This window comes from Pedococcus aerophilus (assembly GCF_039532215.1).
GTDB lineage: Bacteria > Actinomycetota > Actinomycetes > Actinomycetales > Dermatophilaceae > Pedococcus > Pedococcus aerophilus.
In genome coordinates this window covers 1,352,372-1,464,610 of the sequence record NZ_BAAARN010000001.1, presented here as the reverse complement: position 1 = coordinate 1,464,610, position 112,239 = coordinate 1,352,372, and the positions used below count along the sequence as shown (strand labels likewise).

The 112,239-nt window shown below is 70.0% G+C and carries 116 protein-coding genes, 1 tRNA gene and 2 pseudogenes (2 of these 119 only partly in view); 86 read left to right on the top strand and 33 right to left on the bottom strand.

Features of this window, described 5'->3' with window-relative positions; genetic code table 11:
* A protein-coding gene (locus ABD286_RS06945) for a UDP-N-acetylmuramate dehydrogenase (RefSeq protein WP_344191551.1) crosses the window boundary here: on the top strand, positions 1–394 show its 3' end. Its footprint begins 683 nt before the window's first position; the window shows 394 of its 1,077 coding nt (coding positions 684–1,077); the start codon falls outside the window, past its left edge; the stop codon is at positions 392–394.
* 9 nt (positions 395–403) lie between these two features.
* The gene (locus ABD286_RS06940; RefSeq protein WP_344191549.1) at positions 404–961 is read left to right on the top strand and encodes a DUF5956 family protein; all 558 of its coding nucleotides are present in this window, start codon (positions 404–406) and stop codon (positions 959–961) included.
* Positions 962–1,016: 55 nt separating this feature from the next.
* On the opposite strand, the gene ABD286_RS06935 is transcribed toward ABD286_RS06940, so the two are convergent.
* From ABD286_RS06935 to ABD286_RS06925, 3 genes are all read right to left on the bottom strand, one after another.
* On the bottom strand, positions 1,017–2,045 hold the full coding sequence (locus ABD286_RS06935) for an adenosine deaminase (RefSeq protein WP_344191547.1): 1,029 nt from the start codon (positions 2,043–2,045) through the stop codon (positions 1,017–1,019).
* A 95-nt stretch (positions 2,046–2,140) separates the two neighbouring features.
* Positions 2,141–2,638 carry a DUF5709 domain-containing protein gene (locus ABD286_RS06930; RefSeq protein WP_344191545.1) on the bottom strand — a complete coding sequence of 166 codons (498 nt, stop codon included), beginning with the start codon at positions 2,636–2,638 and terminating at the stop codon, positions 2,141–2,143.
* A gap of 103 nt (positions 2,639–2,741) precedes the next feature.
* Positions 2,742–4,052 (bottom strand): aspartate aminotransferase type Ic, encoded by a 1,311-nt coding sequence (locus ABD286_RS06925; protein ID WP_344191543.1) that lies wholly within the window; start codon positions 4,050–4,052, stop codon positions 2,742–2,744.
* A gap of 203 nt (positions 4,053–4,255) precedes the next feature.
* Here ABD286_RS06925 and ABD286_RS06920 point away from each other — a divergent pair.
* From ABD286_RS06920 to ABD286_RS06795, 26 genes are all read left to right on the top strand, one after another.
* Positions 4,256–4,328 (top strand) — tRNA-Trp (locus tag ABD286_RS06920).
* 67 nt (positions 4,329–4,395) lie between these two features.
* Positions 4,396–4,656 carry a preprotein translocase subunit SecE gene (gene secE / locus ABD286_RS06915; RefSeq protein ID WP_344191541.1) on the top strand — a complete coding sequence of 87 codons (261 nt, stop codon included), beginning with the start codon at positions 4,396–4,398 and terminating at the stop codon, positions 4,654–4,656.
* Between the two features lie 65 nt (positions 4,657–4,721).
* A complete protein-coding gene (gene nusG, locus ABD286_RS06910; RefSeq protein WP_344191539.1) occupies positions 4,722–5,648 on the top strand; it encodes a transcription termination/antitermination protein NusG in 927 nt (308 codons plus the stop codon).
* Positions 5,649–5,736: 88 nt separating this feature from the next.
* Positions 5,737–6,174, top strand: coding sequence for a 50S ribosomal protein L11 (rplK, locus tag ABD286_RS06905; protein ID WP_344191537.1), 438 nt, complete (start codon positions 5,737–5,739; stop codon positions 6,172–6,174).
* A 114-nt stretch (positions 6,175–6,288) separates the two neighbouring features.
* Positions 6,289–7,008, top strand: a complete 720-nt coding sequence (gene rplA, locus ABD286_RS06900) for a 50S ribosomal protein L1 (protein WP_344191535.1) — start codon at positions 6,289–6,291, stop codon at positions 7,006–7,008.
* A 137-nt stretch (positions 7,009–7,145) separates the two neighbouring features.
* Complete coding sequence (locus tag ABD286_RS06895; RefSeq protein ID WP_344191532.1) at positions 7,146–7,919, top strand: hypothetical protein; 774 nt, start codon at positions 7,146–7,148, stop codon at positions 7,917–7,919.
* 337 nt (positions 7,920–8,256) lie between these two features.
* Positions 8,257–8,886, top strand: a complete 630-nt coding sequence (gene rplJ, locus ABD286_RS06890; RefSeq protein ID WP_344191530.1) for a 50S ribosomal protein L10 — start codon at positions 8,257–8,259, stop codon at positions 8,884–8,886.
* Positions 8,887–8,973: 87 nt separating this feature from the next.
* Positions 8,974–9,360 (top strand): 50S ribosomal protein L7/L12, encoded by a 387-nt coding sequence (rplL, locus tag ABD286_RS06885; protein WP_344191528.1) that lies wholly within the window; start codon positions 8,974–8,976, stop codon positions 9,358–9,360.
* 318 nt (positions 9,361–9,678) lie between these two features.
* Positions 9,679–10,740, top strand: coding sequence for an ABC transporter ATP-binding protein (locus ABD286_RS06880; RefSeq protein WP_344191526.1), 1,062 nt, complete (start codon positions 9,679–9,681; stop codon positions 10,738–10,740).
* Positions 10,740–11,510: an MlaE family ABC transporter permease gene (locus ABD286_RS06875; RefSeq protein ID WP_344191524.1), complete on the top strand. Its 771-nt coding sequence runs from the start codon at positions 10,740–10,742 to the stop codon at positions 11,508–11,510. The genes ABD286_RS06880 and ABD286_RS06875 overlap by 1 nt, the downstream gene beginning before the upstream one ends.
* 93 nt (positions 11,511–11,603) lie before the next feature.
* Positions 11,604–12,431 (top strand): MlaE family ABC transporter permease, encoded by an 828-nt coding sequence (locus ABD286_RS06870; protein WP_056915483.1) that lies wholly within the window; start codon positions 11,604–11,606, stop codon positions 12,429–12,431.
* A gap of 3 nt (positions 12,432–12,434) precedes the next feature.
* Complete coding sequence (locus tag ABD286_RS06865; RefSeq protein ID WP_344191521.1) at positions 12,435–13,772, top strand: MCE family protein; 1,338 nt, start codon at positions 12,435–12,437, stop codon at positions 13,770–13,772.
* A gap of 58 nt (positions 13,773–13,830) precedes the next feature.
* Positions 13,831–14,859, top strand: a complete 1,029-nt coding sequence (locus tag ABD286_RS06860) for an MCE family protein (RefSeq protein WP_344191519.1) — start codon at positions 13,831–13,833, stop codon at positions 14,857–14,859.
* Positions 14,859–15,830 (top strand): MCE family protein, encoded by a 972-nt coding sequence (locus ABD286_RS06855; protein ID WP_344191517.1) that lies wholly within the window; start codon positions 14,859–14,861, stop codon positions 15,828–15,830. Before ABD286_RS06860 ends, ABD286_RS06855 begins: the two co-directional genes overlap by 1 nt.
* Positions 15,830–17,101 carry an MCE family protein gene (locus tag ABD286_RS06850; protein WP_344191515.1) on the top strand — a complete coding sequence of 424 codons (1,272 nt, stop codon included), beginning with the start codon at positions 15,830–15,832 and terminating at the stop codon, positions 17,099–17,101. Before ABD286_RS06855 ends, ABD286_RS06850 begins: the two co-directional genes overlap by 1 nt.
* Positions 17,102–17,106: 5 nt before the next feature.
* Entirely contained in the window at positions 17,107–18,426 is a 1,320-nt protein-coding gene (locus tag ABD286_RS06845; protein ID WP_344193296.1) for an MCE family protein, read from the top strand.
* Positions 18,423–19,700: an MCE family protein gene (locus tag ABD286_RS06840; RefSeq protein WP_344191513.1), complete on the top strand. Its 1,278-nt coding sequence runs from the start codon at positions 18,423–18,425 to the stop codon at positions 19,698–19,700. The genes ABD286_RS06845 and ABD286_RS06840 overlap by 4 nt, the downstream gene beginning before the upstream one ends.
* Positions 19,697–20,293: a hypothetical protein gene (locus tag ABD286_RS06835; protein WP_344191511.1), complete on the top strand. Its 597-nt coding sequence runs from the start codon at positions 19,697–19,699 to the stop codon at positions 20,291–20,293. Before ABD286_RS06840 ends, ABD286_RS06835 begins: the two co-directional genes overlap by 4 nt.
* 82 nt (positions 20,294–20,375) lie before the next feature.
* Positions 20,376–21,065 (top strand): hypothetical protein, encoded by a 690-nt coding sequence (locus tag ABD286_RS06830; RefSeq protein ID WP_344191509.1) that lies wholly within the window; start codon positions 20,376–20,378, stop codon positions 21,063–21,065.
* A gap of 396 nt (positions 21,066–21,461) precedes the next feature.
* Positions 21,462–24,938 carry a DNA-directed RNA polymerase subunit beta gene (gene rpoB, locus ABD286_RS06825; protein ID WP_344191507.1) on the top strand — a complete coding sequence of 1,159 codons (3,477 nt, stop codon included), beginning with the start codon at positions 21,462–21,464 and terminating at the stop codon, positions 24,936–24,938.
* 103 nt (positions 24,939–25,041) lie between these two features.
* Complete coding sequence (locus tag ABD286_RS06820; RefSeq protein ID WP_344191505.1) at positions 25,042–28,920, top strand: DNA-directed RNA polymerase subunit beta'; 3,879 nt, start codon at positions 25,042–25,044, stop codon at positions 28,918–28,920.
* A 437-nt stretch (positions 28,921–29,357) separates the two neighbouring features.
* Positions 29,358–29,732, top strand: coding sequence for a 30S ribosomal protein S12 (rpsL, locus tag ABD286_RS06815; RefSeq protein ID WP_056915474.1), 375 nt, complete (start codon positions 29,358–29,360; stop codon positions 29,730–29,732).
* Positions 29,732–30,202, top strand: coding sequence for a 30S ribosomal protein S7 (rpsG, locus tag ABD286_RS06810; protein WP_056883291.1), 471 nt, complete (start codon positions 29,732–29,734; stop codon positions 30,200–30,202). The genes rpsL and rpsG overlap by 1 nt, the downstream gene beginning before the upstream one ends.
* Before the next feature lie 115 nt (positions 30,203–30,317).
* Positions 30,318–32,432, top strand: a complete 2,115-nt coding sequence (gene fusA, locus ABD286_RS06805; RefSeq protein ID WP_344191502.1) for an elongation factor G — start codon at positions 30,318–30,320, stop codon at positions 32,430–32,432.
* A gap of 123 nt (positions 32,433–32,555) precedes the next feature.
* On the top strand, positions 32,556–33,752 hold the full coding sequence (tuf, locus tag ABD286_RS06800) for an elongation factor Tu (RefSeq protein ID WP_344191499.1): 1,197 nt from the start codon (positions 32,556–32,558) through the stop codon (positions 33,750–33,752).
* A 193-nt stretch (positions 33,753–33,945) separates the two neighbouring features.
* Positions 33,946–36,120 carry a PKD domain-containing protein gene (locus ABD286_RS06795; protein WP_344191497.1) on the top strand — a complete coding sequence of 725 codons (2,175 nt, stop codon included), beginning with the start codon at positions 33,946–33,948 and terminating at the stop codon, positions 36,118–36,120.
* 12 nt (positions 36,121–36,132) lie between these two features.
* Here the strand turns inward: ABD286_RS06795 and ABD286_RS06790 are convergent, their stop codons facing one another.
* On the bottom strand, positions 36,133–37,452 hold the full coding sequence (locus ABD286_RS06790) for an alpha-hydroxy-acid oxidizing protein (RefSeq protein WP_344191495.1): 1,320 nt from the start codon (positions 37,450–37,452) through the stop codon (positions 36,133–36,135).
* A 259-nt stretch (positions 37,453–37,711) separates the two neighbouring features.
* Here ABD286_RS06790 and ABD286_RS06785 point away from each other — a divergent pair, with 259 nt between their 5' ends.
* The 33 genes and pseudogenes from ABD286_RS06785 (at position 37,712) to ABD286_RS06625 (ending at position 58,101) form a co-directional block, all read left to right on the top strand.
* The gene (locus ABD286_RS06785) at positions 37,712–38,314 is read left to right on the top strand and encodes a hypothetical protein (protein WP_344191493.1); all 603 of its coding nucleotides are present in this window, start codon (positions 37,712–37,714) and stop codon (positions 38,312–38,314) included.
* A gap of 526 nt (positions 38,315–38,840) precedes the next feature.
* Positions 38,841–39,149, top strand: a complete 309-nt coding sequence (gene rpsJ, locus ABD286_RS06780) for a 30S ribosomal protein S10 (RefSeq protein ID WP_009775966.1) — start codon at positions 38,841–38,843, stop codon at positions 39,147–39,149.
* Positions 39,150–39,160: 11 nt separating this feature from the next.
* Positions 39,161–39,817, top strand: coding sequence for a 50S ribosomal protein L3 (gene rplC / locus ABD286_RS06775; protein ID WP_344191491.1), 657 nt, complete (start codon positions 39,161–39,163; stop codon positions 39,815–39,817).
* 5 nt (positions 39,818–39,822) lie between these two features.
* Positions 39,823–40,413: pseudogene (gene rplD, locus ABD286_RS06770) on the top strand (50S ribosomal protein L4); the annotation flags it as partial.
* Positions 40,414–40,619: 206 nt separating this feature from the next.
* Entirely contained in the window at positions 40,620–40,925 is a 306-nt protein-coding gene (gene rplW, locus ABD286_RS06765) for a 50S ribosomal protein L23 (protein WP_056883297.1), read from the top strand.
* A 35-nt stretch (positions 40,926–40,960) separates the two neighbouring features.
* A complete protein-coding gene (gene rplB, locus ABD286_RS06760; RefSeq protein ID WP_344191487.1) occupies positions 40,961–41,797 on the top strand; it encodes a 50S ribosomal protein L2 in 837 nt (278 codons plus the stop codon).
* Between the two features lie 18 nt (positions 41,798–41,815).
* Positions 41,816–42,097, top strand: coding sequence for a 30S ribosomal protein S19 (gene rpsS / locus ABD286_RS06755; protein ID WP_056915465.1), 282 nt, complete (start codon positions 41,816–41,818; stop codon positions 42,095–42,097).
* Between the two features lie 32 nt (positions 42,098–42,129).
* Positions 42,130–42,498, top strand: coding sequence for a 50S ribosomal protein L22 (gene rplV, locus ABD286_RS06750; RefSeq protein WP_056917241.1), 369 nt, complete (start codon positions 42,130–42,132; stop codon positions 42,496–42,498).
* A complete protein-coding gene (rpsC, locus tag ABD286_RS06745) occupies positions 42,498–43,328 on the top strand; it encodes a 30S ribosomal protein S3 (RefSeq protein WP_056915464.1) in 831 nt (276 codons plus the stop codon). The genes rplV and rpsC overlap by 1 nt, the downstream gene beginning before the upstream one ends.
* 1 nt (position 43,329) lies before the next feature.
* Positions 43,330–43,749, top strand: coding sequence for a 50S ribosomal protein L16 (gene rplP / locus ABD286_RS06740; protein WP_056915463.1), 420 nt, complete (start codon positions 43,330–43,332; stop codon positions 43,747–43,749).
* Positions 43,749–43,961 (top strand): annotated as a pseudogene (gene rpmC / locus ABD286_RS06735) (50S ribosomal protein L29); the annotation flags it as partial. The gene rplP and the pseudogene rpmC, both read left to right, overlap by 1 nt.
* Before the next feature lie 35 nt (positions 43,962–43,996).
* Positions 43,997–44,287 (top strand): 30S ribosomal protein S17, encoded by a 291-nt coding sequence (gene rpsQ / locus ABD286_RS06730; RefSeq protein WP_344191484.1) that lies wholly within the window; start codon positions 43,997–43,999, stop codon positions 44,285–44,287.
* Between the two features lie 152 nt (positions 44,288–44,439).
* Positions 44,440–44,808 (top strand): 50S ribosomal protein L14, encoded by a 369-nt coding sequence (gene rplN / locus ABD286_RS06725; protein ID WP_056883304.1) that lies wholly within the window; start codon positions 44,440–44,442, stop codon positions 44,806–44,808.
* Positions 44,809–44,811: 3 nt separating this feature from the next.
* Complete coding sequence (gene rplX, locus ABD286_RS06720) at positions 44,812–45,168, top strand: 50S ribosomal protein L24 (protein ID WP_344191481.1); 357 nt, start codon at positions 44,812–44,814, stop codon at positions 45,166–45,168.
* Position 45,169: 1 nt separating this feature from the next.
* Positions 45,170–45,736 (top strand): 50S ribosomal protein L5, encoded by a 567-nt coding sequence (gene rplE / locus ABD286_RS06715; RefSeq protein WP_344191479.1) that lies wholly within the window; start codon positions 45,170–45,172, stop codon positions 45,734–45,736.
* 1 nt (position 45,737) lies between these two features.
* Positions 45,738–45,923, top strand: coding sequence for a type Z 30S ribosomal protein S14 (locus ABD286_RS06710; protein ID WP_344191476.1), 186 nt, complete (start codon positions 45,738–45,740; stop codon positions 45,921–45,923).
* 98 nt (positions 45,924–46,021) lie between these two features.
* Complete coding sequence (gene rpsH, locus ABD286_RS06705; protein ID WP_056915458.1) at positions 46,022–46,420, top strand: 30S ribosomal protein S8; 399 nt, start codon at positions 46,022–46,024, stop codon at positions 46,418–46,420.
* Between the two features lie 12 nt (positions 46,421–46,432).
* Positions 46,433–46,969 (top strand): 50S ribosomal protein L6, encoded by a 537-nt coding sequence (gene rplF / locus ABD286_RS06700; protein WP_344191473.1) that lies wholly within the window; start codon positions 46,433–46,435, stop codon positions 46,967–46,969.
* 3 nt (positions 46,970–46,972) lie between these two features.
* Positions 46,973–47,347 (top strand): 50S ribosomal protein L18, encoded by a 375-nt coding sequence (rplR, locus tag ABD286_RS06695; RefSeq protein ID WP_344191471.1) that lies wholly within the window; start codon positions 46,973–46,975, stop codon positions 47,345–47,347.
* A 34-nt stretch (positions 47,348–47,381) separates the two neighbouring features.
* The gene (gene rpsE, locus ABD286_RS06690; RefSeq protein ID WP_344191469.1) at positions 47,382–48,032 is read left to right on the top strand and encodes a 30S ribosomal protein S5; all 651 of its coding nucleotides are present in this window, start codon (positions 47,382–47,384) and stop codon (positions 48,030–48,032) included.
* Positions 48,029–48,211: a 50S ribosomal protein L30 gene (gene rpmD, locus ABD286_RS06685; protein WP_056917240.1), complete on the top strand. Its 183-nt coding sequence runs from the start codon at positions 48,029–48,031 to the stop codon at positions 48,209–48,211. Before rpsE ends, rpmD begins: the two co-directional genes overlap by 4 nt.
* A gap of 2 nt (positions 48,212–48,213) precedes the next feature.
* On the top strand, positions 48,214–48,714 hold the full coding sequence (rplO, locus tag ABD286_RS06680) for a 50S ribosomal protein L15 (RefSeq protein WP_082552894.1): 501 nt from the start codon (positions 48,214–48,216) through the stop codon (positions 48,712–48,714).
* Between the two features lie 229 nt (positions 48,715–48,943).
* Positions 48,944–50,257, top strand: coding sequence for a preprotein translocase subunit SecY (gene secY / locus ABD286_RS06675; RefSeq protein WP_344191466.1), 1,314 nt, complete (start codon positions 48,944–48,946; stop codon positions 50,255–50,257).
* Positions 50,258–50,833 (top strand): adenylate kinase, encoded by a 576-nt coding sequence (locus tag ABD286_RS06670; protein ID WP_344191464.1) that lies wholly within the window; start codon positions 50,258–50,260, stop codon positions 50,831–50,833. It begins immediately after the preceding gene.
* Positions 50,833–51,675 (top strand): type I methionyl aminopeptidase, encoded by an 843-nt coding sequence (gene map / locus ABD286_RS06665; protein WP_344191462.1) that lies wholly within the window; start codon positions 50,833–50,835, stop codon positions 51,673–51,675. The genes ABD286_RS06670 and map overlap by 1 nt, the downstream gene beginning before the upstream one ends.
* A gap of 161 nt (positions 51,676–51,836) precedes the next feature.
* Positions 51,837–52,058, top strand: a complete 222-nt coding sequence (infA, locus tag ABD286_RS06660; protein ID WP_006946284.1) for a translation initiation factor IF-1 — start codon at positions 51,837–51,839, stop codon at positions 52,056–52,058.
* A 70-nt stretch (positions 52,059–52,128) separates the two neighbouring features.
* Positions 52,129–52,242 carry a 50S ribosomal protein L36 gene (gene rpmJ / locus ABD286_RS06655; RefSeq protein ID WP_010148647.1) on the top strand — a complete coding sequence of 38 codons (114 nt, stop codon included), beginning with the start codon at positions 52,129–52,131 and terminating at the stop codon, positions 52,240–52,242.
* A 260-nt stretch (positions 52,243–52,502) separates the two neighbouring features.
* Positions 52,503–52,880, top strand: a complete 378-nt coding sequence (gene rpsM, locus ABD286_RS06650; RefSeq protein WP_344191460.1) for a 30S ribosomal protein S13 — start codon at positions 52,503–52,505, stop codon at positions 52,878–52,880.
* Entirely contained in the window at positions 52,880–53,284 is a 405-nt protein-coding gene (rpsK, locus tag ABD286_RS06645) for a 30S ribosomal protein S11 (RefSeq protein WP_056883316.1), read from the top strand. Before rpsM ends, rpsK begins: the two co-directional genes overlap by 1 nt.
* Before the next feature lie 23 nt (positions 53,285–53,307).
* Positions 53,308–53,916, top strand: coding sequence for a 30S ribosomal protein S4 (rpsD, locus tag ABD286_RS06640; protein ID WP_344191458.1), 609 nt, complete (start codon positions 53,308–53,310; stop codon positions 53,914–53,916).
* 155 nt (positions 53,917–54,071) lie between these two features.
* Positions 54,072–55,106: a DNA-directed RNA polymerase subunit alpha gene (locus tag ABD286_RS06635; protein WP_344191456.1), complete on the top strand. Its 1,035-nt coding sequence runs from the start codon at positions 54,072–54,074 to the stop codon at positions 55,104–55,106.
* Between the two features lie 62 nt (positions 55,107–55,168).
* Complete coding sequence (rplQ, locus tag ABD286_RS06630) at positions 55,169–55,870, top strand: 50S ribosomal protein L17, sunset domain variant (protein ID WP_344191454.1); 702 nt, start codon at positions 55,169–55,171, stop codon at positions 55,868–55,870.
* Positions 55,871–56,001: 131 nt separating this feature from the next.
* Entirely contained in the window at positions 56,002–58,101 is a 2,100-nt protein-coding gene (locus ABD286_RS06625; protein WP_344191452.1) for an acyltransferase family protein, read from the top strand.
* A 42-nt stretch (positions 58,102–58,143) separates the two neighbouring features.
* Here the strand turns inward: ABD286_RS06625 and ABD286_RS06620 are convergent, their stop codons facing one another.
* Positions 58,144–59,334, bottom strand: a complete 1,191-nt coding sequence (locus ABD286_RS06620; RefSeq protein ID WP_344191449.1) for an MFS transporter — start codon at positions 59,332–59,334, stop codon at positions 58,144–58,146.
* A gap of 78 nt (positions 59,335–59,412) precedes the next feature.
* Here ABD286_RS06620 and truA point away from each other — a divergent pair, with 78 nt between their 5' ends.
* Positions 59,413–60,294, top strand: a complete 882-nt coding sequence (truA, locus tag ABD286_RS06615; RefSeq protein ID WP_344191447.1) for a tRNA pseudouridine(38-40) synthase TruA — start codon at positions 59,413–59,415, stop codon at positions 60,292–60,294.
* Here the strand turns inward: truA and ABD286_RS06610 are convergent.
* The gene (locus ABD286_RS06610; protein ID WP_344191445.1) at positions 60,284–61,162 is read right to left on the bottom strand and encodes a hypothetical protein; all 879 of its coding nucleotides are present in this window, start codon (positions 61,160–61,162) and stop codon (positions 60,284–60,286) included. The genes truA and ABD286_RS06610 overlap by 11 nt on opposite strands.
* 276 nt (positions 61,163–61,438) lie before the next feature.
* On the opposite strand from ABD286_RS06610, the gene ABD286_RS06605 reads away from it, so the two are divergent.
* Together ABD286_RS06605 and pulA are read left to right on the top strand one after the other, a co-directional pair.
* Positions 61,439–63,121, top strand: a complete 1,683-nt coding sequence (locus ABD286_RS06605) for an ABC-F family ATP-binding cassette domain-containing protein (RefSeq protein WP_344191443.1) — start codon at positions 61,439–61,441, stop codon at positions 63,119–63,121.
* Between the two features lie 146 nt (positions 63,122–63,267).
* The gene (gene pulA, locus ABD286_RS06600; RefSeq protein ID WP_344191441.1) at positions 63,268–69,075 is read left to right on the top strand and encodes a pullulanase-type alpha-1,6-glucosidase; all 5,808 of its coding nucleotides are present in this window, start codon (positions 63,268–63,270) and stop codon (positions 69,073–69,075) included.
* A gap of 71 nt (positions 69,076–69,146) precedes the next feature.
* Here the strand turns inward: pulA and ABD286_RS06595 are convergent, their stop codons facing one another.
* The 3 genes from ABD286_RS06595 to ABD286_RS06585 are packed head-to-tail and all read right to left on the bottom strand — an operon-like array spanning position 69,147 to position 71,721.
* Complete coding sequence (locus ABD286_RS06595; RefSeq protein ID WP_344191440.1) at positions 69,147–69,794, bottom strand: LmeA family phospholipid-binding protein; 648 nt, start codon at positions 69,792–69,794, stop codon at positions 69,147–69,149.
* Between the two features lie 17 nt (positions 69,795–69,811).
* Positions 69,812–71,110: an MFS transporter gene (locus ABD286_RS06590; RefSeq protein ID WP_344191438.1), complete on the bottom strand. Its 1,299-nt coding sequence runs from the start codon at positions 71,108–71,110 to the stop codon at positions 69,812–69,814.
* On the bottom strand, positions 71,107–71,721 hold the full coding sequence (locus tag ABD286_RS06585) for a helix-turn-helix domain-containing protein (RefSeq protein ID WP_344191436.1): 615 nt from the start codon (positions 71,719–71,721) through the stop codon (positions 71,107–71,109). Before ABD286_RS06585 ends, ABD286_RS06590 begins: the two co-directional genes overlap by 4 nt.
* 235 nt (positions 71,722–71,956) lie before the next feature.
* On the opposite strand from ABD286_RS06585, the gene rplM reads away from it, so the two are divergent.
* From rplM to glmM, 3 genes are all read left to right on the top strand, one after another.
* On the top strand, positions 71,957–72,400 hold the full coding sequence (gene rplM / locus ABD286_RS06580) for a 50S ribosomal protein L13 (RefSeq protein ID WP_344191434.1): 444 nt from the start codon (positions 71,957–71,959) through the stop codon (positions 72,398–72,400).
* 42 nt (positions 72,401–72,442) lie between these two features.
* Positions 72,443–72,943: a 30S ribosomal protein S9 gene (gene rpsI, locus ABD286_RS06575; RefSeq protein ID WP_056883327.1), complete on the top strand. Its 501-nt coding sequence runs from the start codon at positions 72,443–72,445 to the stop codon at positions 72,941–72,943.
* 328 nt (positions 72,944–73,271) lie between these two features.
* Positions 73,272–74,627 carry a phosphoglucosamine mutase gene (gene glmM / locus ABD286_RS06570; protein ID WP_344191432.1) on the top strand — a complete coding sequence of 452 codons (1,356 nt, stop codon included), beginning with the start codon at positions 73,272–73,274 and terminating at the stop codon, positions 74,625–74,627.
* On the opposite strand, the gene lhgO is transcribed toward glmM, so the two are convergent.
* Positions 74,605–75,858 carry an L-2-hydroxyglutarate oxidase gene (lhgO, locus tag ABD286_RS06565; RefSeq protein ID WP_344191430.1) on the bottom strand — a complete coding sequence of 418 codons (1,254 nt, stop codon included), beginning with the start codon at positions 75,856–75,858 and terminating at the stop codon, positions 74,605–74,607. The genes glmM and lhgO overlap by 23 nt on opposite strands.
* 153 nt (positions 75,859–76,011) lie before the next feature.
* Here lhgO and ABD286_RS06560 point away from each other — a divergent pair, with 153 nt between their 5' ends.
* Positions 76,012–76,440: an Ohr family peroxiredoxin gene (locus ABD286_RS06560; protein ID WP_344191428.1), complete on the top strand. Its 429-nt coding sequence runs from the start codon at positions 76,012–76,014 to the stop codon at positions 76,438–76,440.
* A 77-nt stretch (positions 76,441–76,517) separates the two neighbouring features.
* On the opposite strand, the gene ABD286_RS06555 is transcribed toward ABD286_RS06560, so the two are convergent.
* From ABD286_RS06555 to glpX, 4 genes are all read right to left on the bottom strand, one after another.
* Positions 76,518–77,036, bottom strand: coding sequence for a beta-class carbonic anhydrase (locus ABD286_RS06555; RefSeq protein WP_344191426.1), 519 nt, complete (start codon positions 77,034–77,036; stop codon positions 76,518–76,520).
* The gene (locus ABD286_RS06550) at positions 77,033–78,751 is read right to left on the bottom strand and encodes a fumarate hydratase (RefSeq protein WP_344191424.1); all 1,719 of its coding nucleotides are present in this window, start codon (positions 78,749–78,751) and stop codon (positions 77,033–77,035) included. The genes ABD286_RS06555 and ABD286_RS06550 overlap by 4 nt, the downstream gene beginning before the upstream one ends.
* An 83-nt stretch (positions 78,752–78,834) precedes the next feature.
* Positions 78,835–79,752, bottom strand: a complete 918-nt coding sequence (locus ABD286_RS06545; protein ID WP_344191422.1) for a carbohydrate kinase family protein — start codon at positions 79,750–79,752, stop codon at positions 78,835–78,837.
* Positions 79,749–80,801 (bottom strand): class II fructose-bisphosphatase, encoded by a 1,053-nt coding sequence (gene glpX, locus ABD286_RS06540; RefSeq protein ID WP_344191420.1) that lies wholly within the window; start codon positions 80,799–80,801, stop codon positions 79,749–79,751. The genes ABD286_RS06545 and glpX overlap by 4 nt, the downstream gene beginning before the upstream one ends.
* Positions 80,802–80,898: 97 nt before the next feature.
* Here glpX and ABD286_RS06535 point away from each other — a divergent pair, with 97 nt between their 5' ends.
* Positions 80,899–81,456, top strand: a complete 558-nt coding sequence (locus ABD286_RS06535) for a DUF4245 domain-containing protein (RefSeq protein ID WP_344191418.1) — start codon at positions 80,899–80,901, stop codon at positions 81,454–81,456.
* A 39-nt stretch (positions 81,457–81,495) separates the two neighbouring features.
* Here ABD286_RS06535 and ABD286_RS06530 read toward each other — a convergent pair whose 3' ends face one another.
* Together ABD286_RS06530 and xseA are read right to left on the bottom strand one after the other, a co-directional pair.
* Positions 81,496–81,732, bottom strand: a complete 237-nt coding sequence (locus ABD286_RS06530) for an exodeoxyribonuclease VII small subunit (RefSeq protein ID WP_344191416.1) — start codon at positions 81,730–81,732, stop codon at positions 81,496–81,498.
* 11 nt (positions 81,733–81,743) lie between these two features.
* Positions 81,744–83,018 carry an exodeoxyribonuclease VII large subunit gene (gene xseA, locus ABD286_RS06525; protein WP_344191414.1) on the bottom strand — a complete coding sequence of 425 codons (1,275 nt, stop codon included), beginning with the start codon at positions 83,016–83,018 and terminating at the stop codon, positions 81,744–81,746.
* A 78-nt stretch (positions 83,019–83,096) separates the two neighbouring features.
* Between xseA and ABD286_RS06520 the strand changes: the two genes are divergently transcribed.
* The gene (locus ABD286_RS06520; RefSeq protein ID WP_344191412.1) at positions 83,097–83,468 is read left to right on the top strand and encodes a DoxX family protein; all 372 of its coding nucleotides are present in this window, start codon (positions 83,097–83,099) and stop codon (positions 83,466–83,468) included.
* Here ABD286_RS06520 and ABD286_RS06515 read toward each other — a convergent pair.
* Positions 83,456–84,127: a TetR/AcrR family transcriptional regulator gene (locus tag ABD286_RS06515; protein ID WP_344191410.1), complete on the bottom strand. Its 672-nt coding sequence runs from the start codon at positions 84,125–84,127 to the stop codon at positions 83,456–83,458. The genes ABD286_RS06520 and ABD286_RS06515 overlap by 13 nt on opposite strands.
* Before the next feature lie 77 nt (positions 84,128–84,204).
* Here ABD286_RS06515 and ABD286_RS06510 point away from each other — a divergent pair, with 77 nt between their 5' ends.
* Entirely contained in the window at positions 84,205–84,600 is a 396-nt protein-coding gene (locus ABD286_RS06510) for a DoxX family protein (protein WP_344191408.1), read from the top strand.
* Positions 84,601–84,705: 105 nt separating this feature from the next.
* Positions 84,706–85,731, top strand: a complete 1,026-nt coding sequence (locus ABD286_RS06505) for a 4-hydroxy-3-methylbut-2-enyl diphosphate reductase (protein ID WP_344191406.1) — start codon at positions 84,706–84,708, stop codon at positions 85,729–85,731.
* Positions 85,732–85,743: 12 nt separating this feature from the next.
* On the opposite strand, the gene ABD286_RS06500 is transcribed toward ABD286_RS06505, so the two are convergent.
* A complete protein-coding gene (locus ABD286_RS06500; protein ID WP_344191405.1) occupies positions 85,744–86,367 on the bottom strand; it encodes a hypothetical protein in 624 nt (207 codons plus the stop codon).
* Positions 86,368–86,370: 3 nt separating this feature from the next.
* On the opposite strand from ABD286_RS06500, the gene ABD286_RS06495 reads away from it, so the two are divergent.
* Complete coding sequence (locus ABD286_RS06495; RefSeq protein ID WP_344191403.1) at positions 86,371–86,982, top strand: TetR/AcrR family transcriptional regulator; 612 nt, start codon at positions 86,371–86,373, stop codon at positions 86,980–86,982.
* A gap of 2 nt (positions 86,983–86,984) precedes the next feature.
* On the top strand, positions 86,985–88,301 hold the full coding sequence (locus ABD286_RS06490) for a cytochrome P450 (RefSeq protein WP_344191401.1): 1,317 nt from the start codon (positions 86,985–86,987) through the stop codon (positions 88,299–88,301).
* Here ABD286_RS06490 and ABD286_RS06485 read toward each other — a convergent pair.
* A complete protein-coding gene (locus tag ABD286_RS06485) occupies positions 88,202–89,434 on the bottom strand; it encodes a DNA recombination protein RmuC (RefSeq protein WP_344191399.1) in 1,233 nt (410 codons plus the stop codon). The two genes, ABD286_RS06490 and ABD286_RS06485, sit on opposite strands and share 100 nt — an antisense overlap.
* 128 nt (positions 89,435–89,562) lie before the next feature.
* On the opposite strand from ABD286_RS06485, the gene ABD286_RS06480 reads away from it, so the two are divergent.
* From ABD286_RS06480 to ychF, 5 genes are all read left to right on the top strand, one after another.
* Positions 89,563–90,468: an NUDIX hydrolase gene (locus ABD286_RS06480; RefSeq protein ID WP_344191397.1), complete on the top strand. Its 906-nt coding sequence runs from the start codon at positions 89,563–89,565 to the stop codon at positions 90,466–90,468.
* Positions 90,469–90,588: 120 nt separating this feature from the next.
* Positions 90,589–91,263: a peptidoglycan-binding protein gene (locus tag ABD286_RS06475; protein ID WP_344191395.1), complete on the top strand. Its 675-nt coding sequence runs from the start codon at positions 90,589–90,591 to the stop codon at positions 91,261–91,263.
* A 21-nt stretch (positions 91,264–91,284) separates the two neighbouring features.
* On the top strand, positions 91,285–93,819 hold the full coding sequence (locus tag ABD286_RS06470; protein ID WP_344191393.1) for a zinc metalloprotease: 2,535 nt from the start codon (positions 91,285–91,287) through the stop codon (positions 93,817–93,819).
* Between the two features lie 69 nt (positions 93,820–93,888).
* Positions 93,889–94,752: a thioesterase family protein gene (locus ABD286_RS06465; RefSeq protein ID WP_344191391.1), complete on the top strand. Its 864-nt coding sequence runs from the start codon at positions 93,889–93,891 to the stop codon at positions 94,750–94,752.
* Positions 94,753–94,764: 12 nt separating this feature from the next.
* On the top strand, positions 94,765–95,850 hold the full coding sequence (ychF, locus tag ABD286_RS06460) for a redox-regulated ATPase YchF (protein WP_344191389.1): 1,086 nt from the start codon (positions 94,765–94,767) through the stop codon (positions 95,848–95,850).
* Positions 95,851–96,098: 248 nt separating this feature from the next.
* Here ychF and ABD286_RS06455 read toward each other — a convergent pair whose 3' ends face one another.
* Positions 96,099–97,046, bottom strand: a complete 948-nt coding sequence (locus ABD286_RS06455; RefSeq protein ID WP_344191387.1) for a LysR family transcriptional regulator — start codon at positions 97,044–97,046, stop codon at positions 96,099–96,101.
* Between the two features lie 53 nt (positions 97,047–97,099).
* Here ABD286_RS06455 and ABD286_RS06450 point away from each other — a divergent pair, with 53 nt between their 5' ends.
* Positions 97,100–98,026 (top strand): EamA family transporter, encoded by a 927-nt coding sequence (locus ABD286_RS06450; RefSeq protein WP_344191385.1) that lies wholly within the window; start codon positions 97,100–97,102, stop codon positions 98,024–98,026.
* A gap of 48 nt (positions 98,027–98,074) precedes the next feature.
* On the opposite strand, the gene ABD286_RS06445 is transcribed toward ABD286_RS06450, so the two are convergent.
* Entirely contained in the window at positions 98,075–98,449 is a 375-nt protein-coding gene (locus ABD286_RS06445) for a MerR family transcriptional regulator (RefSeq protein ID WP_344191383.1), read from the bottom strand.
* 93 nt (positions 98,450–98,542) lie between these two features.
* Between ABD286_RS06445 and ABD286_RS06440 the strand changes: the two genes are divergently transcribed.
* From ABD286_RS06440 to ABD286_RS06415, 6 genes are all read left to right on the top strand, one after another.
* Positions 98,543–98,845: a WhiB family transcriptional regulator gene (locus ABD286_RS06440; protein ID WP_344191380.1), complete on the top strand. Its 303-nt coding sequence runs from the start codon at positions 98,543–98,545 to the stop codon at positions 98,843–98,845.
* A gap of 83 nt (positions 98,846–98,928) precedes the next feature.
* A complete protein-coding gene (locus tag ABD286_RS06435; RefSeq protein WP_344191378.1) occupies positions 98,929–99,426 on the top strand; it encodes a hemerythrin domain-containing protein in 498 nt (165 codons plus the stop codon).
* 2 nt (positions 99,427–99,428) lie between these two features.
* Positions 99,429–100,169, top strand: a complete 741-nt coding sequence (gene gntA, locus ABD286_RS06430) for a guanitoxin biosynthesis heme-dependent pre-guanitoxin N-hydroxylase GntA (protein WP_344191376.1) — start codon at positions 99,429–99,431, stop codon at positions 100,167–100,169.
* Positions 100,166–100,810 carry a DUF1989 domain-containing protein gene (locus tag ABD286_RS06425; RefSeq protein ID WP_344191374.1) on the top strand — a complete coding sequence of 215 codons (645 nt, stop codon included), beginning with the start codon at positions 100,166–100,168 and terminating at the stop codon, positions 100,808–100,810. The genes gntA and ABD286_RS06425 overlap by 4 nt, the downstream gene beginning before the upstream one ends.
* Positions 100,811–100,940: 130 nt before the next feature.
* Positions 100,941–101,996 carry a GmrSD restriction endonuclease domain-containing protein gene (locus ABD286_RS06420; protein ID WP_344191372.1) on the top strand — a complete coding sequence of 352 codons (1,056 nt, stop codon included), beginning with the start codon at positions 100,941–100,943 and terminating at the stop codon, positions 101,994–101,996.
* Positions 101,997–102,060: 64 nt separating this feature from the next.
* Positions 102,061–102,264 (top strand): hypothetical protein, encoded by a 204-nt coding sequence (locus ABD286_RS06415; protein WP_344191370.1) that lies wholly within the window; start codon positions 102,061–102,063, stop codon positions 102,262–102,264.
* A 15-nt stretch (positions 102,265–102,279) separates the two neighbouring features.
* Here ABD286_RS06415 and ABD286_RS06410 read toward each other — a convergent pair whose 3' ends face one another.
* The 12 genes from ABD286_RS06410 to ABD286_RS06355 form a co-directional block, all read right to left on the bottom strand.
* On the bottom strand, positions 102,280–103,032 hold the full coding sequence (locus ABD286_RS06410) for an anti-sigma factor domain-containing protein (RefSeq protein ID WP_344191368.1): 753 nt from the start codon (positions 103,030–103,032) through the stop codon (positions 102,280–102,282).
* Positions 103,019–103,588 (bottom strand): RNA polymerase sigma factor, encoded by a 570-nt coding sequence (locus ABD286_RS06405; protein WP_344191366.1) that lies wholly within the window; start codon positions 103,586–103,588, stop codon positions 103,019–103,021. The genes ABD286_RS06410 and ABD286_RS06405 overlap by 14 nt, the downstream gene beginning before the upstream one ends.
* Positions 103,589–103,611: 23 nt before the next feature.
* Positions 103,612–104,301, bottom strand: coding sequence for a class F sortase (locus ABD286_RS06400; RefSeq protein ID WP_344191364.1), 690 nt, complete (start codon positions 104,299–104,301; stop codon positions 103,612–103,614).
* Positions 104,302–104,385: 84 nt separating this feature from the next.
* A complete protein-coding gene (locus tag ABD286_RS06395; RefSeq protein WP_344191362.1) occupies positions 104,386–105,198 on the bottom strand; it encodes a DUF4397 domain-containing protein in 813 nt (270 codons plus the stop codon).
* 41 nt (positions 105,199–105,239) lie between these two features.
* Complete coding sequence (locus ABD286_RS06390; protein WP_344191360.1) at positions 105,240–105,890, bottom strand: fasciclin domain-containing protein; 651 nt, start codon at positions 105,888–105,890, stop codon at positions 105,240–105,242.
* A 102-nt stretch (positions 105,891–105,992) separates the two neighbouring features.
* Entirely contained in the window at positions 105,993–107,291 is a 1,299-nt protein-coding gene (locus ABD286_RS06385; RefSeq protein ID WP_344191358.1) for a hemolysin family protein, read from the bottom strand.
* A gap of 152 nt (positions 107,292–107,443) precedes the next feature.
* Positions 107,444–108,169 (bottom strand): VIT1/CCC1 transporter family protein, encoded by a 726-nt coding sequence (locus tag ABD286_RS06380; protein WP_344191356.1) that lies wholly within the window; start codon positions 108,167–108,169, stop codon positions 107,444–107,446.
* Positions 108,162–108,470, bottom strand: a complete 309-nt coding sequence (locus tag ABD286_RS06375) for a 4a-hydroxytetrahydrobiopterin dehydratase (RefSeq protein ID WP_344191354.1) — start codon at positions 108,468–108,470, stop codon at positions 108,162–108,164. Before ABD286_RS06375 ends, ABD286_RS06380 begins: the two co-directional genes overlap by 8 nt.
* A 145-nt stretch (positions 108,471–108,615) precedes the next feature.
* Positions 108,616–109,740: an ABC transporter ATP-binding protein gene (locus tag ABD286_RS06370; RefSeq protein WP_344191352.1), complete on the bottom strand. Its 1,125-nt coding sequence runs from the start codon at positions 109,738–109,740 to the stop codon at positions 108,616–108,618.
* Positions 109,737–110,756, bottom strand: coding sequence for an ABC transporter ATP-binding protein (locus ABD286_RS06365; protein ID WP_344191350.1), 1,020 nt, complete (start codon positions 110,754–110,756; stop codon positions 109,737–109,739). Before ABD286_RS06365 ends, ABD286_RS06370 begins: the two co-directional genes overlap by 4 nt.
* 85 nt (positions 110,757–110,841) lie before the next feature.
* Complete coding sequence (locus ABD286_RS06360; RefSeq protein ID WP_425565319.1) at positions 110,842–111,843, bottom strand: ABC transporter permease; 1,002 nt, start codon at positions 111,841–111,843, stop codon at positions 110,842–110,844.
* Between the two features lie 5 nt (positions 111,844–111,848).
* Positions 111,849–112,239, bottom strand: partial view of an ABC transporter permease gene (locus ABD286_RS06355; protein WP_344191344.1) — the 3' portion only. Its footprint extends 620 nt past the window's final position; the window shows 391 of its 1,011 coding nt (coding positions 621–1,011); its start codon lies off the right edge, out of view; the stop codon is at positions 111,849–111,851.

Here is a 112,239-nt window from a genome sequence, read left to right as displayed (position 1 = left end):
CATGGTCCTGGACGCCGAGGACCACGACACGTGGTCGTGCGGCTCGTTCTTCACCAACCCGATCCTGTCGGTGCACCACTTCGCCGACCTCGAGGCCCGGGCGACGGCCCGGCTCGGTGCCGACGGCCCGACGCCGCCGCGGTTCGCCGACCCTGACGGCAACGTCAAGACCAGTGCGGCCTGGCTCATCGAGAAGGCCGGCTTCGACAAGGGGTTCTGTCTGCCCGGCAGCTCGGCGGCCATCTCCGGCAAGCACACCCTGGCCCTGACCAACCGTGGCGGAGCGACCGCCGCGGAGGTGTCGGCGCTGGCCCGCGCGGTCCGCGACGGCGTCCACGAGGCCTTCGGCGTGGTCCTCGTCAACGAGCCCGTCCTCGTCGGCCACGGCCTCTGAGGAGTCCGGGTGTCAGGTCCCTCGTCGGAGGACGTCTTCGAGGATCCCCTCGACGAGGCTCCGGAGGACGCCGATGGTGACACCTGGTACGTCGGGGTGTCTCGGCCGCTCGACGCCGGCAACGAGCCCGTGGCGGCCGACGACGCCCGCGACCTGCCCCACGCGATGGCCGCGCGGGAGAACGGTTTCGAGGTCGCTCCCGATGCCCCGCTGTGGCTCTTCCTCCCCGCGGTCTGGCCGGCGGCCCACCGGACCTGGATCCGCGACAACCGGGTCAGGAGCCAGCGCGCCGCCGTGGACGGGGACGTCGTCGACCTGCCCTGGTCGACCGCCGACTACCTGGACATGGAGGCCCACGAGCTGTCGGTCCTGCGCGCCCTGGGCCTGCCACCCCGACCTGCAGGGCGCGTCTGGTTGCTGCGGCCACCGCCCGGCTGCCGCGACCTGGACGACACCCTGAGACGGGTGACGGACGCAGCCCACGCGGCTGGCGTGCCCACCGAGCTCACCCGCGAGTTCGTCGACCACGTGGTGGTCACCCTGCGCACCCTCTTCGAGCCCGCCTGACGGTGGGCGGGGCCGGCTGTGGGCGCTTGAGTGGTCAGGACGCCAGCAGGTCGTGTCAGGCGGGAGTCGCGAGCCAGGCGTCGACGTCCGCCAGCGCCGCCTCACGGACCGCGGACGGTGCGCGGCTCGCGCGCAGCGAGCCCCGGGCCAGCTCGGCGAGCTCCTCGTCGGTGAAGCCCAGCACGTCACGGGCCGTCTCGTACTGCTCCGTCAGCCGCGACCCGAACAGCAGCGGGTCGTCCGCCCCCAGCGCGACCGGTATGCCGTGCTCGACGATCGTGCGCAGCGGCACGTCCTCGGGGGAGGCGTAGACGCCGAGGGCTACGTTGCTGCGCGGGCACACCTCGAGCGCGACGCCCGACTCGGCGACCCGCTCGAGCACCCGCGGCTCCTCGACGCAGCGGACGCCGTGGCCGAGCCGGTCCGGCTCCATGGCATCGAGCGTCGCCTCGACGGCTGCGGGTCCGAGCAGCTCGCCTGCGTGCGGCACCAACGCGAGTCCGGCGCGCCGCGCCAGGGCGAAGGCCGGCGCGAACTCGCCCGTCACGCCGCGCCGTTCGTCGTTGCTCAGCCCGAACCCGACCACCGCGCCCGGGCCGTCACCCGCGTACTGCGTCGCGAGCCGGGCGAGCGTCCGCGCGTCGAGCGGGTGGCGGATGCGGCTCGCCGCGACGACGACGGCGACCTGGGTGGCCTCCTCGCGGGAGGCCGCGGCCGCCTCGTCGAGCACGATCTCCAGGGCCGGGGTGATCCCGCCGACGAACGGGGCGTACGACGTCGGGTCGACCTGGATCTCCAGCCAGCGCGAGCCCTCGGCCGCGTCGTCCTGGGCGGCCTCGCGGACGATCCGGCGCAGGTCGGCCTCGTCGCGCACGCAGGCGCGGGCCGCGTCGTACAGGCGCTGGAACCGGAACCACCCGCGCTCGTCACGCGCGCTCAGCTGCGGCGGCCACCCCGTGGTGAGGGCGTCGGGCAGGTGCAGGTGGTGCTTGGCGGCGAGGTCGCGCACCGTCTCGACACGCATCGACCCGGTGAAGTGCAGGTGCAGGTGCGCCTTCGGGAGGGACTCGACCGGACGGGGCATGGCGAGCAGTCTGGCACCGCCGGGGACGGGCAGAGGCGCCGACCCACGGGGGTCGGCGCCTCTGGAAGACGATGGGCGCAGGGGAGGCGTGGCGGTCAGTCGCCCTCGACGACGTGCATGGCCTGCTCCTCGGCGCTGAGGTCGCTCGCGCCGCCGCTCTCGTCGCCGACGAGCTCGGAGTCGACGTCCTCACGGGCCCCTTCGTCGGGGTCGGTGAGGGCGCCGGCCTGCGCGTCGCCCACCTCGGCGTCGCCCAGGAAGTCCTGGTCGGCCTCGATGCTGTCGGGGTCGTCGCCGCCGACGCGGGGCTCGCCGTCCAGGCCCGACTCGTTGTCGGGGGCGCCGTACGCCGAGTCGGGGTCGGGCACCTCCTGCATGATGCGCTGGTCGATGCTCTCCTCGAGGCCCTGCTCGGTGGCCGTCGTGCCCCACTCGGTGTTGCGGGGCTTCTGGTCGGGCGGGGACCAGGGCTCGTTGTCGCCCTCGCTGGAGTCCAGGAGGCCCTCCTGGCCGCTGCCGGCGTCGACGGAGTCGTCCACGCTGTAGCTGCCGAGGTCGTCCTCGATGCTTTCGGTGCCGGGCTGATCGCTCATGTCCCCACCCTGCGGCAGGCGCGGTGGCGCCGCAAGGCCAACGGTCCCCTCCCTGCCGGAGGGCTGGCGCGCCATACCGATCCGGTATGGCGCGCCAGCCCGGTCAGGCGCGGTGTGCGCCGCTCGCCTGCTCGGCGGCGGCGAGCAGGACACAGGTGGCCACGGCCTCCATCGCCTCGGTGACCTGGCCCAGCGGCGGGAAGGTCGGGGCGAGGCGGATGTTGCGGTCGCGCGGGTCGTCGCCTAGGGGGAAGGACGAGCCGGCGGGGGTGAGGGCGATCCCGGCCTCCTTGGCCAGCTGGACCACGCGGGAGGCGGTGCCGTCGAGGACGTCCAGGCTGACGAAGTAGCCACCCGTCGGCCGGGTCCACGTCGCGATGCCGAGGCCGTCGAGGCGCTCGGTGAGGACGCGCTCCACCTCGGCGAACTTCGGGGCGATGATCTCGCGGTGCCTGACCATGTGGTCGCGCACACCCTGCGCGGAGCCGAAGAACTGGGCGTGCCGCAGCTGGTTGACCTTGTCGGGGCCGATGGAGCCCTTGCCGAGGTGGCCGAGGTACCACTTCACGTTCTCGACCGAGGCGGCGAGGAAGGCCACTCCCGCACCTGCCCAGGTGATCTTGGACGTGGAGGCGAACATGATCGGGCGGTGCGGGTGACCCGCGGCGGCGGCGAGGCTGAGGATGTCCGCGCTCTTGGCCTCGTCCCGGGTGAGGTGGTGCAGCGCGTAGGCGTTGTCCCAGAAGATCTTGAAGTCGGGCGCGGCGGTCTCCATCGACGCGAGGCGCGCCGCGACCTCCTGCGTGACGACCGAGCCGGAGGGGTTGGCGTAGGTGGGGACGATCCACATGCCCTTGATGCTCGGGTCCGTGGCCACCAGGGCGGCGACGGCCTCGGCGTCCGGGCCGTCGTCGTTCATCGGGACCGTCACCATCTCGATCCCGAACGACTCCAGCAGCGTGAAGTGCCGGTCGTACCCGGGGACGGGGCAGACGAAGGTGACCTTCTCCTCCTGGCTCCACGGCCGGGGGGAGTCGACCCCGCCGTGGAGCAGCAGGTCGACGAGGGTGTCCTTCATCATGGTGAGGCTGGAGTTGCCACCCGCGACGAGCTGCTCCGGCTCGACCCACAGCAGCTCGGCGAACATCTCGCGCAGCTCCTTGATCCCGTCCAGCCCGCCGTAGTTGCGGGTGTCGGTGCCACTGGCGTCGGTGAAGCCGCGGGGCAGCGTCAGCAGGTCGTTGGACAGGTCGAGCTGCTCGCTCGCCGGCTTCCCGCGCGTCAGGTCGAGCTTCAGCCCGCGCTCCTTGAGGGCGGCGTACGCCTCCCGCTGCTCCGCGGCGAACGACGCGAGGTCGTCGGGGGAGCGCTCGGCAAGGGGGGTGGGCTGGCTGGTGGCGGTCTGCTCGGTCACCGGCCCATCGTCCCAGAGCCGCGTGCGCGTGCGCAGCGGGCGTCCGCATGCCGCACAGTCGGGAGCGAGTTCGCATTCGGGGCCGCGGCTCACGTATGCTTGCTCCTCGGTTGACTTCGACCATGCTTCCGACGTGCCCTCCGGCGGGTCAGGCAGGTGGGGGTCGACCACCGGAACCACTCGCTCCCCGCGAGGCGTTCCGTAGGGCAGTGGCTCAATTGGTAGAGCACCGGTCTCCAAAACCGGCGGTTGGGGGTTCGAGTCCCTCCTGCCCTGCGTTGCAGGACCTGCGGCCGACCCGGCAGCACGGCACACATCAGTGAGAAGAGGCATCGTGACGGACGTGAGCGCGGAGACCCGCGGCTCTGGTCGCACCAGCCGCAAGGGCGGGAAGGGCGGCAACCCGGTTTCCCGGTTCTTCCGCTCCCTGTCCCTGTTCGTCAGCCAGATCCTCGACGAGCTGCGCAAGGTCGTCCGACCGACGCGCTCGGAGCTGATCAACTACACGATCGTCGTGATCGTGTTCGTCGTGGTCATGATGGCGCTCGTCTCGTCCGTGGACTTCGGCTTCACCAAGCTCGTCCTGTGGGTCTTCGGCGGCTGATCGCCGCAGTGCCGCACTGACCCGGGGTTCTCCCGGTGAACACCAGAAGGAAGTAGGTCATCAGCGTGTCCGACCAGTGGACCACCGACAACGCGGAGCCGCAGACCGACGAGGTCACCGCGAGCACCGACGCCGCCGAGCTCGAGCAGCCCGGGACGGACTCTGTCGACGACTCCGTGGACACCGAGGCCAGCGCCGACTCCACCGAGGGCGACGAGACGGACGGTGACGACGCCCAGGGCGACGACACCGACGACACCGATGATGACGACAGCGACGCTGCCGCCACCGCCGAGGTCTCCTTCAGTGACGACGACGCGTCCGCCAACGACGCCGCCTCCGGCGCCGAGGCCGGCGACGAGGTCGACGTCGACGCCCCGCCGGTCGACCCGGTCAAGGAGTTCAAGGACACCCTCGCCAGCAAGTTCGGCGACTGGTACGTCGTGCACTCCTACGCCGGCTACGAGAACCGCGTGAAGGCGAACCTCGAGAACCGCACGACCTCCCTCAACATGGAGGACTTCATCTTCGAGGCCCAGGTCCCGATGGAAGAGGTCACCGAGATCAAGAACGGCCAGAAGAAGCTGGTCAAGCGTGTCCGGATGCCCGGGTACGTGCTGGTCCGCATGGACCTCACCGACGAGTCGTGGGGCGCCGTGCGCCACACGCCCGGGGTGACCGGCTTCGTCGGCAACGCCCACCAGCCGGTGCCGCTGAGCCTCGACGAGGTCTACACGATGCTCGCCCCCGCCGACCTCGAGCAGCAGGCTGCTGCCGCGGCCGGTGGCGCAGGTGGCGGCAAGCCCCGCGAGGTCGCCGTCGTCGACTTCGAGGTCGGCGAGTCCGTCACCGTCATGGAGGGGCCCTTCGAGACCCTTCCCGCCACGATCTCCGAGATCAACGCCGACACCCAGAAGCTCAAAGTTCTGGTCTCGATCTTCGGCCGGGAGACCCCGGTCGAGCTGTCGTTCAACCAGGTCGCCAAGATCTGATCGTCCGGCTCCTGCCCCCGGTCCTCGGGGGTACTGCAACCGGGTCATCGCCCACGGCGTAGGCCCAGCAACCACGTAAGGAACAGCAATGCCTCCCAAGAAGAAGAAGGTCTCCGGCTTCATCAAGCTGCAGATCCAGGCCGGTGCCGCGACGCCCGCCCCGCCCGTCGGCCCCGCCCTCGGTCAGCACGGCGTCAACATCATGGAGTTCGTCAAGGCGTACAACGCTGCGACGGAGTCCCAGCGCGGCAACGTCATCCCCGTGGAGATCACGGTCTACGAAGACCGTTCCTTCACCTTCATCACCAAGACCCCTCCGGCCGCCGAGCTGATCAAGAAGGCTGCCGGCGTCCCCAAGGGCTCCGGTGAGCCGCACAAGACCAAGGTCGCCAAGTTGTCGGCCGACCAGGTCCGCGAGATCGCCACGATGAAGATGGAGGACCTCAACGCCAACGACGTCGAGCAGGCCATGAAGATCATCGCCGGCACCGCGCGTTCCATGGGCGTCGAGACCGACCTCAAGTAACACCCCGAACCTCCTCCGGTGTGCCGCTGCGGCGGCACACCGGGGAACCGTGGCAGGACCGCGCTGGTCCGCTAGACCACAACTCCACCGCACCACCTGAGATCAGGAGCAGAAATGAAGCGCAGCAAGTCCTACCGCGAGTCCGCGGAGAAGATCGACGTCACCAAGGCCTACGCCCCGCTCGAGGCCGTCCGCCTCGCCAAGACCGGCGCCAAGGCCAAGTACGACGAGACCGTCGAGGTCGCCATGCGCCTCGGTGTCGACCCCCGCAAGGCCGACCAGATGGTCCGCGGCACCGTGAACCTTCCCCACGGCACGGGCAAGACCGCCCGCGTCCTGGTGTTCGCCAACGGCGACAAGGCCGAGGCCGCCCGTGAGGCCGGCGCCGACTTCGTCGGCTCCGACGACCTGCTCGAGAAGGTCGCCGGCGGCTGGCTCGACTTCGACTCCGTCGTCGCCACCCCGGACATGATGGGCAAGGTCGGCCGACTCGGAAAGGTCCTGGGCCCGCGTGGTCTCATGCCCAACCCGAAGACCGGCACCGTCACGATGGACACCGCCAAGGCCGTCACCGACATCAAGGGCGGCAAGATCGAGTTCCGCGTCGACAAGCACGCGAACCTCCACTTCATCATCGGCAAGGCCTCCTTCGACGAGACCAAGCTCGTGGAGAACTACGGTGCCGCGCTGGAGGAGATCCTGCGTCTGAAGCCGTCGGCGTCCAAGGGCCGCTACATCCTCAAGGCCACCATGACCACGACGATGGGCCCCGGCATCCCGCTGGACTACAACCGCACCCGCAACCTGCTGGTCGAGGACGAGGCCACCGCCTGAGTCCCACCGCACCGCGCAGAGCCCGCCACCCCCCTGGGGGAGGCGGGCTCTGCCGCGTGGAGGCGCCATACGAGGGCGGTTATGGTGGTGTGGTCAACGCGAACTCGCACCGCACCACATCTTTCTGGGGGACCTGCATGAAGACCACCTCGATCGCTGCCGTCGCGCTCGCCGCGGCGCTCGGCCTGAGCGCCTGCGGCAGCTCCGACACCGCCGAGCCCGCCGCCTCCAAGAGCTCCTCGACGAGCAGCTCCAGCAGCAGCTCGAGCGCTGCCGGTGCCGTGAAGGCGGGCGACTCCGTCGACGGCGCGGCCCTGGCCACCCGGATGACCGACGCGATGATCAAGGCCGGTTCCGGCACGGTGACGATGGACCTCGGGGCGCAGGGGAGCGCGAAGGGCTCGTTCACCATGAAGGACGGGAAGATGGAGCAGTCGATGGAGATGGGGATCCAGGGCCAGACCCTGCAGATCGTCTCCTCCGACGGCATCATCTACATGAAGGGCCTGCCCGGCTCGAAGAAGCCGTGGGTGAAGATCGACCCCAAGGGCACCGACCCGATGAGCAAGATGTTCGCGGGCCTCACCGGTGACATGGGCGACCCGCGCCAGCTGGCCACCGCCCTGAAGGGCAGCAAGGCCACCGTGGTGCGCAGCTCGGCCGACGAGTCGGTCTACGACGTCACCATCGACCCGTCGGCCCTCATGGGTGGCAGCACCGCGACCGCCTCGCCGTCGGTGGCGCCGGTCAAGGCCCGCTACACGCTGGACGCTCAGGACCGCCCGACCAAGATGACCGTCGACGCCCAGGGCCAGACCATCAGCATCGTCTTCGCTGACTGGGGCAAGCCGGTCACCATCACCGTTCCGCCCGCGGACCAGGTGGGCACCTTCGAGCTCCCGACCAGCTGAGCCGGCGCGCCCGGGCCGTCGTCCGCTGACGGCCCGGGCCTTGCCACGGCACCACGTCGCGCCACCGTCCCTCCCGGGGCGGTGGCGCGATTTGGTCTGCGGGGTGGGCTGCGCCTACTCTGGTCCCTGACCACAGACCGCTTGGTTGTCGCGTGCCACCGCAAGAGGCAGCACGTGACCGAAGGTCCCACCGAGGTGGGCATCCAGCGCAGGCCACGATTCACCCGCAGTCCGGCTCCTCGAGCCTGACAGCGTGCGAGCCCCGTGCCTGTGCACGGGGCTCTTCTCATGCCGGGCCCTCACCTCCGATCGGTCGAACACACGGAAGGGAGGCCCCATGGCCAAGGCTGACAAGGCTGCCGCCATCGCCGAGCTGTCGGACAAGTTCCGCACCTCCGGCGCGGCCGTGCTGACCGAGTACCGCGGGCTTTCGGTGAAGCAGATCACCGACCTGCGCAACTCGCTGCGCGGAAACGCCACCTTCGCCGTCGTGAAGAACACGCTGACCGAACTTGCTGCCAAGGATGCCGGAGTCACGGCATTCGACGGACAGCTCGTCGGCCCGTCCGCCATCGCCTTCGTTGACGGTGACCCGGTCGAGGCTGCCAAGGGCCTGCGTGACTTCGCCAAGGCGAACCCCCTCCTCGTGATCAAGGGCGGCGTCCTCGACGGCAAGGCCCTCACCCCCGAGGAGATCACGAAGCTTGCGGACCTCGAGTCCCGCGAGGTTCTCCTGGCCAAGCTGGCCGGTGCCCTTCAGGCGTCGCTCAGCCAGGCTGTCTACCTCTTCGCTGCACCGCTGTCGCAGACCGCTCGGGTCGTCGACGCGCTGCGTGCCAAGGTCGAGGCAGAGGGTCCGGTGGCTGACGCCGCTGCTCCCGCTGCCGAGTCCGACGCCGCGGAGACCCCCGCCGAGGCCCCTGCGGCCGAGGCCACCGACGTCGCCGAGGGTGGCGACGCGAGCTGACCCGGCTCGGGGGTGACCCCGACCAGTCCAGCTCACACACCAAACCGCCACTCACGGCATACCGAAACACACGAAAGGACGCCCATCATGGCGAAGCTCTCCACCGACGAGCTCCTTGAGGCCTTCAAGGAAATGACCCTCATCGAGCTCTCCGAGTTCGTGAAGCAGTTCGAGGACACCTTCAACGTCACCGCTGCTGCCCCCGTGGCCGTTGCTGCGGCCGGCGCCCCGGCCGGCGGCGACGCTGCTGCTGCCGAGGAGCAGGACGAGTTCGACGTCATCCTCGAGGCTGCTGGCGACAAGAAGATCCAGGTCATCAAGGAGGTCCGCGCGCTGACCTCCCTCGGCCTGAAGGAGGCCAAGGACCTCGTCGACGGCGCCCCCAAGCCCGTCCTCGAGAAGGTCGACAAGGCTGCCGCGGACAAGGCCAAGGAGGCCCTCGAGGGCGCCGGGGCCACCGTCTCCGTCAAGTGATCTGACGCTTCCCCGCTCCGGCGGGGAAGCACTGCATCTCCGCAAAGGCGGGTCCGACTCCGGTCGGGCCCGCCTTTCGGCGTCCCTGGGTGCGCCGCGTTGCCGGCGCAGCCGTCCGGTCGCCCCAGCCCGGGGATGCCAACCGCGAGGTATGGCGCGCAGCCGGCATCCCCGACGCCTCGTGAGCCGCGCCACGCGCTCCTAGCCCCGCGGCATGCCGGGCCGTAACTTCGGGCAGGTCCCCTCGTTGAGCCATGCGAACCGGGGTCGGCCGTGGGTTGGCTGACTCGTAGTACCCCAACCACGACGAGGTGAGCAGTGGGCGTTGAGATCAAGGTCGAGGGCCTGACCAAGCGTTTCGGGTCCCAGGTGATCTGGAACGACGTCACGCTGACCCTTCCGGCCGGCGAGATCTCGGTGATGCTGGGGCCGTCCGGTACGGGCAAGTCGGTGTTCCTCAAGACCCTGGTCGGCCTGCTCAAGCCGGATGCCGGGTCGATCATGATCGAGGGCCGCGACCTGACGCGGCTGCGAGAGCACGACCTGTACGAGATCCGGAAGCTCTTCGGCGTGCTGTTCCAGGACGGCGCGCTGTTCGGCTCGATGAACCTCTACGACAACGTCGCCTTCCCCCTGCGCGAGCACACCCGCAAGAGCGAGTCCGAGGTCCGCACCATCGTCATGGAGAAGATGGAGCTCGTCGGCCTCACGGGCGCGGAGACCAAGCTCCCCGGCGAGATCTCCGGCGGGATGCGCAAGCGCGCAGGGCTCGCCCGGGCCCTGGTCCTCGACCCAGAGATCCTGCTCATCGACGAGCCCGACTCGGGCCTGGATCCGGTGCGCACGTCGTACATCAACCAGCTCTTCATCGACCTGAACGCCCAGATCGACGCGACGTTCCTCATCGTCACCCACGACATCAACACCGCCCGCACGGTGCCCGACAACATCGGCCTGCTCTACCACAAGCACCTCGCGATGTTCGGTCCGCGCGAGATGCTGCTGAGCTCCGAGGAGCCGGTGGTGCGCCAGTTCCTCAACGCGCAGACCATCGGCCCGATCGGCATGTCCGAGGAGAAGGACGCCGACGAGCTGGCCTCCGAGGAGGGGCAGGAGCTGCCGCCCCTGCCGCCCATCCCGTTGCAGCTGCGCACGAGCAACGGGACGACCCGGCACGCCGAGCGACCGGCGGGCCAGTGGTGCCACGACAACGGCATCACGCCGCCCCCCGGGTCGTTCGAGTCCGGCAACGCCGGGGTCCCCGGCGTGCGGTCCGGCAGCACGTCCGCCCCCGCCACGACCGACACCCCGGCTGTGGGGACGGCCGATGTCCCCGCGGCGCAGGGCGAGTCCCCGGCCGTGGCGCAGGAGTCCGTCTGATGGCCAACCCCGTGACCGGGGCACTGCGGCAGAGCGGTTCGCTCTTCGCCCTGGTGCTCGACGTCGTGCGGGCGCTGCCCAAGCGGCCGTTCCAGACCAAGGAGTTCATCCAGCAGTGCTGGTTCATCGCCTCGGTGACGATCGTCCCGACGGCCCTGGTCTCGATCCCGTTCGGGGCGGTCATCGCCCTCCAGCTCGGCACCCTGACCAGGCAGCTCGGCGCCCAGTCGTTCACCGGCGCAGCCTCGGTGCTGGCCGTCATCCGTGAGGCCTCACCGATCGTCACCGCCCTGCTCATCGCGGGTGCGGGTGGCTCGGCCATCTGCGCCGACCTCGGGTCACGCAAGATCCGCGAGGAGATCGACGCCATGGAGGTGCTGGGCATCAGCCCCATCCAGCGCCTCGTCGTGCCGCGCGTCCTCGCCGCCATGCTCGTCGCCCTGCTGCTCAACGGCCTCGTGTCGGTCGTCGGGGTCGCGGGTGGCTACTTCTTCAACGTCATCATCCAGGGCGGCACACCGGGCGCGTACATCGCGTCGTTCACCGCCCTGGCCCAGCTCGCCGACCTGTGGACCAGCGAGATCAAGGCCGTGATCTTCGGGTTCATCGCCGCGGTCGTCGCGTCGTACAAGGGCCTCACCGCCGGAGGGGGACCGAAGGGGGTGGGCGACGCGGTGAACCAGAGCGTCGTCATCACCTTCATGTTCTTGTTCGTCGTCAACTTCGTCGCGAGCGCCATCTACTTCCAAGTCGTCCCCCAGAAGATCTGAAGGAGGTGCAGAGATGAGACATCACTTCGGCACATGCTCCTCGCCCCTGCGGGCCTCGCTCGTGCCTCACTCGTGTCCTCAGGGAGTCGTCGCATGAGCAAGGTGCAGGAGCTCGCCGGCCGACCCGGCCAGGCGCTCGACAGCCTCGGTGAGCAGATGCGGTTCTACGTCCGCTCGCTGGCGTGGAGCCCGCGCACGATCCGGCGGTACAAGAAGGAGGTCCTGCGCCTCCTCGCCGAGGTCTCGCTCGGCTCGGGCGCCCTGTCGGTCATCGGCGGCACGGTCGGCGTCATCGCGTTCCTCGCGTTCTTCACCGGCAGCCAGGTCGGCCTGCAGGGCTACTCCTCGCTCAACCAGCTCGGCACCGGCGCCTTCACCGGGTTCGTCTCCGCCTACCTCAACACCCGTGAGATCGCCCCGCTCGTCGCAGGCCTGGCGCTCGCGGCCACCGTCGGCTGCGGGTTCACCGCGCAGCTCGGCGCCATGCGCATCTCCGAGGAGGTCGACGCCCTCGAGGTGATGGGCGTCCCGTCCCTGCCGTTCCTCGTCACCACCCGCATGATCGCCGGCTTCGTCGCGGTCGTGCCCCTCTACGTGCTCGGCCTGCTGTCGTCGTACGGCGCGACCCGGTTCATCGTCACCGAGTACTTCGGGCAGTCCAAGGGCACCTACGACCACTACTTCCACCTCTTCCTGCCGCCGATCGACGTGCTGTTCTCCTTCCTCAAGGTGATGGTCTTCGCGGTCGTCATCATCCTGATCCACTGCTACTACGGCTACAACGCCTCCGGCGGTCCGGCCGGCGTCGGCGTGGCCGTGGGCAAGGCCGTCCGCACCTCGATCGTGGCCATCAACATCGTGGACTTCTTCTTCTCGCTCGCGGTGTGGGGCGCCACGACGACCGTCCGGATCGCGGGTTAGCGCATGTCCGACACCACCACCGTGGGCCCCGCCAAGGGCGCCCTGTCCCGCCTGGGCAACAAGGCGTATGGCGTGGCGTTCATCGCCGTCGTCGCCCTCCTCGTGGGCCTGAGCATCGCCTCCTTCCAGAAGCGGTTCACGCCCGTCGTGACCGTCACCCTCCTCACCGACCGCATCGGCTCGCAGCTGCAGGCGGCCTCGGACGTGAAGCTGCGCGGCCTCATCGTCGGCGAGGTGCGCTCGATCCGCACGACGGGCAAGGGGGCCAGCCTCGAGCTGGCGCTCAAGCCGGAGATGGCCACGCTCATCCCGGCGAACGTCACGGCCCGGCTCCTGCCGAAGACCCTCTTCGGTGAGCGGTACGTCGACCTCGTGTCACCGGACGCGGGTGGACCGGGGGGCACCATCGCCGAGGGCGACGTCATCACCCAGGACCGGTCGAGCGTGGCGATCGAGCTGGAGAAGGTGTTCGCGGACCTGTTGCCGTTGTTGCGGGCGGTGCGGCCGGAGAAGCTGTCGGCGACGTTGAACGCGTTGGCGTCGGCGTTGGAGGGTCGTGGGACGCGGTTGGGTCAGAACCTGGTGCTGGTGGACTCCTACTTCAAGGAGCTGAACCCGAAGGTGCCGGTGATCCAGGCGGACATCTCGGGGTTGGCTGACCTGGCGAGCACGTATGCGGTGGCGGCGCCGGATCTGGTGCGGGCGGCGTCGACGTTGGCGACGACGAACACGACGATCGTGCAGAAGAAGGAGGTGTTGGCGGGGTTCCTGGCGGGGACGGCGGGGTTCGCGAACGAGGCGTCGGGGTTCCTGGAGGCGAACGGGGAGCGGATCATCCGGGTGGGTCAGGTGCAGCGGCCGACGGTGGAGCTGTTCGCGAAGTACTCGCCCGAGTACCCCTGCATGGCCACCGCCCTGACCAACTGGGTGCCGCGCATCGACGAGGCGTTCCGTGACGACACCTTCCACATCACCGTCGAGGTCGCCCCCCAGCGCCCCGGCTACCAGCCCGGTGAGGAGCCCCGCTGGGGCGAGACCCGCGGCCCGAACTGCTTCGGCCTGCCGGGCACCTTCGGCAACCAGGCCAAGCCCCGCAAGGGAATCCACTTCGACGACGGCACCAGGGCCGGTGGCACGAGCGCAGGCAGCGCACTGCCGACGGCCTTCTCGGGCGCATCGGGGTCAACCATCGTCGGGGCCGACTCGGGTCTCGCCGGCACCGAGGAGGAGCAGCACGTGGTCGCGGCCCTGCTGTCCGGGACCGGCTCGGCCGAGCCGTCCGCCATCACGACCCTCCTGGCAGGGCCGATGCTCCGCGGAACGGTGGTGTCCCAGCGATGAACATCACCCCACGAAGTTCTGCGTTCCTCCGTCACTCCGATACTTCGCGAGGACCCCGATGAACACTCGTTCGAGCCTCGTGAAGTTCATCGTCTTCGTCGTCGCCACCCTGCTGGCCACGGGCACCCTCGCCGCGACGATCGCCAACATCCAGTTCGGCGACAAGGCGACGTACACCGCCGTCTTCGAGGACGTCACCGGCCTGGCCGCCGGCCAGGAGGTCCGCATCGCGGGCGTCCGCGTCGGTGAGGTCAAGGCCATCGCCGTCGCCAAGGACCGCGTCCACGCCGATGTCGAGTTCAAGGTCCTCAAGACCAGCGTCCTCACCGAGGGCACCAAGGCGACCATCAAGTACCGCAACCTCGTGGGGGAGCGCTACATCGCCCTCACCCAGGAGGTCGGCGGGGCCCGCCCGCTCAAGGACGGCGCCACCATCGGGTTGAAGCGCACCCAGTCCGCCCTCGACCTCACGGTGCTCTTCAACGGGTTCAAGCCGTTGTTCGCCGCGTTGTCCCCGAAGGACGTCAACGAGCTCTCGGGCAACATCATCAGCGTCCTGCAGGGGGAGGGCGGCAACATCAACTCGCTGCTCGCGAAGACCGCCTCGCTCACCTCGACGCTGGCCGACCGCGACGAGGTCATCGGCCGCACGATCAGCAACCTCAACACCGTCCTCGGCACCGTCGACGAGCGCGACGCGGCACTCAAGGAGCTCATCGACCAGCTCCAGCGGTTCGTGTCAGGGCTGGCCGCCGACCGCAAGACCATCGGCGCCTCGCTCACCAACATCAACTCGCTGACCGCGCAGACCGCTGACCTCCTCAAGGTCACCCGGGCGCCCCTGAAGTCCGACATCGCCAACCTGCGGTCCCTCGCGACGAACCTCAACGAGCCGGCCAACACCGCCACCTTCGAGAAGTTCCTGACGACCTCGCCCGGGAAGATCAACACCATCACCCGGACGGCGACCTACGGCTCGTGGTTCAACTTCTACCTCTGCGACTTCAGCGGGACGATCAAGCTGCCCGTCGGCCCCGCGGTGAAGCTCGACAAGCCCGAACAGCTCTCGGCTGCGAGGTGCTCCTGATGGCCATCCCGTTCCGCGAGCGCAACCCCGTCCCGATCGGGGCGGCCGGGCTGCTCGTCATCGCCGTCCTGCTGCTGCTGGCCTTCAACATCCAGAGCATCCCGCTGATCGGCGGCGGCGACTCCTACCGGGCAGCGTTCAGCGAGGCCGGAGGACTGGTCGAGGGCGACGACGTCCGCATCGCCGGCGTGAAGGTCGGAAAGGTCCAGGGCGTAGACCTCGCGGGCGATCACGTCGTCGTCGACTTCAAGGTCACCGAGCCCGCCGCCTTCGGCACCCAGACCGCCGCATCCGTGCGCATGAAGACCCTGCTCGGTCAGAAGTACCTCGCGCTCGAGCCCGCCGGGCCCGGCCAGCTCAAGGAGGACACCGAGATCCCGCTCGACCGCACCGTGTCGTCCTACGACATCGTCAACGCCTTCAGCGACCTCGCGACGACCACCGAGCGCATCGACACGGGGGCGTTGGCGACCTCGCTGACGACCCTCGCCACAGAGTTCAAGGACAGTCCCGAGGAGGTCAGGGCGGCCCTCGACGGACTCAGTCGGCTGTCCCGGACGATCGCCTCACGCGACGCCGAGCTGAAGAAGCTCCTCGCCTCGGCCAACAGCGTCTCCGGCACGGTGGCCCAGCGGAACAAGGCGATCGAGTCGATCATCAAGAACGCCGACCTGCTGCTGGTCGAGCTCGAGGCGCGGCGCGAGGACATCCACACGCTGTTCGTCAACACCTCGGCGATGGCCCAGCAGATCACCGGACTGGTGCGCGACAACCGGGCCCAGCTCAAGCCGGCCCTGGACCAGCTGACCAAGGTCCTCGCGGTGCTGCAGAAGCACGAGAAGGACCTGGGCGACACGATCGCGGCGATGGCGCCGTTCACGCGGCTGTTCGCCAACGTGCTCGGCAACGGCCGCTGGTTCGACACCTACATCGAGAACCTCACCACCCCCGTCGAACTCGGAGGCCAGTGATGGCACGCCCGACCACCGGCCCCCTCGCGGGCTTCATACCGAAGGCCGTGGCCGCGCTCACGGTCGTGGCCCTCGCTGCCGGCGCCTACGCCTTCTGGCCCCGGCACGAGACGATCCGGGTGACCGGCGAGTTCTCCCGGGCCGTCGGCCTCTTCCCCGGCTCCGACGTCCGCATCCTCGGCGTGCAGGTGGGGGAGGTCAGCGAGGTGAACCCGAAGGGCGACAAGGTCGAGGTCGTCTTCGAGTACGACGCGAAGTACAAGGTGCCGGCGCAGGCCCAGGCCGCAGTCGTGGCACCGTCCCTCGTCAGCGACCGCTACGTGCAGCTGTTCCCCGCCTACACCGGGGGACCGGTGATGAAGGACGACGCCAAGATCGGCCTGGACCGCACCGCCGTACCGGTCGAGCTCGACCGGATCTCCTCGAGCCTGGACGACCTGCTCGTGGCGCTCGGCCCCACCGGCGCCAACAAGGACGGTGCCCTCGCGGACGCCCTCGACACCGGCGCGAAGAACCTCGACGGCCAGGGCCAGAAGCTGCACGACACCAACCGCGACCTCAGCCTGGCGCTCCAGACCCTGTCGGGCGGACGGAACGACCTGTTCGGCACGGTGAAGAACCTGCAGACCTTCACCTCGATGCTGGCCACCAACGACGCCCAGGTCCGGCGCCTCAACGCCGACCTCGCCAGCGTGTCGACCCAGCTCGACGCCGAGCGCGACGACCTCGCGGCCGCGCTGAAGAACCTCGCCGTCGCCCTGAGCGAGGTCAGCTCGTTCGTCCGCGACAACCGGACCTCGCTCACGACGAACATCGGCCAGCTCGCGTCCGTCACCGGCACGGTGGCCAAGCAGCGCGACGCCCTGGCCGAGACGCTGACCAACGCTCCGGTCGCGATCAGCAACCTCCAGAACGCCTACAACCCCAAGAGCGGCACCCTCGACACCCGCGCCAACGTCAACGAGAACCTCAAGCTCCAGACGCTGCTGTGCAACCTCATCACCGCGAGCGGCCAGCCCCCGAGCCTGTGCACGACCGTCGACGGGCTCCTCAAGCCGATCACCGACCTCCTCGACACCCTCGAGGGGGCGGGGGTGGACCTCCCCACCGACCTGCTGAGCGCCATACCGAGGTCGCAGGGCGGCACCGGTCCCGAGGCATCGACCACGAAGACCGCGACCTCGACCACCCCGTCGACCCAGAGCACCCCGGGCGTCCGGCTGCGAGGGGCCGACCCCACCCTCGGTGGGCTCCTGGAAGGGAACCGGTGAGCACCATGAAGACCATCGACCGGACCCACCGCCCGACCCGTATGCCGCGGGGTCGTCTCCTCGCGGTCGGCCTCGCCGTCGGCGCCGTGGTCACCACCACCGGGTGCCAGGGGGCCTTCGACCTTCCGCTGCCCGGTGGGGCCGCCAACCGGGGCGACACCATCCGCGTCACGGCGGAGTTCGCCGACGTCCTCGACCTCGTGCCGCAGTCCTCGGTCAAGGTCGACCAGGTCACCGTCGGCTCGGTCGAGAAGATCGAGCTCAACGGCTGGACGGCCCGGGTCACGCTGCGCCTGCCCAAGGACGTCAAGCTGCCCGACAACGCCGTGGCCGAGCTCAAGCAGACCTCGCTGCTCGGCGAGAAGTACGTCGAGCTCGCGCCGCCGAAGGCCGGGGCACCCGAGGGGGCCCTCGGCAACGGCGACAACATCCCCCTCGACCGCACCGGGCGCAACCCCGAGGTCGAGGAGGTGCTGAGCGCGATGTCGTTGCTGCTCAACGGTGGTGGCGTCGCCCAGCTGAAGGTCATCGAGACCGAGCTCAACAACGCGCTCAGCGGCAACGAGACCGAGATCAAGGACCTCATCACCCAGCTCGACACCTTCGTCGGCGGCCTGGACCAGCAGAAGAGCGAGATCGTCCGCGCCATCGACAACATCGACAAGCTGGCCGCGCGCCTGGCCGCCCAGAAGGACGACCTCCAGCGGGCGCTGGACACCATGCCCGGGGGCCTGAAGGTCCTGGCCGACCAGCGCAAGCAGCTCGTGCAGCTGCTCGCGTCGCTGAGCCGACTCGGCGCAGTCGGCACCGACGTCATCGCCCAGAGCAAGGCCGACACCAAGGCCAACCTCGAGGCGCTCGAGCCGATCCTCGCCCAGCTCACCAAGGCCGGGGACGACCTCCCGAAGTCGCTCCAGCTGTTCCTGACCTATCCCTTCCCCGACAGCGCCACGGGCGCCATCAAGGGCGACTACACGAACCTCTCGGCCGACCTCGACCTCAACCTCACCAACCTCGCCGGCAACCTCGGCCTGCCCACCCTGCCGGGCGGCGGGCTGCCCACGGGGCTGCCGACCGGCCTTCCCACCGACCTGCCCACGGACCTGCCCTCGCTGCCGTCGCTGCCGTCGGTCCCCTCGCTGCCGGTCCCGAACCCCCCGAGCGTCCCCAGCGTGCCCGACCTGCCGCTGCCCCAGGGCACCTCGTCGTCGAGCAGCAGCACGTCCGGTGGCGGGGTGGCCTGTCCGCCGCTGTGCCTGTCCTCCCAGCAGTCGGGGTCCGGATCCGACGGCTCCTGGCGCTCGCTCTATGGAGGTGGCGCATGATCCGCCGCTCGGTGAAGGTGCAGCTGTTCGCCTTCCTCCTCATCACGCTCGTCACCGTGTCGGTGCTGTCGGCCCGCTACGTCGGCCTCTACGACCGGGTGGTCGGCGGGCAGTTCCACGTCGCTGCGGACTTCGCCCAGTCCGGCGGCATCTTCGTCGGCTCCGAGGTCTCCTACCGCGGCGTCACCGTCGGTCGCGTCGACAACCTGCGCCTGTCCAGCGACGGCGTCGTCGTCGAGGCCAAGATCGAGCGGGGGGTGAAGATCCCCAAGGACACCAAGGTCGTCGTGGAGAACCGCTCGGCGGTGGGGGAGCAGTACCTCGACTTCCAGCCCCGCAGCGAGGGTGGGGAGGTGCTCGCCGACGGCGACACGATCCCGCGCAAGGACACGCAGTACCCGTTGCGGGTGGACACCCTCCTGCTCGACCTCGACCGCACGGTCAACTCCGTCGACCGTGACGACCTGTCGACGGTCGTGGACGAGCTCGGCGACGGGTTCGCCGACGGCGGCAAGGACGTCCAGCGGCTCATCGACAGCGGCGACGCGCTCACCAAGGCGGCCACGGAGGCCCTCCCCGAGACCAAGAAGCTGCTGGACGACGGCCGGATCGTGCTCGACACCCAGCGCGACACCTCGGGCGAGATCAAGGTCTTCGCCTCGAACTTCGCCGACCTCGCCGACACCCTCAAGGCCTCCGACGGCGACCTGCGCCTGGTCCTGGACCGCGGGGTGGTGGCGTCCAAGGAGCTCGAGGCCCTGATCCGCGACAACCAGGGCAACCTTGCCGCCCTGCTGGCCAACCTCATCACCGTGGGCCAGGTGACCACCGCGAGGGTCGACGGCATCCAGCAGCTCCTCGTCACCTACCCCGACGTCGTGGCCGGCGGCTACACCGTCGTGCCCGGGGACGGAACGGCCCACTTCGGCCTGGCCCTGGCCCAGGAGCCGCACGTCTGCGAGGCCGGCTACGGCGGCACCAAGCGCACCAACCCGAAGACGACGACGAACCTGCCTCCGGTGAACACCAGCGCCCGGTGCACGGCGCCGCGCGGCTCGGGGACAACCGTGCGCGGTGCGCAGAACGCTCCCGGGCCCTCGGGCGGGGGAGCCAACGCGACCGTGCCGCTGGCTTTCGGCGACCAGCCCGTATCCCCGGGCATGGCTGCGTCGTTGGGCATGACAACGCCACAGGTGACGGTGCCCGTGCTCCCCCCAGGGGGTGAGAGCAGCGATCCCTCGTGGTTGTGGATCATGAAGGAGGCTGCTCGATGAGCACGATCACCACCCACGCCGGGAGGGCGGTGAACGCGGACACCCCGACCCCACGGTCGTCCGCCGACACACAGCAGGAGACCGACACCGCCCAGCGGGTCGGCGTCGCACGCATCACCCCACGCCTCGTGTGGGTCCTCGTCGTGCTGGCGCTCGTCGCGTCCGTGGCCCTCGCGGCCACCCGCGGACGGGACTGGTATGCAGCGCGGCAGACGACCGCGGCGAACGCCGCCGCCACGGCGGCGGCCAGGCAGCTGGCCATCAACTTCGTCAGCGTCGACCACACCACCGTGGATGCCGACACCGCCCGAGTGCGGGCCGGTGCCACCGGCGACTTCCTCAAGAGCTACTCGACCTCCGTCGACCAGCTCAAGAAGGTCCTGGTCGCCAACAAGACCGTCTCGACGGTCCAGCGCTCGGAGGCGGCTCTCGTCTCCGGCGACCTCGACTCCGCGGTCGCGCTCGTCGGCGTCGTCGCCCCGACGAAGAACACCGCCGTGCCGGCGGGGGAGACCAAGACCTACCGGATGCGGCTGGAGCTGCGGAAGGTCGGCGCAGACTGGAAGGTGGAGAACCTTGAGTTCGTCGGCTGACACGCCCCGTCCCCGTCCGAAGGTCGCCGGCCACCGGTCCCGGGCCCGCGCCGCATCGCACGGCGCGGAGGTCGAGACCTCGGTGACGGGGACCCCCCTGCCGAGCGCCAGCACGGCCGGCGGCGGGCCGACGACCGGCACCGCCCCCGACGCCCGCACCACCTCCGACGCCCGGACGACGTCCGACGCCCGCCCCGCCGGGCGCACGTTCGCCGTGAAGCGGCCAGGGCGCCGTACCCCTCCCGTCGCCGACCGGACCGTCACGGCAGGCGGGCAGTCCGACGGCACCGGAGGGGGACGTCGTCGATGGGTCGCGCCAGTCCTGTCCCTCGTCGCGAGCCTGGCCGTGCTGGGCACCGTCGCCGGCGTCAGCCTCCAGGACGGCGGAGCCGACGAACGCGCCGAACGCGCGGCCACCAACCAGGCCCGCACGTCCATCGAGCAGATGCTCAGCTACAACTACAAGACCATCGACGGGCAGGCCGCCCAGATCGAGGGCCTGCTCACCGGCGGGTTCAAGGCGGAGTTCTCCACCGCCATGGACAAGGAGATCAAGCCGCTCGCGGTGAAGAACCAGACCGTCGTCCAGGCCCGGGTGTCCGACCTCGGCGTGGTGAGCTCGTCCCCGACGAGCGTGAAGGTGATGGCCTTCGTCAACCAGGCGCGGGTGGGGACCGACCAGAAGGAGCCCGTCGTCGACCAGAACCGCGTCCTCGCCACCCTGTCGAAGGTCGGGGACCGGTGGCTGATCAGCCGGGTCGACGCCTTCTGACCCACGGACCACGACCACGCTGACCTGCGGCGACGTCCCCACGGGGACGTCGCCGCCGCCGTGCAGGGGGACCGTTCGGCTCCTCCTCGGGGTGGCGCCCTTGACGTCGGGCCGTGGGCGCGTCATCCTCGTCTGCGTCGACCCGCCCCTTGTGGGGGCGAGACCCCCGTCAACGGCTGGGCTGAGCCCGCTGGACACGGTTGGACGAGGCTGCCCTCCACGTGTATGCTCATCCTTTGCGCTGCCCTCTTTCGCGCCCCCACTTCGGACAGAAGCTCTTCGCCGTGCCCTCCGGCACGGACACGGAGCCCCTGCCGACCAGGGTCGTGACGGCGGCTGGCGCCAATTCGGTTTCGAACCATCAGTTTTAAGACAGGCCCGTGGAAGGACCCCTCCTTGGCTGCCTCGCGCAACGCGACTCAGACTGTGTCCACCGCACGGACGGCTTCTGGCCGTCTGTCGTTCGCGAAGATCCGCGAACCCCTCGAGGTCCCCGACCTCCTGGCGCTGCAAACGGAAAGCTTCGACTGGCTGCTCGGTAACGAGCGCTGGCAGGCCCGTGTCGCAGAAGCCAAGGCCGCGGGCCGGGGGGATGTGCCGGATCGCTCCGGCCTCGAGGAGATCTTCGAGGAAATCTCTCCGATCGAGGACTTCAGCGGCTCCATGTCGCTGTCGTTCCGCGACCACCGCTTCGAGGACGTCAAGTACTCCATCGAGGACTGCAAGGAGCGCGACCAGACCTACTCCGCGCCCCTGTTCGTCACCGCGGAGTTCATGAACACCACCACCGGCGAGATCAAGAGCCAGACGGTGTTCATGGGTGACTTCCCGCTCATGACCGAGCGCGGCACCTTCGTCATCAACGGCACCGAGCGTGTCGTCGTGTCGCAGCTGGTCCGCAGCCCCGGCGTCTACTTCGAGCGCACGCCCGACAAGACGTCCGACAAGGACATCTACACGTCGAAGATCATCCCGAGCCGCGGTGCGTGGCTCGAGTTCGAGATCGACAAGCGCGACATGGTCGGCGTCCGCGTCGACCGCAAGCGCAAGCAGTCGGTCACCGTGCTCCTCAAGGCGCTCGGCATGTCCGAGGCCGACATCCTCGAGGAGTTCGGCGACTACGAGTCGATGCGACTCACCCTGGAGAAGGACCACACGGCCGGCCAGGACGACGCGCTGCTCGACATCTACCGCAAGCTGCGTCCGGGCGAACCGCCGACCCGTGAGGCGGCCCAGACGCTCCTGGACAACCTCTACTTCAACCCCAAGCGCTACGACCTCGCCAAGGTCGGCCGCTACAAGATCGACCGCAAGCTGGGCGTCGCCGCCGAGCTCGGCGACTCGGTCCTGTCGGTGGACGACATCGTCGCGACGATCAAGTACATCGTCACGCTGCACGCCGGAGAGACCACCCTGGCCGGCAAGAACGGCGAGGAGGTCGTCGTCGAGGTCGATGACATCGACCACTTCGGCAACCGTCGCCTGCGCAACGTCGGCGAGCTCATCCAGAACCAGGTCCGCACCGGCCTGTCCCGCATGGAGCGCGTCGTCCGCGAGCGCATGACCACGCAGGACGTCGAGGCGATCACGCCGCAGACCCTGATCAACATCCGCCCCGTGGTGGCCTCGATCAAGGAGTTCTTCGGCACCTCGCAGCTGTCGCAGTTCATGGACCAGAACAACCCGCTCGCGGGCCTGACGCACAAGCGGCGTCTGTCGGCCCTCGGCCCGGGTGGTCTGTCCCGTGACCGCGCCGGCATGGAGGTCCGTGACGTCCACCCGTCGCACTACGGTCGCATGTGCCCCATCGAGACCCCGGAAGGCCCGAACATCGGCCTGATCGGCTCGCTGGCGTCCTACGGGCGGATCAACGCCTTCGGCTTCATCGAGACCCCGTACCGCAAGGTCGTCAAGGGTCAGGTCACCGACGAGATCCACTACCTGTCGGCTGACGAGGAGGACCGCCACGTCATCGCGCAGGCCAACGCCGTCATCGACGCCGAGGGCAACTTCACCGACGAGCGCGTCCTGGTCCGCACCAAGGGTGGCGAGGTCGACTACATCCCCGGTGAGGACGTCGACTTCATGGACGTCTCCGCCCGCCAGATGGTGTCGGCCGCGACCGCGCTGATCCCCTTCCTCGAGCACGACGACGCCAACCGCGCGCTCATGGGCTCCAACATGCAGCGCCAGGCGGTGCCGCTGGTCAAGTCCGAGGCGCCGCTGGTCGGCACCGGCATGGAGTACCGCGCCGCGCTCGACTCGGGCGACGTCGTCCGTGCCGAGGCCGCTGGTGTGGTCACCGAGGTCTCCGCCGACCTCGTCACCGTCGCTGGTGACGACGGCTCGACGCGCACGTACCGGATCACCAAGTTCGGCCGCTCCAACCAGGGCACGTCCTACAACCAGGTCGTCGTCGTCAACGAGGGCGACCGGGTCGAGGCCGGCGGCGTCATCGCCGACGGTCCCGCGACCGAGGGCGGCGAGATGGCCCTCGGGCGCAACCTGCTCGTGGCGTTCATGCCGTGGGAGGGCCACAACTACGAGGACGCGATCATCCTCAGCCAGCGCCTGGTGCAGGACGACGTCCTCTCCTCGATCCACATCGAGGAGCACGAGGTCGACGCCCGTGACACCAAGCTCGGGCCGGAGGAGATCACGCGGGACATCCCGAACGTCTCCGAGGAGGTCCTGGCCGACCTCGACGAGCGCGGCATCATCCGCATCGGTGCCGAGGTCCGCGACGGCGACCTGCTCGTCGGCAAGGTCACGCCCAAGGGTGAGACCGAGCTGACGCCGGAGGAGCGCCTGCTGCGCGCCATCTTCGGTGAGAAGGCCCGCGAGGTCCGTGACACGTCCCTGAAGGTGCCCCACGGCGAGACCGGCACGGTCATCGGCGTGAAGGTGTTCGACAAGGACGAGGGCGACGACCTGCCCCCGGGCGTCAACCAGCTCGTCCGCGTCTACGTCGCCAACAAGCGCAAGATCACCGATGGTGACAAGCTCGCCGGCCGTCACGGCAACAAGGGCGTCATCTCCAAGATCCTGCCCGTCGAGGACATGCCGTTCCTCGAGGACGGCACCCCCGTGGACGTCGTGCTCAACCCGCTCGGTGTCCCCGGCCGCATGAACGTCGGCCAGATCCTCGAGCTGCACCTCGGCTGGGCCGCCTCACGCGGCTGGGAGATCGCCGGCAACCCGGACTGGGCCAAGCTCATCCCGGAGGACGCCCGCACGGCGCCCGCCGGCACGCGCGTGGCCTCCCCGGTGTTCGACGGTGTGCGCGAGGACGAGATCGTGGGTCTGCTCGACTCCACGACCAAGACCCGCGACGACGTGCGCCTCATCGACGGCTCCGGCAAGTCCCGGCTCTTCGACGGTCGCTCCGGCGAGCCGTTCCCCGAGCCGGTCTCCGTGGGCTACATGTACATCCTCAAGCTCCACCACCTCGTGGACGACAAGATCCACGCCCGCAGCACCGGCCCGTACTCCATGATCACGCAGCAGCCGCTGGGTGGTAAGGCGCAGTTCGGTGGCCAGCGCTTCGGTGAGATGGAGGTGTGGGCCCTCGAGGCCTACGGCGCCGCCTACGCGCTGCAGGAGCTGCTCACCATCAAGTCCGACGACGTCCAGGGCCGCGTGAAGGTCTACGAGGCGATCGTCAAGGGCGACAACATCCCCGAGCCCGGCATCCCCGAGTCCTTCAAGGTGCTCATCAAGGAGATGCAGTCGCTGTGCCTCAACGTCGAGGTCCTCAGCAGCGACGGCACGTCCATCGAGCTGAAGGAGTCCGACGAGGACGTCTTCCGCGCGGCGGAGGAGCTCGGAATCGACCTGTCCCGGCGCGAGCCCAGTTCGGTCGAAGAGGTCTGAGGCACTGGTGTGCCGCGCGGTCACCCCGGTGACGCGCGGCACACCGCCCCTCCTCCCGACCAACCCCAAGATTTACAGCTAGAGACACGGAAGAAGGAACCACGTGCTCGACGTCAACTTCTTTGACGAACTGCGCATCGGCCTGGCCACTGCTGACGACATCCGTCAGTGGAGCCACGGTGAGGTGAAGAAGCCGGAAACCATCAACTACCGCACGCTCAAGCCCGAGAAGGAGGGCCTGTTCTGCGAGCGCATCTTCGGCCCCACCCGGGACTGGGAGTGCAACTGCGGCAAGTACAAGCGGGTCCGCTTCAAGGGCATCATCTGTGAGCGCTGCGGCGTCGAGGTCACTCGCGCCAAGGTGCGTCGTGAGCGGATGGGCCACATCGAGCTCGCCGCCCCCGTCACCCACATCTGGTACTTCAAGGGCGTCCCGTCGCGCCTGGGGTACCTGCTCGACCTGGCCCCGAAGGACCTCGAGAAGGTCATCTACTTCGCGGCCTACATGATCACGTCCGTCGACGACGAGCAGCGCCACAAGGACCTGCCGTCGCTCGAGGCGCAGATCGAGGTCGAGAAGAAGGAGTTCTCCAACAAGCGTGACTCCGAGGTCGAGGCCCGCGCCAAGCGCCTCGAGTCCGACATCGCCGAGCTCGAGGCCGAGGGTGCCAAGGCCGACGCGCGCCGCAAGGTCCGCGAGTCCGCCGAGCGCGAGATGAACCAGATCCGCAAGCGTGCGGACCAGCAGATCGAGCGCCTCGAGCAGGTCTGGGACCGGTTCAAGAACCTCAAGGTCCAGGACCTCGAGGGTGACGAGATCCTCTACCGCGAGATGCGCGACCGGTTCGGCCTCTACTTCGAGGGCGGCATGGGCGCCGCGGCGATCCAGAAGCGTCTGCAGACCTTCGACCTCGAGGCCGAGGCGGAGCTGCTGCGCGAGATCATCGCGACCGGCAAGGGCCAGAAGAAGACCCGTGCCCTCAAGCGGCTCAAGGTCGTCACCGCGTTCCAGGTCACGACCAACAAGCCCGACGGCATGGTCCTGGACGCCGTCCCGGTCATCCCGCCGGACCTGCGTCCGATGGTGCAGCTGGACGGTGGCCGCTTCGCGACCTCCGACCTGAACGACCTGTACCGCCGCGTCATCAACCGCAACAACCGCCTCAAGCGGCTGCTCGACCTCGGTGCGCCCGAGATCATCGTCAACAACGAGAAGCGGATGCTCCAGGAGGCCGTCGACAGCCTCTTCGACAACGGCCGTCGTGGTCGCCCGGTCACGGGTCCCGGCAACCGTCCGCTCAAGTCGCTGTCCGACATGCTCAAGGGCAAGCAGGGTCGTTTCCGCCAGAACCTGCTCGGCAAGCGCGTCGACTACTCCGGCCGTTCGGTCATCGTCGTCGGCCCGCAGCTGAAGCTGCACCAGTGCGGTCTGCCCAAGCAGATGGCCCTGGAGCTCTTCAAGCCGTTCGTGATGAAGCGCCTGGTCGACCTCGACCACGCGCAGAACATCAAGTCGGCCAAGCGCATGGTCGAGCGCGCCCGTCCGGTCGTGTGGGACGTCCTCGAAGAGGTCATCACCGAGCACCCCGTGCTGCTCAACCGTGCACCCACGCTGCACCGTCTCGGCATCCAGGCGTTCGAGCCGCAGCTCGTCGAGGGCAAGGCCATCCAGATCCACCCGCTCGTCTGCTCGGCCTTCAACGCCGACTTCGACGGTGACCAGATGGCTGTCCACGTGCCGCTGAGCACCGAGGCGCAGGCCGAGGCCCGCATCCTCATGCTCTCGAGCAACAACATCCTGAAGCCGGCCGACGGTCGTCCGGTGACCATGCCCACCCAGGACATGATCATCGGCCTCTACCACCTCACCTCCGAGGTGGAGGAGGGTCGCGGCACCGGTCGTGCGTTCTCCTCGGTCTCCGAGGCGCGGATGGCGTTCGACGCCGGCCAGCTCGAGCTCGGCAGCAAGATCAAGATCCGGCTGCTGGACGTCGTCCCGATCCCGGGCACCGAGCTGCCCGAGGGTGTCGAGGCCGACGCCCAGGGCCAGGTCGCGTCGCTGACGTTCGAGACGACCCTCGGTCGCGCGCTGTTCAACCAGACGCTGCCGGTGGACTACCCGTTCGTCGACGCCGTCGTGGACAAGAAGCGCCTCTCGACGATCGTCAACGACCTCGCCGAGCGCTACAGCAAGGTGCAGGTGGCTGCGAGCCTCGACGCACTCAAGGAGTACGGCTTCCACTGGGCGACCCGCTCGGGCACCACGGTCGCCATCTCCGACGTCGTGACCCCGCCGCGCAAGCTCGAGATCCTCGAGGCGTACGAGACCAAGGCCACCAAGGTCCAGGTCCAGTACGAGCGCGGTCTGATCACCGACGACGAGCGTCGTCAGGAGCTCATCGAGATCTGGACCCAGGCGACCAACGAGGTCGCCAAGGAGATGGAGGCCAACCTCCCGAAGACGAACACCATCTACAAGATGGTGTCCTCGGGTGCGCGTGGTAACTGGATGCAGCTGCGTCAGATCGCCGGTATGCGTGGTCTGGTGTCCAACCCGAAGGGCGACATCATCCCGCGTCCGATCCGCGCGAACTTCCGCGAGGGTCTGTCGGTGCTCGAGTTCTTCATCTCCACGCACGGTTCCCGTAAGGGTCTTGCCGACACCGCCCTGCGCACCGCCGACTCCGGTTACCTGACCCGTCGTCTGGTGGACGTGTCGCAGGACGTCATCATCCGCGAGGACGACTGCGGCACCGACCGTGGCCTCACCATGCCGATCGCGCAGAAGAACGCGAACGGTGCGCTGGTCGAGCACGACGACGTGGAGACCTCGGTCTACGCGCGGACGCTCGCCGCGGACGTGGAGAAGGACGGCTCCGTCCTCGCCGTGGCCGGCATCGACCTCGGTGACGTGGTCATCGACGCTCTCGTCGCCGCCGGCGTCGAGGAGGTCAAGGTCCGCTCGGTGCTCACCTGTGAGTCCCACGTCGGCACCTGCGCCGCCTGCTACGGCCGTTCGCTGGCCACCGGCAAGCTCGTCGACATCGGTGAGGCGGTCGGCATCATCGCCGCCCAGTCCATCGGTGAGCCCGGCACCCAGCTGACGATGCGTACCTTCCACACCGGTGGTGTGGCTGGTGACGACATCACCCAGGGTCTGCCGCGTGTCGTCGAGCTCTTCGAGGCCCGTACCCCGAAGGGTGTCTCCCCGATCGCCGAGGCCTCCGGCCGCGTCACGATCGAGGACACGGACAAGACTCGTCGCCTGATGCTCACGCCGGACGACGGCTCCGAGGAGCACGCCTACCCCGTGAGCAAGCGTGCGCGCCTGCTCGTGCAGGACGGCGAGCACGTCGAGGTCGGTCACCAGCTGACGGTCGGTTCCATCGACCCGAAGCAGGTCCTGCGCATCCTCGGCCCGCGTGCGGTCCAGATGCACCTGGTCGACGAGGTCCAGCACGTCTACCGCCAGCAGGGTGTGTCGATCCACGACAAGCACATCGAGGTCATCGTGCGGCAGATGCTGCGCCGGATCACGATCATCGAGTCCGGTGACGCCGACCTGCTCCCCGGTGAGCTGGCCGAGCGTGGCCGCTTCGAGAACGAGAACCGTCGCGTCGTCGCCGAGAGTGGCCGCCCGGCCTCGGGTCGCCCCGAGCTCATGGGTATCACCAAGGCGTCGCTCGCCACCGACTCGTGGCTGTCGGCCGCCTCCTTCCAGGAGACGACCCGCGTGCTGACCGAGGCTGCGATGAACGGGAAGTCGGACCCGCTGCTGGGTCTGAAGGAGAACGTCATCCTCGGAAAGCTCATCCCGGCCGGCACGGGTCTCCCGCGCTACCGGAACATCAAGGTCGAGGCCACAGAAGAGGCCAAGGCGGCGATGTACTCGATGCCGAGCTACGAGTACGACTACCCGGTCTTCGGCCCGGGCTCCGGCGAGGCCATCCGCCTCGACGACGCCGAGCTGGGTCTGGACTGACCACTCGCTCGCACAGCACGATCCCGAGGGGGTCGGTCCGGTTCGCCGGGCCGGCCCCCTCGGCCGTGCGGGGCCCCACCGCGCGGCATACAGGGGCGCCTGCCGGTGTTGAGGACTGTGCTGCCGTGGCGGGGGAGCGGGGTCGTACCGATTTGGTGGGCCACCACGCAGGCGGTATCTTTGAACACTGTGTCTGAGGTCCACTTCTCGGACACGCCCGCTGGAGCCGCCGCCGGATCAGGCTGGTGGGCCAGCACCACCTCTCGCCGGGCAATCCACACCAGATCCGCATGGGTCTGGCATGGAGAGTGCAGGGGGGAGCGCCGAGCACGACACACCCGAGTGCGGGGGTCGGGCGAGGCACCACACCAAGGAGTGCCCAAGGTCCGCTGACGCGGAGCGACGGCGCAGAACATCAACTACGTACGGAGAACAGGTTGCCTACGATCAACCAGCTTGTGCGCAAGGGGCGTCAGGACAAGGTCACCAAGACCAAGACCCCTGCCCTCAAGGGCTCGCCCCAGCGCCGTGGTGTGTGCACGCGCGTGTACACCACCACCCCCAAGAAGCCGAACTCTGCCCTGCGCAAGGTCGCCCGTGTGCGCCTCACCAGCGGCATCGAGGTCACGGCCTACATCCCCGGCGTCGGCCACAACCTGCAGGAGCACTCGATCGTGCTCGTGCGTGGTGGTCGTGTGAAGGACCTCCCCGGCGTCCGCTACAAGATCGTGCGTGGCTCGCTCGACACCCAGGGTGTCAAGAACCGCAAGCAGGCCCGCTCCCTCTACGGCGCCAAGAAGGAGAAGAAGTAATGCCTCGTAAGGGACCCGCGCCCAAGCGCCCCCTCGTCGTCGACCCGGTCCACAACTCCCCGTTGGTGACCCAGCTGGTCAACAAGATCCTGCTCGATGGCAAGAAGTCCATCGCCGAGACGATCGTCTACGGCGCCCTCGAGGGCTGCCGCGAGAAGACCGGCACCGACCCCGTGGTCACGCTCAAGCGTGCCCTCGACAACATCCGTCCCACCCTCGAGGTCAAGTCCCGCCGTGTCGGTGGCGCGACCTACCAGGTGCCGATCGAGGTCAAGCCCAACCGCGCGACCACGCTGGCCCTGCGCTGGATGGTCGGCTACTCGCGTCAGCGTCGTGAGAAGACGATGACCGAGCGCCTCATGAACGAGATCCTCGACGCGTCCAACGGCCTCGGTGCCGCGGTGAAGCGTCGCGAGGACACCCACAAGATGGCCGAGTCCAACAAGGCCTTCGCGCACTACCGCTGGTAGCAGCGCCCGGTGTGCCGCGCGCCTCGCGCGCGCGGCACACCGGAGGTGCGTGGTGGCCACGCGCCCCCCCGCACCACACAGCATTTTTCGTAACGAGCGAGATGAGACGATCACATTGGCACTCGACGTCCTGACGGACCTGACCAAGGTCCGCAACATCGGGATCATGGCGCACATCGACGCCGGCAAGACGACGACGACTGAGCGCATCCTCTTCTACACCGGGGTCAACCACAAGATCGGTGAGACCCACGACGGTGCCTCCACCACCGACTGGATGGAGCAGGAGAAGGAGCGCGGCATCACGATCACGTCTGCCGCCGTGACCTCCTTCTGGGAGGGCACCCAGATCAACATCATCGACACCCCCGGGCACGTCGACTTCACCGTCGAGGTGGAGCGCTCGCTGCGCGTCCTCGACGGCGCCGTCGCGGTGTTCGACGGCAAGGAGGGCGTCGAGCCCCAGTCCGAGACCGTCTGGCGCCAGGCCGACAAGTACGACGTCCCCCGCATCGCGTTCGTCAACAAGATGGACAAGCTCGGCGCGGACTTCTACTTCACCGTCGACACCATCAAGGACCGCCTCGGTGCGGAGCCCCTCGTGCTGCAGCTCCCGATCGGCGCCGAGAACGACTTCGTCGGTGTCGTCGACCTCATCTACCGTCGCGCGCTCGTGTGGCCCGGTGACGCCAAGGGTGACGTCACCATGGGTGCCAAGTACGAGATCCAGGAGATCCCGGCCGACATGCTCGAGAAGGTGGAGGAGTACCGCCACGCCCTCGTCGAGCGCGTCGCCGAGTCCGACGACGAGCTCATGGAGAAGTACCTCGGTGGCGAGGAGCTGACGCCCGAGGAGATCAAGGGCGCGATCCGCAAGCTCACGGTCAACTCCGAGCTCTACCCGATCCTGTGCGGCTCCGCCTTCAAGAACCGCGGCGTGCAGCCGATGCTCGACGCCGTCGTCGACTACCTGCCGTCGCCGCTCGACGTCCCCCCGATGGTCGGCCACAAGCCGAACCACGAGGAGGTCGAGATGACGCGTCGTCCCGACACCAGCGAGCCGTTCTCGGCCCTGGCGTTCAAGGTCGCCTCGCACCCGTTCTTCGGCACGCTGACCTTCATCCGCGTCTACTCCGGCCAGATCTCCTCCGGCTCCGCGGTCGTCAACACGACCAAGGGCCGCAAGGAGCGCATCGGCAAGCTGTTCCAGATGCACGCCAACAAGGAGAACCCCGTGGACGAGGCCCTCGCGGGTCACATCTACGCGGCGATCGGCCTGAAGGACACCACGACCGGTGACACCCTGAGCGACCCGAACGAGCAGATCGTGCTCGAGTCGATGACGTTCCCGGACCCGGTCATCCAGGTGGCCATCGAGCCCAAGACCAAGGGTGACCAGGAGAAGCTCTCCACGGCCATCCAGAAGCTCTCCGCCGAGGACCCGACCTTCCAGGTCCACCACGACGAGGAGACCGGCCAGACCATCATCGCCGGCATGGGCGAGCTCCACCTCGACATCCTCGTGGACCGCATGAAGCGCGAGTTCAAGGTCGAGGCCAACGTCGGCAAGCCGCAGGTGGCCTACCGCGAGACGATCCGTCGCGCCGTGGAGAAGTACGACTACACCCACAAGAAGCAGACGGGTGGCTCCGGCCAGTTCGCCAAGGTCCAGGTCTCCATCGAGCCCCTGGACACCCAGGACGGCGAGCTCTACGAGTTCGAGAACAAGGTCACCGGTGGTCGCGTCCCGCGCGAGTACATCCCGTCGGTCGACGCCGGTATCCAGGACGCCATGCAGTACGGCGTGCTCGCCGGCTACCCGCTGGTCGGGATCAAGGCGACCCTGCTCGACGGTGCCTACCACGACGTCGACTCCTCCGAGATGGCGTTCAAGATCGCCGGTTCCATGGTGCTGAAGGAGGCCGTCCGCAAGGCCGACCCCGTGCTCCTCGAGCCGATGATGGCCGTCGAGGTCCGTACGCCCGAGGACTACATGGGCGACGTCATCGGTGACATCAACTCCCGCCGTGGCCAGATCCAGGGCATGGAGGACATCAGCGGTGCCAAGGTCGTCCGCGGCCTCGTCCCGCTGTCCGAGATGTTCGGCTACGTCGGCGACCTGCGTTCCAAGACGCAGGGTCGGGCGAGCTTCTCCATGGAGTTTGACTCCTACGCCGAGGTCCCCAAGGCTGTGGCCGAGGAGATCATCAAGAAGACCCGTGGTGAGTGACCGCTAAGATTCACGGTCGAAGCACGGTCTGACTGACCCCCAAGCACCACCCCCACATCGCGCCACGTCCCACCTGGGCACAAAGGCGTTCCACCAAGAAGAGAGTCCTGAGGAGGACACCAAGTGGCGAAGGCAAAGTTCGAGCGGACCAAGCCGCACGTCAACATCGGCACCATCGGTCACATTGACCACGGTAAGACGACGCTGACGGCTGCGATTTCCAAGGTCCTGCACGACAAGTACCCGGACCTGAACCCGCAGTTCGCGTTCGACGACATCGACAAGGCGCCCGAAGAGAAGCAGCGCGGCATCACGATCTCGATCGCGCACATCGAGTACCAGACGGAGGGTCGTCACTACGCCCACGTCGACTGCCCCGGTCACGCTGACTACGTGAAGAACATGATCACGGGTGCGGCGCAGATGGACGGCGCCATCCTCGTGGTCGCGGCGACCGACGGCCCGATGCCCCAGACGAAGGAGCACGTCCTCCTGGCCCGCCAGGTCGGCGTCCCCTACATCGTCGTGGCGCTCAACAAGGCCGACATGGTCGACGACGAGGAGATCCTCGAGCTCGTCGAGATGGAGGTCCGCGAGCTGCTGTCCTCCTACGAGTTCCCCGGCGACGACCTCCCGGTCGTCAAGGTGTCGGCGCTCAAGGCCCTCGAGGGCGACGCCGAGTGGGGCCAGAGTGTTCTGGACCTCATGGACGCTGTCGACAACGCCATCCCCGAGCCGGAGCGCGAGATCGACAAGCCGTTCCTCATGCCCGTGGAGGACGTGTTCACGATCACCGGTCGTGGCACCGTCGTCACCGGTCGTATCGAGCGCGGCATCCTCAAGGTCAACGAGGAGATCGAGATCGTCGGCATCCACACCGGTCCGCCGACCAAGACCACCGTCACCGGTGTCGAGATGTTCCGCAAGCTGCTCGACGAGGGTCGTGCGGGCGAGAACGTCGGTCTGCTTCTTCGTGGCACCAAGCGCGAGGACGTCGAGCGCGGCCAGGTCATCTGCAAGCCGGGCTCGATCACGCCGCACACGGACTTCGAGGCCAACGTCTACATCCTGTCCAAGGACGAGGGCGGCCGTCACACGCCGTTCTACGACAACTACCGCCCGCAGTTCTACTTCCGTACGACTGACGTGACGGGTGTCGTGCACCTCCCCGAGGGCACCGAGATGGTCATGCCCGGTGACAACACCGAGATGAACGTCGAGCTCATCCAGCCGATCGCCATGGAGGAGGGCCTCAAGTTCGCCATCCGCGAGGGAGGCCGTACCGTCGGCGCCGGTCGCGTGACCAAGATCCTCAAGTGATCTGACGTCACCACAGCACCACTGAGGGGCCCGCAGCTTCGGCTGCGGGGCCCTCTGCCGTTGCCGGACACCGAGGGGGAGACGCGGACGGTCGCAAGATCGGGCGCGGGTGTCCGGTATGCCGCGATGGTGCTGTCCGGCCTACGCCCGGTGGGGGAGGTGTGTCGGTCGCCAGAGTCCTAGCGTCAGCGGCATGACGGGTCGTCGACGTCGCGTGGTCCTTGCCGCGGCGGTGCTCCTGACAGCAGTGGCCCTCCCGGTGTCCTCGGCACCGGGCGACCCGACGGTGCGGTTCAGCGCTGCAGGCGACTTCTCGTCCTCGGCTGCGGCCCAGTCGGTGTTCAGCACCATCGGGGGGCTCGACAACGACCTGCACCTGGCGCTCGGCGACCTCTCCTACGGTGCCGTCGGTGCCGAGCAGCAGTGGTGCGACCTCGTCAAGACCGGGGTCGGCGAGGGGTATCCGTTCCAGCTGCTGTCCGGCAACCACGAGAGCAACGGCCAGAACGGCAACATCAACGACTTCTCGGCCTGCCTGCCCAACCAGCTGCCGGGGGTCAGGGGCACCTATGGTCGGCAGTACTTCGTGGACGTCCCGCAGGCGGCGCCGCTGGTGCGGTTCGTCAACATCTCGCCGGATCTGCCCTTCCCCGACAGCACGTGGTCGTACGCCGCAGGGTCGCCGCGCTACCTGTGGACGGCGGCGGCCATCGACTCGGCGCGCGCGGCCGGCATCCCGTGGGTCGTGGTCTCGATGCACAAGCCCTGCCTGAGCTTGGGCGACTACGCATGCGATCCGGGCGCGGCACTGCTCAACCTCCTCGTCGACAAGAAGGTGGACCTCGTCCTGTCCGGGCACGAGCACCTCTACCAGCGCACCAAGCAGCTGGCGACGCGTCCCGGGTGCACGGCCATCTCGCCGGGCGCCTTCAGCAGCGCCTGCGTCGTCGACTCCGACGACAGCCTCCTCAAGGGCGCGGGCACGGTCTTCGCCACGGTCGGCACGGGTGGCATCAACCTGCGCAACGTCAACGCGGCCGACCCCGAGGTCGGCTACTTCGTCTCGTCGTCGGGGCTCAACCAGAACCCCACCTGGGGCGTCCTGGACGTCTCGGCCACCGCGACCCGGTTGGACGCCTCCTTCGTCCGGGCGTCGGGCGGTACCTTCACCGATGCGTTCACCATCGCGGCCGGACCCCCACCGGCCAACCAGGACCCGGTCGCGGTCTTCACCCCGTCCTGCGCGCAGCTCGCCTGCACCGCGGATGCCACGGCCTCGGGCGACCCCGACGGGACGATCACGACCTGGGCCTGGCAGTGGGGCGACGCGACCACCGGTTCCGGCCAGACCGCCTCACACACGTATGCCGCCCCCGGCACGTACCCGATCACCCTCACCGTGACCGACGACGACGGAGCCACGGCCACCACGACGACGTCGGTGACGGTGGCAGCGGCGAACCAGGCCCCGACGGCGGGCTTCACCAGGGACTGTGACGACCTGAGCTGCGCGTTCGACGCCGGCCCCTCGACCGACCCCGACGGCACCGTCGCCTCGTGGGCCTGGCAGTTCGGCGACGGGGCCACCGCCACCACGGCCTCGCCGGTGCACGCCTACGCGGCCGCCGGCACCTACACGGTCCGGCTCACCGTCACGGACAACCAGGGGGCCACCGGCACCACGACGACGGCGGTGACCGTCACGGCACCGCCACCCCCGGTCACGGTCGTCGCGGCTGACGCCTTCGGCCGCACCCTGGCCAGCGGGTGGGGCAACGCCGACACCGGCGGTGCCTGGACCTCGACCGGCGCCGCGGCGAACCTGTCCGTCGGTGGTGGCTTCGGCCGGTTGCGCCTCGGTGCGGGCAGCGGCCAGACGGTGGTGCTGGGGTCGGTCAGCTCGTCAGGGGTGGACCTGCTCACCACCTACTCCCTCGACAAGGTGCCCACCGGCAGCGGCCACTACCTGTCGGTGCTGGGCCGGCGGGTGCCGGCCGCCGGCGACTACCGGGCCAAGGTGCACCTTCTCGCGAACGGCAGCGTCGGGCTGTCCCTGCAGCGCGCGACGACGGCAGGGGCCGAGACCGCACTGGCCGCGGAGACCACGATCAGCGGGACCACCGTGGCGGCGGGGGAGCAGCTCAAGGTGCGCGTGCAGGTGGTCGGCACCTCACCGACCACCCTGCGCGCCCGGTTGTGGAAGGCAGGGACCACGGAGCCGACGACCTGGCAGAAGACGGCGACCGACTCCACGACGGGATTCCAAGCGGCTGGCAGCCTTGGCCTCTACGGCTACCTGTCCGGCTCGGCGACGAACGCACCCATCACGACGTCGGTCGACGACCTGGTGGTGAACCCCTCGCCGTGAGCGGCCGAAGGATCAGTCCGCGCGCAGGACGTGCGGCCCGACCTCGTCCACGGCGCCGATCCCGCACAGGCCGAGCGTGAGGTCGAGCTCGGCGACGACGTTCTCGATGACGTCCCGCACCCCGTCCTGCCCGGCGAGGGCCAGGCCGTAGACGTAGGGGCGACCCACCGCCACTGCGTCGGCGCCGCAGGCGAGCGCCTTGACCACGTCCGACCCGGTGCGGACCCCGCTGTCGAGCACGAGCGGCATACCGGGGCCGACCGCCTCCCGGATCGGTCCCAGGGCGTCGAGGGAGGCGATCGCGCCGTCGACCTGGCGACCGCCGTGGTTGCTCACGACGATGCCGCTCACGCCGAGCTCGGCCGCCCTGCGGGCATCGTCGGGGTGCAGGATCCCCTTGAGCAGGATCGGCAGGGTGGTGCGCCGGGACAGGCTGGCGAGCGCATCCCACGACAGCCCCGGGTTGGAGTAGATGTCGAGGAAGGTCTCGACCGCGGCGCGGGGCGCAGCCGAGCGGAGGTTCTCGCGCAACGACCCCGGGTGCTCGCGGCTGATGGACAGCAGCGACCGTACGGCACCGAGCGTGACCTTGACGTCCTCTCCCCGACCGGACGCGGCCTTCGCCGCCACCCGTTCGCGGACGATCTCCTGGAAGCGGGGGTCCGAGGTGTACTGGGCGATGCCGATCCCCTGGGAGAACGGCAGCGACCCGAGGTTGAGGTCCTGGGGACGCCAGCCGAGCATCGTGGTGTCGAGGGTGACGACGACTGCCGCGGCACCGGCGGCCTCGGCCCGGTGCAGCAGGCTGTCGACGAGCAGCTCGTCGGTCGACCAGTAGAGCTGGAACCACCACGGGGCGCCGTCGAGGGCCGCGGCGACCTCCTCCATGGGTGAGCACCCCTGGTTCGACACGATGTAGGGCACGCCGCAGCCGGCCGCAGCCCGGGCGACGGCGAGGTCGCTGCCCCTCGCGACGACGCCGGCGGCACCGATGGGAGCCAGGAGCAGGGGAGTCGGCAGCCGGTGGCCCAGGAGCGTCGTGGAGAGGTCACGGCTCGTGCGGCCGGTCGCCATGCGGGGGACCAGCTCGCGTCGGTCGAAGGCAGCGCGGTTGGCGCGGACGGTTGCACCGCCCCCTGCGCCGCCTCCGACGTAGGCCCGGGCGCGGGGAGCCATCGCCGCCGTGGCCCGGCGCTCGAGCTCCGCCGCGTCCGTGGGGACGGCCGGTCGGCGCCCGAGGACCCCCGCGCGGTAGATGAGTGCCTGTCGCCTGCGCCCGGGACCCACGGAGGCGGCGGCGGGGTCCGGGGCGGTCGTGGTCGTCGGCGTCATGCGCCGATCCTGTCACCGGGGTCGGCACCGTGGGGGAGTGGCGAGGGTGCCGGCCTCCCGCCGTCCTCGCACCCCGCGCAGACGACGGCCACGGCCCACGAGCGCGAAACCGGCTGCGCGGCACGGGAACCTGTGGGTGCGCCCGACGGCTGACAGGTGGCTGACAGGTGGCTCACGGCTGGGCGCAAGGCGTGCTGCGCACGGTGGGTGGACTGCAGGGGCGTCGCAGAGGCCGTCCCCACCACGAGAGGAACCACGCATGTCTCCAGTCCGCACGTCCGTGAAGATCGCCGGGGCGGCAGGCGTCGCCGCCATCGCCGCGGGGATCGGGGCCAGCCAGGCCCTGGCAGACACGACCACACCGGCCCCGAGCAGCACCAGCAGCTCGGCTCCGGCCCAGCCCGACGCCGACACCCCGGCGGGCAAGGGCCCCGGTGGTCCCGGTGGTCCCGGTGGTCGTGGACACGGTCCCGGCGGGGCCGACGCCGCGGCGCTGGCCAAGGAGCTCGGCGTCACCGAGGCCAAGGTGAAGGCGGCTCTGGACGCCGTCCGTGAGGCGAGCCGGCCCGACAAGGCGCCCACCCCGCCCACCGAGGGGACCAAGCCGACCCCGCCCACCGAGGCCGAGCGGACCGCCAGGGAGAAGGCGCGCACCAGCGCGCTGGCCAAGGAGCTGGGCCTGTCCGAGGCCAAGGTCCAGGCAGCCTTCGACGCCGTCAGGGCCGACCGCGAGGCCGCCCGGAAGACCGAGCTGTCGAGCCGGCTCGACACCGCCGTCGAGGACGGGAAGCTCACCGCAGCGGACAAGGCCTCGGTCCTCAAGGCCTTCGAGGCCGGCGTGCTGGGTGGTCCCCGCCCCTGACGACCCGGCTGCCACCGGCGACGCCCACCGTTCCCCCCGGACGGTGGCCGTCCTGCGTCCCGTCCCGGCAACAGCCGCGAGTGCTCACCGTGAGTCGTATGGCGCCGTACCGGCATTGCGCGGAGGTGGCCACCCGCAGCACTGGTCGGCGCGCGGCAAGGGAGGCCGTAGGGTGGGTGGACGTGGCGCGACGCGCCACGAGGCCACAGTTGCCGAGCCGCTGGACCTCGATTTGGTAGGTCGCGGGGGGCTCTGGCACACTGGACCGGTTGCTTGACGCGCGCCGTTGACCCATGTCGACGCCGCCACCCCCGGTGACACACCTCGAACCGAGTGCCTACGCGCTCGGGGCGACACTCCAGGGAAGCGCAAGCCCCGGCTCTGCCGGAAACTATCCGATCTGCGTGACCACTGCGTGAAAACGCATGTCGCCGGACCGCGAAGCGGGTGCGACACACCCGACCGCGGGGGTCGGAGAAGACCACAGGGCCGGTTAGATGTTCGGCGAGAGAGAGACGTAACGGAGATGGCGGGACAGAAGATCCGCATCCGCTTGAAGTCGTATGACCACGAGGTCATCGACAACTCGGCGCGCAAGATTGTCGACACGGTCACCCGTGCTGGCGCGACGGTGGTCGGCCCAGTGCCGCTGCCCACGGAGAAGAATGTCTTCGTGGTCATCCGTTCGCCGCACAAGTACAAGGACAGCCGCGAGCACTTCGAGATGCGCACCCACAAGCGCTTGATCGACATCATCGACCCGACGCCGAAGGCCGTCGACTCGCTGATGCGTCTCGACCTGCCGGCTGACGTCAACATCGAGATCAAGCTCTGAGGCTGGCGACAATGACCGACACTGCTACCAAGACCGTGAAGGGTGTGCTGGGCAAGAAGCTCGGCATGACCCAGGTGTGGGACGCCGAGAACCGGCTCATCCCCGTCACCGTCATCGAGGCTGGCCCCTGCGTCGTCACGCAGGTGCGCGACGCCGCCACCGACGGCTATGCCGCCGTCCAGATCGCGTTCGGCGCGATCGACCCCCGCAAGGTGACCAAGCCCCTCACCGGCCACTTCGAGAAGGCCGGCGTGACCCCGCGTCGCCACCTCGTGGAGCTCCGCACCGCTGACGCCGCCGAGTACTCGCTCGGCCAGGAAGTCACGGTCGAGACCTTCGAGGCCGGCCAGGACATCGACGTCACCGGCACCACCAAGGGCAAGGGCTTCGCCGGTGTCATGAAGCGTCACGGCTTCCACGGCGTCAGCTCCTCCCACGGTGCGCACAAGAACCACCGCAAGCCGGGCTCGATCGGTGGCTGCGCCACCCCGGGTCGCGTCTTCAAGGGCATGCGCATGGCCGGCCGGATGGGCGGCGTGCGTCAGACCACCCAGAACCTCACGATCCACGCCGTGGACGTCGAGCGCGGCCTGCTGCTCGTCAAGGGTGCCGTTCCCGGCCCCCGCGGCGGCACCGTCCTCGTCCGCACGGCCGCGAAGGGAGCCTGATCATCATGGCTACCAAGACTGTCGCTGCTGACCTGCCCGCCGAGATCTTCGACGTCCAGGTCAACGTGCCGCTGATCCACCAGGTCGTCGTCGCACAGATGGCTGCCGCTCGTCAGGGCACGCACTCGACCAAGACCCGCGGCGAGGTCCGCGGCGGTGGGCGCAAGCCCTACCGCCAGAAGGGCACCGGTCGCGCCCGTCAGGGCTCGACCCGCGCCCCGCAGTTCGCCGGCGGTGGCATCGTCCACGGCCCGCAGCCGCGTGACTACTCGCAGCGGACGCCCAAGAAGATGAAGGCCGCCGCCCTGCGTGGCGCCCTCTCCGACCGGGCCCGCAACGGTCGCGTCCACGTGGTCGACTCGCTGGTCACCGCTGCTGCTCCGTCCACCAAGGACGCCGCGGCCCTGCTGGCTGGTCTCACCACGCGGACCAACATCCTCGTCGTGCTCGACCGCAGCGACCTCGTGTCGCTGAAGTCGGTGCGCAACCTCGAGGGCATCCACGTCCTCGCGGCCGACCAGCTCAACACGTACGACGTGCTGATGTCGGACGACGTGGTCTTCACCACGGCTGCCCTGGAGGCGTTCGTCTCCGGTGCCCAGCCCGTGGGTGGCGTCATCGAGATCGAGGTCGAGGCTGCAGAGCCCGCCGCGGCCGAGAAGCCCGCCGCCAAGAAGGCCGAGAAGAAGGCTGACAAGGCCGAGAAGCCGGCGAAGGCTGCCAAGGCCGACAAGGCTGACAAGCCCGCGAAGACGACGAAGGCTGCCAAGGCCGCCGAGTCTGCGGATGAGGAGGAGAGCAAGTGAGCACGCTCGCTGCAGGCAAGGACCCCCGCGACATCCTGATCGCTCCGGTCGTTTCCGAGAAGTCGTACTCGCTGCTCGACCAGGGCAAGTACACCTTCATCGTCGACCCGCGGGCCAACAAGACCGAGATCAAGATCGCCGTTGAGCGTGTCTTCGGTGTCAAGGTCGACTCCGTGCACACCCTCAACCGTGTCGGCAAGACCCGTCGCACGCGGTTCGGCATCGGCAAGCGCAAGGACACCAAGCGTGCGATCGTCACCCTCCGCGAGGGCTCGATCGACATCTTCGGTGCCGGCGCCTGACCAGGACGCTGAAGAGACGTTAGGGACTTTCAAACATGGGTATCCGCAAGTACAAGCCGACGACGCCTGGCCGTCGAGGCTCCAGCGTTGCCGACTTCGTCGAGGTCACGCGCTCCACTCCGGAGAAGTCGCTGGTTCGTCCACTGACCAAGTCCGGTGGACGCAACAGCAACGGCCGCATCACGACCCGTCACATCGGTGGAGGTCACAAGCGCGCATACCGCGTCATCGACTTCCGTCGCCACGACAAGGACGGCGTGCCGGCCAAGGTCGCTCACATCGAGTACGACCCCAACCGCACCGCACGCATCGCCCTGCTGCACTACGCCGACGGTGAGAAGCGCTACATCCTGGCCCCTCGTGGCCTGGAGCAGGGCGCCAACATCGAGAACGGCCCCGGTGCCGACATCAAGCCCGGCAACAGCCTGCCGCTGCGCAACATCCCGACCGGTACGGTCATCCACGCCGTCGAGCTCAAGCCCGGTGGCGGCGCGAAGATCGCCCGTTCGGCTGGTGTGCGTGTGCAGCTCGTCGCCAAGGACGGCCCCTACGCCCAGCTGCGTATGCCGTCCGGCGAGATCCGCAACGTCGACCTGCGCTGCCGCGCCACGGTCGGCGAGGTGGGCAACGCCGAGCAGTCCAACATCAACTGGGGCAAGGCCGGCCGCATGCGGTGGAAGGGCAAGCGCCCGACCGTCCGTGGTGTCGCCATGAACCCGGTCGACCACCCGCACGGTGGTGGAGAGGGCAAGACCTCCGGTGGACGCCACCCGGTCAGCCCGTGGGGACAGGCCGAGGGCCGCACCCGCCGCCCCGGCAAGCCGAGCGACAAGATGATCGTCCGTCGCCGTCGTACTGGCAAGAAGCGCTGAGAAGGAGCCTGAGAAACCATGCCTCGTAGCTTGAAGAAGGGCCCCTTCATCGACGGCCACCTTCAGAAGAAGGTCGACGTCCAGAACGAAGCGGGCACCAAGACAGTCATCAAGACCTGGTCACGTCGGTCGGTCATCAGCCCCGACATGCTCGGTCACACCTTCGCCGTCCACGACGGCCGCAAGCACGTCCCGGTGTTCGTCACCGAGTCGATGGTCGGCCACAAGCTCGGCGAGTTCGCGCCGACCCGCACGTTCAAGGGTCACGTGAAGGAAGACAAGAAGGGGCGTCGTCGCTGATGGCCGCCCCCACCGAGAACAAGGACAACGTGATGGAAGCCAAGGCGATTGCGCGGTCCGTCCGCGTCACGCCCCAGAAGGCGCGTCGCATCGTCGACCTCATCCGCGGCAAGCAGGCCGTCGAGGCCATCGGCGTGCTGAAGTTCGCGCCGCAGTCCGCGTCCGACCCGATCCAGAAGGTGCTCGAGAGCGCCATCGCCAACGCCCGGGTCAAGGCCGACAAGGCGTCGGAGGCCTTTGACGAGCGCAACCTCGTCATCAGCGCCGCCTACGTCGACGAGGGCCCGACGATGAAGCGGTTCCGCCCGCGTGCCCAGGGCCGCGCGGCCCGCATCAACAAGCGGACCAGCCACATCACCGTGGTCGTCACGCCGAAGACCACCAAGGGAGGCACCCGCTAATGGGCCAGAAGGTCAACCCGCACGGCTTCCGCCTCGGTATCACCACCGAGCACAAGAGCCGCTGGTTCGCTGACTCCACCAAGGAGGGTCAGCGGTACCGCGACTACGTCAAGGAAGACGTCGCCATCCGCAAGCTCATGTCCGAGGGCATGGAGCGGGCCGGCATCTCCCGCGTGGAGATCGAGCGCACCCGTGACCGCGTCCGTGTGGACATCCACACCGCGCGTCCCGGCATCGTCATCGGTCGGCGCGGCGCAGAGGCCGACCGCATCCGTGGCGAGCTCGAGAAGCTCACGGGCAAGCAGGTGCAGCTGAACATCCTCGAGGTCAAGAACCCCGAGGTCGACTCCCAGCTGGTCGCCCAGGGCATCGCCGAGCAGCTCTCTGCTCGTGTGTCGTTCCGTCGTGCGATGCGCAAGGGCATGCAGTCCGCCACCCGCGCCGGCGCCAAGGGCATCCGTGTCCAGGTCTCCGGTCGCCTCGGCGGCGCCGAGATGTCCCGCACGGAGTTCTACCGTGAGGGTCGCGTCCCGCTGCACACCCTGCGTGCGCAGATCGACTACGGCTTCTACGAGGCCCGCACCACCTTCGGTCGCATCGGCGTCAAGGTGTGGATCTACAAGGGCGACGTCACCGCTCGCGAGCTGGCCCAGCAGCAGGCTGCTGCGCCGCGCCCGAGCCGTGGCCCGCGTCGTGATGGCGCCGACCGTCCGGCCCGCGCTCGTCGCGAGCGTCCGGAGGGCACCGCCACCGAGACCGCTGCTGCAGCACCCGCCACCGAGGCCCCGGCCCCGGCAGCCGCTGCGAGCACTGAGGGAGAGCAGTCCTGACATGTTGATTCCTCGTCGAGTCAAGCACCGCAAGCAGCACCACCCGGGTCGCTCCGGCGCTGCGAAGGGTGGCACGAAGATCGCGTTCGGCGACTACGGCATCCAGGCCCTCGAGCCCGCCTACGTCACCAACCGTCAGATCGAGTCCGCTCGTATTGCGATGACGCGTTACATGAAGCGTGGTGGAAAGGTGTGGATCAACATCTACCCCGACCGCCCGCTGACCAAGAAGCCCGCCGAGACCCGCATGGGTTCCGGTAAGGGTTCCCCCGAGTGGTGGATCGCCAACGTCAAGCCTGGTCGCGTGATGTTCGAGATCTCCGGTGTGTCCGAAGAGGTCGCCCGTGAGGCGATGCGTCTGGCGATGCACAAGCTCCCCATGAAGTGCCGCTTCGTTCGGCGTGAGGGTGGTGACATCTGATGGCAGTCGGATCCAAGGACCTGACGTCCGAGAACATGCGTGGTCTCGATGACGAGCGCCTGGTGGACGAGCTCCGCAAGGCCAAGGAGGAGCTGTTCAACCTCCGGTTCCAGTCGGCCACGGGCCAGCTGGACAACCACGGCCGGCTGCGCGCGGTCCGCAAGGACATCGCGCGCATCTACACCGAGCTGCGTGAGCGCGAGCTCGGCATCGGTGGGGCCACCCCGAAGAGCACGGAGAAGTCGGCATGAGCAAGAACGTGAAGGACGAGGCCGTGACGGCCGCAGACCGCAACTACCGCAAGACCCGTCAGGGTTACGTGGTGAGCGACAAGATGGACAAGACCGTCGTGGTCGAGGTCGAGGACCGCGTCAAGCACGCGCTCTACGGCAAGGTCCTGCGTCGCTCGAGCAAGGTCAAGGCCCACGACGAGCTGAACGCCGCCGGCATCGGCGACCGCGTGCTGATCATGGAGACCCGACCGCTGTCGGCCACCAAGCGCTGGCGCGTGGTGGAGATCCTCGAGAAGGCCAAGTAGTCCTCGGACTGCCGCACACCACGACATACCGTTGCCACCGCGGCGTGCCGGGCCACCAGGCCGGGTATGCCGCGGGGCACGGAAACAAGACCACCCACAGTTCGGCAAGGCTCACCGCGTGTGAGAACCAGCTCGACGACAGGAGTTAGACAGTGATCCAGCAGGAGTCGCGACTGCGTGTCGCCGACAACACTGGTGCCAAGGAGATCCTTTGCATCCGTGTTCTCGGTGGTTCGGGTCGTCGTTACGCCGGCATCGGTGACGTGATCGTCGCCGCCGTCAAGGACGCCATCCCCGGCGGCAACGTCAAGAAGGGCGACGTCGTCAAGGCCGTCATCGTTCGCACCACGAAGGAGCGTCGTCGCTCCGACGGCAGCTACATCAAGTTCGACGAGAACGCCGCCGTCATCCTCAAGGGCGACGGGGACCCCCGTGGCACCCGCATCTTCGGTCCGGTGGGCCGCGAGCTGCGCGAGAAGAAGTTCATGAAGATCATTTCGCTGGCGCCGGAGGTGCTCTGAGCCATGGCAGCCCCCAAGAAGATGAAGATCAAGAAGGGCGATCTCGTCCAGGTCCTCACGGGCAAGGACAAGACCAAGCAGGGCAAGGTCATCGCCGTGTACCCCGAGACCGAGCGCGTGCTCGTCGAGGGCGTCAACCGCGTGACCCGCCACACCAAGGCCGGTCAGTCCGCCCGTGGCACCCGCACCGGTGGCCTGGTCGTCCAGGAAGCCGCGATCCACGTGAGCAACGTGGCGATCGTCGACCCGACCGACAAGAAGCCGACCCGCGTCAAGACGCGCGTCGAGACCGTTGAGCGCAACGGCCGCGAGAAGACCGTTCGTACTCGCGTCGCGGTGCGCTCGGGCAAGGACCTCTGACATGACTGAGACTGCAACCAAGCAGGCGCCGCGTCTGAAGACGCGCTACGCCGACGAGATCAAGGGTCAGCTGCAGCAGCAGTTCGGCCACGCCAACGTCATGCAGGTCCCCGGCGTCGTCAAGGTCGTCGTGAACATGGGTGTCGGTGACGCTGCCAAGGACGCCAAGCTCATCGAGGGTGCGATCCGCGACCTCTCGGCCATCACCGGCCAGAAGCCGCTCGTCACCAAGGCCCGCAAGTCGATCGCCCAGTTCAAGCTGCGTGAGGGCATGCCGATCGGCGCGCACACCACGCTGCGTGGCGACCGCATGTGGGAGTTCCTCGACCGCCTCGTCTCCACGGCGCTGCCCCGCATCCGTGACTTCCGTGGTCTGTCGCCGAAGCAGTTCGACGGCAACGGCAACTACACCTTCGGTCTGACCGAGCAGTCGATGTTCCACGAGATCGACCAGGACCGGATCGACCGCGTGCGTGGCATGGACATCACCGTGGTGACCACCGCCACCAACGACGACGAGGGCCGCGCACTGCTCAAGGCGCTCGGCTTCCCCTTCAAGGAGAACTGACATGGCGAAGACCGCCCTGGTCAACAAGGCCAACAAGAAGCCGAAGTTCAAGGTGCGTGGCTACACCCGTTGCCAGCGCTGCGGCCGACCGCACTCGGTCTACCGCAAGTTCGGGCTCTGCCGCATCTGCCTTCGCGAGATGGCACACCGCGGTGAGCTGCCCGGCATCACCAAGAGCTCCTGGTAGAGAAGCTCAGCACCACCCCACCCATTGATTTCGTTCTACATCGCAGGTCGCAGCGCACAGCGCAGTGAAACCGCGGTGAGAGAGGGCCGGAGAAGCCCATGACCATGACTGACCCGATTGCGGACATGTTGACGCGCGTCCGGAACGCCAACTCGGCGCACCACGACGCTGTCTCCATGCCGTTTTCCAAGCTGAAGTCCCACGTTGCCGAGATCCTCCAGGCTGAGGGCTACATCGCCTCCTGGAAGGTCGAGGATGCCGAGGTCGGCAAGACGCTGACGATCGAGCTCAAGTACGGCCCCAACCGCGAGCGTTCCATCGCTGGCGTGCGCCGTGTCTCCAAGCCCGGTCTGCGCGTCTACGCCAAGTCGACGAACCTTCCCAAGGTTCTCGGCGGTCTCGGTGTGGCCATCATTTCCACCTCGTCTGGGCTCCTCACGGACCGTCAGGCGGCTTCCAAGGGTGTGGGCGGGGAAGTCCTCGCCTACGTCTGGTAAGGGGTATTCGACATGTCGCGTATTGGACGACTCCCGGTCTCCATCCCCAGCGGTGTCGACATCACCATCGACGGTCAGACCGTCAAGGTGAAGGGCCCCAAGGGCGAGCTCAGCCACCGTGTGGCCGAGCCGATCACCGTTGAGAAGGGTGACGAGGCCCTTGAGGTCAAGCGGCCCAACGACGAGCGCCAGTCCCGTGCCCTGCACGGCCTGACCCGCTCGCTCATCAACAACATGGTCCTCGGTGTCACCGAGGGCTACGAGAAGAAGATGGAGATCCACGGCACGGGTTACCGCGTCGCGAACAAGGGCGGAAGCCTGGAGTTCGCGCTCGGTTACAGCCACTCGATCACCGTCGAGGCCCCCGAGGGCATCTCCTTCGCCGTCGAGAACCCGACCCGCTTCGCGGTCCAGGGCATCGACAAGCAGCTGGTCGGCGAGGTTGCCGCGAACATCCGCAAGCTGCGCAAGCCCGACCCGTACAAGGGCAAGGGCGTGCGGTATGCGGGCGAGCACATCCGTCGCAAGGTCGGAAAGGCCGGTAAGTAAGTCATGGCAATGATCGTCAAGCGCGCCAAGGGCAAGTCCGCTGCACGCGGCCGTCGCCACCTGCGCCTGCGCAAGAAGGTGACCGGCACCGCGGTTCGTCCGCGCCTGGTCGTCTCCCGTTCGTCGCGCCACGTCTTCGTGCAGGTCGTCGACGACACCCTCGGCAAGACCGTGGCGTCGGCCTCCACCATGGAGGCGGACCTGCGTTCGTTCGAGGGCGACAAGACCGCCAAGGCCCGCAAGGTCGGCGAGCTGCTGGCCGAGCGTGCCAAGAGCGCCGGCGTCGAGGCCGTCGTCTTCGACCGGGGTGGCAACCGCTACCACGGTCGTGTCGCGGCCATCGCCGAAGGCGCCCGCGAGGGTGGGCTGGCCCTGTGACCACCGCAACCGTTATTGAGATGAGGAACATCTGATGCCCGGACCCCAGCGTCGAGGCACTGGAGCCACCGGTACCGCCGGAGGCGAGCGCAACGACCGCCGCGGCGGTGGCCGCGACAACCGCCGTGACGGCGGCCGCGACCAGGCCGAGAAGAGCGCCTACGTCGAGCGCGTCGTGACCATCAACCGCGTTGCCAAGGTCGTCAAGGGCGGCCGCCGCTTCAGCTTCACCGCCCTCGTGGTGGTGGGTGACGGCGACGGCACCGTCGGTGTCGGCTACGGCAAGGCCAAGGAAGTTCCCGCCGCGATCGCCAAGGGTGTCGAGGAGGCCAAGAAGGAGTTCTTCAAGGTCCCGCGCATTCAGGGCACCATCCCGCACCCCGTGCAGGGTGAGGCCGCGGCCGGTGTCGTCATGCTCCGTCCCGCTGCTCCCGGTACCGGTGTCATCGCCGGTGGTCCGGTGCGCGCGGTGCTCGAGTGCGCCGGCATCCACGACGTGCTGAGCAAGTCGCTCGGCTCGGACAACGCGATCAACATCGTCCACGCGACGGTCGCGGCCCTCAAGGGTCTCGAGCGCCCGGAGGAAGTGGCTGCCCGCCGCGGCCTCCCCGTGGACCAGGTCGCCCCGGCCGCCATGCTGCGCGCCCAGGCTGCTGGCCGCGAGGCCGCCAAGGCAGGTGCCTGATGCGCCTCAAGGTGATCCAGACCCGTTCCGAGATCGGCGGCAAGCAGAACCAGCGTGACACCCTGCGCAGCCTCGGTCTGAAGCGCATTGGCGACGTCGTCGTCAAGGAGGACCGTCCCGAGATCCGCGGGATGGTCAAGACGGTGGCGCACCTCGTCGCCGTCGAGGAGGTTGACTGACCATGGCAGAGAAGAAGGCCACCAAGGCCGCTGCTGCGAAGTCGGAGAAGTCCGTCGAGGGCACCGCCCTCAAGTTGCACCACCTGCGTCCCGCCCCGGGTGCCAAGACCGCCAAGACCCGCGTGGGTCGCGGTGAGGGCTCCAAGGGCAAGACCGCCGGTCGTGGCACCAAGGGCACCAAGGCCCGCTACCAGGTGCCCGAGCGGTTCGAGGGTGGCGCGATGCCGCTGCACATGCGGCTTCCGAAGCTCCGCGGCTTCAAGAACCCGTTCAAGGTGGAGTACCAGGTCGTGAACCTGGACAAGCTCTCCGCCCTCTACCCGCAGGGCGGCGACGTGACCGTCGACGACCTCGTGGCCAAGGGCGCCGTCCGGGACAACCTCCCGGTCAAGGTGCTCGGCGACGGCGAGATCAGCGTCAAGGTCTCCGTGACCGCTGACAAGTTCTCGGCGTCCGCCAAGGAGAAGATCGAGGCCGCTGGCGGCTCGGTCACCTCCGCCTGATCCACCCCAGCTCGAAGGTATGCCGCGGGCTCACCGCTCAAGGTGAGCCCGCGGCATACCTGTTTGTCGTGTTCCGTCCTGTTCGGGCGACCACAACGGTGGTTGCCGTTCGCTGACCCGCGGTGGCCATGTCACTGGTTACCGTGCGCTGCCCCTCGGGGTATCGTGCCTAGGATTGCCTGACCGTCTCACCGCGTGGCCGCTCGGCCCGCGCCATCCAGGAGGACCTGTGCTCACCGCCTTCACCCGTGCGTTCAAGACGCCGGACCTGCGCAGGAAGCTGTTGTTCACGCTTGCCATCGTGCTCATCTTCCGCATGGGCTCGCACGTGCCGGTCCCCGGCGTGAGCTACACGGCCGTCCAGAACTGCATCAAGAACGCCGACTCGACGACCGGTGTCCTGGGCCTGGCCAACCTCTTCAGTGGTGGCGCGCTCCTGCAGCTGTCGATCTTCGCGCTCGGGATCATGCCGTACATCACGGCGAGCATCATCGTGCAGCTCCTCACCGTGGTGATCCCGCGGTTCGAGGCCCTCAAGAAGGAGGGCCAGCAGGGCCAGACGAAGATGACGCAGTACACGCGCTACCTGACGATCGGGCTCGCGATCCTGCAGTCCTCGACGCTGATCACCTTCGCGCAGAACCCCTCGGCGCTGTTCGGCCCGAGCTGCACGAGCATCCTGCCGAACGACTCCATCCCCACGCTGGTCATCATGGTGCTCACCATGACCGCCGGCACCGGTGTCGTCATGTGGCTGGGTGAGCTGATCACCGACAAGGGCATCGGCAACGGCATGTCGCTGCTGATCTTCACGTCGATCGCCTCGACCTTCCCGGGCTCGCTGTGGGCCATCCAGCAGCAGGACGGTCGCTGGGACATCTTCATCGGCGTGATCCTGCTCGGCTTCCTCATCATCGCGCTCGTCGTCTTCGTCGAGCAGAGCCAGCGGCGCATCCCCGTGCAGTACGCCAAGCGCCAGGTGGGCCGCCAGATGTACGGCGGTACGTCCACGTACATCCCGCTCAAGGTCAACATGGCCGGCGTCATCCCCGTGATCTTCGCCTCGTCGCTGCTCGCCCTGCCCTCGTTGCTGGCACAGTTCAACCGGTCGACGACCGGCGACCAGGCCGGCTGGGTCACGTGGATCGAGCAGCACCTCGTGCGAGGTGACCACCCGATCTACATGATCACCTACATCGCGCTGATCTTGTTCTTCACGTTCTTCTACGTGTCGATCACGTTCAACCCGACGGAGGTCGCCGACAACATGAAGCGCTACGGCGGCTTCATCCCAGGTATCCGCGCCGGGCGACCCACGGCCGAGTACCTCGACTACGTGCTCACCCGCATCACGGTCCCCGGGGCCATCTACCTCGGCCTCGTCTCGCTGATCCCGCTGATCGCGCTGGTCCTCGTCGGTGCCAACCAGAACTTCCCGTTCGGTGGCACCTCCATCCTCATCATCGTGGGCGTCGGCCTGGAGACGGTGAAGCAGATCGAGAGCCAGCTCCAGCAGCGTCACTACGAAGGGTTCCTCCGGTAAATGCGCCTCATCATCCTCGGCCCGCCCGGTGCCGGTAAGGGCACCCAGGCCGCTCGCATCGCCGACGCCTTCGGCATCCCCGCGATCTCGACCGGCGACATCTTCCGCGCCAACATCAAGAACGAGACGCCCTTGGGCAAGCAGGTCAAGGAGGTGCTCGCGTCCGGCGGCTACGTCACCGACGAGATCACCAACGCGATCGTGCGCGACCGCCTCTTCGAGGACGACGCCGAGAAGGGCTTCCTGCTCGACGGCTACCCCCGCACCGCGGCCCAGGTCGACGCGCTCGACGCCATCCTCGCCGAGCACGGGCACACCCTCGAGGCCGTCCTCGAGCTGACCGTGGACGAGGACGCCGTCGTCGCCCGGTTGCTCAAGCGGGCCGAGATCGAGGGTCGCGACGACGACTCCGAAGAGGTCATCCGTGAGCGCCAGGCGATCTACCGTCGTGAGACCGCTCCGCTGACCGAGGTGTACTCCGAGCGCGGCCTGCTCGTGCAGGTCGACGGCATGGGTTCGGTCGACGAGGTCTTCGCGCGCATCTCCACGGCCCTCGAAGGGGTTGCTCGTTCCTGATGTTCGGCCGGTCCAAGATCGACACCAAGACCCCTGACCAGATCCTGCGCATGCGCAGGGCCGGCCTGGTCGTGGGTCAGACCCTTCAGCTGATGGCGCAGACGGTGCGCCCCGGCATGACGACCAAGCAGCTCGACGAGCTGGCCGAGGAGCACATCCGGGGTTGCGGCGCGACGCCGTCGTTCCTGGGTTACCACGGCTTCAAGGGCTCGCTGTGCACGTCGGTCAACGAGGAGGTCGTGCACGGCATCCCGGGCTCGCGGGTTCTGGCCGAGGGCGACCTGATCTCCATCGACTGCGGGGCCATCGTCGACGGCTGGCACGGCGACGCCGCGATCTCGGTGATCGTCGGCGGTCGTGAGGCCGGGCGCCCGGAGGACCTCGAGCTCATCGACGCCACCGAGGACTCCATGTGGGCCGGCATCGCTGCGCTCACGGTGGGGGAGTCGCTGTACGAGGTCGGCGCCGGTGTCGAGGACAGCGTCGTCGCCTCGGGGGAGCGGTTCGGCCGCGACTACGGGATCGTCGAGGAGTACGTCGGCCACGGCATCGGCACGGCCATGCACATGGACCCGCAGGTGCCCAACTACCGCGTGCGCGACAAGGGGCCGACGGTGCGTTCTGGCGTCACGGTCGCCATCGAGCCGATGGTGACCCTCGGGTCCGCCGAGACGCGGGTGCTGGCCGACGACTGGACCGTCGTCACCACCGACGGCTCCCGCGCCGCCCACTGGGAGAACACCGTCGCGGTCACCGACGACGGGCTGTGGGTGCTCACCGCGCTCGACGGTGGCAAGGAGCGGCTGGAAGCCGCCGGCGCGCCATACGCCCCGCTGGGCTGAGCTCGCGCTCCGTCCTGCACGGTCCCTGCTCGTCCCGGCGCGATTTCGTGCCTGAGGGGGGCCTGACGTAGACTGTTACGTCGGCATGCGTGTGCGCGCGTGCCGGTTTCCATGTGTCTGTTCCAGCCTGGGGCAGACCGATGCAGCAGATTGTGGAGGCTATGGCCAAGAAGGACGGTGTCATCGAGATCGAGGGCACGATCGTCGAGGCTCTCCCGAACGCGATGTTCCGGGTCGAGCTCACGAACGGTCACAAGGTTCTCGCTCACATCTCGGGCAAGATGCGTCAGCACTACATCCGGATCCTCCCCGAGGACCGTGTGGTCGTTGAGCTCAGCCCGTACGACCTGACCCGTGGCCGGATCGTCTTCCGCTACCGCTGAGCACGCACCAACCGCAAGACCTGCAGGCCCGTCCGGGTCGGCAGTGCCAGATCGACTCGAAGCAGAGGCTATGAAGGTTCAGCCGAGCGTCAAGAAGATCTGCGACAAGTGCAAGGTGATCCGCCGTCACGGTCGGGTCATGGTCATCTGCGAGAACCTGCGCCACAAGCAGCGCCAGGGCTGAGCATGACCTGGGTCCCGACAGGGACCTCCGCACCGGGCCACGCCCGGAGCACCAGTCGCAACTCTTCGAGAAGCGCAGACAAGTGAATGACGCAGTACCCGGCCCCTGTGCGCGGCGTCGTCGACCAGACGACATCCATGCCGACCAGGACGTCACCCCCGGCCCGGAGGCCGAGGACCGGTGCCCCGAGGAAAGCTTCGGGAACGAGCCCGGAACGGTACTGCACCAGACCTCCGGTGAAACACAAAGGAACACACAACATGGCACGTCTTGTTGGTGTGGATCTTCCGCGCGAGAAGCGCGTCGAGATCGCTCTCACCTACATCTTCGGAGTGGGTCGCACCCGCTCCCAGCAGGCGCTGGCTGCCACGGGCGTGAGCCCGGACACCCGCGTCCGCGACCTCACGGACACCGAGCTGGTCCAGCTCCGTGACTACCTCGAGGCCAACGTCAAGATCGAAGGTGACCTCCGCCGTGAGGTCGCCGCCGACATCCGCCGCAAGGTCGAGATCGGTTCCTACGAGGGCCTGCGCCACCGTCGCGGCCTTCCCGTGCGTGGTCAGCGCACCAAGACCAACGCGCGCACCCGCAAGGGCCCGAAGCGCACCGTCGCCGGCAAGAAGAAGGTTGGTAAGTAATGCCTCCCAAGGCTCGTACCGCTGGCGCCAAGAAGGTGCGCCGCAAGGAGAAGAAGAACGTCGCCCACGGGCACGCTCACATCAAGAGCACGTTCAACAACACGATCATCTCGATCACCGACCCCACCGGTGCCGTGATCTCCTGGGCCTCCGCCGGCCAGGTCGGCTTCAAGGGCTCGCGCAAGTCCACCCCCTTCGCCGCGCAGATGGCTGCCGAGGCTGCCGCCCGTCGCGCGATGGAGCACGGCATGCGCAAGGTCGACGTCTTCGTCAAGGGTCCGGGCTCCGGTCGTGAGACCGCCATCCGCTCCCTGACCGCCACCGGCCTCGAGGTTGGCGCGATCAGCGACGTCACCCCCTCGCCGCACAACGGCGTCCGCCCGCCCAAGCGCCGTCGCGTCTGAGAACTGGGAGATAGAGAACACTCATGGCTCGTTACACCGGCCCCATCACCAAGAAGTCGCGTCGCCTCAAGGTCGACCTCGTCGGCGGCGACAAGAACTTCGAGCTCCGTCCCTTCCCGCCCGGCCAGCACGGCCGTCGCCGGATGCAGGAGAAGGAGTACCTCACCCAGCTGCAGGAGAAGCAGAAGGCCCGCTTCACCTACGGCGTCATGGAGAAGCAGTTCCGCGGGTACTACCAGGAGGCCTCGCGCCGCTCTGGCAAGACCGGTGAGACCCTGCTGCAGATCCTCGAGTCCCGCCTGGACAACGTGGTCTACCGCGCCGGCCTGGCCCGCACCCGTCGTGCGGCGCGCCAGCTCGTCACGCACGGCCACTTCGAGGTGAACGGCGTGCGCGTGGACGTCCCGTCCTACCGCGTCGAGCAGTACGACATCATCACCGTTCGCGAGAAGTCCGTGAACACCTTCCCGATCGAGCTGGCTCGCCAGACCTTCGGCGAGCGCCCCACCCCGGCCTGGATGCAGGTCGTCCCGGGCACGCTGCAGATCATGATCCACCAGCTCCCGGAGCGTGCGCAGATCGACACGATCCTCACGGAGCAGCTGATCGTCGAGCTCTACTCGAAGAACTGATCCACACCTCCGTATGGCGCGGGCGCCCCGTGCGCCCGCGCCATACCGAGCGGATCTGGTCCGGACCACAGACAGAGGTGGACCGGCCGGCCGGCTGACAACCGGCGACTTCATCGGCGTCATATAGCGGTCGCCGACGAGAAAGGAACCACCCCGTGCTCATCGCACAGCGCCCCTCACTCAGCGAAGAGGTCGTTGCGGACAACCGCAGCCGCTTCGTCATCGAGCCCCTCGAGCCCGGCTTCGGCTACACGCTCGGTAACTCCATGCGCCGCACGCTCCTGTCGAGCATCCCCGGTGCCGCCGTCACCAGCATCCGCATCGACGGTGTGCTGCACGAGTTCTCCACGATCCCCGGGGTCAAGGAGGACGTCACTGAGATCATCCTCAACATCAAGGGCCTGGTCGTCTCCTCGGAGCACGACGAGCCCGTCGTGATGTACCTGCGCAAGACCGGCTCCGGCCCGGTCACCGCTGCGGACATCGCGCCGCCCGCAGGTGTCGAGGTGCACAACCCCGACCTGCACATCGCCACGCTCAACGGCAAGGGCAAGGTCGAGATGGAGCTGACCGTCGAGCGCGGTCGCGGCTACGTCTCCGCCAACCAGAACAAGTCCGGCGACCAGGAGATCGGCCGCATCCCGGTCGACTCCATCTACTCGCCCGTGCTCGCCGTGACCTACAAGGTCGAGGCGACCCGTGTCGAGCAGCGCACCGACTTCGACAAGCTCATCGTCGACGTCGAGACGAAGAACTCGATGGCTCCCCGTGACGCCATGGCCTCCGCCGGCAAGACCCTGGTCGAGCTGTTCGGCCTGGCCCGTGAGCTCAACGTCGAGGCCGAGGGCATCGACATGGGCCCGTCGCCGACCGACGCCGCTCTGGCCGCCGACCTGGCGCTGCCGATCGAGGACCTCGACCTCACCGTCCGGTCCTACAACTGCCTCAAGCGCGAGGGCATCCACACCGTGGGTGAGCTCGTCGGACGCAGCGAGGCCGACCTGCTCGACATCCGCAACTTCGGTGCGAAGTCGATCGACGAGGTCAAGGCCAAGCTCGTCGGCATGGGCCTGGCGCTCAAGGACAGCCCGCCCGGGTTCGACCCGAGCGCGATCGCTGACAACTACGGCGACTACGACGACGACTTCGCTGACGACGGCCGCGCGCTGGCCGAAGACGAGCAGCTCTGACCAACCGCCGCTGAGGTGGCGGTCCGAACACCGCCACCTCACACACCAAGGAGAACCTAAGAATGCCTACGCCCACCAAGGGTCCCCGTCTCGGCGGCGGTCCGGCTCACGAGCGCCTCATCCTGGCGAACCTCGCGAGCTCGCTCTTCGAGCACGACTCCATCACCACCACCGAGGCCAAGGCCAAGCGCCTGCGCCCGCTGGCCGAGCGTCTCGTGACGTTCGCCAAGCGCGGTGACCTCCACGCCCGTCGTCGCGTCCTGTCGGTCATCTCCGACAAGGGTGTCGTGCACCGTCTCTTCACCGAGATCGCGCCCGACATGGCCGAGCGTCCCGGTGGCTACACCCGCATCACCAAGATCGGCGCCCGCAAGGGTGACAACGCCCCCATGGCCGTGATCGAGCTCGTCCGCGAGCCCATCGCCAAGAAGGCCACGGTCAAGGAGGCGGAGGCCGCCACCAAGCGCTCCGCCAAGCAGGCCGAGGCCAAGGACGCTGCTGCCGAGACCAAGGCCGCCGAGGACGAGGCCAAGGCCGAGGACACGACCGAGACCACCACCGAGGCTGCGGCGGTTCCCGAGGGTGCTGTCGCCGCGAACGAGGACGGTTCCTCGCCCGACGAGGCCTACGTCGTCAAGGGCAACGCCGACTCCGGCAAGTACCATGAGGCCGATGGCCAGTGGTTCGAGCAGACCGTGGCCGAGTTCTGGTTCAAGTCCGCCGAGGACGCCGAGAAGGCTGGCTTCACCAAGGCCGGTTCCTGACCTCGTAGCCCCTGGCTGCACTCGAAGGGCCGTCCACCCCACCGGGGTGGGCGGCCCTTCGCCATGTCTGCTTCACCCGCCGGTCGCTGTCGGGCCACCGGGGCGTCATGACGACTCGGTGGACTGGCGCCGTGACCCTTGCCACCCCCCGGACCACGGCCACGACACCCGACACGACCAGCACGGGCGGGCGCATCCCGGCCACCGGATCGGCGATCCCACGCGGCTACCGGCCCGAGGTCCAGGGGCTGCGTGCCCTCGCGGTCCTCATGGTGGTGACCTACCACGTGTGGCTGGGCCGGGTGTCCGGTGGCATCGACGTCTTCCTCCTGCTGTCGGCGTTCCTCATGAGCGGCAGCCTCGTGCGCAGGCTCGAGTCGGGCGAACGTGTCTGGCTGCCACGGCACTGGCTGCACGTCTTCCAGCGGCTCGTGCCGGCAGCGGCCGTGGTCGTCGTGGCCACCCTGGTCGCGTCGTGGCTCGTCCTGCCGGCCACGCGCTGGCGGGACCTGCTCGTCGAGGCCGCGGCCTCGCTCGGCTACGCCCAGAACTGGCTGCTGGCCCGTCGGTCCGTGGACTACTACGCCGCCGACCAGGGGCTCGCGAGCCCGCTGCAGCACTTCTGGTCGCTGTCGCTGCAGGGCCAGGTGTTCGTGCTCTGGCCGCTGCTGCTGGTCGCCCTCGCCGTGCTGTCCCGCCGCTCCGGGTGGCCGCTTCGACGCCTCGTCGCGCTGGCCTTCGGAGCCGTCTTCGTCGTGTCCTTCGTCTACTCGGTCGTGACGACCCGGGAGCGGCAGGCCTTCGCCTACTTCGACGGGGGAGCCCGCCTCTGGGAGTTCGCCCTCGGGACGCTGCTCGCCCTGGCGGCCGCCAGGGTCGCCCTGCCCCTGGTGGCCCGGGTGGTGCTGGGCTGGGCGGGGATCGTCGGCATGCTCAGCTGTGGCCTGGTGCTCCAGGTGACGCAGGCCTTCCCCGGCTACCTCGCGCTGTGGCCGACCCTCTCGGCGGCAGCGGTCCTCGTGGCCGGACGCACCGGACACCGGTTCGCCGTGGACCGGGTCCTCTCGTCCGCGGCGCTGGTCCGGCTCGGCGGGACGGCCTACACCCTCTACCTCGTGCACTGGCCCGTCCTCGTCCTGTGGCTGGCCGCCAGCGGCCGTTCGCGTGCCGGCTTGGTGGACGGCGCCGCCGTCGTCGGGTCCTCGCTCGTGCTGGCCCTGCTGCTCTCCCGCTTCGTCGAGGAGCCGCTGCGCCGGTTGCCGCGGACGCAGGGGCCCAGCTGGCGGTCCGCGACCGTCGTGGGGGCCTTCCTGCTCCCCGCCGTGGCCGTCTGCGGCTTCGGACTGGCCCGCCTCGACGCGGATGCCGACCGTTCGACGCTCGTGGCCACAGGCGTGGCCGTGGCGCAGTACCCGGGAGCCCGCGCGGTCGAGGTCCGGACCGGGACCGCAGCGGGCGCAACGACGGCCCAGCTGCCGGTCGAGGACCGCCTCCCGGCGACCACCGCCCTGAGGCAGGAGTTCGTCTCCCTGCCCCAGCGGTGCTCGGGAGCCTGGGCGGCCGAGGCCCCGCTGACCTGCACGGTCCAGGAGCCGCCGGGGACGGCGAGCCGCACCGTCGTCGTCGTGGGCGACTCGCACGCCGAGCAGTGGCTCGCTGCGCTCCAACCCACGGCGCGGGCGCAGGGCTGGCGACTGGTCGCCCTGCTCAAGGGCGGCTGTTCCTTCGGCGACGCGGCGAGCCGGGAGGGGGAGTGCGGCGCCATCAACGCCGCCGCCACGGACTACCTCCTGAGGCACCGGCCCGACCTCGTGGTCACGGTGTCGACGGCGGCCCACCGCAGCACGGCGGCGGAGCGCCTCGTGGGTGGGTACCCAGCCGCCGTGCGCGCCCTGACCGGACGCGGCATACCGGTCGTGGGGCTGCGCGACAACCCACGGTGGACGTTCGGGGTGGTCGGCTGCGTCCTCGAGGAGGGGGACTCGTCCCCGCGTTGCCGCGCACCGGTGACCCGCAAGCTGGCGGCGGCCAACCCGGCCGACGCGCTCGCCGGCACCGACGGGTTCGCGTCGATCGACCTGACCGACCACATCTGTCCCGAGGGCGTGTGCCCGCCCTCGGTGGGGAACGTCTGGGTCTACCTGGACGACAACCACCTCACCCGGACGTATGCCGCGACGCTGGCACCCGTGCTCGAGCGGCGCCTGCGGGATTCAGGGGTGTGGCCCTGACCACGCCGCCGCGGCCGGGTGCGGTGTGCCTCGTGCTGCCCGTCAGACGCGACGGGCGCGGAACACCGGGGCCAGCGGGAGGATGAGCAGCACCAGGACCATGGGGACCGCGAAGCCGACCCGCAGCGAGTCCTGCCCGACCGCACCGGTGAGCACCGCACCGAGCAGGCCACCGAGGTAGTTGAACTGGTTGAAGCGGGCGATCACGGCGTCGACCCGCGCCCGACGTGCCTCGCCGTCCACCCCGTCACCGGCGACCACCGCCGCTGCGGAGAAGCTCAGCGGCGCGATGACGGCGACAGCAGCGCCGACCACGGTGAACCCCAGGACCGCCACCGGCCAGGTCGGGGAGAAGACGATGACGGCCAGCCCCAGGCTGGCGGCGAGGGCCCCCGCCCGCAGCAGGGGGACCGAGCCGAAGCGTTCGACGGACCGGTCGCCGAGGAGGCGGGTCAGGCCGCTCGCGACGAGGTAGGGGAGGGTGGCCAGCGGCAGCAGCCATTCGGGGGCGCCATGGGTGGACTTGAGGAAGACCGGTCCCCAGGTCGTGGCGGCCGTGTCGACCATGTAGAAGAGCACCATCGCCGCCCCCAGGAGGCTGATGCGTCGCCAGGGGATGTCGAGCGGGACGGACGCCGGGGCGTCGCCGACGGCCGAGACCGCGTGGGGCAGCAGGGGGACGGCCGTGACGAGCGCAGCCACCAGAGCGAGCGGGAGCAACCCCGACGTCAGGTCGAGCCCGGTCACCGCGATGGCGACGAGGGTGCCGACGATGCCGCCGACGGTCCACGCCCCGTGGAAGGACGGCAGGATCGTGCGACCCCAGCGGTGCTCGAGGGCGACGGCCTGCATGTTGCCCGCCGCGTCCACGGCGCCGAGCCCGACGCCGTAGACGGCAAGACCGGCGACGAAGACTCCGCGCTGGGGGGCGAGGGCGACGAGAGCGAGCCCGACCGCGATGAGGCCGAACGCCGTGCGCAGCACGGTGGCGCTCCCGAGCCGGCGGGCGCCCGGCTCGCTGAGCACCGAGCCCACCCCGGCGAGCAGGACCACCATGAGCAGCAGCCCCGTGATGAACAGCTCGTCGAGGTCCCAACGGTCCTGGAAGCGCGGCAGCCGCGTCGTCACCGAGATGAACAGCAGCCCCTGGACCGCGAAGGTCGCCGCGATGCCGAAGCGCTGCCGCGACAGGGAGTCGGCTGAGGTGGCCGCGGTGGTCCTCGGATCGCTCACCGGGACACTGTGGCAGAACGACCCCAGCCGTGGGGTGGAGTCGAGAACGCGCCACCCGTCCGTCGATAGGCTGGCGGCATGGTCGAGGAGGCGGACGCACCCGCTCGCACGCTCCGGATCCGGATCGACCTCGCGTACGACGGGACCGACTTCTCGGGGTGGGCCGCCCAGCCCGGGCTGCGCACCGTCGAGGGGGAGCTGTCGGCTGCGCTGACCACGCTGCTGCGGGCTCCTGCACCGGTGCGGCTCACGGTGGCCGGCCGCACCGACGCCGGTGTCCATGCCCGTGGCCAGGTCGTGCACGCCGACGTCGATGCCGCGGCGTGGGCCGCGGTGCCCGGTCGCTCCGACCGCGAGCCGGGGGTCGCCGCGCGGACCCGGCTCGGCGGCATACTCCCTGCGGACGTCGTCGTGCGCAGGGTGGGGCCGGCCCCCGAGGGGTTCGACGCCAGGTTCTCGGCGCTGCGCCGTCGCTACCTCTACCGGCTCGCCGACGACCCCGCCCACGCCGACCCGCTGCGCCGGCGCGACACCGTGCTCACGAAGAAGGCGCTCGACGTCGAGGCCATGGACGCCGCGGCGCGGACCCTGGTGGGGTTGAACGACTTCGCGGCGTTCTGCAAGAAGCGTGAGGGCGCGACCACCGTCCGCACCCTGCTGGAGTACTCGTGGGACCGGCTGGACGACGGGACCCTTGCGGCCACGGTCGTCGCCGACGCCTTCTGCCACTCGATGGTGCGTTCCCTCGTGGGGGTCGTCGTGCCGGTCGGGGAGGGCAGGCGGCCCCGGGACTGGCCGGCCCAGGTCCTGCGGGCCAGCCGTCGCGACCCTGCCGTGAGCGTGATGCCGCCGCACGGGCTGTCCCTCGAGGAGGTCGTCTACCCGGGCGAGGAGGGCCTCGCGGCCCGCGCCGCCGAGTCACGCTCGGTGCGCTCGCTACCCGGAACCGTCAGTCGGTGATGGCGGCGTAGCCGATGGCGTCGTGGATCGCCAGCCCGGCGAAGCCTGCCGAACCGTCGTACGCCGCGGTGACGAGACGGAGCTGGGTCTCCATCTGCGTCAGCGTCTGGCCGTGGAAGGTCTGCTTCACGGAGGTCGGGTCGTCGCCGAGGTGGTTGGTCTCCTGGCCGATGCGGACCTTCACCCCGAGCCCAGCGCCGGAGCGGATCTCGTTGGCGGACAAGGCGATCGTGCCATCCGGGCCGTCGGCGAGCCGCCGGTAGGCCATCACCGTCACGGCGTCGGTGCGCTTCATGATCTCGCGGTCGAAGGTCGAGCCGTTGGCCGGGACCTCGTCGAACCAGAACGGGATGTCCGCCTCGATCGGGGTGGCGCCCGCCGCGACCTGGAAGGCGTCGAGGGCGGCGAGGTACTTCTTGACCACCGTCTTGCGGCTCTTGGTCCAGGCGGGGGTGTTGTAGGGCTCCATGTCGACGTGCACCCCCGTGAACAAGCCGGTGGCCAGGGCCGGCTTGAGCCAGTTACCGACCACCCACGCGGGGTCGTCGACCCAGCCCACGTCGCCACCGAGGGCGTCGACCCGCAGCCCGGCCGCGTCGGCGAGGCCGACCAGCTCGCGGAGGTCGGCGAGCTGGGGCGAGGTGCCCACGTTCGGGGGCACGGCGGCATACAGCTGGCCGATGCCGCGGGAGGTGGCGAGGGCGACGACCCCCGCCGGGTCCGAGGTGTCCCACACCCACATCGCGCGGGCGGCCGCCGGGCGGTCGACGCGGGTGACGGCGGCAGCGACCCGCTTGCCCTTCGCGGCGCGCGGGGCGGCGTCCGCCTGTGCGGCGGCGCTGACGCCCAGGACGCCGAGGAGGGACACGAGGGTGACCATAACGAGGGCACGCTGTGAAGTGGTGGTGAGGTGCACGGAGCGTCCTTTCGACAACACGACGATGGTTGCCGGGACGACGGTGGGCGGGGGCGCGGCTTGGTCGATCCTTGACGGTCGCCTCACCCGTACGGCCAGCCGGACCCCCTCCGACCGGCGCGCATTCGGCGGCAGATTTGCGCCCGGGCCCGCAGGCGTCTTCGCCGACCGCCACCAGCGGGCGATATCGAGGTGACGGCGGGCTGCCGCGTGCAGCACCCTTGACCCGTGGGCCACATCGACGTCAACTCCGTCAGCTTCGTCCTGCCCGACGGCAGGCCGCTGCTCGGCGACGTCTCGCTCCGGGTCGGGGAGGGGGCCAAGGTCGCGCTGATCGGTCCGAACGGGACGGGCAAGACGACCCTCGGTCGCATCATCGCGGGCGACCTGACCGCGAACGACGGGGCCGTCACCCGGTCCGGTGGGCTCGGGGTGATGCGGCAGTTCGTCGGCTCGGTCCGCGACGACTCGACCGTCCGTGACCTCCTCGTCTCGGTCGCACCCGCGCCGATCCGTGAGGCCGCTGCGGAGATCGACCGCACCGAGCTGGCCATGATGGAGCGCGATCAGGAGTCCGACCAGATGGCCTACGCGCAGGCGCTGGTCACCTGGGGTGACGTCGGCGGCTACGACTACGAGACCCTCTGGGACGTCTGCACGGTCGCGGCGCTGGGTGTGCCGTTCGAGAAGGCGCAGTGGCGCAAGGTCACCACCCTCTCCGGCGGTGAGCAGAAGCGCGTCGTGCTCGAAGCATTGCTGCGCGGTCCGGAGGAGGTGCTCCTGCTCGACGAGCCGGACAACTACCTCGACGTGCCCGCCAAGCGCTGGCTCGAGGACCAACTCATCGCCTCGCCCAAGACGGTCCTGTTCGTCAGCCATGATCGCGAGCTGCTCGACCGCGTGGCGACACGGATCGCCACCCTCGAGCCGGGCAGCGCCGGGTCGAGCCTGTGGGTCCACCCTGGCCGCTTCGCGACGTACCAGCAGGCCCGCGACGACCGGAACTCCCGGCTCGAGGAGCTGGCCCGGCGCTGGGACGAGGAGCACCTCAAGCTCAAGGCCCTCGTGGTGATGTACCGCCAGAAGGCGTCCTACAACTCCGACATGGCGCCCAAGCTCCAGGCTGCCGAGACCCGGCTCCGCCGGTTCGTCGAGGCGGGGCCGCCCGAGGCGATCCCGTTGAAGCAGAACGTGCGGATGCGTCTGCAGGGAGGGCGGACCGCCAAGCGCGCCGTCATCGCCGAGGGGCTCGAGCTCACCGGGCTGATGCGTCCTTTCGACCTCGAGGTCTGGTTCGGGGAGCGCGTCGCGGTCCTCGGGAGCAACGGCTCGGGCAAGTCGCACTTCCTGCGGCTGGTCGCCTGTGGCGGCAGCGACCCCGACCTCGAGCACCGTCCCGTGGGGGACGTCGTCCCGACGCCGGTCGAGCACACCGGTCGGCTCCGGCTCGGGTCGAGGGTCCGCCCCGGGTGGTTCGCCCAGACGCACGAGCAGCCGTCGCTGACCGGTCGCACCCTGCTGGAGATCCTGCACCGCGGTGACGAGCACCGGGTGGGAAAGCCGCGTGAGGAGGCGGCTCGGGCGCTCGATCGCTACGGCCTGGCGCGGGCGAGCGAGCAGACGTTCGACTCGCTCTCCGGTGGGCAGCAGGCGCGCTTCCAGATCCTGCTGCTCGAGCTGTCCGGGGCGACCTGCCTGCTCCTCGACGAACCCACCGACAACCTCGACCTGCACTCGGCCGAGGCCCTGGAGGAGGGGCTGGCTGCGTTCGAGGGGACCGTCATCGCCGTGACCCACGACCGGTGGTTCTCCCGGAGCTTCGACCGCTTCCTCGTCTTCGGCGCCGACGGCCGGGTGTACGAGAGCAACGAGCCGGTGTGGGACGAGGGTCGGGTGGCCCGCACCCGCTGACCGGCACCCGGCCGATCTGGGCGAACACCGCGCGTCTGCGCAGGTCAAGAGATCGCAATTTCTTGCTGAAACTTGCAGGGCCTCTGGCGGGTCTGGTCTCAGCGGGCCTAGGGTGTGCCCGCACCCCCGCAGCAAAGGAGCTGTCAATGGCCCGTTCGTCCGTCATCGCCGCCGTCAGTAGCGCAGCGCTCGTCCTCTCCGGAGCGCTGGTCCCGCTCACCGCGACCCCAGCCCAGGCGGCCGACCGGACGGTGACCCTCGTCGGGTCCCTGCAGTCCGAGCTCGGCTGCGACGCGGACTGGTCCCCGGACTGCACCGCGACCGACCTCGCGCAGGTCGGCGGCAGCACGACATACGCCAAGACCATGGCGGTCCCCGCGGGGACCTACGAGTACAAGGTGGCGATCAACCACTCGTGGGACGAGAGCTACGGCGCCGGCGGCACCAAGGGCGGTGACAACCTGCCGCTCGTCCTCAAGGGACCCTCGAAGGTCGAGTTCACCTACGACGACGAGACGCACCAGATCGGCATCCGCCCCCTCAGCATCTCCGGGCCGGCCACCGCGGCGGACCAGGCCTGGGCGGGGGACTCGCTGCGCGAGCCGCTCACCAAGGAGCGCTACTACTTCGTCATGGCGGACCGCTTCGCCAACGGCGACACGAGCAACGACCTCGGAGGGCTCACGGGTTCGCGGCTCAAGACCGGGTACGACCCGACCGACAAGGGCTTCTACCACGGTGGTGACCTCAAGGGCATCCAGGGAAAGCTCGACTACATCAAGGGCCTGGGCACCACCGCGATCTGGCTGACGCCGTCGTTCAAGAACAAGCCCGTGCAGGGCACGCCCGGCACCGAGAGTGCCGGCTACCACGGCTACTGGATCACCGACTTCACCCAGGTCGACCCGCACCTCGGCACCAACGCCGACCTCAAGGCCCTCATCGCCGCCGCCCACGGGAAGGGGATGAAGGTCTTCTTCGACATCATCACCAACCACACCGCGGACGTCATCAACTACGAGGAGGGGCAGTACACCTACCGCGACAAGACGGCCTTCCCGTACAAGGACGCGGACGGCACCGTCTTCGACGACAAGGCGTACGCGGGCAAGCCCGGGTTCCCGGCGATGGACCCCCAGACCTCCTTCCCGTACACCCCGGTCTTCTCGAACCCCGGTGACTCCACGGCCAAGGTCCCGTCCTGGCTGAACGACCCGACGAACTACCACAACCGCGGTGACTCGACCTTCGCCGGCGAGTCCTCCGAGTACGGCGACTTCGTCGGCCTCGACGACCTGTTCACCGAGCAGCAGGACGTCGAGAAGGGCATGGAGGACATCTACAAGGCGTGGGTCGACTTCGGGGTCGACGGCTTCCGCATCGACACGGTCAAGCACGTCAACATGGAGTTCTGGCAGTCCTTCGGGCCGGCGATGGTGCAGCAGGCCAAGAGCCGCAAGAACGACGACTTCTTCATGTTCGGCGAGGTCTACGACGCCCGCCCGTCGGTGATGTCGCAGTACACGACGACCGGCAAGCTCCAGGCCACCCTCGACTTCGGCTTCCAGGCGCAGGCCACCAACTGGGCCCAGGGCAAGTCGGGCACGGACCTGCGTGACCTCTACGCCGACGACGACCACTACACCGACACCGACTCCAACGCGTACCAGCTGCCGACCTTCCTCGGCAACCACGACATGGGTCGCGTCGGCTACCTGCTCCAGGGCAAGGACGAGGTCGGTCCCGCGCTGATGTCGCGGGTCAAGCTCGCCGACTCCCTCATGTACCTCACCCGCGGACAACCGATCACCTACTACGGCGACGAGCAGGGTTTCGTCGGCTACGGCGGTGACAAGGACGCCCGCCAGGACATGTTCGCCACCAAGGTCGCCGACCGCACCAAGCCCGACGGCACGGTCGACCGCGGCTACACCACGCAGCCCGTGCTCGGCGGCACCGCCGGCTCCAAGGACCGCTACTCCACGAGCTCGCCGCTCTACCAGCACATCAAGTCGCTGGCCGCGGTCAGGGCCGCCAACCCCGCGCTCGCCGACGGTGCCCAGGTGCACCGCTACGCCAGCAGCAACGCCGGCATCTTCGCCTTCTCGCGCATCGACAAGGGCAAGCGCGTCGAGTACGTCGTGGCGGCCAACAACGCGACGACGGCCAAGTCGGCGACGTTCGCGACCTACGGCCACAACCAGAAGTTCGCCCCGGTGTACGGCGCGACGAACACCGTGCGCTCGGCCAAGGACGGTCGCGTCACCGTGACGGTTCCGGCCCAGTCGGTGTCGGTCTGGAAGGCCACGTCCCCCATGGACAAGCCCAAGTCGGCCCCGGCCGTCTACCTGACCTCCCCGGGTGCGGGTGGTGTCGTGGGCGGGCGCGCCGAGATCGGTGCGGCGATCCCCGACAACACCTTCGCGCAGGTGACCTTCCTCTACCGTCCGATCGGCACCAAGGCCTGGCAGAAGCTCGGCACGGACGACAACGCCCCGTACCGCGTCTTCCACGACGTCACCTCGATGGCGAAGGGCACGCTGCTGGAGTACCGCGCGGTGGCCAAGGACAACGCCGGTCACGTGTCGGCCTCCTCGTCCTACGGCATCGTCGGCGACCCCGCGCCGCCCGGCGGTGGTGACGGTGGTGGCGTCGGCCCGGTGACCCAGCCCGACAACGTCGCCGTCGCCGGTGACCACAACAGCGAGATGGGTTGCGCGGCGGACTGGTCGCCGGCGTGCGACGAGGCGCAGCTGACGCTCGACCCGAAGGACCAGATCTGGAAGGGCACGTACACGATCCCGCCGGCCGAGCACGCCTACAAGGCGGCCATCAACAAGGCCTGGGACGAGAACTACGGAGCCGGTGGACGCCCCAACGGTGACAACATCAGCTACACCGCACCGACTGGTCCCGTGACGTTCTACTACGACCACGCCACCCACTGGGTGACCTCCGACGCCCAGGGGCCGATCATCACGGCTGCCGGGTCGTTCCAGAGCGAGCTGGGCTGCCCGGCGGACTGGAGCCCGGACTGCATGCAGCCGTGGCTGCAGGACCCGGACGGTGACAAGACCTACACGTGGTCGACCGACCGGCTCCCCGCCGGGACCTACGAGTTCAAGGTCGCCCACGGCCTGAGCTGGGACGAGAACTACGGAGCCGGGGGCGCGCCCAACGGTGCGAACATCTCGGTCACCGTGCCCGCCGACGGCCTGATCACCTCGATCTCCTACGACCTCGCGACGCACGAGACGACGATCAAGGTCGCGCGGGCCGGCTCGGCGCCGGACCTCACCAAGCAGCGGGCCATCTGGGTCGACCGCGACACCATCGCGTGGCCTGCGGCCATGGTCCCCGAGGGGGCCAACCCCGCGCTGCTCAAGTGGCGCCTCGCCTGGTCCGCCGACGGCGGGCTCGCGGTCGACGCCGAGGACATCACCGGTGGATCGTCGCTCCCGCTGACCCTCGACCCCGACGGGCTCGGCACGGCGGTCACGACGGCCCACCCCGAGCTCAAGGGCTACCTCGCCCTGGACCTCGCCAAGAAGGACGTCAAGCGGGTGCCCGAGATCCTGCGTGGCCAGGTGGCCGTCGGCATGTACGACTCCCTCAGCCGCCTGCTCGACGCCACTGGTGTGCAGATCGCCTACGTCCTCGACGACCTGTATGCAGCGGCCGCGAGCAAGCGCGCCTACGGCGTCACCTTCGCGCGCCGGACGCCGAGCTTCCGCCTGTGGGCGCCCACCGCGCAGAAGGTCGACCTCCTCACCTGGTCGCCCCGCGCCGCGGCGGACGCACCGACCAGTGCGGCGACACGGACGGCGATGAGGAGGGCCGACGACGGCTCGTGGTCCGCCACCGCGGGCTCGCCCAACGCGCGGTACCTCTACGAGGTCACGGTCTGGGTCCCCAGCACCGGCAAGGTCGAGACCACGCAGGTCACGGACCCTTACTCGGTGGCTCTGACCCTCAACTCGACCCGGTCGGTGGCGGTGGACCTCAAGGACGCGTCCTACCGTCCGGCACTCTGGTCCACCACGAAGGCCCCGGCCCTGAGGAAGACGGTCGACTCGACCATCTACGAGCTGCACGTGCGGGACTTCTCGATCAGCGACCCGACGGTGAGCGCCGAGAACCGTGGCTCCTACCTCGCGTTCGCCGAGAACGGCAACGGGACCAAGCACCTGAAGAAGCTGGCTGCGGCCGGCCTCAACACCGTGCACCTGCTGCCGACCTTCGACATCGCCTCGATCGAGGAGGACCCGGCGAAGCAGGCCAAGCCGGCCTGCGACCTGCAGTCGTTCGCGCCGGACAGCGAGCAGCAGCAGGCCTGCATCGAGCCGACCCGCGCCGGTGACGCCTTCAACTGGGGCTACGACCCGTGGCACTGGATGGCTCCGGAGGGTTCGTACGCCTCGACCCCCGCGCGGGCCGAGGGTGGCACCCGGGTGGCCGAGTTCCGGACCATGGTCGGGGGCCTGCACCGTGACGGGTTGCGGGTCGTCCTGGACCAGGTCTTCAACCACACGCCCACCTCCGGCCAGGCTGCGACCAGCGTCCTGGACAAGGTCGTCCCCGGGTACTACCAGCGCCTCAACGCGACGGGGGCGGTCGAGACGTCCACCTGCTGCCAGAACGTCGCCACGGAGCACGCCATGGCGCAGAAGGCCATGGTCGACGCCGTCGTGCTCTGGGCCCGTGACTACAAGGTCGACGGGTTCCGCTTCGACCTCATGGGCCACCACAGCAAGGCCAACATGCTGGCGGTCCGTGCGGCGCTCAACCAGCTGACGCCGGCGAAGGACGGTGTCGACGGCAGGAAGGTGACGCTGTACGGCGAGGGCTGGAACTTCGGCGAGGTCGCCGACAACGCCCGCTTCGAGCAGGCCACGCAGGGCCAGCTCGCCGGCACCCACATCGGCACCTTCTCCGACCGGCTGCGCGACGCGGTCCGTGGTGGTGGGCCGTTCGACGAGAACCCCCGCACCCAGGGCTTCGGCAGCGGCGAGGCGACCGATCCCAACGGTGACAGCGCTGCCAACCCTTCTGCCGCAACGCGACTCAAGCACGACACCGACCTCGTGCAGCTCGGGATGGCGGGCAACCTGCGCTCGTTCGCCTTCCGGCTCAACGAGACCGGTGCCGTGGCGCAGGGCAAGGACGTCGACTACAACGGCTCCCCGGCGGGCTACGCCGAGCAGCCGGACGAGGTCATCACCTACGTCGACGCCCACGACAACGAGACGTTGTTCGACAGCCTGGCGTTCAAACTGCCGCAGGCCACGACGATGAAGGACCGGGTGCGGATGAACTCGGTGTCGCTGGCGACGACCGCGCTGGCGCAGACGCCGTCGTTCTGGCACGCGGGCGCCGACCTGCTGCGCAGCAAGTCGCTGGACCGCAACAGCTACGACAGCGGTGACTGGTTCAACGTCCTCGACTGGACCGGGGCGGACAACGGCTTCGGCCGGGGCCTGCCGATCAAGGCCGACAACGAGTCGAAGTGGTCGTACATGAAGCCGCTGCTCGCCGACCCGGCCCTCAAGCCGTCGGCGGCGGACGTCCAGACCGCCAGCGCCCAGGCGCAGCAGCTGCTCCAGCTGCGGTTCTCCACGCCGCTGTTCCGTCTCGGCACCGCCGACGCGATCCGAGCCAAGGTGAGCTACCCCGCCAGCGGCACGACGGACGCGAAGGCCGGCGTCATCGCGATGCGGATCGACGACACGAAGGGCACCGACGCCGACCCGCGGCTCAAGGGTCTGGTCGTCGTCATCAACGCCTCGCCGGACGCCGTGACGCAGAAGGTGCCCGGCCTCGCCGGGGCCTCGCTGGCCCTCTCGCCGGTGCAGGCGGGCGGCAGCGACGCGGTCGTGAAGGCCTCGTCGTGGAACAGCGCGACCGGTTCGGCCACGGTGCCGCCGCGCACGGTGGCGGTGTTCGTCCAGCGCTGACCGACACGACGAGGGCCTCGGGTGCAACCTGCCCCGGGGCCCTCGTCGCGTCCCTGTCGCCGGTCGGGGCGCTACTGGTTGAGGATGACGTCGTTGCCGGTGAGCGTGGCGCGGAACCCGTTCTCCTGCACCGAGACCCGGGTGAGGCGCATCCCTGCCGGGAGGCCGGTGACGGTGTGCCGGATCGTCACGAACCGGCGGGCGGCCGCAGACAGTGCGGAGTCCACGAAGTCCGGACCGCCCAGGTCGACGCTCTCGGGCTCGATGACCAGCTGGCCGTCCACCGCGGTGACGGTGCCGGTGGCGCGGATCGCGATGTCGCGACCCAGGACGGTCGCGGTCCGGCGGACGCCCGCGCGTCCGTTGCCCGCGTCATACAGCTCGACGTCCCCGATCTGGCGGGCGGCGGTGGCGAAGGGCAGGACGGCGTCGAGGTCGAGGCGACCCGCCCGCAGGCCGTTCGACGTCAGCCGCACGTCGGCGCCGGTGGCACGCACGTCCGTGAGGGGGCCGTCCGAGGTGAGCACGCTGCTGCTCGAGAGGTCGACGTCACCGAGCCAGGTCTCTCCCTTCGCGACGCTGCTGGGCGCGCCCGCGGGGCGGCCGGGGGCCGGTGCGGCCGGCGCCGGGTCGGCGACCGGGAGGCTGGTGACGAGCAGGACCGCGGCGACCGCGAGGACGACGAGGGTGCTGACGACGCCGGCGAGGAAGGAACGCATGGCTCCAGTCTGGGCGCTCAGGCCGGGGTGGGCTCGGTGGCCACCGGACCGTCGGTGCGCTCCTGGCGGATGGCGGGCAGGTAGAGCGCCGCCCCGAGGATGCTGAACCCGCCGGCCACGACGATCGCCGTGGCCGTGCTGGTGTGCTCGGCGACCGGGCCGAGGACCAGCATCCCGATGCTGAACGAACCGCCGGCGACCATGGAGTTCATCGACAGCACGGTGGTCCGGTTGCGGGAGTGCGCCTGGCGGTGGAGCAGCGTGCTGTGCACCGGCCCGCCGGAGCCGTGCAGCGTGTAGGTCACGAGGAAGGCCGTGATGAGGCCGACGGGCCCGAGCATGAGGCCCATGACGACGATGAAGGCGCCGTTGAGGATGCGGGCCAGGACCGCGGTCCACGCGACGCCGAGGCGACGGCTGGCGAGCCCGGCGGCGGCGGAACCGAGCGCGAACAGGCCCCAGGCGGCCGCCGACACGGGCCCCATGAGAGCGCCGGCACGCGTCTCCCCGCCGGCGAGCTCTGCCAGCCGGACCGGCATGAAGGTCTCGAAGGCGATCATCCCGACGGACCAGAAGACCTCGACGAGGACCAGGCAGAGCAGCACGCGCGAGCGCCCCAGCAGGCGCAGGCCGTCGGTGACGACCTGCGGTGCCTCCCGGGCCGAGCGCAGGGCACGGCGCAGGCCGGTGGAGTCCACGTGGCTCAGGGGCTCGCGCACCAGCACGCACACGGCGACGAGGTGGACGACGAAGAAGCCGATCGCGCACCAGTAGGGAAACTCCAGCGCGGTCAGCGCGCGCACCGGGTGCCAGGCGATGAGCCCGCCGGAGACCAGCGCCCCGGAGGCGATCGCGAGGCCGAGCACCATCCCCGCCCGGGACAACCCGTCCTCGACCTTCGTCGTGGGGTCGTCGGCGTGGGCGGTGTCGACGTACCAGGCCTCGAGCGGTCCGGAGTCGAGCGCCCGGAAGACGCCTTGCAGGAGCAGCGCCACGACGAAGCCGGTGAAGGTGTGGGAGGTGATGAACACCAGTGCGGACACGAGGGCGACGACCGCCGACGCCACGAGGACCGGGCGGCGACCCAGGGCGTCAGCGAAACCCCCGGTGGGGAGCTCCAGCCCGAGGACGACGAAGCCCTGCATGGCGAAGATGACACCGAGCTGGGCCAGGCTCATGCCGCGCTCGAGGACGAGCAGGGTGGTCACGCCGATGGTCAGGCCGACCGGGAACCACCGGGTGAACGTCAGCAGCAGCAGGACGCGACGGGCCCGCAGCGCCGTGACGGGGGAGGCCGAGACGGGGGAGGCGGTCACGACGGGTCCGTTCCCCGGGGGACCCGGTCGAGGTCGAGGGGGTAGAGGAGGGTGTAGACGGCCAGCCGCCTCGCGGTGGGGTTGCCCTGCCCGACCCGTCGGTACCGTGCCAGCAGGTCGCCCATCTCGGCCTTGAGCTCCTCGACCTGCGCCGCGGTGGCGACGATGAAGGAGTCGTTCATGCCGGCGGCGTCGCGCCACTCGACCGGCCAGGCCTCCTCGACGTCGAGCCAGCGCTCGAACTGCTCGCCGAGGTGGCGGCTGTAGTCGCGGACCAGCCAGTTGAGGGCCGTCTCGGCGTCCTCGTCACCGGCGAAGTCGCTGGCGTCGAAGGAGTGGTAGTCCGTCGAAGCCCGCCAGAGGCGGCGCTTCCCCTCGCCATCTCCCGTGTCGGTGACCAGCCCGACGGACTCGAGCTTGCGCAGGTGGTAGGAGGTGGCCCCGGAGTTGGTGCCCAAGGTCGTGGCCAGTGCCGTCGCCGTCGCGGGTCCACCGACCCGCAGGGTCGACAGCAACCGCGACCGCAACGGGTGGGCGAGCACCTTGAGCGAGGACGCGTCGAGGCGCAGCCCCACGAAGTCGGACGGATCTGGGGTGCTGGGAGAGGTCATGTGTGCACAATATCTTTGCACACTCTGTTTGCACAAGATCTGTGCATGACCGCATCGTTGAGGCGTTTCCGCAGGTCAGGGCACCTTTGCCCGGGGTGCCGCGGCGATTTGGGTGCAGACCCGCCCGCCCGTAAACTTGAGCACTGTTGTGCCGTGCGCCCTCGCAAGGCGACACACCAGCGCCTCGGGCGCCCACGGCATGCGGATCCTTCCCAGCAAGCAAAGGGCCAGTACATTGCGCACTTTTACCCCGAAGCCGGCCGAGGTCACTCGGACCTGGCACGTCATCGACGCCACGGACGTCGTCCTGGGTCGCCTGGCGTCCCAGACCGCGATCCTCCTGCGCGGCAAGCACAAGACCACCTTCGCGCCGCACGTCGACGGTGGTGACTTCGTCATCATCATCAACGCCGACAAGGTCGCCCTCACCGGCGCCAAGCTCGAGCAGAAGAAGGCGTACCGCCACTCCGGTTTCCCGGGCGGTCTGCGGAGCACCTCCTACACCGAGCTCCTCGCCAAGAGCCCCGAGAAGGCTGTGGAGAAGGCCGTCCGCGGCATGCTTCCCCACACCACCCTCGGGCGCGAGCAGCTGACCCACCTCAAGGTCTACGCCGGTGCCGAGCACCCGCACCAGGCCCAGCAGCCCAAGCCCTTCGAGATCTCACAGGTCGCGCAGTAAGTCCGCAAGGACCTGTGCAAGAAAGCGAATTGAGGACATCACGTGGCTGACACCACCGAGAACATCGACTCGACCGACGAGGTCGAGCTCACCGAGTACACCTCCGAGTCCGAGGGCCCCGTCTCCGGCGAGGCCGTCCGTCGCCCCAGCGCGTCGGCTCCGGGCGCCGCAACGGGTCGTCGCAAGCAGGCCATCGCCCGCGTGCGCATCGTCCCCGGCACGGGCGAGTGGAAGATCAACGGGCGCACGCTCGAGCAGTACTTCCCGAACAAGGTCCACCAGCAGATCGTCAACGAGCCGCTCACGCTGCTCGAGCTCGACGGTGCCTACGACGTGCTCGTGCGCGTCCACGGTGGTGGCCCCTCCGGCCAGGCCGGCGCGGTCCGCCTCGGCGTCGCCCGCTCGCTGAACGGCGTGGACGAGGAGCTGAACCGTCCCGCACTCAAGAAGGCCGGCTTCCTCACCCGCGACGCCCGCGTCCCGGAGCGCAAGAAGGCTGGTCTCAAGAAGGCCCGCAAGGCGCCTCAGTACTCCAAGCGCTGATCCTGGCTGGCGCCAGGCTCAGCCGCTTGGCTCCACCGCGCTGAAGGATCATGGCTGGCGCCAGGCTCACCCGCTTGGCTCCACCGCGCTGAAGGATCATGGCTGGCGCCAGGCTCACCCGCTTGGCTCCACAGCGCTGATCCGGCTGGGCGCCATACCGGCGCTCACCGTTTCACCACCGCGATGGCGGCACCCGCAGGTCGGGTGCCGCCATCGCGGCGTCCGGGGGAGTAGGTTCCTCGGGATGCCCGTGTTCACGGGTGCCCGTCGCGGCGACGGTCCGACCATGTGCCGCGGGGGCGCCCGACCACCGAAAGGTTCACCACCCATGGCCACTCCCGCACGACTGTTCGGGACCGACGGCGTCCGCGGCCTCGCCAACGTCGACATCACCGCCGAGCTCGCCCTGCGGCTGAGCATCGCCGCCGCCCACGTCCTGGGGGACGAGGCGCGCAGGAACGGACGCCGTCCCAAGGCCGTCGTGGGCCGCGACCCGCGCGCCTCCGGCGAGTTCCTGTCCGCCGCCGTGATCGCCGGCCTCGCCTCGGCCGGGGTCGACGTCTACCACGCGCACGTGCTCCCGACGCCGGCGATCGCCTTCCTCACCGCCGACACCCATGCCGACTTCGGCGTGATGCTGTCCGCGTCCCACAACGCCATGCCCGACAACGGCATCAAGTTCTTCGCCACGGGTGGGCACAAGCTCGACGACGCGGTGGAGGACGAGATCGCTGCTCGCCTCGACCAGGAGTGGGAGCGCCCGACCGGCGCCGACGTGGGCCGGGTCGTGACGATGCCCGACGGGCACACGCGCTACATCTCCCACCTGCTGGCTGTCCTGCCCAACCGGCTCGACGGCGTGACCGTCGTCATCGACGGTGCCCACGGCGCGGCGAGCTCGGTGTCCCCCGAGGTGTTCCGCCTCGCGGGTGCGACGGTGCACGAGATCGGTACCGAGCCCGACGGCCTCAACATCAACGACGGCTACGGCTCGACCCACCTCGACCACCTCAAGGCTGCCGTCAAGGCCAAGGGTGCCGACCTGGGCATCGCCCACGACGGTGACGCCGACCGCTGCCTCGCGGTCGACGCCGACGGCACCGAGGTCGACGGCGACCAGATCATGGCGATCCTCGCGGTCGACATGAAGGAGCGCGGCACCCTCGCCCAGGACACCCTGGTCGCCACGGTCATGAGCAACCTCGGGCTGATCCAGGCCATGGAGCGCGAAGGCGTCACGGTGCGCCAGACGGGGGTCGGCGACCGCTACGTGCTCGAGGAGATGCGGGCCTCGGAGCTGTCGCTCGGCGGGGAGCAGAGCGGCCACGTCATCTTCCTCGACCACGGCACCACCGGCGACGGTGTGCTGACCGGTCTGATGCTCGCGGCGAGGGTGAAGGCCACCGGGCGACCGCTGTCCGAGCTCGCCACCGTGATGCGCCGCCTGCCCCAGGTGCTCATCAACGTCAAGGGCGTCGACAAGTCCCGGGTCGAGAGCGACGTCGAGCTCCAGGAGGCCGTGGCCAAGGAGGAGGCGGCGCTTGCCGGCTCCGGTCGCGTGCTGCTGCGCAAGTCCGGCACCGAGCCGGTGGTCCGCGTCATGGTGGAGGCGGGCGACGAGGACGAGGCCCAGGCAGTCGCCGGTCGCCTCGTCGACGTGGTCAGGGAGCGCCTGGCCCTCTGAGACCACCCAGCCCGAGGAGGTCGTCGACGATGTGGCGGGCGATCTCCAGGGCGCTGGTCGCCGCCGGTGACGGGGCGTTGAGGACGTGGACGACCCGACCGGCGCGCTCGACGAGGAAGTCGTCGACGAGCGTGCCGTCGGGACGCAGGGCCTGGGCGCGTACCCCGGCCGGTGCCGGCACGAGGTCGGTGTCCCGCAGGTCCGGGACGAGCCTGCGGAGGCTGTCGCCGAACAGGTGTCGGGACGCCGAACGAGCCACCTCCCGGGCCCCCGCCCGGTAGTGGCGGGCGGCGAGCCGCCAGAACCCGGGGAAGCCCAGGGTGGAGCGCAGGTCGGCCCACGAGGCCGTGCGCCAGTTGTAGCCCTCTCGCGCGAACGCGAGCACGGCATTGGGCCCTGCGTGCACGTGCCCGTCGACCCCGCGGGTGAGGTGCACCCCGAGGAAGGGGAAGTCGGGGTCGGGCACGGGGTAGACGAGCCCTCGGACGAGCGGTGCGGCCTGCGGGGTCAGCTCGTAGTACTCGCCGCGGAAGGGCACGATCTGCGCCGACGGCTGGTGTCCGAGCAGGCGGGCCACGACATCGGCGTGCAGCCCCGCGCAGGACACCACGAGGTCGGCCGTGAGGTCGCCACGGGTGGTCCGCAGCACGGTGCGACCACCGTCGGTGTCGTGGGCCCCGAGCACCTCCGTGCCGAGGCGCAGGGTCGCGCCGGAGTCCTCGAGCCGTCGCACCAGCACCGCGCACACCGCGGAGTAGTCGATGATCCCCGTCTCGGGCACGTGCAGGGCCGCCAGGGCAGCGACGTGGGGCTCGTGCTCGCGGGCGCCGGCCGCGTCCAGCTCGCGCACCCCGAGACCGTTGGCCCGACCCCGGTCCAGCAGGCGGCGCAACCCGGGCAGCTCGTCCTCCCGGGTCGCCACGACGAGCTTGCCGCAGACCTCGTGGGAGATCCCCTCCTCACGCGCCAGCGTGACCATGGCGGCCGCCCCGGCCCGGCACATCCTGGCCTTGGCCGACCCGGGCGGGTAGTACAGGCCCGAGTGGATCACGCCGCTGTTGTGCCCGGTCTGGTGCCGGGCCCAGCCGTCGTCCTTCTCGACCACGGTGACCTGGGTCCTGGGCTGGGTGCCGGGCTGGGTGCCGGGCTGGGTCCGGCACAACCGCTCGGCCACCGCGAGTCCCAGGATCCCGCCGCCGATCACGACGACGTGTCGCGGCGGGGAGGTCATGCACCGCAACCTATCGAGCCGCCCCCACGCGCGCCGTCCGAGAGCGAGCAGGCGTGACCGTCACCACGTCTCGTGTCGTGGACCCCCGGGAATGGTGGCGGTGCGGGACGAGTTGCCGCAGACGTACCCGATCACCGACAGACAGGACGATCAATGCCTTTCGAAGCAGTCAACGAGACCCTCTACACCATCGCCGCCTCCGCCCAGGGTGGACGCGAGGGACGCGTGAAGAGTGAGGACGGCGTCGTAGACCTGCCCCTGGGCAAGCCCGGCAGCAAGTCCAACCCGAAGGCCAACCCGGAGACGCTCTTCGCGTCCGGCTACGCCTCCTGCTTCAACGGCGCCCTCGCTGCCGTGGCCGGCAAGGAAGGGGTCGACGCCAGCGCCTCGACCACCACGGCCGACGTGAACTTCGGCAAGACCGACTCGGGCTTCGGCCTCGCGGTCACGCTGAACTCCGAGATCCCCGGTGTCGACGACGCGACGGCCCAGCGCCTCGCCGAGCTCGCCCACGAGTTCTGCCCCTACTCCAAGGCCACCCGCGGCAACATCGACGTCACCATCACGGCCAAGGGCGTCTGACCCTCTCCACCCCACGCAGAGGCGGGGTATGGCGCGTGCTCACCACGCGCCGTACCCCGCCTCTCGTGCGTTGTCCCCTAGAACAGCTGGTCGAGCAAACCGCTGTCGACGTCGTAGAGGAAGCCCCCGACCGCGACGCTGTCGGGGACCAGCGGGTGGCTGCGCACGGCGGCCACGTCGGCACCGAGCGCGGCCCGCTGGTCGGTGACCACGTGGAAGGCCTGCCACGACGCGTCCTGACCGGCGGACTCGCCGATCCTGGCGCGCAGCTCCTGCTCGGTGTTGGCAGCCATGGCGCACCGCGTGTGCGGCACGATGAGGATCCGCTTGACGCCGAGCAGGTGCACCCCGAGCACCAGCGCCTCGAGCGCGTTCGAGGTGACCCGACCACCGGGGTTGCGGAAGATCTTCGCGTCGCCGGGCTTGAGGCCGACGAGCCGCAACGGGTCGATGCGTGAGTCCATGCAGGTCACGATGGCCACGCCCGCATGGGCGATGCCGTCGAACCCCCCGGTGGAGAACTCGGTCTCGGCGTACCGCTTGTTGGCTTCGACCAGGTCGTCGAAACCCTGTGCAGTCGTTGACGATTCGCTCACAGCAGCCCTGCTCTCTTCGGGATGGACATGGCCATCGGCTTGGTGGTGGACGCGAAGAAGTCGTTGCCCTTGTCGTCGACGACGATGAAGGCGGGGAAGTCCTCGACCTCGATCTTCCAGACCGCCTCCATGCCGAGCTCGGCGTACTCCAGGACCTCGACCGACTTGATGCAGTCCTGCGCGAGTCGGGCCGCCGGGCCGCCGATCGAGCCGAGGTAGAAGCCGCCGTGGGTGTCGCAGGCATCGGTCACCTGCTTGGACCGGTTGCCCTTGGCGAGCATGACCATGGAGCCGCCGGCAGCCTGGAACTGGTCGACGTACGAGTCCATCCGCCCGGCCGTGGTCGGGCCGAAGGAGCCGCTGGCGTAGCCCTCGGGCGTCTTGGCCGGACCGGCGTAGTAGACCGCGTGGTCCTTGAGGTACTGCGGCATCCCGTCGCCGGCGTCGAGGCGCTCCTTGATCTTGGCGTGGGCGATGTCGCGGGCCACGACGAGCGGTCCGCTGAGCGAAAGGCGAGTCTTGACAGGGTATTTCGTCAGCTCGGCGCGGATGTCGTCCATCGGCCGGTTGAGGTCGATGCGGACGACGTCGTCCTCGCCCTCGAGGTGCTCGTCGGTCGTCTCCGGCAGGAAGCGTGCCGGGTCCTTCTCGAGGACCTCGATGAAGACGCCCTCCGGCGTGATCTTGCCGAGGGCCTGCCGGTCGGCCGAGCAGGAGACGGCGATGGCGACGGGCAGGGAGGCGCCGTGGCGGGGGAGGCGGACCACGCGGACGTCGTGGCAGAAGTACTTGCCGCCGAACTGTGCGCCGATGCCGAAGTTGCGGGTCAGCTCCAACACCTGCTCCTCGAGCTCGGTGTCGCGGAACCCGCGTGCGGTCATCGCGCCCTCGCGGGGGAGCTCGTCGAGGTACTTCGCGCTCGCGTACTTCGCCGTCTTCAGGGCGAACTCGGCGCTGGTGCCACCGATGACGATGGCCAGGTGGTAGGGCGGGCAGGCCGCCGTGCCGAGGGAGCGCAGCTTCTCGTCGAGGAACGCGAGCATGCGCTCGGGGTTCAGGATCGCCTTGGTCTCCTGGTAGAGGAAGGACTTGTTGGCGCTGCCGCCGCCCTTGGCCATGAAGAGGAACTTGTAGGAGTTCTCGTGGCCCTCGGCGGTGTCGGCGTAGAGCTCGATCTGGGCGGGGAGGTTGGAGCCGGTGTTCTTCTCCTCCCACGTGGTGAGGGGGGCCATCTGCGAGTACCGCAGGTTGAGGCGGGTGTAGGCGTCGCTGACGCCACGGGCGATGGCTCGCTCGTCGGTGCCCTCGGTGAGCACGTGCTGGCCGCGCTTGCCCATGACGATCGCCGTGCCGGTGTCCTGGCACATCGGCAGGACGCCACCGGCGGCGATGTTGGCGTTCTTCAGCAGGTCGAGTGCCACGAACTTGTCGTTGTTGCTCGCGTCCGGGTCGTCGAGGATGCGCCGCAGCTGGGTCAGGTGGGCCGGGCGCAGGTAGTGGGCGATGTCGTGCATCGCGGTGTCGGTGAGCAGGCGCAGCGCCTCGGGCGCGACCTGGAGGAAGGTCCGGCCATCGGGGCCCTCGACGGTCTCGACGCCCTCGGTGGTGAGGAGGCGGTACTCGGTCTGGTCCGGACCGATCGGCAAGAGGTCCTCGTAGGGGAACTCGGTGTCGGGGACGGTCTCGGGGACGGTCTCGGGGACGTTCTCCGGCATGGTGCTCCTGTCCTCAGGTCGCCGCAGCGACAACAGCTCGTGACGACGGCTCGGGGTCCACAGCCCTGACCCGTGGTTCTGGTCTACAGCTCGTCGAGGCTGGGGGCATAGGCCCCGGCCCGGCCGACGGTGACCCCGCTCGTGGCGAGCCCGCGGTCGACGGCGGGCCTCACGTCCTCCAGTGTCGCGCCCCGCAGGCGCTCGCGAGCACCGGGGTCGCCGAGGAGCCCTGCGACGACGAGCCCGGAGACGAGCCCGGCCATGAACGAGTCGCCGGCTCCGACGGTGTCGACGACCCGCTCGGCACGCGCCGGCTCGGTGACGCTCTCGTCTCCGGAGGCGACCCGATACACCACGCCGTCGCCGCCGAGGGTGACCAGGGTCATCGCCGCCCCGAGCCCGACCCACCGGGCCATGACCTGCTCGGGCGACTGGTCGGGGTACAGCAGGTCCAGGTCGTCCTCGCTCGCCTTGACCACGTCGGACAGGGCCACGAGCTCCTCCACCCGCTCCCGCACGGCGTCGAGGTCGCCCATGATGCTGGGGCGGATGTTGGGGTCGTAGGAGACGGTCCCCACCTCCCGCACCGCGCGGAGGGCGCCGGTCACGCTCTGGGCGCCGGGGAGGAGCACGGTGGCGATCGAGCCCGTGTGGACGTGGGTGGTGCCCGGGGCGAGGGCCACCTCGGGGAGCTCCCAGTGCAGGTCGAAGTCGTAGGTCGCTGCGCCGCCCTGGTCGAGGGTGGCCGCGGCCACCGAGGTGCGCTCGGCCCCGAGGCTCTCGGGGAGCACGTGGACGCCGTGGCGCTTGAGGTGGCCGGCGATGCGGTCCCCGCGCTCGTCGTCGCCGAGCCAGGTCGCGAAGTCGACCGTGTGGTCGAGCCGGGCCAGACCCACCGCGACGTTCGCCGGGCTGCCGCCGATGTGCTCGGCGGACTCGCCGCTGGCGTCGGTCACGATGTCGACGAGGGCCTCGCCGACGACGAGCAGCCGCTGGGTCATCGCGCGTCCTGGAGGTGGGGGGTCGCGTGGTCGAAGTCGATCGAGCTGTACGCTCTGAGCTTGGCCAGCTGGTGGTGGCTCTCGATGAGGCGGATCGTGCCCGACTTGCTGCGCATGACCAGCGAGTGCGTGGTCACCCCGCCCGCGCGGTACCGGACACCGCGCAGCAGCTCGCCGTCGGTGATGCCCGTCGCCACGAAGAAGCAGTTCTCGCCGCGGACCAGGTCGTTGGTCGACAACACCCGGTCGAGGTCGTGGCCGGCGTCGATCGCGCGCTGGCGCTCCTCGTCGTCCTTGGGGGCGAGCCGGCCCTGGATCACGCCGCCCATGCACTTGATGGCGCAGGCGGCGATGATCCCCTCGGGGGTGCCGCCCACACCGAGCAGGAGGTCGATGCCGGTGTCGTCGCGAGCCGCCATGATCGCGCCGGCGACGTCGCCGTCGGAGATGAGCCGCAGCCGGGCCCCGGCCTCGCGCACCTCGGCGGCGAGCTTGTCGTGGCGGGGGCGGTCGAGCATGACGACGGTGACGTCCTCCACCGTCTCGCGCTTGGCCTTGGCGACGCGTCGGATGTTCTCGGCGACCGGCAGGCGGATGTCGACGGCGTCGGCCGCCTCGGGACCGGTGACGAGCTTGTCCATGTAGAAGACCGCCGACGGGTCGTACATGCTGCCGCGGTCGGCCACGGCCAGCACGGCCACGGCGTTCGACTGGCCCTTGGCCGTCAGGGTGGTGCCGTCGATGGGGTCGACGGCGACGTCGCACTCGGGACCGTTGCCGTCACCGACCTCCTCGCCGTTGTAGAGCATGGGAGCGTCGTCCTTCTCGCCCTCGCCGATGACGACGACCCCCTTCATCGACACCGTCGAGATGAGGGTCCGCATGGCCTCGACCGCGGCACCGTCGGCGCCGTTCTTGTCGCCACGGCCCACCCACCGGCCACCTGCCATGGCAGCAGCCTCGGTGACGCGGACGAGCTCGAGGGCGAGGTTGCGGTCAGGCGCCTCGACACCCACGCGGAGGGACGACGGGAGGTGCTGCTCGGACATGCATCAGATCCTTCACGCGGCGGCGGGTGAGTGCCCCGAGACTATCGGTGGCGGGGGCGGTTGGCGCCCACCGGTCCGGGTCAGGGACCATGGGGGTGTGAGCACCCCGGCACCCCGCAGTTCGTACGCCAACGGCACCGCGGCCAACATGGTCCGTTCGCTGCTGGTGATCGGTGTCCTGGTCGCGGCCCTGGTGGCCGTGGTGCCCCGGGTCAGCAACGTGTCGCAGCCTCCGGTGGACGTCACGGGGGCGTCGGTCGAGATCGCGCGCGAGAGCGGCTGGCCCATCGAGCGCCCCGCCAACCTCCCGGACGGCTGGAAGGCGACGAGCGTCCGCTACGTCGCCTCCACCGACGGGCTCAAGACCTGGCACGCCGGATACCAGTCGCCGACGGGCAACTACGTCGCCCTCGAGCAGACCAAGGACGCCACGGCGAAGTGGATCGAGGCGCAGACCAACCGCGCCGCCATGACGGGTTCGGTGGAGGCCGGCGGCCGGACGTGGAACACCTACGTGCGCAGCGGCAAGGTGCAGAACAGCCTCGTCCACAAGGCCGGTGCCGGTGACGAGCTGACCACGATCGTCACCGGGACGGCGACGATCGACGAGCTCGCGGCGTTCGCCGGCACCCTGGAGAGGGTCCCGGCCGGCTGACCGCCGGGAGGCCGGCGGCTCCTGTGGGGGAGGTCGGCCTCAGCTGCCGTCGGCGTCCTCGGTGAGCGCCGCCTCGGCACCGTCGAGCCAGGTGCTGCAGTGGGCTGCCAGCGCCTCGCCGCGCTTCCACAGCCGCATGCTCTCCTCGAGGCCCACCTGACCTCCCTCGAGCTGCGCGACGATCGAGATGAGCTCGTCGCGCGCCGCCTCGTAGGACAGCTCCGCGACGTCGGGGAACTGGTCGGTGGACGAGGTCTGCTCTGCTCCCTTGGCCATGGTGGGGGAGCCTAACCGGCTTCGGACGACGGGTCGGTCGGCAGGCCCACCACGCGGGTGGCGAAGTCGCCGCGGGCGACGCGCACCCGCAGCAGCTCGTCGGGGGCGACGTCGTCCTGGTCCATGACCACGCCGCCGTCGCGGTGCTGCACCACGGCATACCCGCGCTCGAGGGTGGACAACGGCGAGAGGGTGCGGACCTGCGCACGGAGGTGGCCGACCTGGTCGCCGGCCCGGTGCACCGAGGCGAGGACGCGTCGTCGCGAACGGTCGGTGAGGGCGTCGAGCTCGGCCCGACGGGCGTCGATCATGGCGGTGGGGTTGGCCACCACGGGACGCGAGCGCAGGGCGACGAGGTGGCGGCGCTCGCTCGCGACGTGCCCGGCCAGGGCCCGACGGGCCCGTTCACGCGACTGTCGTATGCCGCGGCGCTCCTCGTGCGCGTCCGGCACCACGCGTTTGCCCGCGTCGGTCGGGGTGGAGGCGCGCCAGTCGGCGACGTGGTCGAGCAGCGGGGTGTCGACGTCGTGCCCGATGGCCGACACGACCGGCGTGCGGGCCGTCGCCACGGCGCGCAGCAGGGCCTCGTTGCTGAAGGGGAGCAGGTCCTCGACCGACCCCCCGCCCCGGGCGATGACGATGACGTCGACCCCGTCCACGCCGTCGAGCTCGGTGAGGGCGGCCATCACCTCCTGCACGGCCTGGGGTCCCTGGACGGCGACCTCGCGGATCTCGAACCGCACCGTGGGCCAGCGGCGCCGCGCGTTCTCGACGACATCCTTCTCGGCCGCGCTCGCGCGCCCGCAGACCAGGCCGACGGTCCGCGGCAGGAACGGCAACGGCTTCTTGCGGCCGGGGTCGAACAGGCCCTCGGAGGCCAGCGTGCGCTTGAGGTGCTCGACCCTCGCCAGCAGCTCGCCCACCCCGACCGGACGGATCTGGCGGGCGTCGAGCATGAGCGAACCGCGCTGGGTCCAGAAGACCGGCTTCGCCTGGAGGACCACCCGTGCTCCCTGGGTGACCGGGACCGGCATGGCGTCCAGGGCGTTGGTGGAGATCGCCACCGAGAGGGACATGTCGACGTCGGGGTCGCGCAGGGTGAGGTAGGCCGTGCGCTGCCCGGGACGTCGCGTCAGCTGGACGACCTGTCCCTCGACCCAGAGCACGGACATCTTCTCGACGTACTCCGCGATCTTCATGCTGAGCAGCCGCACCGGCCACGGGGCCTCGGCCGTCGTGTCGCCGGCCCGCTCGGGCAGGGGTGGGCGCTGCTCGGGGCCGGTCACCCGCTCACTCTAGGAGACCGGGGGGACGGCCTCGCGTGTCGGCGCACGCCGAGTCGTCGGTGGGAGCAGGATCGGGACATGAACACGTTCGTGTGGGTCCTCCAGGTGCTGCTGGCCCTCGTCTTCCTCCTCACCGGGGTCCTGAAGCTGGTCCAGCCGAGGGAGAAGCTGCGCGAGCAGATGCGGTGGGTGGACGGGTTCTCCCAGGAGGCGATCCGCGGGATCGGCGCGGCCGAGGTGGCCGGGGCGCTCGGTCTGGTCCTGCCCGGCTGGTTGGACGTGCTCACCTGGCTCACCCCGCTGGCTGCTGCCGGGCTGGTGCTGGTCATGATCGGGGCCATCGCCACGCACCTGCGGCTCAAGGAGTGGCCGATGGTGGCCGGCAACGCGGTGCTGGCCGTGCTGGCGCTGGTCGTCGCCTGGGCGCGGTTCGGGTCCTACCCGCTCTGACCGCGGGTCTGGCGTCGCCTCGCGGCCCTGAGCATCGCGCGCTGGAGCGCCATGGGCTCAGGTGCAGGGGGCAGCGGGCTGGCCGCGTCGGGGCGGCAGGCGTCGAGGAACAACTGGACGTGGCGTCGCCAGGCCTCGGGCAGGTCGTCCCGGGTGGTCTCGATGATCCCGGCAACCGCGAAGGTCAGCACCGGGAGGTCCTCGGGGCTGAAGTCCTCCCGCAGCACCCGGGCGCCCACGGCGCGGTCGATGACCTGGACGACCTTGCGGTAGCCCGCCTCGCGGCGCGAGCTGCGCCCACGCCGGTCGGCCGACCCGGTCGACGGGAACGACTGGACGAGGTGTGCGAAGCCCCGGTTCTCCGCCTGGAGCGCGGCCATCCGTTCGACCAGCCCGGCGAACGCCAGCCAGGGGTCGGGCTCGGCGAGGGCTGCGTCTGCGCTGGCGGCGTACCGGGTCTCCACGTCCTGGAACGCCTCGGCGACGAGGTCCGAACGGTCGGGGAATCGCCGGTACAACGTCGCGATCCCGACCCCGGCGCGTGCGGCGACCTCGGTGAGGGGGGCGGACACGCCCTGCTCCGAGAAGACCTCCTGGGCGGCCTTGACGAGGCGGGCGCGGTTGGCCTCGGCGTCGGCGCGCAGGGGTGGGGAGGTCATCTCGCCAGACTAACCGGAATAGGTTCTCCACTTGTGCTGTTGCCCTCGATGACAGAGTGGAGGATGGCCTCCACTTGATGGACCCGAAGGACGCGTGCACCATGAACACCCTGCTCTGGATCCTCCAGGTCGTGCTGGCCCTCTTCTTCGCCATGGCCGGCGTGACCAAGCTGAGCCAGCCGAAGGACAAGCTCCACGAGAAGCTTCCGTGGGTCGAGGACTTCTCGGCCGGCACCGTGAAGTTCATCGGTGCGGTCGAGCTCCTCGGTGCGATCGGGCTGGTGCTGCCCGCGGTCACCGGCATCGCGGTGGTGCTGACGCCGCTCGCGGCAGCCGGACTGGCCCTCACCATGGCCCTCGCGGCGGTGGTCCATGTGCGCCGTGGCGAGGCGCAGGCGCTCGCGATCAACCTTCCCGTGCTGCTGGTGGCGGCGTTCGTCGCCTGGCAGCGCTTCGGGCCGCAGGCCTTTTGATCAGTGGCCCTGGCAGATCGGGGTGGCGCGACGTCCGCTCCCGGCCCGCCAGGGGGCGCTGCGGGCGGATTGGGGTGGTAGGGAGCGGCAACCTACGATGGAGCCATGACTGACACCACCGGACAGCCCACCAAGCGCGTGCTCCTGGCCGCGCCCCGCGGGTACTGCGCGGGCGTCGACCGCGCCGTCGTCACGGTGGAGAAGGCGCTCGAGCTCTACGGACCGCCCGTCTACGTCCGCAAGGAGATCGTCCACAACAAGCACGTCGTCACGACCCTTGAGAAGCGCGGCGCGATCTTCGTCGAGGAGACCGACGAGGTGCCCGAGGGCGCCACGGTCATCTTCAGCGCCCACGGAGTCGCCCCCGTCGTGCACGAGGAGGCCAAGGCGCTGAGCCTCAAGACGATCGACGCGACCTGCCCGCTGGTCACCAAGGTGCACCGCGAGGCCGTGCGCTTCGCCAGCGACGACTTCGACATCCTGCTCATCGGCCACGAGGGCCACGAGGAGGTCGTCGGGACCTCGGGCGAGGCGCCCGAGCACATCACCCTCGTCGACGGCCCCGACGACGTCGAGAACATCACCGTCCGCGACCCGGACAAGGTCGTGTGGCTCTCGCAGACCACGCTGTCGGTCGACGAGACGATGGAGACCGTGCGACGGCTCCGCGAGCGGTTCCCGTCGCTGCAGGACCCGCCCAGCGACGACATCTGCTACGCCACCCAGAACCGCCAGCTCGCGGTCAAGCAGATGGCACCCGACTGCGATCTCATGATCGTCGTCGGCTCGCGCAACTCCTCCAACTCCGTGCGCCTCGTCGAGGTGGCCGTGGAGCACGGCTCCCGGGCCGGTCACCTGGTCGACTACGCCGACGAGATCGACGAGGCCTGGCTCGAGGGGGTTGCCACGGTGGGGGTCACCTCCGGCGCCTCGGTGCCCGAGGTCCTGGTCCGGGACGTGCTGGCCTACCTCGCCGAGCGCGGGTACGGCGACGTTACCCCGGTCGTCGCCGCGCAGGAGAGCCTGTTGTTCTCCCTGCCCAACGAGATCCGCCGCGACCTCAAGGCGCGAGGAATGAGCGACAAGATGCGCCACGACGGCGCCTTCGAGGAAGCCGGCTCGCTCCACTAGTCACCGGGGCGGTCACCGCGCGCCCGCAGGTACGCGGTCCTCCTCGGGACGGGGGCGCACGGTGTAGCTCAGGCTGATGACGCCGTCCACGACGAGGACGAGCGTCCACAGCCTCGCCGTGCCCCACAGGGCGGCGGTTCGCTCGGCGTCGCCGACGAGGACGACGGCCAGCGCCAGCAGGCCGCACCCCACGGCCCAGGCCGTGAGGTGGTGCAGCCACGCGCGACGTTCGTGTGCGGCGTGGGCGCGCCCGTGCCGCGGCTTCGGTGTGGGGGCCGGCCCACCGGCATACCGGTGCGCGAAGCGCTCGTCCGCCCAGGCGACCATGCGATGGCCGAACCCCACGGAGACGCCGATGTAGACGGCGGCGAGGGAGTGGGCGACCGTCGCGGTGCCGCCGGCGCGCAGGTCTAGGGCCGTCGCGGTGAGCAGGATGAGGTCGACCAGGGGAGCGGAGACGAGCAGCACCCGGCTGAGGCGCTCGCGACGCAAGAGGTAGCGAGCAGCCAGCCCGGACAGCAGGACCACCCAGAAGAGCACCTCGCAGACGAGGATCAACCCGACCAGCATGACGGCATCCAATCTATTTAGCACGAACGTGTTGCGAAATAATCTAGCACGGTCGTGATAGAACAAGGCATGCCCAAAGTCGTCGACCACGAGCAGCGTCGTGACGAGATCGCCGATGCCCTGTGGCGGGTGGTCCTGCGTGACGGCGTGGCCGCGGCGTCGGTGCGCACCGTCTCGGCCGAGGCGGGGTGGTCGACCGGGGCAATCCGCCACTACTTCTCGAGCCAGGACGAGCTCATGGCCTTCGCCATGACGACGCTCGGCGAGCGGGCGAAGGCGCGGGTCCAGCAACGCCTTGATGCGCTCGACCGCGAGCAGGCCGACCTCGAGGCGCTGGTCGAGGTCCTCGGCGAGGTGCTGCCGCTGGACGCCCAACGCAAGGCCGAGTCGGAGGTGTGGTTGGCCCTGCTCGCCAGTGCCCGGACCCACGAGCACCTCCGGGCGCTGGCCGACGACGCGCACCGCAGCCTGCGCGGGCTGTGCGACGGCGTCGTGCGCCACCTGGCGCACGACGCCGCTGCGGACCTCGACGTCGTGGGGGAGACCGACCGGTTGCACGGCCTGCTCGACGGGCTCGCGGTGCACGGGACGATGTACCCCCGGCAGCTGCCCCGCACGAGACTGCGCGCCGCCGTGCGCGCGCACCTCACCGATCTGGCGGTGCGCGCGGGTACCGTCTGACCATGATCGACCTGTCGGCGACGAGGAGGCGGATCCTGCGGCGCCTCGTGGCCCGCGGACCCGCCGTCGTCGACCTGTCGCTGCTGGACTCGGTGCCCCGCCGCCTCCTGCGTCCGCTGCGGCGCGACGGCCTGGACCCCACGACCCGGCTCGGGCCGGGCGCCGGGGAGCCCGTGCACCGGCTCGCCCACATGTTCGGGATGAACATCTGGCTGGTGTCGGGCCACCCCGAGGGCAAGGCGGTCCTGGCGGACCAGGGGAGGTACAGCAACGACGTGCGGCCCTACGTCGGGGCCAGCGGTGGCGCCGTCGGTGGGCTCGGGTTCACCGACCCCCCGGAGCACACCCGGCTGCGCGGACTCCTGACCCCGGAGTTCACCATGCGGCGGATCCAACGGTTGACGCCCCGGATCGAGCACATCATCGACGCCCAGCTCGACCTGATGGCAGCCAAGGGGCCCGAGGTCGACATCGTGGAGGACTTCGCCTTCCCGATCCCCTTCCTCGTGATCTGCGAGCTGCTGGGCCTGCCGGCCGAGGACCGGGCGCGCTTCCAGGCGCTGTCGCACGCGCGGTTCGACGTGTCAGCCGGCGGGGCAGGGGCGTTCGGGGCGATCTCGGCGTCGCGCGGCTTCCTGCTCGAAGCCACCAGGCGCCAGCGGCAGGACCCCGGCGACGGGTTGCTCGGCCGGATCATCGCGGAGGCCGGCGACGAGGTCAGCGATGAGGAGATCGCGGGCCTGGCCGACGGCGTCTTCACGGGGGGCTACGAGACCACGGCCAGCATGCTCGCGCTGGGTTCGCTCGTCCTGCTGCGCGACCGCCCGTACTTCGAGCTCGTCCGTGACGACCCCGCCTCGATCGACCGGGTGGTGGAGGAGATGTTGCGCTACCTCTCGGTGGTCCAGATCGCGTTCCCCCGGTTCGCCCTGGAGGACCACGACCTCTTCGGGCGCAAGGTCCGCAAGGGGGACGTGGTCATCGTCGCGCTGGCCCGCGGCGACCGGGACCCCCGCATCGGTCCCGACCTCGACACCTTCCGTCCCGACCGTCCGCCCTCACCGCACCTCGCCTTCGGCCACGGCTTCCACCGCTGCGTCGGTGCCGAGCTGGCGCGCCTCGAGCTGCGCATGGCCTTTCCACGGCTCGCCCGACGGTTCCCGGAGATGGCCCTGGCCGTCCACCCCGCACAGCTGAGGTTCCGCGACCAGTCGATCGTCTACGCGGTCGACTCCCTGCCCGTCCACCTCGGCGCCGCGTCGTCGCTCACGGTCCCTGCCGCTGCCCGGCCCAGGGACTCGGCCGACAGGTCCAGCTGAGGCCTGGCGTCCTGCGCCGTCGCGGCCTCGAGCAGCTCGACCGCCGTCAGGACCCGCGGTCCGGTCTCCACGGGACGGGCGACGGGCAGCTCGTCCTCGACCACCTCGAGCTCGTGCATCCGTCGTGCGGTCACCAGGACCCGTGACTCGAGGGCGCCGACCATCTGGTTGTAGGCCTCGACGGACCGCTGCAGCGCACCGCCCATCCGCGCGGTGTGGCTGCCGAGGGTGCCCAGGCGCGCGTAGAGCTCGCGACCGACGGCCATCAGCTCGCGGGCGTTGGCCGTCAGCGCGTCCTGCTGCCAGGTGAAGGCCACCGTCCGCAGCAGGGCCATCAGGGTGCCGGGGCCCACCAGCACGACGCGGCGGGCCATCGCGTCCTCGTGCAGGCTGGGGTCGGCGGCGAGGGCGGCCGAAAGCATGGCCTCGCTGGGCACGAAGCACACGACCATCTCCGGTGAGCTCTCGAACGCCGACCAGTAGTCCTTGGCGGCGAGGGCCCTGACGTGCCCCTGGAGGTGCGAGGCGTGCTCGCGCAGCAGCCGGGTCCGCTCGTCGCCGGGCAGGTCGTCGGCCTGCGCCTTGAGGAAGGCGACCATCGGTGCCTTGGAGTCGACGACGAGGAACTTCTGGCCGGGCAGTCGCACCACGACATCGGGGCGGACCTGTCGGTCGTGACGGCTCACCCGGTGCACCTGCTCGTCGAAGTCGCACCGTGCCAGCAGGCCGGCGTGCTCGAGGACCCGTCGCAGCTGCACCTCGCCCCAGGCGCCACGCACGGTCGAGGCGTTGAGCGACCCGGCCAGGCTCTGGGTCTGACGGCCCAGCGCCGTCGTCGAGGCGTGCACCTGGGCCATCGTCTGCTCCAGCGCCGCGTACTGGTGGGTCCGGTCGCGCTCGAGGGTGCCCACCTGCTGCTCGACCCGCCCCAGCGCGTCGCGCAGGGGAGCGAGGGCCGCAGCCGTCTGGGCGTCGTCGGAGAGGGCGGCCTCGAGGTCCACGACGCGCTCGCGCAGCAGGTCGCGCTCGGCGGTGACGCCGGCGCCGCGGACGACGCCGAGCTGGCGGCACACCGCGACGGCGACAGCCGCGCCGAGGACGAGGCCGACGAGCAGGGCGAGGACGAGTTCCATGGCCAGGACTGTGCCAGCCCCCACCGACAGGGAGCGGGAGGCAGCGCGGCAGGTAGCGTGCCGGACATGGCAGAGACCGCACCACACCACCCCGTGCGCCCGGGAGCCCTGTCCGGGTCGTGCGGGCGATGAGCACCGCAGCGGCCCCCGAGCCCGCCCTGGTCGATGACGACCTCGTCGTCCGCGGTGTCGGGGAGGAACCCGACCAGGACGACGTCCGGGCCTTCGAGGTGCACTGGCAGCACGAGCGGGTCGGCAGGGTCGAGCTGCTGCTGGGCGCCGACGGTGATGCCGAGGTCATCTGGGTCTTCGTGCCGGAGTACCGCGGCGTCGGCATCGTCGAGCGGGCCCTGCGCCTCGTGCTCCGCTGGGCGTTCGACGACCTGGGGCTCCGGCGGGTCGAGGCGAGGGTCGAGGACGCCGACCGCGACTCGGTCCGGGCAGCCATGCGGGCCGGGTTGCGCAAGGAGGGCGTGAGCCGTTCGCAGAACGTCCCTGGGGGCCGCGGTGACGTCGTGGTGCTGGGGGTGCTCGACGACGACCCGTCGCCGGAGAGCAGGGAGGGCTTCATCGCCCAGCTCAACTCCGCCCTGCCCACCAAGCGCGCCATCGCCCAGGGCGTGCTCCGCGACGCCGGTGGCCAAGTGCTGCTGTGCGAGCTGGTCTACAAGCAGGAGTGGGACCTCCCGGGAGGCGTCGTCGACCCGCACGAGTCGCCGGCCCACTGCGTGGTGAGGGAGGTCCGGGAGGAGCTCGGTGTCGACGTCGAGGTCCGCGGGCTGCTCGCGGTCAACTGGTTGCCGCCGTGGCGCGGCTGGTCCGACGCGACGGTCTTCGTCTTCGACCTCGGGGTCGTCGACGACGACTTCGTCGCCCGCGCGACGCTCCAGCCCCGGGAGATCCGCGCCGTCCACTGGGTGGCGGAGGAGGAACTCGACCGGCACGTCGCGCCATACAACCAGCGCCTGCTGGCCTTCCTCGCGACGCACGCCGGCCCGGCGGCGTACCTCGAGGACGGACTGCCCGCCCTCTGACCGCCGCGTGACGCCATTTCCGCAGGTCACCATGCCATTCGGCGTGCGGCTGGCGAGCGGCACCGCTAGTGTCGCCGAGTCATCTTGCCGGGGGAATTCGTCCGAGACACGGAGTGCACCATGACTGACTCGACCATGCCGCCGCTGACCGCGGAGGAGCTCGCTGCCGAAGGCAGCACCGCACTGCCCGACAAGGAGGTCATCAGCCTCCTCGACCTGAATGCGGACCTCGACATCGGCCTCGACGCCGCTGCGCCGATCGACCTCGCGGTCGCGGCGAACGCCAACGTCGCCGCCCCGATCGATGCGGCCGTGGGCGCCAACGTGCTGTCCGTCGGCTCGGAGGCCCAGGCGCTCGCCGACCAGGGCGTCATCATCGACCAGGGCATCACCGGTGAAGCCGTCGCCGAGGGGAGCCAGGACTCGACCATCGACCAGGCCGACGCCGCGCCGGCCCCCGTGGACGAGGCCACCCAGACGCCGACGACCGAGCCCACCGTCCCGGTGGACGGTGCCTCGCCGACCGACGCGATCGACGCCGGTGGTGCCCTCGACGGACCCCTCCTCAACGTCGACGTGGACCTCGCGGCCGACCTCGACCTCGCCGCGCCCATCGCAGGGGCCGTGGCCGCCAACGCCAACGTCGCAGCGCCGATCGACGCGGCCGTGGCCGCCAACGTCGGCTCCATCGACTCCGACGCCGCGGCGCTCGCCCAGCAGGACGCCATCATCACCCAGGACATCGACGCCGACGCGAACGCGACGACGGACCAGTCCTCGGACGTCTCGCAGTAGTCGGCGCCAGAACACGCTGACGTGACTCCCTTCGAGGGGCCCGGCGCCCCGACCGGGCGCCAGCCTGCCCCCGAACCGACCGGTTCGAGGGCAGGCTCAGCGACCGCCACGAACGTCCAGCCGACCGGTATCGACGTCCCCGTCCTCGCCGACGGCGTGCAGCTCCTGGGCGAGGTGCCCGGGTCGGGGTACCGCGTCGCGCCGGCGCTGGTGCGACGTGGCGACGGCCAGACGATCCAGCTCACGCCCCTGCTGTATGCCGTCCTCGAGCAGGTCGACGGCCGCCGCACCACCACCCAGATCGCCGAGGCGGTCGGTGCGGCGATAGGGCGACAGGTCCGGGCCGAGGACGTCGCGACGCTCTGCGACGCGAAGCTCCGCACCATCGGGGTCCTCAAGAAGGCGGACGGCTCGGACCCCGAGCTGAAGCGCGCGAATCCGTTGCTGGGACTGCGATTCCGCTACGTCGTCACCGACCCCGACGTCACGCGCAGGGCGACGGCGCCGTTCGCGCTGCTGTTCGCGCCCGTGGTGGTCGCCCTGGTCATGGCGGCGTTCTTCGCGGTCTGTGGCTGGGTCCTGTGGCACAAGGGTCTCGCATCCGCGACGCACCAGGCCTTCGACCAGCCGGCGTTGCTCCTGGCGGTGTTCGCGCTCACGGTCGTGTCCGCCGGGTTCCACGAGTTCGGTCACGCCGCGGCCGCGCGGTACGGCGGTGCCACCCCCGGGGCGATGGGCACCGGCCTGTACCTCGTGTGGCCGGCGTTCTACACTGACGTGACCGACAGCTACCGCCTCGGCCGTGCCGGACGGGTGCGCACCGACCTCGGCGGCCTGTACTTCAACGCCATCGTCGCCGTGGCGATGTTCGGGGTGTGGTGGGCGACGGGCTGGGACGCGATCCTGCTCATCATCGCGACCCAGGTCCTGCAGATGGTGCGCCAGCTGGCGCCGCTGGTGCGCTTCGACGGCTACCACGTGCTGGCCGACGTCACCGGTGTCCCGGACCTCTACCACCGGATCAGGCCCACTCTCGTGTCGTTGCTCCCGAAGCACTGGAACGACCCCGAGGCCAAGGTCCTCAAGCCGTGGGCCCGGGCCGTGGTGACGACCTGGGTGCTCGTCGTCGTCCCGATCCTGGCGTTCTCGTTGGTGATGATGGTCCTGAGCTTCCCGCGGGTGGCCGGGACGGCGTGGGCCTCGGTGGGCCGTCAGTGGGCCCGCCTGGAGAGCCAGCTCGCCGATGGTGACCTCCTGGCGGTGGCCGTGCGGGTCCTGTCGATCGTGGCCATCTCGCTGCCCGTCGCCGGTGTCGCCTTCATCGTGTCCCGCTTCGTCAAGCAGGTCGCCGTGGGCACGTGGCGCCGGACCGAGGGCCACCCCGTACGGCGCGGGGTCGCCGGGGTCGCGGCGCTCGCCGTCGTGGCCGGGCTGGTCTGGGCGTGGTGGCCCCAGCAGGGGACCTACCGGCCGGTGCAGGCCTACGAACGGGGCACCGTCGGTGACGCGGTGAACGCGACGCTGGTGCGTTCCGGTGCGCCGACCCGGATCGAGGAGGGCCGGCATGGGACGGGTCGGGCGATCCTCCCACAGGGTGCGGCCCTGGGGACCCCGGACGCGCCCCGGCTCGCCGTGGTCATGGTGCCGCGCGCCGGCCAGACCGCGCCGGACGGCTCGGCCCTGCCGACCTGGGTCTTCCCGTTCGACAAGCCGCTGCCGCCGGGGGAGGGCGACAACCAGGCCATGGCCGTCAACACCACCGACGGCTCCTCGCTCTACGACGTCGCCTTCGCCCTCGTCTGGGCCGACGGCGACACCGTCGCCAACGCCAACGAGGCCTACGCCCTCGCGTCCTGCACGGGGTGCCAGGCCGTGGCCGTGGCGTTCCAGGTCGTGGTCATCGTCGGCGACGCACAGGTCATCGTGCCCGAGAACGTCGCTGCCGCCGTCAACTACAACTGCGTCCAGTGCGTCACCCAGGCCCTCGCCACGCAGCTCGTGGTGACCCTGTCCGGTCCGCTCAACGCCCAGAGCACGGCGGCGCTCGATGCCCTGTGGGCGGAGATCTCGGCCTTCGGTGCGACGATCCAGGACGTCCCGCTGAGCGAGCTCCAGGGCCGCCTGAGCGCGTACGAGCAGCAGATCCTCGCCATCCTGCGGCAGGACCCTGCCTGGATCGAGCCGGAGCCGGGGAGCAGCCCGTCGGCCACCACCGGCTCGACCGCCACGACCTCGACGGCTCCGTCGACGACTGCCACGTCGTCGACGACGCCGACGACGTCCGGGACCGGCGCGACGACGTCGGGCAGCGCGCCGTCCCCGACCTCGGGCGGGACTGCGACGAGCGGGACCTCGGCCCCCTCGTCGTCGAGCGAGCCGAGCCCGTCGTCGCCGCAGAGCCAGAGCGCGTCACCGAGCGCGTCGCCCAGCGCGTCTTCGACCTCCGGGACGACGACGCCCGCGAGCACGGCGTCGCCCGCGGCACCTGCCGACGCCCCTGCGCCGGCACCTGCGGCGGCACCCGGGGCAGTGGCGCGCACCACGGCGACCCCGTGAGGTGACCGTGCGCGGCATACCCTCCTGTCGAGGAATGGTGTGCCGCGCACGGTGACGGAAGGACGTGGGATGGGCGAGCAGGTCAGCGAGTTCGACGAGGGATCGGCAGTCACGGCGCGCGACGGCGAACCCGGCACGTACGACGCCGCGCTCGGCGACGGGTGGCGGATCGGCGGTGGCGTGAACGGCGGGATGCTCCTGTCCATCGCTGGTCGCGCGCTCGCGGCCGAGCTCGGCGCCGCCGACGGTGACCGCCCGGCACACCCGCACCCGCTCGCGATCAGCGCGTACTACCTGACGCCCGGAGCACCCGGGCCGGCCACGGTGCGGACCTCCGTGCTCCGACGCGGTCGCGCGGTCTCGAACGGACAGGCCTCCCTGCTCCAGGACGACGGAGCCGGCGGCGAGGTCGAGCGCATCCGGGTCCTCGCGAGCTATGGCGACCTCGCGACGATGGATGGCGAGGCCACCACCACGGCCACCCCGCCCGACCTCCCGCCGCCGGACCGGTGCCTCTCGACCGAGCAGGCGCCACCGTCCTTCCTCAAGGCCGCGTCCCTGCTGGAACGCCTTGACCTGCGCCTCGACCCGGCCACGACGGGCTGGGCGATGGGCAAGCCGTCGGGCAACGGTGTCATCCGGGGATGGCTGCGTATGGTCGACGGTCGGGAGCCCGACCCGTTGCTGCTGCTCCTCGCCGTCGACGCGCTGCCACCGGTGGCTTTCGAGCTGGGCCTGCCCGGCTGGGCGCCGACGCTCGAGCTGACCGCCCACGTGCGGGCCCGCCCGGCGCCGGGCTGGCTGCGCGTGAACCTCACCAGCCGCACCATGTCGGGTGGCTACCTCGAGGAGGACGCAGAGGTCTGGGACAGCGAGGGACGCCTCGTCGCGCTGTCCCGGCAGCTGGCGAGGGCCGCCACGCCGCGACGGTAGACTCTCGGCCTTGTGGCTCTCACTATCGGAATCGTCGGTCTGCCCAACGTCGGCAAGTCCACGATGTTCAACGCCCTGACCAAGAACAACGTGCTCGCCGCGAACTACCCGTTCGCGACCATCGAGCCGAACGTCGGGGTCGTGCCCCTGCCGGACTCCCGCCTGGGCAAGCTCGCCGAGATCTTCTCCTCGGAGAAGATCCTCCCCGCGACCGTGTCCTTCGTCGACATCGCCGGCATCGTCCGCGGTGCCTCTGAGGGGGAGGGGCTGGGCAACAAGTTCCTCGCCAACATCCGCGAGGCCGACGCGATCTGCCAGGTCGTGCGCGCGTTCGAGGACGGCGACGTCGTCCACGTCGACGGCAAGGTCTCGCCCGCGTCCGACATCGAGACGATCCACACCGAGCTGATCCTCGCCGACCTGCAGACCCTCGAGAAGGCCGTGCCGCGCCTCGAGAAGGAGTCGCGGATCCAGAAGGAGAAGAAGGCCTCCCACGCCAACGCCGTGGCGGCGCAGAAGGTCCTCGAGGAGGGCCACACCCTGTATGCAGCCGGTGCGGCTGCCGGGGTCGACCTCGATGACGCGCGCCAGCTCGGCCTGCTCACCACCAAGCCGTTCATCTACGTCTTCAACCTCGACGAGGACCAGCTCGGCGACGCCGAGCTGCACGCCTCGCTGCGGGCGCTCGTCGAGCCCGCCGACGCCGTGTTCCTCAACGCCAAGCTCGAGATGGACCTCATGGAGATGGAGGCCGACGAGGCGATGGAGCTCCTCGAGTCCTTCGGCGCCACCGAGTCCGGGCTCGACCAGCTCGCGCGCACCGGGTTCCACACCCTGGGCCTGCAGACCTACCTGACGGCCGGGCCCAAGGAGTCGCGCGCGTGGACCATCGGTCGCGGGTGGACCGCACCGCAGGCGGCCGGAGTCATCCACACCGACTTCCAGCGTGGGTTCATCAAGGCCGAGATCGTGTCCTTCGACGACCTCGTCGAGGCGGGCTCCATGGCGGCGGCCAAGTCCGCAGGCAAGGTCCGCATCGAGGGCAAGGAGTACGTCATGGCCGACGGCGACGTCGTGGAGTTCCGCTTCAACGTCTAGGCCGGCACTCTGACGAGGGCGCCGATGGCCGGCGTACGCGTCACGGGGTGACGCGGGCCACACGTCTCGGTAGTGCGCCGGAGACCGGCTGGGGCGTCGGCGACGCCGCTCACGGTCTCGCGCCTGCGGTGGACGAGTGGTCCGGTTTTCGCGCCACGATCACTCGTCCGGCTTCTTGGGTCCTGTCGTCACCTTCGCAGCGCTGCGGGGCGGTCGCCATAGCCCCTTGTGACTAGCCGATCCGCACGTCAGGGTCGTTTGCGACCGGTGTGGGGGAGTTCGCCGGACGATGCCTGGGTGCCGATCTCGGCCAACAGGTCGAGGACGGCCCGGACGGCGACGCGCTCGGCGACGTCGGGCCTCGAGAGCGCGACGACGTGACGAGCCGCTCGGACCCCGGTCAGCGGCTTGGTGACCACCCCCGGGCGCACGCGGGTGGTGAAGCGTGGAAGGAGTGCCAGGCCGAGGCCCCGCGCGACCATCGCCTCCACCACGCGGTTGTCCCGGAGCCTCTGCACCCGGTCGATCCGCCGCCCGGTGGCGTTCTCGATCGCGATGAGGACCGTGTCGAAGGGGTAGCCCTCGGGGACGCCGATCCAGCGTTCGCCGGCCACCAGGTCGGGAGTCAGCTGCCTGCGGCGAGCAAGCCGGTGACCGACGGGCAGAGCCACGTCGAGGGGCTCCTCGGCGAGGCTGCGGTGGTGCAGGTGGGTCGAACCCGCGGGTGCCTCTCCCGTGATGGTGTGACCGATGACGATGTCGTGATCTGCTGCCCGTCCGGCGAAGTCGGACTCGGCCACGTCGAAGTCCTCGAGAACGATACGAATTCCACTGTCCTGCAACCGGTTCACCAACTCCGGCACGAGGACCTCGGCAGCACTGGGCAGGGCTCCTATCGTCACCGTGCCGACCGGTGCGTCCCGCAGGGCGTCGAGCCTGGCGCGCACCCGGGCGAGGGCGGTCGCGACGTCCACGGCACCCTCGGCCAGCAGGAGCCCGGCCCGAGTCAGCCGCACGCCGCGCCCGTGGGACTCCACGAGCGGCATACCGGCCTCACGCTCGGCGGAGCGGAGCTGTTGGGACACTGCGGAGGGGGTCCGGTGGGTGGCGGTGGCGACCGCGGTGAGGGTGCCGCGGTCCGCAAGCTCGCGGAGCAGCTCGAGGTGTCGCGGGTCCATGAAGGCGACCTTAACCATCGATGCACAACTTTGCGATTGTGCTACGTGCCGACGTCGCGCATGCTCGAGCGATGACCTCGGGCCTGACGCCGTTCCACCGCCTCCTCGCGTGCGCCGTCGCCCTGATCTGGGGGGTGAACTTCCTCGCGATCCACCTGTCGCTGCAACAGTTCCCACCGCTGTTCCTCGTCGCCCTGCGCTTCGCCCTGCTGGCCATCCCGACGATGCTGTTCGTCCCGCGACCGAAGGTGGCGACCCGCTGGCTGGTGGGCTACGGCGTGGGGTTCGGGGTGCTGCAGTTCACCTTCCTCTACAGCGGGATGGCTGCGGGGATGCCCGCGGGCCTCGCGTCGCTGGTGCTCCAGGCGTCAGGACCGTTCACGCTGGTCCTCGGCGCACTGCTGCTCAAGGAGCGGGTGCGGGGGCGCCAGTGGTGGGGGGTCGCCGTGGCTGCCGCCGGGATGGTCGTCGTCGGTGTGTCCCGGGCCGGGGTGGCCCAGCTCGTGCCCTACGTGCTCGTGCTGCTCGGCGCGCTCGGGTGGGCGCTCGGCAACCTGTCGAGCAGGCTGGCGGCACCGCCGAACCCGCTGCACCTCACGCTGTGGATGTCCGTGGTCGTCCCCGTTCCGATGCTCGCCCTGTCCCTGCTGCTCGAAGGACCGCACGACATCACCGACTCTCTCGTCACGTCGTTCACGGCGCAGGCCGCGCCGGCGTGGATCGGTCTCGCGTACACCGTGCTCATCGGGACCGTCGTCGGGTCGGGGATCTGGACGTGGCTCCTGGCCCGCCACCCCGCCGGGGTCGTCGGACCGTTCTCGATGCTCGTCCCCGTGGTCGGGATGGCCACGGCTGCGCTCGCCCTCGATGAACGACCCACGCCGTGGGAGGTGCTCGGCGGGGTCGTGGTCGTCGCCGGGGTCCTGCTCGGCTCGACCGGCAGGCGCGCGCGGGGCGCCTCCATCCCCGTCGAGCACCACGAGGTGGTCCGGGCCTGAGTCGGCCGAGGCTGGGATCCCAGCGCTGGGCTGCTGCGCGAGGTGCCGTCAGGAACGCAGGAGCGACTCGGTCCGGAGTCGCTGGGGGTCCATGGCCAGGGCGACGCGAGCTGCGGTCTGGGTGGGCACGCCCTGGTCGACGAAGCGCTGCACCGCAGCGACCCGCAGGACGTCGCCCTCGGTGTACCGCCGGTGACCGCCCGCGCTGCGCTGGGACGGTGACACGCCGTACCGGCGGTCCCAGCTGCGCAACGTGGCAGCAGGGATGTCCAGACGATCGGCGACGACGCCCACTGACCACTCGATCTCGGCGGACACGGTCTCGACGACGGCGAGGTCGGGCAGGACCCGGAGGGGGATCGAGCGGGTGATCCGGTCCCCGGTCACCCGCGTGTTCATGGGTGCGATGGGGGTTGAGGGCATGCTTCGACTCTAGAACTTATTCACTGGTGTTGCATGATGAACAACTTTTGCATAAGTTGTGAACCACTTCACCAGCGCCGCAAGGAGAACCCCATGGCCAGCATCAAGCGTCTTCCCCAGCCCCTGTTGAGCAACTACGACTGGCAGGTCGACGGGGCGTGCCGCAACTCCGACCCGAACGAGTTCTTCGCCGGGGACGCTGAGCGCGGTAACCGTCGACTCAGCCGGGACGAGCGCGCCAAGGCCATGTGCCGCGAGTGCCCGGTCCTCAAGAACTGCTTCGAGCACGCCATGGCCGTCCGCGAGCCGTACGGCGTCTGGGGCGCCACCACCCCGGAGGAGCGCGAGCTCATCCGCATGGGTCGGGGCACGCACGCCGTCGGCGAGGCCGTCTGACGGATCGTGTTTGGCCCGCCACGTCGCGGGTAGCCAGAAAGGGTCGAGCCGTGTGGCTCGACCCTTCTGCATCTGGAGCCTCCATGTCCACTGACGCCATCACCATCCTGCGAGCCGACCACAAAGAGGTCCGAGCGCTCTTCCGCGAGTTCGAGAAGTCGACGACGACGCCCGCCCGCCAGGGCGCCATCGTGAAGAAGTGCATCGAGCTCCTCACGGTGCACACGTACATCGAGAACGAGGTGATGTACCCGGAGGTGCGTCGCCTGCTTCCCGACCTCGAGGACGACGTGCTCGAGTCCTACGAGGAGCACCACGTGGCCGACGTCCTCGTCATGGAGCTGGTGCCCATGAAGCCGTCGGACGAGCGGTTCCACGCGAAGACGAGCGTCCTCATCGAGAACGTGCGACACCACATGGACGAGGAGGAGAACGACTGGTTCCCCAAGGTGCGCGAAGGGCTGGGACGCAAGCAGCTCAGCGAGCTCGGTGAGCGACTCCTCGAGTCGAAGAAGACGGCCCCGCGGTCGCCGGCGCAGCCGAGTGCGCTGAAGAAGGTCGTCGACGCGGTGGTCTCCTGACCGTGAGCGAGGCACTCCACGACGTCCGTGCCGACGAGCCGACCCTCCTGCAGCTCACCCGGGACCTCGCCGAGGACCCGGACCGCCGCGACCCCCTCGAGGTCGACGGTGCGCTCGAGTCGATGGTGCTGCACCCCGACTACCCCTGCCTCGGGGCCCGGTCGGTGTTCAACCGGGACCGGGCGACCGTCGTGGCCCTGGGGGAGATGGCTTCCGAGGAGGCGACCCGGGGACTGCACGACGCCCTGCGCGACTTCGGCCGTGACACCGACCAGTCGGCGGGGTTCGCCTCGCTCGTGGCGGTCTTCCCGGACACGGTGGTCGACGACGAGGGGCAGTTCGAGTCGCTCCTGTGGCGCCAGCTCGAGAAGCTGCACGAGGCCGACCGCCAACCCTGGAACCCGCAGGTGTCGGACGACCCCGGCAACCCGCACTTCGCCTTCAGCGTCGCCGGGACCGCGTACTTCGTGGTCGGCCTGCACCCGGCCGCCTCGAGGATCGCCCGCCGGACACCGCTGCCCACCCTGGTCTTCAACCTGCACCAGCAGTTCGAGGACCTGCGCGCGTCCGACCGCTTCGAGCGGATGCGTGACACCATCCGACGGCGGGACACCGCCCTGCAGGGCGACGTCAACCCCATGGTCGCCGACCACGGGGCCGGCTCCGAGGCCCGGCAGTACTCCGGCCGAGCGGTGCCCACCGACTGGGCCGCCCCAGTGAACTTCGACGAGGAGACCCCGTGAGCCCGAAGGACAGCCCCACGCAGGCCGGCGACACCCGGGAGGCCGCCGCCGGGCTCCAGCGGTTGGCGCCGCAGACGGGGACAGGGTTCCTGCTGCGCGCGGGCGAGCAGCTGACCGTCGTCGACCCGACGGGCGGCCAGGTGAGCGACCTGTTCTGCTTCAGCGCGGACGACCACGCCGAGTGGTTGTCGAGTGGGCGCACCATCGACTTCGCCAACACGATCTTCCTCACGACCGGTCACACGCTCTACAGCAACCGGAGCACCCCGATGCTCACGGTGGTCGAGGACACCTGCGGGCGGCACGACTTCCTGCTCACCCCGTGCAGCCAGCAGACCTTCGACCTGCTCTACCCGGAGTTCGAGGGCGCCTACCACCCCAGCTGCCTGGAGAACCTCGTGACCGGCCTGGCGCCGTTCGGGGTCACCCCGGACATGGTGACCACGACCCTGAACATCTTCATGAACGTCTGGCCCGAGCCCTCGGGGGAGCTGCACATCGACCCCCCGACCTCGACCGCCGGAGACCGGTTCACGGTGCGTGCCGAGATGGACCTGCACGTCGGCCTGACCGCGTGCTCGGCTGAGAAGTCCAACGGCGGGACTTGCAAGCCCATCGACTACGCCGTGCACCCCGCCTGACCCGACCCGAGCCGGGCCAGCAGGGCCAGCGCACCCTCGTCTCTTCGGCCAGGCTTGTCCGGGTCTGGCGGGTCGGTGACGAGGCAGCACGTACGGTGAGGATCCCCCCTCGAAAGTGCTGTGCCTGCTCATGATTCGCCGTCCCGACTCCTGCTGGCCCGCGTTCGCCGGGCTCGTCCTGCTGGTCGCCACGACCTCGGGGTGCATGCCGGCGAACGCCGACTCCCCGGCCTTCTCCACGCTGACCGGCTCCGTGGACCCCGAGGGGCGCCAGCCCACCGCCGCCTCAGCCGTCCCGGCGGGGACGACCGGGCCTGCGTCGACCACCTCACCGGAGCCGGCCCCGCGTCCCTCGGCACCCACCACGACGGTCCGCCCCGGCACGGCCGTCACGACCCTGGCCGTGCTCCGGGTCAAGGGGCGTGCGCCAATGACGGGCTACGACCGCGGCGAGTTCGGCCAGGCGTGGGCCGACACCGACCGCAACGGCTGCGACACCCGCAACGACATCCTGCGCCGCGACCTCGCACCCTTCACGCTCAAGGCAGGCACCAACGGCTGCCTCGTCCTCACCGGCACCCTCCTCGACCCCTACACCGGGAAGAAGATCGGCTTCGTCAGGGGTTCCGGCACCTCGAGCGCAGTGCAGGTCGACCACGTCGTCGCGCTCTCCGACGCGTGGCAGAAGGGCGCCCAGCAGTGGTCGACCGCTCGCCGCACTGCTTTCGCCAACGACCCGTTGAACCTCCTCGCCGTCGACGGCCCGACCAACGCCCGCAAGGGTGACGGCGACGCCGCGACCTGGCTGCCGCCCCGCAAGGCGGTCCGTTGCTCCTACGTCGCCCGCCAGGTGGCGGTGAAGCACCGCTACGGCCTGTGGGTCACGGCGGCCGAGCGAGATGCGGTGATCCGGGTGCTCAGCAGCTGCCCGGGCCAGGCGCTGCCCAGGGCGTCGGCGTCCGTCCCGCTCGGCGGGGGCCGCGTCACAACCGGGCCTGCACCGACCCGTGCAGCCGCCAGCCCCACCCCTTCCGGCACGAAGACCCGAAGCTCCGAAACGGATCCACGGTTCGGGACCTGCCGTGAGGCGAACGCCGCCGGGTACGGCCCGTACCGTCGTGGCGCCGACCCCGAGTACGACTGGTACCAGGACCGCGACGACGACGGGCTCGTCTGCGAGCGGTGACGGTCATAGGGAGCCCACAGCGGCGCCATACGGGCTCGCCAGCGGTGACCACCACGGTGGTCCCATGAACCTCGCTGCTGCCACCCTCCACCGTCCACTGCTGAGCCCCCGCGGCCTCACCACCGCCGTGGTGATCGCCGCCGCGCTCTCCGTGCCCGTCACCCGCACGGGGGCGGCCGTCGAGGCCCTGCACGCGCCACCGCAGGTGCGCGTCGCCGCCGTCCCGACCGTCCTGGCCCTGCCCAGCATGGGCAAGCTCGACGTCTGAGCGGCACTCGCAGGGTCAGCTCCGCAACGTCCCCCGGACCAGGCTGTCGCCCGAGTGCTCGGGCTTGTCGTCGAACCCCTCGCGGGAGATGTCGACGATGACGTACCCCTCGTCCAGGAGCTGCTGCGTGACCGGGAACGAGGACCGACCGTCGGCCCGCAGCACGCCCAGCGACACCATCCGCTTCCCGTCGCGGTTGATCAGCCACACCTCGAGGTACCCCGACCCGGCGTCGAGACGCTCGGTGCTGACCGACAGCAGCTCGGTGTCGTCGTCCTCGCGCAGCAGCGTGGCCCGACCCAGCCACTGCTGGGTGTCGAGGGTGTCGAGCTGGGTGCTGGCGACCTCCACGGGAGCGGGAGGAGTGGGCTCGTTCCAGACGGCGTACCCCGCAAGGAGCCCGATGGCGATGCCCGCAGCAGCCGCGCCACCGGCCCAGGCGGCAGGCGCCCACCGTCGCCGCGGTCGTCGGACGCGAGGGGCCTGCGTCGCCGTGGCACGCGGCTGTCCGAGGACGTCGTGCGCAGGCAGGTCGCCGCGTCGCTCCTCGTCGTCGATCTGGGCTTCGATCCGGTCGAACAGCCCTGCCGGGGGAGTCGCCAGGTCGGCCCGCCGGGGCGAGGTCGCCACGGCGGCGGCCACCCTGCGGAGCTCGGCCACCGTGGCGCTGCACGTGGCGCAGGTGGACACGTGGGCCAGGTCGTCGGTGGCGGCGTCGGTGTCGCCGAACGCGAACCCGGCCAAGGTCTCCTCGTCAAGGTGCGACATCGTCCACCTCCTCCAGTCGGTTGCGCAGCTGCACCAGTCCGCGGCGGACGTGGCTCTTGACGGTGCCCAGCGGCAGGTCCAGCCGGCGGGCGATCTCCTCCTGGGGGAGGTCCTCGATGAACGCCATTCGGAGCACGCTGGCCCGCGGTTCGCCCAGGCGGTCGACCTCGTGGGCGACGAGCAGCCGTTGCGCGATGTCGGCCTCGGTCGGCGGCGAGCCGACCTCGGGGGCCAGCGCGGCCACGGCGGCGACGTTGCGGGCCCGACGGTAGCGCTGGGTGCGGACGTCGGCGATCCGGTGGCGCGTGATGCCGATGAGCCACCCGGGCAGGGCGCCCTCGCGCGGACGAAGCGTGTGCCGGCTACCCCACGCCGACACGAAGACCTGCTGCGTGACGTCCTCGGCGTCGTGGGCGTCGTCGAGGGCCCGCAGGGCCACGGTGTAGACGAGGGCCGACCACCGCGCGTAGACCTCGGCGAGGGCCTCGCGCGAGCCGGACACGAACCGGGCGGCGAGGTCGTCCTGCTCCGCGACCAGCTCGTCCAGGGCCAACACGCCTTCCACTGTAGTCACGGCGGTCAGCCCACCGGTGTCGCGACGACCACGACGTTGTCCTCGTAGTGCCCGGTCGCCCGGTCGAACCTGCCCCCGCAGGTCACGAGGTGCAGCCGCGGGGGCCCGCCACGGTCGAACAGCTCGTCGGTGTCCAGCTCGCCCTTGGCCAGGCGCAGCACCGAGGTCACCCGGTAGCGGTGCACCGTGCGTCCCGCGGTGACACTCACGGCGTCACCCTTCCGCAGCGTCTGCAGCCGGGCCAGCGGACCGGTCCCGTACTCGCTGTCGTCGACGTGCGCCGCCAGGACCGTGGCTCCCGCACCACCGCCCGGAGCCGCCCCGAAGCGGTACCACCCCGCGACCCGGGGGTCCTCGGGGATGGTCATGGCGCCCAGCCGGTCCACGCCGACAGGGGCGACGGCCATCCGCGCGCCGAGCCGCGGGACCACCACCCGGGTCGGTGCCGCGGGCACGGACGCCGCCCCCCGGGAGGGGGCGGGGGACGGCGCCGGTTCAGAGGTGCCGGACGGCATAGGGGTGCCGGTGGCGGACGAGGTGGTGACCTGACCCGACGGGGCCACGGACTGAGAGCCCGGTATGGCGCGCGGCGCCGTGCTCTCGCTGCTCGCCCGCCGCAGGTCCCCGGGGTCGTCGACCGCAGCCGGCCGCGTCGCCCAGGTCGTGAGGGCACCCGCGAGGAGGGCGGCAGCCACCGCGGCCGCCACCCTCCCGCGCGTTCCGTTCACGGACATCCCGGTGGTCTCCTGCTCGGCTCGGTCTGTCCCGCTGCTGTCCGCTCAGGCCCGGACGGTGCCGGGACGACGGCGGACCAGGACGAGCGCGCCGGCCACCAGCGCGGCCGAGCCCACGAGCGCCATACGGGACAGGTCCGTCGCGAGCGCGGCCTGGCCGCCGGAGCCGGCGGGGACCGAGCCGGGCGAGGAGTGCAGGCCCGAGATCGTCTGCACGGCGAGGGCGAGGCTGTCGTCCTCGGCGCTGCCGTAGGCGTAGACGATGGTGTTGGTGCCCTCCGTGAGCTTCACGTCGGTCGGGCCGATGGCCACGGTGTCGGTGCCGGCGAGGGTGACGTCGGCGCTGATCGTCCCGGCGGGGAGGTCGGCCTTGGCCTCCTTCGGGTTGGTCAGGCCCTCGAACGCCGCGTCACCGTTGGCGCGCACGTCCACCGCGGGGGCGGCGGCCGTGTGGCGGACGGTGAGGCGGGCCTGGCCGGCAGCGACCTTGGAGACGTCGTTGACGAACGGCGTGAGGGCCGGCTCGCCCTCGGCGGTGAGGTGCGCGACGACCGAGACGTTCGCCCCGGCGGGAACGGTGACGTCGTTGGCCTCGACGACGGCGTCGCCGTCGGCCCCGGCGTTCGCCGCCGTGACCTTGAGGTCGTACTGCCCGGCCGGGAGGGTCACGGGGTCGGTGACGGTGCCCGGCTCGAAGTCGGCGAGCAGCTCTTCACCGTTGGCGTAGACGTCGACGGTGGAGCCGGGGATGCCGTGCACCACGGTCACGGTGGCGTCGTCGGCCGCTTGGGCGGGCAGGGCGACACCGGTCGCGGCCACAGCCAGCACGGCCACGGCGAGGATGCGGGTGGTCTTCATGATGGGTCCTTGTCTGTGATGACGGAGGTGACGGTCGGGGGTCAGAGGTCGATCGGGCGGAGCACGAGGACGATGCCGTGCGCGATCTGCTTGTTGCCCTTGTTGATGTCCAGGGCTCGCGGGTTGAGCAGGGGGTTCAGGTCGTTCCTGTCGTTGTCGCGCAGGACGACGAGCTTGAAGCGCGCCGAGATGACGTCCACCGTGATGGAGGCGCCCGGCAGGGCGGTGGCGAGCTTCGCCCCATCGGCCTTGAGGGCCGCACCCGAGTCGATCGTCGCGCCGGGGACGACGTGGTAGAGCAGGACGCTCTCGATCGCGTCGATGCCGACGGCGCCGGCAAGCGTGGTGAAGGTGGCCTTCTCCGAGGTCGGCCACTTCTTCGTGAGGTCGGCGACGAGCACCTGGAACGCGCGGTCGTTGGGCAGGAAGGCCGTCAGGGGGACCGAGCCGTCGGTGAGCACCTTGACGGGGCTGTCGGGCTTGGCCGCGAGCACCGCGAGGACGGCCTCGGTGAGGATGTCGTAGTCGTACCAGTTGCGGTCGAAGGTGTCGCCGTCCGCGGTGAGCACCGCAGCCAGGCTCTTCGTCCCCGTGGGGGCCGTGGAGGTCGGTGCTGCGCTCGCCGCGGGGGCGAGCAGGGTGGTCGCCAGTGCGGCGGCGACGACGGCGGAGCTGACTCTGCGCAGGTACATCGGTGGACCTCCAGGGGCTCGTGGCGGTCCTTCGTGGACCGTCCTGCCCCTACTTCCGCGCGGAGGTCCTCCGGGGATGCACCTGTCCCGGGAAATCTTCGGTCAGTGCTGGACCTCGGCCGGCGAGGCCCCGGGCACCGGCGCGATGCGCACCTCTGTCACCGCGTGGTGGGCGACGGCCAGGACCTCGATCGTCCACCGCTCGGTCGAGACGACGTCACCCGGTCGGTCCGGCACGCGGCCGAGCAGCTTGAGCACGAGCCCGGCCACGGTGGCGTAGTCGGTGGAGGGGGCGACGTCGAGCTCGACCCCCACGTCGACCAGGTCGTGGACCGGGAAGGTCCCCGGAAGGACCACCGTGCCGTCGGCCTCCTGGTGGGCGTCCAGGACGTCGGGGTCGGTCTCGTCCCAGATCTCCCCGACGATCTCCTCAAGCAGGTCCTCGAGGGTGACGATGCCCTCGACGGAGCCGTGCTCGTCGATGACGATGGCCATCTGCTGGCGCTCCTCGCGGAACTGGCGCAGGGCCTCGGAGATGCGCACGGTCTCGGGGAGCATCAGTGCCGGCTGCACCCGGGCGGCGACGGGCTCGTCGCCGCCGTGGATGACCGCACCCCAGTGGATGATGCCGATCACCCGGTCGAGGTGGTTGCCGTGGGTCACGGGCACCCGGGAGTGGCCCGAGGCAGCCATCGTGTCCCGGGCCCGGGCCACGGTGGCGTCGTTAGGCAGGGAGAGCACCGAGCCACGGGGCACCAGCACCTGCCGCACGGTCCGCTCGCTGAGCTCGAGGGCGCCGCTGATGATCTCGCGCTGCTCGTCGTTGAGCTCGGGGTTGCTCGTGACGAGGTCGCGCAGCTCCTCCGCGGAGATGTCGTCGGACGCGGCCTCGGCCCTGCCGCCGAGCAGGCGCACGACGACGTCGGTCGACTTCCCGAGGACGGCCACGGCGGGACGCGACAGGGTCGACAGCGCGTCGAGGGGACGGACGACGGCCAGGGCCCACGGCAGGGCCAGCTGCATCGCGAGGCGCTTGGGGGCGAGCTCACCGAGGACGAGGGTGAGGAACGCCAGCACCAGGGTGACGGCCGCGACCACGACGGGCTCGGCGGCCGAGCCGAGGGCCTCGGCGTACGGCACGAGCGGCTCGGCGAGGGACACGGCCGCGGTCGCCGAGGCCAGGAACCCGGCCAGGGTGATGCCGATCTGGATGGTGGCGAGGAACCGGTTGGGGTCCCGCGCGAGCCGGACCAGGCGCTCGGCCCGCGCTCCTCCGGACCGTTCCAGCTGCTTGAGCTGACCCTCCCTGAGCGAGACCAGGGCCATCTCGCTCCCGGCGAAGACGGCGTTGAGCAGGACGAGGGTGGCGACGAGGGCGATGTCGAGCCAATAGCCGGACACGGCTGGGGACTCACCGATCCTTGGTCGGTCGTCCGCGGACGACGGGGCGGGCGGGGGTGAGTCGGCTCAACGGCTCCCCGCGGCGGGAAGTTCCGCGAGGGGAGGTCCTGCGACGGCTCCCGAGGCGAGGAGCCGCGGGAGCCGCGCCCCGGTCAGAGCTGGGTGCCGACCAGGGCGCCGATGCCGTACGTGACCGCCATCGCCAGGACGCCCCCTGCGACGTTGCGCAGCACGGCCGGGCGACGGGGGGCCCCGCCGAGCCGGGCGCTCACCGCTCCGGTGCCTGCGAGGGCGGCGACGACGGCAAGGGCCGTCACGGTGACGCGGGCTCCCTGCGGCGGCAGGAGGATCGCCACGAGCGGGAGCAGGGCGCCCGCGGTGAAGGCCACCATCGAGGCCCAGGCGGCGTGCCAGGGGTTCGTCAGCTCGTTCGGGTCGATGCCGAGCTCGGCCTCGGCGTGTGCGCCGAGCGCGTCGTGCGACGTCAGCTGCACGGCGACCTCGTGGGCCAGCTCGGGCGTGAGGCCCTTCCCCTCGTAGATCTCTGCGAGCTCGGCGAGCTCCTCCTCGGGCATCTCGCGCAGCTCGCGGGTCTCCTTGGCCAGCAACGCCTTCTCGGTGTCCCGCTGGGTGCTCACCGAGACGTACTCCCCAGCCGCCATGCTCATCGCACCGGCGGCCAGGCCGGCCACACCCGCGGTCATGATGGCCGAGCGCTCGCTGGTGGCGGCCGCGACACCGATGACGATGCCGGCGGTGGACACGATGCCGTCGTTCGCGCCCAGCACGGCCGCGCGCAGCCAGTTCAGCCGCGCGCCGATGCCGGTGTCGTGCTCCTCGCCCTCGTGCGGGACGACCTCGATCCCGACCTCAGCCACGGGCCTGCGCCCCGATCCGCGCAGCGGCCTGGGAGATCTGGTGGGCGAGCTCGACATCGAGCTGGGTCAGGCCACCCTGGTCGTGCGTCGAGAGCACGAATCCGACCGTGCGCCAACGGATGTCGATGTCAGGGTGGTGGTTCATCGACTCCGCGTCGGCGGCGACCTCGTCGACGAGGCGGATCGCGGCGGGGAAGTCGGGAGCCTCGAACGTCGCCCGCATGAGGGGGCCGTCCACCGCCCACCCGGGCAGGTCACCGAGCTGGCGGTCGATCTCCTCGTGGTTCAGCAGTCGCGACATGGCACCACTCTGGCAAGGATCGACGAGCCTGTCACCGAAGCCCAGCCTCACCTCACCTCCCGCCCCGGACAGCGGTGTGCCGCGTGCGCGAGGTGCGCACGCGGCACACCGAGGTGCCGGACCGGACGGGCCGTGGTGGGCTGCGTCAGAGGGCTTCCTGGACCGACGCCGGGCCGAGGAAGTCGTCGCCACCGCTGGTGAGGTCGGTCTGGGCGGTGAGCGATGCCTTGACGGTGTGCATCTTCAGCTCCCCGGACTCGATCTGCTCGGCCCAGTGGCAGGCCACGCGGTGCGATTCCGGGACCCCGGCGATCTTCAGCGAACGCAGTAGCGGCCGCTCGGTGTCGCACTTGGTGTCCTGCCGCCACGGGCACCGGGTGTGGAACCGGCAGCCGGTGGGCGGGTTGGCGGGGGAGGGGAGGTCGCCCTGGAGCAGGATCCGCTCGCGACGGTCCTCGATCACCGGGTCGGGCACCGGGACGGCCGACATCAGCGCCCGCGTGTAGGGGTGCAGCGGCTTGGTGTAGAGGTCCTCCGCGTCGGCCTCCTCGGCGATCGCGCCGAGGTACATGACCCCGATCCGGTCGCTGATGTGGCGCACGACGGCGAGGTCGTGGGCCACCACGAGGTAGGTCAGGCCGAACTCGTCCTGCAGCTCCTCGAGGAGGTTGATGACCTGCGCCTGCACCGACACGTCGAGGGCTGACACCGGCTCGTCGGCGACGATGAGCTTGGGGTTCACCGACAGCGCGCGGGCGATGCCGATGCGCTGGCGCTGTCCGCCGGAGAACTCGTGCGGGTACTTCTTCAGCGCCGCGACCGGCAGCCCGACCGCCTTGAGCAGGTCGCGCAGCCGGGTGTTCGCCTGCTTCCCGTCCTTGGCGAGGCCGTGCGCCTTCATGCCCTCGAGCAGCAGCGACTCCACGGTCTGGCGCGGGTCGAGGCTGCCCATCGGGTCCTGGAACACCATCTGGATGTCCTGGCGCTTGTGCCGCAGCTCCTCGCCCTTGAGGGCAGCGATGTCGATCCCGTCGAACTCGACCGAGCCCGACGTCGGCGGCTCGAGGTTGAGGATGGCGCGCCCGAGGGTGGACTTGCCGCACCCGGACTCACCGACCAGGCCGTAGGTCTCGCCCTTGCGGATCTGCAGGTCCACGCCGTCGACGGCGTAGACGTGGCCGACCGTCTTGTCGAAGATGACCCCGCGCTTGATGGGGAAGTGGACCTTGACGTCCTTGACGTCGACGAGGATCTCGTCGCTGACGGTCACCGGGACACCTCCACGGGGTTGTGGCAGCGGAGCGCCCGGGGGCCGTCCTCCACGAGCTCGGGGGTCTTCTCGACGCAGACGTCGATGGGCTGGGAGCACCGGGGTGCGAACGCGCACGCGCTCGCCCACGGCAGGTTGTCCGACACCGAGCCGGGGATGGGGGTCAGCTTCGACCCCCGCTCACCGTCCAGACGGGGTATGGAGCCGAGCAGGCCGTGCGTGTACGGGTGACGGGGCTCGGCGAAGAGCGGGTGGCGGTCGCCGCGCTCGACGATGCGGCCGGCGTACAGGACGTTGATCCGGTCCACGAGGCCGGCGACGACACCGAGGTCGTGGGTGATCATGACCAGCGCGGTGCCGCTGTCCTCGACGAGCTCCTTGAGCAGGGCGAGGATCTGCGCCTGGATGGTCACGTCGAGGGCCGTGGTCGGCTCGTCGGCGATGAGGACCTTGGGGGCACAGGCGAGGGCCATCGCGATGAGCGCGCGCTGGCGCATCCCGCCGGACAGCTGGTGCGGGTAGTCCTTGAGCCGGCGCTGGGCGTCCGGGATGCCGACCTTGTCGAGCATGTCCTTGGCCAGCGGGACGGCTGCCTTGCGGGACAGGCCGCGGTGCCGCTCGAGCACCTCGGTGACCTGCACGCCGATCGGCACCACGGGGTTCAGCGAGGACAGCGGGTCCTGGAAGATCATGCCGAGGTCGCGACCGCGACGGTCCCGCATCTGGTCGGCCGACTGCTTGAGCAGGTCGGTGTCGCCGTAGAAAACCTCGCCCTCGACCTTGACCCCGCGCTGCGGGAGCAGGCCCATGATGGCCAGCGACGTGACGGACTTGCCACAGCCGGACTCGCCGACCAGGCCGACCGTCTGGCCGGGCCGGACGTCGAAGCTCACACCGTCGACGGCGACGAACGGCTTCTCGCCGGAGCGCTGGAAGGTGACGCGCAGGTCGCGGACCGACAGCAGGGGCTGCTGGTCGTTGCTGGTGCGCTGGCTGTTCTGGATCGTTTCGGTCATGCGACGACTCCCTGAGGAAACGAGCGACGAAGGAGTGAGGCCCGGAAGGGTGAGGAGCGTGGCCAGTTCAGTTCGGTCATGTCGACTACCTCCGGCTCTTGGGGTCGAGGGCCTCGCGCAGCGACTCGCCCATCAGGGTGAACCCGAGGGCCACCACGATGATGCAGACGGCCGGCCAGACGGCCAGCGCGGGGTTGTCGAAGATCTGGCTCTGGGCGGCGCCCAGCATCTGGCCCCATTCCGGCTGCCGGTCGTCGGGGTTGCCCAGTCCGAGGAAGGACAGCGCGGCGGCGTCGATGATGGCACCGGCGATGACCAGCGTCGCCTGGACGATCACCGGGCCGAGCGAGTTCGGGAGCATGTGCCGGAAGACGATCGCCGACTTCTTGACGCCCAGGGCACGGGCCGCCAGGACGTGGTCGCTCGAGCGCTGGGCCAGCATCGACCCGCGCAGCAGGCGGGCGAAGATCGGGATCTGCACGGTGGCGATGGCGATGATGACGGTCCACTGGCTGGGCTGCTGCGCGAGGGCCGCGATCGACACCGCGAGGAGCAGCGAGGGGATGGACAGCATCACGTCGACCACGCGCATGACGAGCGAGTCGACCCACCCGCCGAAGGCGCCGGCGAGGACACCGAGGGACAGGCCGCCGGCCAGGCCGAAGAGCGTGGCGAAGACACCGACGACGAGGGTCTGGCGGCTCCCGACGATGAGGCGCGACAGGACGTCGCGGCCCGAGGTGTCGGCGCCCAGCGGGAAGCCCGCCTCGGGGCCGGGCACCGGGTTGCTCTGGGGCCGGACCTTGTCCAGCAGCAGGCCCTTGGTGGGGTCGTGCGGCGCGATGAGCGGCGCGAAGATGGCCAGCAGGATGAAGAGCAGGGTGATGCCGGCGCCGAGCAGGAACACGGGGTTGCGACGCAGCCGCTTCCAGGCGCTCGCGATGAGCGAGACACCGCCGCTCTCCTCGATGTGTCCGGCGTCGTCGACGGTGAGCACGCCGGTGCCACCCGACTGTGCCGCGAGGCTGTCGATCTTCTGCTTCTTGGTCCTGGGATCCAGGTTCTCGGGGTTGAGGGGGTTGCTCACTCGGGTCACCTCGTCCGGACTCGGGGGTCGATCACGGCATACGCGATGTCGACGAGAAGGTTGATGATCACGAAGGTGACGGCCGCCATCAGGATGCACACCTGGAGGACGGCGTAGTCACGGCGGGTGAACGCCACGGCGACGGCCTCGCCGATGCCGCCCCAGGAGAAGACGCGCTCGGTGAGCACGGCCCCGACGAGGAGGCCACCGGTCTGCAGGCCGATGGTCGTGACCACGGGCAGGAGCGCGTTGCGCAGGACGTGCCGGCCACGGATGATGCGCGTGGTCAGGCCCTTGGACTCGGCGGTCCGCACGTAGTCCTCGTCCATCACGTCGAGCACGGACGCCCGCGTGATGCGGAAGATCACCGCGAACGGGATGGTGGCCAGGGCGAGC

What these genes read in the sequence shown, in the direction of transcription:
- ABD286_RS06935 (WP_344191547.1), bottom strand. Translation starts at nt 2,045, where the DNA reads ATGCCCCGTCCGGTCGAGTCCCTCCCGAAGGCGCACCTGCACCTGCAC.
- ABD286_RS06930 (WP_344191545.1), bottom strand. Translation starts at nt 2,638, where the DNA reads ATGAGCGATCAGCCCGGCACCGAAAGCATCGAGGACGACCTCGGCAGC.
- rplK (WP_344191537.1), top strand. Translation starts at nt 5,737, where the DNA reads ATGCCTCCCAAGAAGAAGAAGGTCTCCGGCTTCATCAAGCTGCAGATC.
- rplA (WP_344191535.1), top strand. Translation starts at nt 6,289, where the DNA reads ATGAAGCGCAGCAAGTCCTACCGCGAGTCCGCGGAGAAGATCGACGTC.
- ABD286_RS06895 (WP_344191532.1), top strand. Translation starts at nt 7,146, where the DNA reads ATGAAGACCACCTCGATCGCTGCCGTCGCGCTCGCCGCGGCGCTCGGC.
- rplJ (WP_344191530.1), top strand. Translation starts at nt 8,257, where the DNA reads ATGGCCAAGGCTGACAAGGCTGCCGCCATCGCCGAGCTGTCGGACAAG.
- rplL (WP_344191528.1), top strand. Translation starts at nt 8,974, where the DNA reads ATGGCGAAGCTCTCCACCGACGAGCTCCTTGAGGCCTTCAAGGAAATG.
- ABD286_RS06875 (WP_344191524.1), top strand. Translation starts at nt 10,740, where the DNA reads ATGGCCAACCCCGTGACCGGGGCACTGCGGCAGAGCGGTTCGCTCTTC.
- ABD286_RS06870 (WP_056915483.1), top strand. Translation starts at nt 11,604, where the DNA reads ATGAGCAAGGTGCAGGAGCTCGCCGGCCGACCCGGCCAGGCGCTCGAC.
- ABD286_RS06865 (WP_344191521.1), top strand. Translation starts at nt 12,435, where the DNA reads ATGTCCGACACCACCACCGTGGGCCCCGCCAAGGGCGCCCTGTCCCGC.
- ABD286_RS06860 (WP_344191519.1), top strand. Translation starts at nt 13,831, where the DNA reads ATGAACACTCGTTCGAGCCTCGTGAAGTTCATCGTCTTCGTCGTCGCC.
- ABD286_RS06855 (WP_344191517.1), top strand. Translation starts at nt 14,859, where the DNA reads ATGGCCATCCCGTTCCGCGAGCGCAACCCCGTCCCGATCGGGGCGGCC.
- ABD286_RS06850 (WP_344191515.1), top strand. Translation starts at nt 15,830, where the DNA reads ATGGCACGCCCGACCACCGGCCCCCTCGCGGGCTTCATACCGAAGGCC.
- ABD286_RS06845 (WP_344193296.1), top strand. Translation starts at nt 17,107, where the DNA reads ATGAAGACCATCGACCGGACCCACCGCCCGACCCGTATGCCGCGGGGT.
- ABD286_RS06840 (WP_344191513.1), top strand. Translation starts at nt 18,423, where the DNA reads ATGATCCGCCGCTCGGTGAAGGTGCAGCTGTTCGCCTTCCTCCTCATC.
- ABD286_RS06835 (WP_344191511.1), top strand. Translation starts at nt 19,697, where the DNA reads ATGAGCACGATCACCACCCACGCCGGGAGGGCGGTGAACGCGGACACC.
- rpsG (WP_056883291.1), top strand. Translation starts at nt 29,732, where the DNA reads ATGCCTCGTAAGGGACCCGCGCCCAAGCGCCCCCTCGTCGTCGACCCG.
- ABD286_RS06795 (WP_344191497.1), top strand. Translation starts at nt 33,946, where the DNA reads ATGACGGGTCGTCGACGTCGCGTGGTCCTTGCCGCGGCGGTGCTCCTG.
- ABD286_RS06790 (WP_344191495.1), bottom strand. Translation starts at nt 37,452, where the DNA reads ATGACGCCGACGACCACGACCGCCCCGGACCCCGCCGCCGCCTCCGTG.
- ABD286_RS06785 (WP_344191493.1), top strand. Translation starts at nt 37,712, where the DNA reads ATGTCTCCAGTCCGCACGTCCGTGAAGATCGCCGGGGCGGCAGGCGTC.
- rpsJ (WP_009775966.1), top strand. Translation starts at nt 38,841, where the DNA reads ATGGCGGGACAGAAGATCCGCATCCGCTTGAAGTCGTATGACCACGAG.
- rplC (WP_344191491.1), top strand. Translation starts at nt 39,161, where the DNA reads ATGACCGACACTGCTACCAAGACCGTGAAGGGTGTGCTGGGCAAGAAG.
- rplB (WP_344191487.1), top strand. Translation starts at nt 40,961, where the DNA reads ATGGGTATCCGCAAGTACAAGCCGACGACGCCTGGCCGTCGAGGCTCC.
- rpsS (WP_056915465.1), top strand. Translation starts at nt 41,816, where the DNA reads ATGCCTCGTAGCTTGAAGAAGGGCCCCTTCATCGACGGCCACCTTCAG.
- rplV (WP_056917241.1), top strand. Translation starts at nt 42,130, where the DNA reads ATGGAAGCCAAGGCGATTGCGCGGTCCGTCCGCGTCACGCCCCAGAAG.
- rpsC (WP_056915464.1), top strand. Translation starts at nt 42,498, where the DNA reads ATGGGCCAGAAGGTCAACCCGCACGGCTTCCGCCTCGGTATCACCACC.
- rplP (WP_056915463.1), top strand. Translation starts at nt 43,330, where the DNA reads ATGTTGATTCCTCGTCGAGTCAAGCACCGCAAGCAGCACCACCCGGGT.
- rpsQ (WP_344191484.1), top strand. Translation starts at nt 43,997, where the DNA reads ATGAGCAAGAACGTGAAGGACGAGGCCGTGACGGCCGCAGACCGCAAC.
- rplX (WP_344191481.1), top strand. Translation starts at nt 44,812, where the DNA reads ATGGCAGCCCCCAAGAAGATGAAGATCAAGAAGGGCGATCTCGTCCAG.
- rplE (WP_344191479.1), top strand. Translation starts at nt 45,170, where the DNA reads ATGACTGAGACTGCAACCAAGCAGGCGCCGCGTCTGAAGACGCGCTAC.
- ABD286_RS06710 (WP_344191476.1), top strand. Translation starts at nt 45,738, where the DNA reads ATGGCGAAGACCGCCCTGGTCAACAAGGCCAACAAGAAGCCGAAGTTC.
- rpsH (WP_056915458.1), top strand. Translation starts at nt 46,022, where the DNA reads ATGACCATGACTGACCCGATTGCGGACATGTTGACGCGCGTCCGGAAC.
- rplF (WP_344191473.1), top strand. Translation starts at nt 46,433, where the DNA reads ATGTCGCGTATTGGACGACTCCCGGTCTCCATCCCCAGCGGTGTCGAC.
- rplR (WP_344191471.1), top strand. Translation starts at nt 46,973, where the DNA reads ATGGCAATGATCGTCAAGCGCGCCAAGGGCAAGTCCGCTGCACGCGGC.
- rpsE (WP_344191469.1), top strand. Translation starts at nt 47,382, where the DNA reads ATGCCCGGACCCCAGCGTCGAGGCACTGGAGCCACCGGTACCGCCGGA.
- rplO (WP_082552894.1), top strand. Translation starts at nt 48,214, where the DNA reads ATGGCAGAGAAGAAGGCCACCAAGGCCGCTGCTGCGAAGTCGGAGAAG.
- ABD286_RS06670 (WP_344191464.1), top strand. Translation starts at nt 50,258, where the DNA reads ATGCGCCTCATCATCCTCGGCCCGCCCGGTGCCGGTAAGGGCACCCAG.
- map (WP_344191462.1), top strand. Translation starts at nt 50,833, where the DNA reads ATGTTCGGCCGGTCCAAGATCGACACCAAGACCCCTGACCAGATCCTG.
- infA (WP_006946284.1), top strand. Translation starts at nt 51,837, where the DNA reads ATGGCCAAGAAGGACGGTGTCATCGAGATCGAGGGCACGATCGTCGAG.
- rpmJ (WP_010148647.1), top strand. Translation starts at nt 52,129, where the DNA reads ATGAAGGTTCAGCCGAGCGTCAAGAAGATCTGCGACAAGTGCAAGGTG.
- rpsM (WP_344191460.1), top strand. Translation starts at nt 52,503, where the DNA reads ATGGCACGTCTTGTTGGTGTGGATCTTCCGCGCGAGAAGCGCGTCGAG.
- rpsK (WP_056883316.1), top strand. Translation starts at nt 52,880, where the DNA reads ATGCCTCCCAAGGCTCGTACCGCTGGCGCCAAGAAGGTGCGCCGCAAG.
- rpsD (WP_344191458.1), top strand. Translation starts at nt 53,308, where the DNA reads ATGGCTCGTTACACCGGCCCCATCACCAAGAAGTCGCGTCGCCTCAAG.
- rplQ (WP_344191454.1), top strand. Translation starts at nt 55,169, where the DNA reads ATGCCTACGCCCACCAAGGGTCCCCGTCTCGGCGGCGGTCCGGCTCAC.
- truA (WP_344191447.1), top strand. Translation starts at nt 59,413, where the DNA reads ATGGTCGAGGAGGCGGACGCACCCGCTCGCACGCTCCGGATCCGGATC.
- pulA (WP_344191441.1), top strand. Translation starts at nt 63,268, where the DNA reads ATGGCCCGTTCGTCCGTCATCGCCGCCGTCAGTAGCGCAGCGCTCGTC.
- ABD286_RS06595 (WP_344191440.1), bottom strand. Translation starts at nt 69,794, where the DNA reads ATGCGTTCCTTCCTCGCCGGCGTCGTCAGCACCCTCGTCGTCCTCGCG.
- ABD286_RS06585 (WP_344191436.1), bottom strand. Translation starts at nt 71,721, where the DNA reads ATGACCTCTCCCAGCACCCCAGATCCGTCCGACTTCGTGGGGCTGCGC.
- glmM (WP_344191432.1), top strand. Translation starts at nt 73,272, where the DNA reads ATGGCCACTCCCGCACGACTGTTCGGGACCGACGGCGTCCGCGGCCTC.
- lhgO (WP_344191430.1), bottom strand. Translation starts at nt 75,858, where the DNA reads ATGACCTCCCCGCCGCGACACGTCGTCGTGATCGGCGGCGGGATCCTG.
- ABD286_RS06560 (WP_344191428.1), top strand. Translation starts at nt 76,012, where the DNA reads ATGCCTTTCGAAGCAGTCAACGAGACCCTCTACACCATCGCCGCCTCC.
- ABD286_RS06550 (WP_344191424.1), bottom strand. Translation starts at nt 78,751, where the DNA reads ATGCCGGAGAACGTCCCCGAGACCGTCCCCGAGACCGTCCCCGACACC.
- ABD286_RS06545 (WP_344191422.1), bottom strand. Translation starts at nt 79,752, where the DNA reads ATGACCCAGCGGCTGCTCGTCGTCGGCGAGGCCCTCGTCGACATCGTG.
- glpX (WP_344191420.1), bottom strand. Translation starts at nt 80,801, where the DNA reads ATGTCCGAGCAGCACCTCCCGTCGTCCCTCCGCGTGGGTGTCGAGGCG.
- ABD286_RS06530 (WP_344191416.1), bottom strand. Translation starts at nt 81,732, where the DNA reads ATGGCCAAGGGAGCAGAGCAGACCTCGTCCACCGACCAGTTCCCCGAC.
- ABD286_RS06520 (WP_344191412.1), top strand. Translation starts at nt 83,097, where the DNA reads ATGAACACGTTCGTGTGGGTCCTCCAGGTGCTGCTGGCCCTCGTCTTC.
- ABD286_RS06515 (WP_344191410.1), bottom strand. Translation starts at nt 84,127, where the DNA reads ATGACCTCCCCACCCCTGCGCGCCGACGCCGAGGCCAACCGCGCCCGC.
- ABD286_RS06510 (WP_344191408.1), top strand. Translation starts at nt 84,205, where the DNA reads ATGGACCCGAAGGACGCGTGCACCATGAACACCCTGCTCTGGATCCTC.
- ABD286_RS06505 (WP_344191406.1), top strand. Translation starts at nt 84,706, where the DNA reads ATGACTGACACCACCGGACAGCCCACCAAGCGCGTGCTCCTGGCCGCG.
- ABD286_RS06495 (WP_344191403.1), top strand. Translation starts at nt 86,371, where the DNA reads ATGCCCAAAGTCGTCGACCACGAGCAGCGTCGTGACGAGATCGCCGAT.
- ABD286_RS06490 (WP_344191401.1), top strand. Translation starts at nt 86,985, where the DNA reads ATGATCGACCTGTCGGCGACGAGGAGGCGGATCCTGCGGCGCCTCGTG.
- ABD286_RS06485 (WP_344191399.1), bottom strand. Translation starts at nt 89,434, where the DNA reads ATGGAACTCGTCCTCGCCCTGCTCGTCGGCCTCGTCCTCGGCGCGGCT.
- ABD286_RS06480 (WP_344191397.1), top strand. Translation starts at nt 89,563, where the DNA reads ATGAGCACCGCAGCGGCCCCCGAGCCCGCCCTGGTCGATGACGACCTC.
- ABD286_RS06475 (WP_344191395.1), top strand. Translation starts at nt 90,589, where the DNA reads ATGACTGACTCGACCATGCCGCCGCTGACCGCGGAGGAGCTCGCTGCC.
- ABD286_RS06465 (WP_344191391.1), top strand. Translation starts at nt 93,889, where the DNA reads ATGGGCGAGCAGGTCAGCGAGTTCGACGAGGGATCGGCAGTCACGGCG.
- ABD286_RS06455 (WP_344191387.1), bottom strand. Translation starts at nt 97,046, where the DNA reads ATGGTTAAGGTCGCCTTCATGGACCCGCGACACCTCGAGCTGCTCCGC.
- ABD286_RS06450 (WP_344191385.1), top strand. Translation starts at nt 97,100, where the DNA reads ATGACCTCGGGCCTGACGCCGTTCCACCGCCTCCTCGCGTGCGCCGTC.
- ABD286_RS06445 (WP_344191383.1), bottom strand. Translation starts at nt 98,449, where the DNA reads ATGCCCTCAACCCCCATCGCACCCATGAACACGCGGGTGACCGGGGAC.
- ABD286_RS06440 (WP_344191380.1), top strand. Translation starts at nt 98,543, where the DNA reads ATGGCCAGCATCAAGCGTCTTCCCCAGCCCCTGTTGAGCAACTACGAC.
- ABD286_RS06435 (WP_344191378.1), top strand. Translation starts at nt 98,929, where the DNA reads ATGTCCACTGACGCCATCACCATCCTGCGAGCCGACCACAAAGAGGTC.
- ABD286_RS06420 (WP_344191372.1), top strand. Translation starts at nt 100,941, where the DNA reads ATGATTCGCCGTCCCGACTCCTGCTGGCCCGCGTTCGCCGGGCTCGTC.
- ABD286_RS06415 (WP_344191370.1), top strand. Translation starts at nt 102,061, where the DNA reads ATGAACCTCGCTGCTGCCACCCTCCACCGTCCACTGCTGAGCCCCCGC.
- ABD286_RS06410 (WP_344191368.1), bottom strand. Translation starts at nt 103,032, where the DNA reads ATGTCGCACCTTGACGAGGAGACCTTGGCCGGGTTCGCGTTCGGCGAC.
- ABD286_RS06395 (WP_344191362.1), bottom strand. Translation starts at nt 105,198, where the DNA reads ATGAAGACCACCCGCATCCTCGCCGTGGCCGTGCTGGCTGTGGCCGCG.
- ABD286_RS06390 (WP_344191360.1), bottom strand. Translation starts at nt 105,890, where the DNA reads ATGTACCTGCGCAGAGTCAGCTCCGCCGTCGTCGCCGCCGCACTGGCG.
- ABD286_RS06375 (WP_344191354.1), bottom strand. Translation starts at nt 108,470, where the DNA reads ATGTCGCGACTGCTGAACCACGAGGAGATCGACCGCCAGCTCGGTGAC.
- ABD286_RS06365 (WP_344191350.1), bottom strand. Translation starts at nt 110,756, where the DNA reads ATGACCGAAACGATCCAGAACAGCCAGCGCACCAGCAACGACCAGCAG.